Source organism: Sphingobium sufflavum (genome assembly GCF_021403115.1).
GTDB classification, from domain to species: domain Bacteria; phylum Pseudomonadota; class Alphaproteobacteria; order Sphingomonadales; family Sphingomonadaceae; genus Sphingobium; species Sphingobium sufflavum.
Map to the genome: position 1 here is coordinate 226,291 of NZ_JAJSSH010000003.1, position 115,343 is coordinate 341,633.

A 115,343-nucleotide genomic window follows, 5' to 3' on the forward strand; every position below is an offset into this window, starting at 1 on the left:
GCGCGGGGCTGAGAGTGGGAGCAGGGGCAGGGGCAGGGGCAGGGGCAGGGGCAGGGGTTGCCACCGGGCTTGGCGCGGGCGACGGTGCCGGTGCCGGTGCCGGTGCCGGTGCCGGTGCAGCCACAGCCGCAGGGGAGGATTGCAGGGGCGTCCTGGCCGCAATCGGGCGCGGCGGTGTCGCGCGGGCCATGCCGCCGAACACTTTCCACAGCCCCTTTTCCCGGACCCAGGTGTGCGTCACCTCGAACCGCTCGTCGGCGGGGGTGCCGTCCGACCGGCGGGTGCGGTGCGTGTCATAATAGATGACCGCCGTGTCGCCGTTCAGGGCAAAGCCGGTCAGGTGCATGGCCAGCGTCTCCTGATTCTTGCCCTTCAGCTCGCGGCCCGTCTTGTCGAGACCCGCATTGCCCTCCGGCTGCGCGCGCAGCGGCGGCCAGGCCAGATAGTCGGTGGCGGTGTTGGACAGATAGACGCTGATGTCGCCCCGCCCGCGCGCGGCATAGATCGCCCGTTCCTTGGCCCAGATTTCGGCCTGTGCGGCGCCCTTGGACTGCGGAGCGTGCGGGGGCTGGGCGGCGTGCGGGGTGAGCGCGGCGTGCGGGGCGTGTTGGACCTGCGCGTATGTCTCGCCCCTCGCGGCGTCTTTGGACCGCGCGATGGGCTCGCTCCGTGCGCGTGTCTTGCCCCCCGTAGCATCCTTGTCCTGCGCGGCGTGCTGGCCTTGCGCGCTGTTCTTACCCTGCCGGGCGTGCGCGCCTTCCGCGACATCCTTGCCCTGTGAGGATCGCTCGGCCTTTGCGATATCCTTGCCGTGCGGGTCACCCCTGCCCTTTGCAGCGTCCTTGACCGTCAGTGTGTCCTTGGCTTTAGGGTTGCCCGCACCCGCACCCGCACCCGCACCCGCACCCGCACCCGCACCCGCACCCGCACCCGCACCTGTGCCCGCACCGACGCCCGCGTCCATGCTCGTCGTGCCCGTGCCCGCGCCCGTGCCCGGTGCGACATCCTCGCCCTGCGCCGCCGATGCGATGCCCGGCGTCAGGACAAGGGCGCATGACAGCATGATGGGGGGCAGTTTCATGTGATTTCTCCCGTTTTTTGCCGGATTCGGGCCACAAAGGGGCGCAAGACAGGCTCTTGGGGGACGATAGGCGCATTGCGCGCGCGGCCACCTGTCTTGGCGTCCTCTAACCACAGGGTGGAGAAAGTGCGGCTGGCCCCTGTCCCCGCCCGCTTCGAAAACACAGGGTTCGGTTGGTAATGTTGAAAGAACCGACCATGCCAGACGCCTTCATCCTGACCACCGTCGACGTCCGCGATCCCGCCGCCTTCGCGGCCTATCGCACCGCCATTTCCGGCCTGAACGACCGGATCGGCGGCGAGATGCTGGTGCGCGGCCGCACGGTCGAAACGCTGGCCGGGGCGGTGGAAAATGCAGGCGGCGCGGGCGAAATCGTGATCCTGATCCGCTTCCCGAACGCCGACGCCGCCCGCGCCTATATCGCCTCGCCGGACTATCAGGCCGCGCAGCCCCTCCGCGACGCCGCGGGCCGTTTCCACATCAGGCTGGTCGCCTGACCCGCCCTGCACCCTGTCCGTCAGGCGGTTTCAGGCTTGCGCCCCCGTGTGATCCACGGATAGCCGTCCGCCCCGATGGCATAGGCCTCCACATCCACAAAACCGGCCTTTTCCAGCTCCTCGCCCCAGTCGGAAAGGCAGGAGGCAGTGAAGAACGGCTCCTCTCGATGGTCGGTATCCCAGTCGAGGATCACCGCATGGAACATGTCTACGGCGCGGAACGGCGGCGGGTCGCTCAGCACGATGTCGCCGCCCGGTTTCAGGATGCGGAACATCTCGCGGAACAATGCGGCATTCTCTCTGGGCGGCAATTCATGATGCAGAGCATAGGTCATCACTCCGTCGACGCTCGCGTCCGGCTCGCCCGTTTCGGTCGCCTCCCGCTGCTTCAGTGTCACGTCCAGCCCCTGCCGCTGCGCCAGCATATGGCCGTTGCGCAGCAGCAGCGGGGAGAGATCGCAGCCAGTCAGGCGCGCCTTCGGGTAAACGGTCGCCAACGCGCGAAACGTCGATACCCCGCCGCACCCCGGTTCATAGATATGGTCGTAGCTGTCCTTGGGAAACTGGCTGACCGCGTCGATGCGCTGCTGCGTGATGTCGGTGCCCGCGCTGACGGCGGCATAGCCGCCATGGCGGAACACATGCGGTCCGACTGCAAAGGCGAACAGCGGGCCATACAGGTCATAGCCGTCCCAGCCGCCCGGCTCCAGATGCCACTCCGTCCGCGCCTGATAGGCAGGCGGGGTGAGGTCGGGGTCGAGGTGCAGCCGGTCTGCTTCCATCGCAGGGCTGTCGGCGATGAAGGCGGCGAATGTCGCCCGCCGTTCCTCAATGGCCGGAATTCCCCGGTTGAAATTCTCCTCGGCAACATAGCGTTGGAGGAAGCGTTCCAGCCGGAAGACGGGATCGGCGTCGGCCACGACCTGGGCCCGCGTCACCCGCTCCCGGACTGCATCGCGATCCTGTGGGCCGGTTCGATGAGTTTCCGTCAACGCCGCGCCCTGTTCGTCACCTTCGAAACGGGCGCGTGCCGCCGGGCGCATCCGGCTGGAGGCGAATTTCTGGATGGCGCCCAGCATCTGCATGCCCGCCCGGCCATGCTGGGTCAGGCCCAGCGACGAGGCGGTGCCCGTGGGGGGCGCATTGGTGAAAAATGTCATCGAACCGGCTCCCGTTACGCTTCAATGACGGGAAAGCTACGGGACAATGGCATGCTGTTTCAAACTCGATATTGTCTTGGGTCGATGACCTAAACTCATATCTGTTATCGTCTGGCGGATAGGTTTCACGATGGAAATGCAACATCTCCACCACTTCATCGTAACTGCCCGGTTGGGTAGCGTGGGCAAGGCTGCGGAGGAACTGAACCTGACCCAGTCGGGCATCAGCCGTTCGATCCGTACGCTGGAGGACTATCTGGGCCTGCCCCTGTTCAAGCGGGAGGCGCGGGGCGTCGCCCTCACCGAATTCGGCCAGCAATTGCTGCCCCGCGCGCAGGGCATATGGAATGCGCGGGCGCGGACGCTGAACGAGATGATGTCGTACAAGTCGTTGAAGAGCGGCCATGTGGAGATCGGCATCCACAATGTCTTTGCCTATGCGCTGGCGACGGAGACGCTGGCGAATTTCGCGGCCGCCTATCCCAATGTGGATATGACGGTGGTGACGCGCTCGGACCCGGAATTGAGCCGCCGACTGGTCAAGGAGGAGCTGGATTTCGGCTTCACCCTGTTCGTGCCGGGGTTTCGCGATCCCCGGCTGGTCTATGAATCGCTGTTCGTCCTGCCGTGCGGCACCTATGCCAGCCCCAACCACCCGCTGGCGGGGGCGAGCGGGGTGAGCATCGATGTGCTGGCGGAGCAGGAGTGGGCACTGGCGGGCAGTACGGCGCTGCGGTCGACATTCACGACATTCTTCACCGACCGGGGTATATTGCCGCCTGCGCGGTTGGTGCAGTCCAGTTCCATCGCGTTGCTGGCTGAGTTGGTCAGCAAGAACCGGTTGTTGACGGTGCTGCCCCATGTGGTCGCGCAGGCGGCGCTGCTGTCGGGGAGGCTGGTGCCGGTCGATGCGCTGGAGACGCCCGCCAGCGATCCCGAAGGAGGACTGGTTTATCGGCCCGACATCATCCGCACCCCGGCGGTGACGATGTTGATGGGCCTGTTCCGGGAGTTGACCGACCGGATGCGGGATGTCCCGGGGATTTAGCCGCCGTCTCCCGGCTTTCGCGCGATCGTGACCCAAGGATAGCTGTCCGGTCCCAGTGGGCGGGCGGTCACATCGACGAAGCCGATGCGCTCCATCTCCGCGCCCCAATCCGATGCGCCCGCTTCCGAGAAAAACGGTTCGGCGCGATTGTCCGTGTCCCAGTCGAGCAGGACCGCATGAAAGGCATCGACCGCGCGAAAGGGGGGCGGGTCGCTAAGTATGATGTCGCCGCCGGGTTTGAGGATACGGAACATCTCTTTCAGCAGTGCGACATTGGCAGCATGGGGCAGTTCGTGATGCAGGGCGAAGGTGACGACGGCGTCGAAGGTGGCGTCCGCCTCTCCCGTATCGGTGGCCGCGTCCCTCTGGCGGAGGGTGACGGGAATGGAGAGCGTGCCCGTCAGTCGCCGGGCGGCGCGCAGCTGTTCGGCGGACAGGTCGCTGGCCACCAGTTCGGCTCCCGGAAAGCGGCGGTGGATGGCAATCAGTGTAGACCCGTTGCCGCAGCCCGGTTCATAGATGCGGGCATAGTCGCGCCGGGGCAACTGGGCGACCACGTCCAGACGATGCTGGCCGATGTTGGCGCCAACCGGGGCCGCTGCAAAGCCGCCCAGAGCAAAAATCGGTTTGACGACATGCACGCCATGCGGACCATAGAGGTCATAGCCGTCCCAGCCGCCCGGCCGCAGGTGCCAGTCGCAATCATGATAGTCCGGCAGGACAAGGTCGGGATCGAGTTCGATCCGGTCGTCGACAAAAGCATCCGGCTCCGCAGTGAACTGCGCGCGACGCGCTTCTACGGCGGGGATGCCGAATTCATAGATGGATTGCGCGACATACGCCTGCATGAACCGTTCGATCCGGTAGAGTGGCTGGCGTTCGGCGATGGCCCTCGACTGCTGCACCCATGCCATGATCCTGAGCCGGTCGGCCCCTTCCGGTGCGGTGAGTGTGGCCTGAGCTTCCGGTGTCCCCTCATAGGCGCGCCGTGCAGCGTTGCGGACATGACTGGATGCGAATTTCTGCATCGCGCCCAGCATCGCTACGCCTGCACGGCCATGTTGGTCCAGCCCGCTCGTCTGGCTGTTCCTCATGCGGTTCTGTCCATGCTGTCCGGGCGCTTCATGCCCGCCCGCGCCAGTATCTGGTCCACGCTGCGTTCCCGCGCGGCCAGCGGCGCGCCAATGACATTGCCGGCCATCCGGTCGCGCAACGTTTCGAGCTCCGCCTCGAAACCCGCGTCGGGAATATAGTCGTTTGCCTCGCCGGGGAGAAGCATGCCCTTATCCTCCAGCATGCGTTCCAGCACGGCCACCCGATCGCGCGTGATCCACAATTCGGTCAGCAGAGCCGTGACCATTCGACCCAGATCGTCGATATTATCCGGGCCGAGATAGGTATTGGACATGGGTATTCTTCCTGTCTTCTTGCTTTATGTCTTGCGTATCCCGGCCCGGCATCTGCCTCAGAAACGATAGGATGCGGTCACGCCCCATGTGCGACGCTCACCGGGATAAATGCGTGTGTAGGTGATGCCCGACAGCGGGGAGCCGTCTGCCACCGATCCCACCACGGTCGCGCGGGCATTATATTTGGCGTCGAACAGATTTTTGGCCCAGACCGACACGTCCATCCCGTCCAGCAACTGCACGCCCGCGCGCAGGTTGACCAGTTCGATAGCGCCCTGGCTCTGGAAATTCAGGCTGTCCGAATATTTGCTGGCCTGATAGCTATAGTCCGCCTGTACATAGGCATCGACGCCGGGTGCGAGGTCGCGCAATGTGTAGCCACCACTCACCGCCGCCTGAAAATCGGTGGTGCGGGCCAACTGGTTGCCGCCGACCGCATAGGAGCAGCCCTTCACGCTGATTTGCGTACCGGTGATGTCGCCACAGGGCGCGGCCACCTCGCCATCGCGCACGTCATTATTGTAGGTGGGTTTCAATTTGGTGCCGCTGACCCGTACGAACAGGTCGCGGGTGAAATTGTACGTGGCGTCCATCTCCACGCCATAGCTCTTTGCGCCGCCATTGTTCTGCACCACCGACAGGGTGGAGCTGGGGATTTGCACCTGCGTCTGGATGTCCTTCCAGTCGATGTAGAAAATGGTGGCGTTGAGTTGCAGGTTGCGGACCGGATTGGACTTCACGCCCAGCTCATAGGTCCAGTTCGTTTCCGGCCCATAGGTGAACTGTGCCAGGCCAAAGGCGTTGGAGTTGAACCCGCCCGTCTTGTAACCGCGCGCGACGGAGCCATAGATGAGCGCGCCGTCCAGCTTGTAGTTCAGCGTCAGGCGTGGCGTCACATAGCGATATTGCTGGCGGCCGACCGCCGCCACGGCCGATCCGCGCCCGCCGAAATGCTGGACCTCGTCATTGTAGCGCACTTCGAGCTGGGCATTGAAGCGGTCGGTCAGTTCATAGGCTGCGGAGCCATATACGGCCCATCCACTGGTCGCGAGGTTGCCGCCGCGCACGGAGAAGGCGATGGGCTGTGCCGTCGGCTGGTTCACCGGCGACCCGGACAGTTCCAGAACGTCGGATACGCTGCTGTCGAAATAATAGAAGCCGGATGTCCATTGCAGCGGGCCATTGCCGTTCGAGTCCAGCCGGACATCGACGGACGTCTCCGTGGACGAATCGCCGACGCTGTTGGTATATTGCTGGCGCGACCGCGTGCCCGCCGACACCTGCGTCACGGCCAGCGGGTCGGCGGTGGTGTCGATCAGCGAGGAGAAGCTGGCCTTGGTATGGCTGACCAGCGCGGTGATCGTCGCCGGGCCGAAATCATAGGCGGCCTGACCATAAAAGAGGTCGCTATAGCCGCGCAGGCCATAGCCGACGGTCGTGTCCATGTTGACGTTGGTATAGGTGGGCAGCTGGCCGCATAGGAACGTGTTGTAAGTCTGGCCGCCCCGCACCACCTGCGATCCGCAATTGTTGGAGGAGACAGGTGTGCCCACCAGCGGTCCCTGGTCATTCTGCTGGTCGGTGTGGGAGCCGAAGAGTTTCAACGTGAATTCCGGGCTGGGCGTGAACAGCAGCGAGCCGCCATAGGTGTAGCGATGGTCGTAGCCACCGATATTCTGGCCATCGCGCCGGTTGAGGATGGTGCCGTCGAACGAGGCGTAACCGCCAAAGGCGCGTACGGCGAGCATATCCCCGACCACCGGCACGTTCAGGCTGCCCGAAATCTTGCGGCGGCCATAATCGCCGATCTCGCCGATCAGCGCGCCGGACAAGGCCTTGGTCGAGGGTGCGCGCGTTACATAGTTGATCGCGCCCGCGAAGGTATTCCGGCCATAGAGCGCGCTTTGCGGACCCTTCACGACCTCGATCCGGGCGATGTCCATCAGGCCGAATTCGAGCCCAGAGCGGTTGTTGAGATAGACGCCGTCGACGAAGACGCCGACATTGCCCTGCGCGCCGACCTGATCGACCTGCGCGATGCCGCGGATGACGGGCGCCTGGAATGCGCCGTTCGAATCCTGGAAGGCGAGGCCGGGCGTTTGCGTGGCGAGGTCTGCGAGGCTGGCGGTGCCGGTGCGCTGGAGCGTCTCTTCGGAGAAGGCGCTGATAGACAGTGGCACCTGCTGGAGGCTTTCCTCGCGGCGGCGGGCGGTCACGATGATGTCGCCGCCTTCATCATTGGCCGCCGTTGCGCCTGTTAACTCCTGCGCCATGGCAGGGAGCGACAGGCCGGCATAGGCGATCGCCAGAGCGGAAATGGACGCGCGCAATTGAGTGTGCATGGTCTTCATCTGTTTTGCCCCCGATGATGTCCGGCCTTCCCGCCGGGATGTTCTGAAAAGACCTGTCGACTATTCGCATTGGGGAGACGGGGTGAAATGGTGGTGAGCGCGTATCACCGCCTGATGGATAAATGCGGGAGCGTGATGGCTCGGGGTTTCGTCACCGTCCTAATATGATGACATGAGGCAATCCGATCCGATCATCGCTCCCTGCGCGCCTGCGGCCCCACGATCCGCCATGCCGGGCAGCATCACCATGCTGTCCGTCGCGGGTGGCTTTGTCGCAGCGAATGGCCATTTCAGCCAGCCGCTGCTGCCCGTGATGGCGCATAGTTTTGGCGTGACACCGGCGATGATGGGGGCGCTGCCCGCGATCACCCAGTTCGGCCTTGCGGTCGGTCTGCTGACGGTCATTCCGCTCTATGACATGTTCGAGCGGCGGCGGGCGATCGTCGCGGTGTTGCTGTTGCTGGCGGCGGCGGGGATGGCGCACGCGCTGTCGTCGTCGCTAGGGATGTTATGGACATCGGCCTTCTTCGTGGGACTCGGCTGTTGTGCCGCGCAGTTGATGACGCCCTATGCCGCCCTGCTTGCGCTGCCGGGGCGAGAGGGGGAAGCTTCGTCGCGTGTCCTTTCCGGTGTGCTGGCGGGTGTACTGTTGTCCCGTATCGTCGCGGGCGTGGTGGAGCCGCTGGTCGGCTGGCGCAGCCTCTATGCTGCATCCGCCCTGTGCATCCTGATCGTTGCGGTTATTGTGGCGCGCCATGGGGTTGCGAGCCGCAATGAGCATGCGATCGGCTATCGTCCGCTTATGGCCTCCCTCCTCCACATGGCGGCGACCATGCCGCGTCTGCGGCGTCATGCGATCAATGGCGCCCTGACGTTCGGTGCGTTGATGGTGTTCTGGGGCACCTATGCCACTCATGTCCGTGTGGCCTATGGCTTTGGCCCGCTGGAAACCGGCCTGATTGGGGTTGTCGGTGTAGCGGGTGCGGTGGCTGCGACTTTTGCTGGGCGACTGGTCGATGGCGGCCGTTTCCGCCAGACGCAGATTGCCGCCGCACTCCTGATGATGGCGGGCTATGTCTTGATGGCGCTGCCGCATGGGGATGTCCTGCTCTTGTGCGCGGGCGTGCTGCTGATCGATCTGGCCGGCGGGTTGAGCCATGCCGCCAACCAGTCCTCCGCCATGCGCCTCGCGCCGGAAGCGCGGGGGCGGATCAACAGCATCTATATGGTGGCCTATTTCCTGGGCGGGTCGATCAGTGTGTCGGTGGGCAGCCTGCTCTATCTGCTGGCGGGATGGGCCGCCATCTGTCTTTATGGCGGGGCGCTGGCCCTTATTCTGTTCATGCTGGAATATGCCTCGCCGGTCGGGTCCAGCGATGACCGTGGATAAAGGGGGCTCTATCCGGGCGCTCAGCCGGGGAATCGCTGTACTGAAGGCGGTGAACCGCAACGGCACCATGACGATTACCGAGATTTGCGAGAGCTGTGACATCGCTTATGCCACGGCGTCGCGCATCGCGCAGACACTGGCGACTGAAGGGCTGATTGCGCGCGATCCCGGCGGCAAGCGGTTTCGCGCGACCGGCCTCGTCCGCACGCTAGCGCAGGGGTATCAAGGCAGTGGACGGCTGGTGCTGGCTGCGCGGCCCCATATCATTGCACTGACGCGGCGGATTGGCTGGCCAGTGTCGATCACCACGCGCATCGGCCCGGACATGGTGGTGCAGGACAGTTCGCACAGCCACACGACCATGGTCTTTTCCAGCCCCGATCCAGGCTACAGCCTGCCGATGCTCGAATGTGCGGCGGGTATTGCCTATCTGTGCAGCCTGCCGGAAGAGCAGTTTCAGGATATTGTCTCAGGCTTGCGCCTGATCGACATGCGCCATCTACGTCATGCGCTGGACCGGCTGGCGGAGGGGGATTTGCGCGCGCAGGTTCGTGCTCTGGGCTATGCGACGCGCAGCAACGTCCCTTTCACCCGCCATCCCGGGAAAACATCGGGCATCGCTTTGCCCCTGTTCGACCGGGGCCAGCCCGCAGGCGCGATCACGCTGATCTACTTTGCGTCGGCCCTGCGGATGGCGGAGGCCGTGAACCGCTTCTTGCCCGAACTCAAAGCCGCCGCCAGCGCCGTTGAGCATGATCTGGACCAACTGCCGACTCTGTGAGGCATCGGCGAGTAAGGGGCAGAAGCGATGTGGCCTGCCATTTAGCCCTCCTCCACCGCTGCTGCCAGCTTCTCTTCGCTCAGATCATAATAGGCGAGCGCGACGCAACTCAGCGCCAGCAGGATCATCGGGCATATAGACGCCAGAAAATAAATGGCGTCGATTGCGGAGTCCGGTTGCACTACCGACGTGCCGCCGGTCGCTTGCACATAGCCCGAAGCGCCAAGCAATATCCCTGTCAGCGCGGCGCCTAGCGCGTATGCCAGCTTCTCGATGATCGTATAGACCGCCGACAACATGCCTTCACGGCGCATGCCGGTGCGGCGATAGTCCCATTCCATCGTGTCGGGCAGCAGCGACTGGCCGAACAGCAGCACCGCGCCGCCCGTCACGCCCAGCCCGACCGCGCGCATCAGCGTGATGGCAATCGCTTCGCCCGGCTGGAGGAAGAACCAGCTCATATAGGCCAGCGCATAGAAGATGGTGGCGATCAGGTAGACGCGACGCTTACCCCAGTTGCGTCCGACCCGCACCCAGACCTGCTGCGAGAGCATCATGGAGATATAGAAGACCAGGAAATAGAGGCCCAGCGTCGCGTCGCTGAAATGCAGCACCTGCTTGAAGAGGAAGGGCATAGCAGCCTGCGTCACCGCCAGCGCCATGAGTTGCAGTAGCTTGATGATCAGCAGCAGCACGAACGGTTTGTTGTCGGCCAGCAGGCGCAGCTTTTGCACGAAGCCCAATCGTTCGTGGGAGTTGCCATAATGAAAGGGGGCGTCGCGCGTGGCGCGGAAGCAGAAGAGGCATCCGGCGACTGCCAGCGCCGCGACGAAGAGGGACATCAGCGTATGCCCGCTCTGCCCGCCGCCGCCACGCGCGATCAGCGTGGGGCCGACGAAGGTGGCGACAAGGCTGGCCGCGCCGACCGCATAGACGCGGAAGGATATCAGCCGCGATCGCTCATGATAGTCCGCCGTCATTTCAGCGGGCATCGCCATATAGGGGACGGAAAAGACCGCATAGGCGGTGGAATAGAAGAGCAGTCCGAACACGACATAGGCCAGCACCAGTGAAGGGCTGAGGCTGGTGGGCACGTTGAACAGTAACAGCGCCGCGGCGGCCAGCATCAATCCGCCCGCCAGCACGAAGGGGCGCCGCCGTCCGTGCCGCGAACGGCTCCGGTCGCTCGCCGCGCCGACGAAGGGGTCGATCACTGCGTCATAGAGCTTCGACAGCGCGATCAGCGATCCCGCAAGTGCCGCGCCTATACCAACATGATCAACCAAATAGCGTAGTAAAAGGACGTTGACCGAGTTGAACAGGGCGGCGACCGCCAATGTGCCTGCGCCCCAGCCGATGCAGGCCAGCAAGGGTAGTCGCACGCCCTTGCCGTCGACCGGCTGTTCCCCCGTGATGCTCGCCATGATCGTCACCCTTTTCCTTGCCGGCCTTTCCAACATACTGGGGCAAAGTGGGCGCAGCGCCATTTGGGACGATGATTTTATCCGACAGGCGGAGGAATCCGGAGGGGGATGTCCGGTCCTGTCACTGGCGAGGCTTTGAATGGCTCTCGTTGGCGATTATCTATAAATTCAACAGAAATATCGGCCATTTCGTAGCCGGAGTTATCGTCGATGCCGCAGATATTGGCCGAGAGTCTCTCAAACTATACCGTGTGGTCGGCAGGCCGGCGACGGTGCGGGCGAACCGTAGAGGCGCTGAGAGGCATGGTTTTTTTTGATCGAGGCGGGCAAACTCGTTGGCGTCATCGGACCCAATGGTGCGGCCAAGTCGGCGACGATGTCACTGGACTGCAAGGGCGGACCAGCGTGCGGCGTTACACATCGCCGGGAGCTGAGTGCGCCCCTTCCTCATGGCCCTGAGAGGCAAAAAAATTGACGGCCTGCCGCCGACGTCATGACGACGCCGACGACAGAGAATTGAAGCGTCAGTAGCGCGGCATCAATATTTCGCCCTGAATGTCAGGCCATAGCGGGCGGGCTGGTTATAGTTGACGGTCCGGCCAAGATAGGCCGTCACGCCTGCTCCGGAGGGCGCCGCCAAAAGGGCCTGCGAGATGATGTTCTTCTCGTTGGTCGCGTTGTTGGCGTAGAGGGAAATGTCGTACTTGCCATCGTCCAGACGCACGCCAGCCCGCAGGTTGAGGTTATGCTGGCCGGGAACCTGCGTATAGACCGACTGGGTCACGCCCGTGCTGTACGAACTGGTGAAGGAATATTGCGCATAGCTGTAGAATTCGGCGTGCGCCCCGATCCGGGCATCCCAGGACGGCGTGGCGGACAAGGCCCATTTGGGCGAGTAGGGCGTCGTCTGCCCCCGGGCGTCGATATTCGCGATGCCATTATAGCTCAATTCCGCCGGAGCGGGGAGCGAGGGCGCCCAGGTGTAGATCGCATCATTATAGTTGCCGTCGAAGGTCAGCCGCAGCCCATGGCCCAGGGCAGCGCCGATACTCCATTCAATGCCGCGCGCGCGGATATTGCCGACGTTGGTCGCGCCTCTTTGCGGGGTGCCGTTGGGCAGGGTGAAGGAGATCGAGGTCTGGAACCCCTTCAGCCGCTCCTGATAGGCCGCCAGATTGAGCGTCAGGCGACGATCGAACAGGGATGCCTTGATGCCCGCCTCGACATTTTCCGTCGTGGTCGGCGCGACCGGGGGCGCCGACGGATCGAGCGAGCGGTTGTTGAGGTCCAGCCCGCCCGCCTGGAAGCCCGTCGCATAGGTGACATAAGCCGTCAGGTTGGGCGTGATCTTGTAGGACAGGCTGGCCGTGCCGGAGACATTATGGTTCGATGTCGAAATGCCGATCAGATAGCCGCTGGTCGCGGGCGTGGTCGGATAGCCGGGCGTCGTATAGGCCACCCCCGGATTGCGCATGACGGCGTCGATCGCATTGTAGAAGGCGTTCAACTGGGCGTTGGTGATCCCGGTCGGCAGGGAGGTGGGGAGCAGGCTGGTGTCGACCGGGCTGCTGCCCTTCTTGCGATCATAGGTGTAGCGCAGGCCGCCGGTCAGGTCGATGGCATCGTCCACATGCCAGGTCGCCTGACCATAGACGGCCGCGTTCCGGTTCTCCACATGGGTGTCCTCGATGATCTGCGCGCCGGTGAGCTGCGATCTGAAGGACAGGGGAATGGGCGTGAATGTAGCGCCCGCCGCCGTATTATAGGCGTTGTACCAGGGGATGACGTCCGCGCCGAACTGATGGATCACATAATGATCGTCCAGTTCGGAATAATAGAGGAATGCGCCGACCTGCCATTCGATGGGGCCACGGGCTTTTGACGCCAGGCGGAATTCCTGGCTGAATTGGTTGCTGCGGCTGATCGCCATATTCTGATAGATGTCGAGGGGCGAGCTGTCGCTGTCCTGCGGCGGGTTGAACGACCAGCGCCGCCATGCGCTGATGGAGGTCAATGTCGCCCAGTCGAAATCATAGTCAGCCGTAATCGACACGCCCGCGTTGGTCGTACGCATCCGGTTGTAATTGTTGGTAATGTTGGATTTCGGATCGACGGTCGGAACCCAGCTTTGCACGCCGCCGAAATTGGCGAGCTGGCCCAGCGCGTTGAGGGCGTTCGTGACCCGCGTCTGCTGCGCTGCGGTCGTATTGATGCCCCAGTTTCCCGGTCCCCAAAGCTTCTGGATGCCGCCGCCGGAGCTGAAGCCGGACGAGCTGTCATTCTCGACGTTCAGGTCGCCGGCGATATTGATGCTCAGGTCACCGGCGTCGATCAGGAATTGCTGGCGGATACCCCAGCGCCATGTCCCGGCGGTCTTGTCTTCATCCGTGGCGGTGGGGGCGTAGATGCCCTTCTGCGTCGCCGCATCCTTGAAGCGGGAGCGGAACGGCGTGGAGACCCAGCCGTCGCCATGGGTTGCGTACACCGCCGTGCGAAAGGCGATCTTGTCGGTCAGCGGGCCGGTCAGGATCGCCTTGCCCTGAAGGAAATTATAGCGTCCGTAGGATGCTTCCACGGTCTGGCCGGGCGTGAAGCTCGGTTTGTTGAAAGTCACGTTCAGCGCGCCCGCCGCCGCGTTGCGGCCGAACAATGTGCCCTGCGGACCGCGCAGGACTTCAAAGCTCTTTACGTCGACCAGATCCTGCAAGACCTGTCCCGGCCGGGCCTGATAGACGCCGTCGAAATAGACGCCGATCGCATTGTCGAGGCCGTCGGCCGCGGTGGGCGCATAGCCGATGCCGCGGATCGTCACGGAGAAATTGCGCGGATTGCCGCCGGTGGAGTTCAGGCCGGGCGTCTGGTCGATCAGGCTTTGCAGATCGATGGTGCCCTTCTGCTCCAGCGTCGCACCACTGATCGCCTGCACCGAAATGGGAACGTCCTGGATATTTTCAGCGCGACGGCGCGCGGTCACGACAACTTCATAGCCGCTATCGGCGTCGCCTTCTGCCGCACCGTCCGCCGCCCATGCGAGCGAAGGGATCAGAAGAGTGGACGTGGTCGCGAGAAAAAGCGCGCGCACGTAAACGGAACGATTCATTCGGTAGGCCCCCATCGTACATTTGTAGTAATCCTACTAGACACATAGGATTATGGGGTCAATATGACTGGGGCGCTATTCATGGACTTGGAAAAGGGTGGGTTTAGCCATGGTTGGTGGATGGCCGCAAACGGGGAGAGATGTGCCATGGGCAGGAGTCGGTCGGGCAGTGGCGCGCCACACAAAGCTGCCGTTAAACCCGCAAGGTCGCGCGCCGGAGTGAAAGATGGGAAGCCGATGAGGAGGGGCGTTGGCAGGTTTGCCTGCTTCCGCGCATCGGGATGAAATCAGCGAGTGCGTCGTAGCTGAGCTATCGCCGGAGAGGCGTCGCTGGCCCTGTCCGAAGGGAACAGGGGCGTCGCATCCACCAGAGGGTGGGCGTTGATGGGTAACGCGCCGCAATGCGGACGGTATTTATGATCGCGCTGGTGGCGGTCTGTTCATGGCCTATAAGATTTAGGTGGCTGTGGCGCTCTTCACCCCTTTGGCGTGCCAGAGGCTGGCGGCCAGCCGGATTGCAACCGCACCGGAACAAATAGGAGGTGGTTCAGCCCTATCGGGCCGAACCATCCTTATGTTCCCTGTCGCTGGATGCGCCCCGTTTCGACGGGGCGCGAGCGTTTACCAGCGAACGCCTTCCTCTCTGGGCTTCCAGACATAGGGCTTTTCGTAGGAAGGATCGTCCTTGCTCCACAGCCCTTTGAGGAAGCCCTGGACATTCTTGGAGTGAATCCAGGTGCCGTCGGCATCTGCGGTCACTTCTATGGTGCAGCGGCGTGTCAGGATGCGCCACTCGCCGTTGCGCTTCTCCATCTGGTCGAGATAGCGGCCCATGGCGATGGTCGAGGATTTGCCGTCCAGCCAATAGAGGCCGCCGATCACATAGGATTCGCAAGACGCCGTATCGCCATTCAGATCGCAGATATGATTGGTGATGTTGTGGCTGGTCAGGTTGAAGTTCATGGCGTGGCCCTTGTTGGCCTTTGCGGGATAATCCGGGGCAAAGGTCACGCTGGGACCATGTTCGTCCACGCCTTCTTCCCACCAGCATCCGGCAATCTGCTCGACATCCTGCCGATCGCGCGCGCGGCTCTCACGCTGGATGCAATCCAGAATATCCTGCCGGTCCTTCAGATAGGCGACCGTGGCCTTCAGTTCGGCCAGTTCCTGCTCTGCGCTCATTTCGGTCCTCTTCCTTGCGTGGATACTGTCTTGGATGTGGATCAGACCCGCTGGCCCTTGACCTTGGCGGTGCCGAACATGCCCATCTTGCACTTGCCGGTGACGGTGTCGCCGTCGAAGGTCAGGTCATATTTCAGGGTGATGGGCATGGGCTTGGTCACTTTCATGCTCCATTTAACCTGATTGTCCTCGACCGTCCCCTCGAACTCCTGCGCGCCCTCGTTGCTTTCAAGGCGGCCGCGAACGATGCTGCCCTCTGTGGCGAAGGTGGCGGTCATGGGTTGCGGTCCCATGGGAGTGGCGAGCGTCAGGTTCCAAGCACCGTCGATGCCGCGCGCCGCCGTCTCCGCCAGTGCGGCATGGGTTCCGCCCGGTAGCAGGGTGGCCCCTGCGGGCACCTCCTCGACGGGGCCATCGGTTTTTGTGGCCGCCGCTGTATCGGCGTAGGGATTGACCCATTCGGGATGGAAGCGGCTCATCGGTTTCGGGGGAAGCGGAGTCCCGTCGATGACGGCCAGCAGCTTCGAGGGGGTCAGCGGCAGGTCCACCGCCACCTCGCCAAAGGGAGCAAGCGCGTCGGCAATGGCGTTGACCAATGTCGGCGGCCCGATGATGCAGCCGCCTTCCCCCACGCCGCGGAAGCCACCCTCCGCCTTTGACGGCGTATTGGCATGGACATATTCGAAGTCCGGGACGTCGAAGATGGTGGGCAGCATATAGTCCTTGAACGTTGCGGCGATGGGATTGCCGCGGGCGTCATAGCCAGCTTCCTCCAGCAGCACCGAACCGATGCCCTGCGCGAGGCCGCCCGCGATCTGTCCCTCGACCACGGCGGGGTTTATCATCACGCCGCAATCCTCGCTGGAAACCCAGCGCCTGATTTTCACGAAACCGGTTTCGGCATCCACCTCCACGATGGCGGCATGGGCCGCGCTGGTAAAGGTCATGGCGGGCGGGTCATAGCGGATTTGCGCTTCCAGACCTGTTTCCATCCCCGGTGGCAGGCGCGATGGCTCGCCATAGGCGATCTCCGCGATCTCGCGGAGCGACCGTGTCATCTCCGGCGCGCCTGCGACGCGGATCATGCCATCCTCGATGCTGATATTTTCCGGGTTGGCGTTGAGGAGGTGGGCCGCGACCGTCTTGATCTTGTCGGCGAGAAGGCGACCCGCCCGGATGGCCGCGCCGCCCCCGATCACGCCCTGTCGACTGCCGCCCGCACCGGGACCGAAGCCGCCGCGTGAACTGTCGCCGTCGAAGATGGTGACGTCCGCCAATGGTACGCCGAGCTGTTCGGCGATGCACTGCGCCATGGTCGTCTGGGTGCCATGCCCTTGGGAGTGGACGTTCATGATCGCGACCACCTTGCCGGTGGGATCGACGCGCACCTGCGCCAGTTCACCGGTCATGACCCCGATGCTGCCTGCCGCACCCGTCGGTTCGATGTAGGCGGCAAAGCCGATGCCGAGATAGCGCCCTTCTTTCCGCGCCTCGGCCTGTTCCCGGCGGAAGGCGGCGACGTCCACCGTCTCCAGCAGCTTTTCCAGACATTCGGCGGGCGTGATGTCTTCGCGCGGGATGCCGAGAGAGGTGACGGACGGCTGGTGCGCGGCGGTGCAGAGGTTGCGGCGGCGGATCTCGATGGGGTCGATGCCGATCTGCCGGGCGGCTGCGTCCATCAGGGTTTCGCGCACCAGCGTTTCGATCGCCCATGGGCCGCGATAGGCGGCCAGACCGGCGGTGTTGGTGTAGTAGCCCCGCGAGACAAAGCTGTAGGCCGGGATATTATAGGCCGACCACATGAACATATGGACCGCGATATTGGCGTCGGCGCCCATGGGATAGGCGCCGTTGTTCAGGCTGTAATCGGCGTGGCTCGCCAGCAGTTTCCCGTCCGCGTCAAAGGCGGCGCGCAATATGATCTCCTGCTCGCGCGCCTGATTGGAGGCGGTGAGATTCTCGATCCGGTCCTCGATCCACTTGAGCGGGCGCCTGAGCAGCATCGCACCCAGGATGGCGGATACCTCCTCCAGCCATGGATGGTTTTTGAGGCCGAAGGAGCCGCCGACATCCTTGGCGACGACACGGATATTCATCTTGGGATTGCCGAGCGCCACGGTCAGCCAGCGCGCGACCAGATGCGGCCCGGCGCAGGTGATGTGGACCAGCAGTTCCTCGTCCCCCTGCAGCGCCGCGACGACGCCGCGCGTTTCCATGGGGGATTGCGAGATGCGCTGGTGGTGGACGGTCTGGGTGACGAGATGCGCGCCGCTGGCCAGCAATGCCTCGAACTCGGCATCCTCCTCATCCTCGCCCATCATCGCGGCGACATTGTCGTCCGTGTCGGGATGGACGGCGGGGCCGTGCCGCGCGTCCTCGATGCTGACGACGGCATCTTCCTCGGCATAGTCCACCACGACGAGGCTGGCGGCATCCTCCGCCAGATAGCGGTCGTCCGCGACCACCATGACGACCGGATGGCCGACATAGGCCACTCGTCCATCCGCCAGCGGGGTCATGGCGACCTCGACCGGTCCGATGAAAAAGCTGAGCATCGTGACGTTGAAACGGGCGAGGTCGTCCTGCGTCACTATGGCGTGGACGCCGGGCTGGTCGCGGGCGATGCTGGTGTCGATGGACAGGATACGGCCGCGCGCGATGGGGCTGCGCACAAAGGCGACGTGCAGCATCCCGGGCATCACCACATCGTCGACATATGTGCCCTTGCCGGTCAGCAGGCGCGCGTCTTCCTTGCGGGGCACGCGCTGGCCGATGAAGCGGTTGGCGCCGATACCGCCAGAGCGATCCGGGGCGTTCATGCCCCTTGCTCCGCATGGGCTGCGCCCTGAGCGGCGGAGGTGTCCGTACCGGCGATCTGGCGGATGGCGCGGCGGATGCCCTGATAGCCGGTGCAGCGGCAGATATGGCCGGACATAGCGGCGGTCAGCTTTTCCTCACCGGGCTGCGCGCCGTCGGCGGTCAATGCCGCGAGCGTGCACACGATGCCCGGTGTGCAGAAGCCGCATTGCAGGCCATGGCAGTCCTTCAGCGCCTGTTGCACCGGATGGAGCGTCCCGTCCGGGTCCGCCAGCCCCTCAACCGTGGTGACGGTGCAGCCATCGGCCTGCACGGCCAGCATCAGGCAGGAGCGTACCGCGCGCCCGTCCACCATCACGGTGCACGCGCCGCACACGCCATGTTCGCAGCCGATATGGACGCCGGTATAGCCCGCCTGTCCGCGCAGCCAGTCGCCCAGCGTGTGGCGACCCTCCACCGTGCCGCGATGGTGGCGACCGTTGACGGTCAGCTCGATCTTGTGCTCGCTCATGCGGCCTGCCTCATGTTCAGGGCTTCCTGGAGGACGCGCACGAAGATGCGGCGTCCGACCGTGCGCCGATAGTCGGCGGTGGCGTGATGATCGCCAAAGGGCGCGGTGTCCGCGATGGCGAGGTCCGCGGTGGCGGCGGCGTCGAGAGTGTCGATGCTCTGGCCAATCAGCGCGACCTCCGCCGATTTCGCCTTCATGGGTGTTGGCCCCATGCCGAACCAGCAGATACCGGCGCGCGCGATGACGCCCTTCTCCACCGTCAGTGCGCCGACGAGGCCGACCAGCGCGAAGTCGCCGGGTCGCATCGCGACCTCGCGGAACAGGGTGATCGTGTCGTCGGGCCATGCCGGATAATGGATGGCGGTCAGCAGTTCGTCAGGCTCTATCGCGGTGGCATAGGGGCCGAAATAGAGTTCGTCGGCCGGGATGAAACGGGTCTGGCTGGCGGACCGGACTTCCACCTTTGCGCCGAGGGCGACGGCGGTGGCGGGCATTTCGGCCGCGGGTTCGCCCAGCGCGATGGAGCCGCCGATCGTGCCGCGGTTGCGGGTCTGGTGGTGGCCGACATGGGACAGCGCACGGATCAGCGTGGGCAGGTCGCGGTTCAGGATGGGATCGACCAGCGCTTCATTCTGGCGCGTGATCGGGCCGACGCGGGTGCCGCCGTCGACTGACGTGACTCCCTGCAATTCGGGGATATGGTTGATGTCGACAAGGATGAAGGGCTGGCTCATGCGCAGGGCCAGCAGCGGCATCAGCGTCTGGCCACCCGCCAGCACCTGCGCGCCGCCGCCTGCTTCTGCGAGGATGGTGCAGGCTTCCTCTATGCTCGACGGGCGCACATAGTCATAGGGCGCGGCCTTCATGTCCGGCTGCCCTTGCCTGCCGCATAGCCTACGCTGGCCGCAACGACGAGCAACGCCGCGACAGCGACCACCCACCAGTCCGCCGCCGGGCTGCGCCCCATCAGGAAGCCTGCCACGATCGCCAGTATGAGCGATACTGTCCACGCCCATGGGTAGGAGGGCGCGGCGACTGGCCCGGCAATGAGGGGGGCAGGGATGAGGGAGGGGGCGGTTGCACCGACGGCGGGTGCGTCGGTCGATGGGGAGATGGCGGGAGCGATTGCTGCGGGTGCGGCTCCGCTCACCACGGCGTTGAACGTCTTGAAGAATTTACCCGCGAGTTGCTTGGCGGTCGCGTCGATGATTGGTCCACCAAGCTGGGCAAGGCGTCCGCCGACCTCCGCATTAACCTCATAGGACAGGAGCGTCCCCGCGCCGTCATCCGACAGGCGGACCTTTGCACCACCCTTGGCATGACCGACCGTGCCGCCCTGACCCTCGCCGGTGATGGTATAGCCATTGGGTGCGTCGATGTCCGACAGGGTTACAGCCCCGTTGAAGCGGGCGCCGATCGGGCCGATCTTGATCTCGACGGTGGCCCGCAGCTTGTCATCCGCTTCCTTGTCGAGCGACTGGCAGCCTGGGATGCACTGGCGCAGTACATCGGGATCATTGAGCGCGGCCCACACCTTGGCGCGGGGGGCTGCAATTCGTTCCTCTCCGGTCATTCTCATGGGATGTACACTCCCCTCGCTACATCGGCGGTTAATCCCGCCCCGTCAATCTGAATCGCCCAGTTATGTATACGTTATCCATAAAAGGCGATTTGGCTATGGCTTTTCAGTCGATGCCGGTGCCGTTCGAAGAAGTCTGCGATTGGCGGGCGGCAAATGAAAAGGTCGAACAGGTGAGAAGCTGCGCCCAGAACCGGCGCATTGCCACGCTACAGGCACTTTCCCTGAACAGTTGTTTAGGTTCGCCTGCTGTGGCGGTCAAGTTATCCTATCCCAGGATTCGGTGGTCGTCTCGCCCTGCGGTAAGACATAAGTTTCATATCGTCCCATCCCGCCGGATTGGGTGCAGCGCCCTCGCGCAAACCATGGTCAGGAGGGGAAGGGTGTCGTCGCATGACGCCACATGATTCGCCGGCAGAGACTGATGGTTGGGAGATGATTTCGTCTTGGCGCAAGCGGGTTGCCGTGTGGGTAGGATTGGTGCGACCCGGGTCCAACGTCATTCCCCGGCAAGGAAGACGCTCAAAGGGCTATGTTCTGTTACCCTAAGGCCCGTCGTCGATGGAAGCGCAGCCTATAGTGGGGAGGTGCGGGAGATGGCGATGGCGCGTGCTGTTTCCCGGTGCGATGTTGTCACCGGTGATGCATGGCGCATGAGAATTATGTTCGGCCATGATGCAGTACGACAATCATCGTCATGCCAATCGAATCCCTGGCACAAGACAGGGGAGGCTTCCACTCGCTGCAGATGGGAAACTGGATTGCGGGACCGATATATACATTGATACCGCCCCATGCCTCTGGTTCTATCCTTTGCCGAGCGGGTCGATCATGCCCAGCCAGCCGACCAGTGCGAGGATGACAAGGGCCAGGGTCAGTTCGATCGCGATAGCCCGGCGCAGCGCAGGGCGTGCGGTGTGCGGGGATCGCTCGAAGCGGGGCGTCAGACGGAAGCGGTTGTTCGCGGCGAGGCCCAGCATGAGGAGGAAGAGGAAGAGCTTGAGTGCGAGCAGCTTGCCATAGGGACCGGCGAGCGATGCGGCGAGATTGGCGATGCCGACGGTCATGGCGGTGTTGAACAGGCCGGTGACGACGAGCAGGACGACGATGAGGCCGCCGATCCAGGCGAAGGCGGAGAGCATCGGGGCGGTCTGCTGGGCATCGGGGCCGCGCAGACTGGCGAGCAGGCAGGCCATGCCGCCGATCCACAGTGCCGCAGCGAGGATATGGAGCATGTCGCCGCACAGATGGAGCCAGCCGAGAGCACCGTCACCCGCAGCGGCATGACCGCTCCACGCCAGCGTCGCGGCGGCGATGCTTCCCAGCAGGATGGAGGAGCGCAGGCCCGGCGTGTGGCGGAGCAACAGCAGGAGCAGCAGGACGAAAAGGATCATCGCGCGCGCCAGCATCGCCTTGGCGGAGGATGTGGCGGACAGGACGATGCCGACCATGTCCCAGTCCACCGGGAACAGCGGGGTGCCCGCCATGGCGGCGGTCGCGACCAGAAGGCCGATAAGGGCGAGAGCGGCTCCGGCCAAGAGCAGGAAGGCAAAAATCCCCTGCCATGTGGCGAAGGCCATTCGCGCCCGCCTGCCGCCCAGCGACAGGTGCAGGAACAGCGGGACGCCCGCGATCAGCGAGAGGATGGCATAGGAGCCGAACCGGACGGCGATCGCGAGCGGGTCCATCGCCTTACTTTACCGAGAAGGCGTAGCTGCCCTCGATCCGGTGGCTGTCGGCGGTGACGGCATGCCAGTCCAGCTTATAGCTGCCCACGGGCAGTGCGCGGGGCAGGGTGATGGTCATCGTCTTGCCATCGGCGTTCAGCGCGGTCTTGAAGCCCGACACCTTCATCGGGTCGTGATTGGCCATGCCGGGCATGCCGGTCATCACGATCTCCACGCCGGACAGCTTGTCCACCACCGTATCGGAGAAGGTCAGCGACAGGTTCTTAACGTTGGATGCCTTGGCATTGGCTGCGGGGGTCGAGGACAGGAGCTTGGCATGGGCAAAGGCCGTGCCGCTGGTCGAAAGCGCTAGCGTGGCAAGGGCGAAGGCGGCAACAGAAGAGAGAGAGCGCATGGAGTGTCCTTTCCGGCGTGCATCGCGGATACAGGCTATACGCGGCTCCCCCGATTATCCCTGATGGACGATGAGTGTTTTTTGTGCGGGCCGCGTATAAGGGGGCAGGGAGATTATGATGACGGACATCGACGGCCTTTTGGAGGAGATGCGTGGGGTAGCGACGGACCCGCGCCTGATGACGCTGGAGACCGTAGTGCTGGCGGGCGCGGCGGTCCGGCGGGACCGTAGCGCGGCGCGGCGCAATCTGGCGGTGACGGGCCTGCTGGCGCTGGGCGTCGGGTTGGGTGCGAGCATCGTCTCGCCGCAGGGCGCGAGTGCGCGGCAGGCGAATTATCTCAACGCTATCCCCGCCAGCGCGCCGTCCAGCCTGTTGATGGGAAACCGTTGAGGTGAAGGCGCGCGTCCTGCTCATCCTCTTTGCCTTTCTGGCGGCGCTGGCGGGTGTTGGCGTCGGGCGGCTGCTGTTCACCCCGGACGAGCCGATCGAGAATCGCTTTCATGCGCTGATCCATCATGAGCTGGACCTGGATGCCAGCCAGACCGCGCGGATCGAGGCGATGGAGAAGAGCTTTGCCACGCTACAGGCGGGCTATGAGCGGGAGATGCGGGACGACAATCGCCGGCTGGCCGCCGCGATCCAGTCGGAAAAGGGCTATGGCCCCGGCGTCGCCGCCGCTGTCGATCGCTCTCACCATGCGATGGGCATGGTGCAGAAGCAGACGTTGCAGCATCTGTTTGCCATGCGGGCTGTGTTGCGCCCCGATCAGGCGCGTCGCTTCGATCAGGCGATGGTGGATGCGCTGACCGCGCCCGTGCGGTGAGGCAGGAGGACGCGCCGGATGACGGCGTGCTGGCCGCGCGAGCCCTCGCCAGTGGAGAAGACGCAGGACGCGACGATGCCTGTCGGTTGCTGCTGGGGCGGCACCGGGATGCGGTCTATCGCTTTGTCCGCGCGCAGATCGACGATGCCGATGCGGCGCTTGACCTGACACAGGAAAGTTTCATCGCGGCCTTTGCTCATATGGCCCGCTATGATTCCGCGCGGCCGTTCCGTTTCTGGATCATGCGGATCGCGCTCAACAAATGCCGGGACTGGCGGCGGCGGCGCGCGGTGCGCCATTTTTTTACCCGCGCCCGGCCGATGGAGGAGGGGCTGGCCGTCGCTGACAGCGCGCCCGGCCCGGATGCGGAGGTTGCAGGGCGGCAGGCGTTGCGCGCCGCGCGTCGGGCCATCGACGCCTTGCCGGAGGGATTGCGATCCGTCCTGCTGCTCCGAACGATCGAGGGTATGGCGCAGGGGGATGTCGCCACGCTGCTGGGCATCAGCGAGAAGGCGGTCGAGACGCGACTGTACCGGGCGCGGGCGAAATTGAACGAGATGCTGGCCCAAGACCCGGCGTAGGGATGTAGCCTTCCCCGCAGAGACGGGACAAAATGATAATAGAGTGAGGGAGACGCCGCCGGGCCGCGTATGGAGTTCATGCGGCAATGACGCCGCGGAGTGCATCCCCCTCATGGCCTCCCCCCTGCTTTCGGCGACATGCGACAGACGTTCGGTGATACGGGGCGTGGGGAGCCTGGCGGGGCTGTCGGTGCTGGGCGGCCTGTTCCCCGGCTGGGCGATGGCCGGGACGGCGGGTGCAGCGAGCGGGCCGGGGGTGCTGTCGGGCGAGCATATCCGCATCGCCATCGGCCATGGCAGCGTCACGCTGAACGGGCGCAGCAGCCATGCCGTCACCGCCAATGGCACGATGCCGGGACCGCTGATCCGCCTGAAGGAAGGGCAGGATGTGCGGCTGTCCGTGGCCAATGGGCTGAAGGAGGATACGTCGATCCACTGGCATGGCCTGATCGTGCCGTTTCAATATGATGGCGTGCCGGGGATCAGCTTTCCGGGGATCAGGGCGGGCGAGACGTTCGATTATCGCTTTCCGATCCGGCAGGCGGGCACCTATTGGTATCACAGCCACAGCAACATGCAGGAGGCGATGGGCCTGTTCGGCCCGCTGGTTATCGACCCGGCGGGTGTGGAGCCAGCGCCCTATGACCGGGAGCATGTGATCCTGCTGTCCGACTGGAGCAGCCTGCATCCCCATATCCTCCTGCGCAAGCTCAAGCAGATGGGTGGCTATTTCAACCGGCAGAAGCAGGATCTGAAGGGCCTGATGGCGGGCCGCGACCAGAGCCTGTCGGAGCGGATGGAGTGGGGCAAGATGCGGATGGACCCCACCGATATTTCGGACGTGACCGGATCGACCTACAGCTACCTCATCAACGGCCATGATACGGCGGGTAACTGGACCGGGTTGTTCGCGCCGGGCGAGCGGGTGCGGCTGCGCTTCATCAATGCGTCGGCGATGACCAATTTCAACGTGCGCCTGCCGGGGCTGGCCATGACCGTGGTGCAGGCGGACGGGCAGGATGTGGAGCCGGTGGAAACGGATGAGTTCCAGATCGGCATTGCCGAAACCTATGACGTGATCGTGCGACCGGAGCGGGCGGAGGCGGTGGCGATCATCGCGGAAGCCATCGACCGGTCAGGCCTGTGCCGGGCCACGCTGTCGCCGCAGATTGGCATGGTCGCGCCGTTGGTGCCGCTGCGCGAACGCCCGTTGCTGGTGATGAAGGACATGGGTATGGACATGTCCGGGATGGACATGGGGGCGGGCACGCTGGACCTGTCGGCACCGGTCGATGCGCCCGCCAAGGGCGGCGGCCATGCGACGATGAAGATGCGCGACAAGTCGGTCGCGCCGCCCAGCGTCAGGATGGGACCGGGCGTGGCCACCCTGTCCGCCGCGCCCGCCGACCGGATGGGTGACCGGCCCACCGGGCTGGAGACGGTCGATCATCGGGTGCTGACCTATACCGACCTCAGGGCATTGGTCCCCGGTCCTGACCGGCGTGCGCCGGAACGGGAACTGGAGGTCCATCTGACCGCCAATATGGAACGCTATATGTGGTCGTTCGACGGGGTAAAGCTGAGCGAGGGAGCCGAACCGCTGGCGTTTCGCCATAATGAGCGGGTGCGGGTGACTCTGGTCAACGACACGATGATGCCGCACCCCATCCACCTGCACGGTCATTTCTTCGAACTGGTGAACGGCGCGGACGAGAAGCAGCCGCGCAAGCATACGGTCAATGTGCTGCCCGGCGGCAAGGCGAGTTTCGACCTGACCGCTGACGCGCTGGGCGACTGGGCGTTTCATTGCCACATGCTGCTGCATATGCATGCCGGCATGTTCCGGGTCGTCACCGTGCGGCCCGATGTGAGCAAGGCGGAGGGCGCGGCATGAAGAGGATCGCGACGCTGCTGGCCCTGCCGCTGCTGAGTATACCGCTGCTGGCGGTCGCTGTGCCGGTGCAGGCGCAGGATCATGCCGGGCATGCGGGCCATGCGGCGCCGGACGCACCGGCTGCGGCCCCATCGCCATCCACGGAAGCGACCGCTGCGGCGCCCGCCGAAAAGCCCGCACCTGCCGCGCCGGGCGATCATGCGGCCGACGCCTATTATGACCCCGCCGCGATGGCCCGTGCCCGTGCGGCCCTGCGCTATGAGGCTGGCGGCATGCCCAACTCCATGTTGCTGATCGACCGTCTGGAATGGCGGCCCGGCCCCGGCGCGGACGGCCATGCGTGGGAGGCCGAGGGCTGGGTCGGCGGCGACATCGACCGCTTCGCCTTCAAGACCGAGGGCGAGGGCGTGATCGGTGGCAAGGTGGAGCAGGCGGAGGTGCAGGCGCTGTGGAGCCGGGCGCTCGACCCCTGGTTCAACCTGCAAGCCGGTGTGCGGCAGGATCTGGCTCCCGAACCGCGCCGCACCCATGCGGTGGTGGGGATCGAGGGACTGGCCCCCTATTGGTTCGAACTGGAGGGGCAGGTCTTCCTGTCCAACAAGGGCGAGGTGACGGCGCGGGCCGAGGCCAGCTATGACCAGCGCATCACGCAGAGCCTGATCCTGCAACCTGCGGCGGAGCTGAACATCTCCGCGCAGGATGTGCCGGAACTGGAGATGGGGCCGGGCTTTACCTCGGTCGAACTGGGGATGCGGTTGCGCTACGAAATTATGCGCGAGTTTGCGCCCTATGTGGGCGTGCACTGGGAGCGCAAGCTTGGTCGGACGGCGGATTATGCGCGGGCAGAGGGAGAGAATCCCGGCAGCCTGCGGTTTGTGGCGGGCGTGCGCTTCTGGTTCTGAAGCGCACGCAGAGGGTCAGGCGGAGGCAGTTGAGGCGGACAGTTTCAGGTGGAGAGGATTGTCTCCGCCAGCGCCACATGCAGGCGGATACCGGTCGCCATCACATCGTCGTTGAAATCATAGCCGGGGTTATGCAACGCGGCCGATCCGACCCCGCGTCCCTGCCCTAGCCAGAGATAGGCCCCCTTGCAGGCGTGGAGCATGAAGGCAAAATCCTCCGAGGTGAAAGCCGGTTCCGGCGCGAGTAGCGCCGTGCCGACCGTGCCTGCAATCGCCAGTGCCTCGCGCGCGGCGTCCTCGTCATTGATGGTGGCGGGATAATAGCGGTCGTAGCTGACATCCGCAGTCAGGCCGAAGGAAAGGGCTGTGCCCTTCACCATCTCGCGCAGCTTTGCCTCTATCACGTCCTGCACTGCGGGGTCGAAGGTGCGGACCGTGCCGACGATGGTGACGCTGGCGGGGATGACATTGTGGGCATGGCCGCCGTTGATCTGGGTCACGGAGAGCACCGCCGACGACAGGGCGGGGATGCAGCGGGCGATGATGGTGTTGAGCTGGCCGACCAGCGCCGATGCGGCGAGGATGGCGTCCGGCGTGTTGTGCGGGATCGCCGCATGGCCACCCCGGCCCGTCAGCACGATCTCGAACTTGTCCGCCGCGCCCATGATGGGGCCGGGGCGGGTGGCGATGGTGCCTGCGGGCAGGTCCGGCCAGTTGTGGAGCGCGAAGACGCGGTCGCAGGGGAAGCGGTCGAACAACCCTTCCTCCACCATGACGCGCGCGCCGCCCAAGCCTTCCTCGGCGGGCTGGAAGAAGAAATTGACTGTGCCGTCGAAATTGCGGGTGCGCGCCAGATGCTGCGCCGCGCCCAGCAGCATGGCGAGATGGCCGTCATGGCCGCAGCCATGGAAGACGCCGTCCGTCTTGCTGGCATAGGGCAGGTTGGTCTGTTCCTGGATGGAGAGCGCGTCCATGTCCGCGCGCAGGCCGATGGCGCGGGAGGAGGCGCCGTTGCGCAGCACGCCAACCACGCCGGTCTGGCCCACGCCCTCATGCACCTCCAGCCCGATGGCGCGGAGTTGGTCCGCGATCACGGAGGCAGTACGCTTTTCCTGAAAACCCAGTTCGGGGTGGGCGTGGATATCGTGGCGAAAGGCGACGAGCGGCGCCAGCAGGTCGTCGATGGCGGTGGTGGTCATGGGTTCGTCCTGTCGCGCCGTACGGGGGATGGCGCGCTCAATGCTGCTCCCCGAACAGTCGTTGTATCGGATAATGCTGCTTGATGAAGGGCGATTTGATCACGACATAGCTGAAATATTTCTCGATGCCATAGTCGCCCTCCAGCATCCCCTCGATGATCGACTGGTAATGGCCGACGCCACGCGTCACGAATTTCAACAGATAGTCGTAGCCGCCGCTGACGAGATGACATTCGACGATCTCGTCCAGCTTGCGGATCTTCGTCTCGAAGCGGGAGAAGTCGCCGGAACGATGCTCGGTCAATGTGACTTCGGTAAAGACGGTCAGCACCTCGCCCAGCTTGTCGAGGTTGATCTGCGCGCTGTAGCCGGTGATGAAGCCGGCCTTTTCCAGCCGCTTGACGCGGGTGAGGCAGGGGCTGGGCGACAGGCCGACCGCATCGGCCAGTTCGACATTGGTGATGCGCCCGGCCCGCTGGAGCTGGGCCAGAATCTTGAGATCGATGCGATCGAGCTTGAGGCCCAGCGTCATGGTCGCCCTCTCCTTCAGGCCACCGCGCACCGGATATCCGGCTCGTCGAGCAACTGGTCGAGTGTAGTGCGGATGCGGGCGAAGATCATCTCCATTTCTTCATCGGAGCAACAGAGGGCGGGCGCAAGCCCGATGATGTTGTCGGCGAAGGCGCGGAAGATGACGCCATTGGCATAGCCCTTGGCAAAGAGGCGGTCGGGGAGCTTGAGCGACGGGTCGAAACGGTCCTTTGTGCCCTTGTCCACTACCAGTTCGATCGCACCCAGCAGTCCGCGCCCGCGCGTGTCGCCGACCAGCGGATGGTCAGCCAGCCCGGCCAGACCCGCCGCGAAGGCGGTGCCGACGCTCTGCCCGTTGGCGAGGATGCCCCCCTCCTGATAGAGGCGCAGCACTTCGAGGCCGACCGCCGCGCTGACCGGATGGCCGGAGTAGGTCAGGCCATGGCCGATGGCGAGGTCGGGGGACGCGCCGTCCGCTATGCCCTGATAGACGGTATCGGACAGCAGCACGGCACCCATCGGCGTATATCCGGCGGTCAGCCCCTTCGCGAGGGTCATGAGGTCGGGAGAGACGTCCTCCTCCAGACAGGCGAACATGGGACCGGTGCGGCCGAAGCCGGTGATGACCTCGTCCGCGACGAACAGGATGCCGAGGTCGGTGCAGGCGTCGCGCATTGCCTTCAGCCAGCCCTTGGGCGGGACGATGACGCCGCCCGACCCCTGAATGGGTTCGCAGAAGAAGGCGGCGACATTGTCCGCGCCCAGTTCCGTGACCTTGGCGCGCAGATGGCCCACGGACTGGGCGATCAGGGCGGCGTCATCCGCCGCATCGCCGCGATAGGCATAGGGCGACGGGATATGATGCTGCCACTTCAGCGGCACGTCGAAATTGCGGTGGAAGTTGGCGAGCGCGGTCAGGCCCGATCCGGTGGTGCTGGAGCCATGGTAGCCGCGTTCCAGCGCGATGCACTGCTTCTTGGTCGGCTTGCCCAGCGCATTCCAGTAATGGACGATGTAGCGGATGGCGGAGTCGACCGCGTCCGACCCACCCAATGTGAAGAAGACATGCTCCAGCCCCTCCGGGCTGAGGCGGACAAGCTGTTCTGCGAGAAGGATCGCCGGTTCGTTGCCAAAGGAGAAATAGCCGGTGGCATAGGGCAGGCGGCGCATCTGCTCCGCTGCGACGTCCACGATGCTGTCATGGCCATAGCCGACATTGACGCACCAAAGGCCGGCGAAGGCATCGAGGACGGTGTTGCCGTCGATGTCGGTCAGCCACATGCCCTTGCCGCTTTGCAGGATGGTCGCGCCGCGCGCTTCATGGCCGCGGAAGGAGGTGACCGGATGGATCAGATGGTCCCGGTCGATATCCAGCAGGGAGCGATTGGTCTGGGGCATGATGGCGCTGGCTCGCTTCATTGACGATGGGATCAGCCTAGACCGGGCGGGGCACAGAAATCGCTGACTTGCCCCGATGGGAGGGACGGCGTGCCCCTATTTTATACAGGATGCGGCACAAAATGCCGGGTGTGTTTTGGGGTGATGGCTTTGCCGTAAACTCATTCGTCATTGCGAGGGTAGCGCGGCAATCCATGCGGCAATACGCATCTTCTGGATTGCCGCGCTACGCCTGCAACGATGAGAATATTATCGAAGGGCGGCCGCAACCGCCTTGCCACAGGCTTCGGTGTTGGCGCTGCCCTTGAGGTCGGCGGTGCGACGGTCGGGGTCGGACAGCACCTCCTCGACCGCGCGCATGATGGCGGCGGCGGCATCGCCCTCGCCCAGATGGTCCAGCATCATCGCGGCGGACCAGATCTGGCCGATGGGGTTGGCGATGCCTTTGCCCGCTATGTCCGGCGCGGAACCATGGACCGGCTCGAACAGGGACGGGCCGGTGCGGTCCGGGTTGATGTTGGCCGACGGCGCGACGCCGATGGTGCCGGTGCAGGCGGGGCCAAGGTCGGACAATATGTCACCGAACAGGTTGGAGGCGACCACCACGTCGAACCGGTCCGGGTTCATCACGAACTGGGCGGTGAGGATGTCGATATGATATTTGTCGGTGCGGATGTCGGGATAGGCTTTCGCCATCTCCTCCACCCGTTCGTCCCAATAGGGCATGGTGATGGCGATGCCGTTCGACTTGGTGGCGGAGGTGAGGTGCTTCGCATCCCGGCTGCGCGCCAGATCGAAGGCGTAGCTCAGCACCCGGTCGACACCGATGCGGGTCATCACCGTTTCCTGAATCACCAGTTCGCGGTCCGTGCCGGGGAACATGCGACCGCCGAGCGAGCCATATTCGCCCTCGGTATTCTCCCGCACGATCCACATGTCGATGCTGCCGGGTCCGCGCCCGGCGAGGGGGCAGGGGACGCCCGGCATCAGGCGCGCGGGACGCAGGTTGATATATTGGTCATATTCCCGGCGGAACTTGATGAGCGAGTCGCCGAGCGAGATATGGTCGGGCACGGTGTCGGGCCAGCCGACCGCGCCAAAGAAGATCGCATCGACATTGCCGATCCGCGCTTTCCAGTCGTCCGGCATCATCTGGCCATGGCGGGTGTAATAGTCGCAACAGGCGAAATCATGCCATTGCTGCTCGATCGTGAAGCCATAGAGGTCCGCCGCGCGCTCCAGCACGCGGATGCCCTCCGGCATGACTTCGGTGCCGATGCCGTCGCCGGGAATGACGGAGATGGTGTAGGTACGCGCGGCGGTGTCGCTCATGCGGGATGTCCTTGCAGGTTGAGACGTGGCCAATTGCCGTCATCCCCGCGAAGGCCGGGATATGGCGTGGCGAAGTGTTGCCCTGTCGCACGCGATCCCGGCTTGCGCCGGGATGACGATAAGGCATGTGTCAGAGTTTCAGGCCGCCGATGTGGAAAGCCTTGGACTCCAGATATTCCTCCAGACCGGCACGGCCACCCTCCCGGCCCAGTCCCGACATCTTGACGCCGCCGAACGGCGCCATTTCCATCGCGATGGTTCCTGTGTTCAGGGCGACCATGCCAGCCTCCAGCCTTTCTGCGACCCGAAAGGCACGGTGGATATTGTCCGTGTAGAAATAGCTCGCCAGGCCATATTCGGTAGCGTTGGCCAAATCGATCGCCTCCTCCTCATGGGTGAAGCGGAACAGCGGCGCGACGGGGCCGAACGTCTCCTCGCTGGCCAGCAGCATATTGCTGTTCGCGCCGGTCAGGATGACGGGGGCCACGAACCGTTCATAGGCCATGCCGTTCTCGGCGCTGGCATAAAGGGTCGCGCCATGGCTGAGCGCGTCGTCGACATGGGCCTGCACCTTCTGCGCGGCGGCGGCGTTGATGAGGGGGCCGACCGTGCTGCCCGCCACATCGCCGGGGCCGACGCGGAGCGCGGTGACGGCCTTCGCCAGCTTTTCCGCAAAGGCGTCATGGACGCTGTCCTGCACCAAGATGCGGTTGGCGCAGACGCAGGTCTGCCCGGCGTTGCGGAATTTGGAAATCATCGCGCTCTGCACGGCGAGGTCGAGGTCGGCGTCGTCGAACACGATCAGCGGGGCGTTACCGCCCAGTTCCAGGCTGGTGCGTTTCACGGTATCGGCGCACTGTCGCAGCAGCAGGCTGCCGACGCGGGTGGAGCCGGTGAAGGACAGTTTGCGGACGACGGGGCTTGCGGTCAGCGCCGATCCGATGGCTTCGGGCCTGCCGGTCAGGACATTGATCGTGCCCGCAGGCAGTCCGGCGAGTTCCGCGAGGCGGACGAGGGCGAGCGCGGTGTAGGGGGTGAAATCGGATGGTTTGACGATGACCGGGCAGCCCGCCGCGAGAGCTGGCGCGCATTTGCGGGTTATCATCGCGGCCGGGAAATTCCAGGGCGTGATGGCGGCGGCGACGCCGATGGGCTCCTTCATCACGAAGATGCGGCGGTTGGCTTCCGGCGCGAGAACATCATGGCCCGACGCGCGGCGGCCTTCCTCCGCGAACCATTTGATGAAGGTCGCGGCGTAGCGGATTTCGCCTTCCGATTCCGCCAGCGGCTTGCCCTGTTCGGCGGTCATGATGCGGGCGAGGTCGGGGACATTGTCCAGCACCAGCGCGTGCCAGCGTTCGAGGATCGCGGCGCGTTCGCCGGCCGTCTTTGCGCGCCAGGCGGGGAAGGCGGCGTTGGCGGCGGCGATGGCCTGATCCGTCTCCGCGACGCCGCAATCGGGCACGGTGCCGAGCAGCGCACCGGTCGCGGGATCGTCCACCGGGATGGTCGCGCCGGAGGCCGCCGAAACCCAGTCGCCACCAATGAAAGCGGCCTGTCGGAAGAGGTCCGCTTTTTCAAGTTTTACAACCGAAAGGGTGTTTTGGAATGTCATCAGCCGAGCGCCTGATTGATGAGGGACCAGGCGCGGATGGTGTCGCCTGTTGGACGTGCCCCCGTGAGAGCCTGGCCTGTTGGATTGGCGCTTATAGAATTGGCGGGCGGGGGCGTGCCGCGGCACATGCGCGTCACCCGGCCGACGCAGGGCAGGCCCAGCTCGTCCAACCACGCCGACAGGCCGCTGTCCTCCGGCACGTCGAGGCGGCAGAACATGCCGGTGTTGGAACCGAGCCAGTGGCTGATAAGCGCCCGCGCGCCGCCGATGTCGGGGGCCAGCGTCGGCCCGATGCTGTAGCCGCGCCCGAACCGACGGAACAAGGCATAGCCCGCCTGTTCCCCGTCGCGGTTCAGCACCACGCCCTGCGCCGCGTCGAACAGATAGTCGATGACCGCAGAGCGATCGAGACCGGTCGCCGCCCGGTCCAGACGGCTGATGTCGGCCAGTTCCCCCGCCTTCATCGGCGCGACGCGTTCATTGGGGATGAGCTGCGCGATGGGCACGTCGAAGGGCGCGCCCTGATGCTGATAGACGGTGCCGGTCACGTCGAAACCCAGCGAACGATAGAGGTTCAGCCCCTCGTCCGTGGCGTTGAGCAGGATGGACCGGTCGCCGATGGCGGCGATGGCGCCCTCCATCAGCTTGCGCCCCACGCCCATGCCCTGCGCCGCCTTGGCCACGATCACCATGCCAAGGCTGGCATGGCTGTCGCCAAACAACCACCACATCGTGGTGCCCAGCACCGCGCCGTCACGCTCCGCGACCAGCCCATGCCCCAACTGGAGCATGGCGGCCCAATCCTCTTCCCGATGGGGCCATTGCTGTTCACGCGAAAGGCCATGGGCGGCGGCAAGATCTTCTGCCGTCATGGCTCTCAACTGGACTATATCGGTCAGCCCTGTTGCCACTATCTACCTCCGTAACGGGTCCGGTAAACGGTCCGGTGCCCCCCGATGTGGGGGAATATCCTGCGTCGAACAGTAGAATCTGCCTGATGGCATTAGGTGCCGCCTTGCCCGATATTTCAGAAGAAAATCGCGGAACTCAGGGCGTTGAAAGCCCAAATGCTGCGCCTGCGCTCCTATTCCAATCGCTGGATTCTTGAGCGGAGAGCGGCATGAACGGCTTTGATCCCGACCGGGTGGCGGTGGCGCAGGCGAACAACTTCATGGCCGGGCGGCGTCTGGGGGGCGAAGGGGCCGGGCTGGACGTGCTGCGCCCCTCCGACGGGCGCGCCTATGGCAAGCTCGACAGCGCCAGCGCGGCGCAGGTGGATGCGGTCGTCACCGACGCCTATCAGGCGTATCGCAAGAGCGGCTGGGCCGCGACCGACCCGCGCGGCCGGATGACGGTGATGCGCCGCTGGGCCGACCTGATCGACGCGGACGCCGCGCGGCTGGCCCCGCTGGAGGCGGTGGGATCGACGCGGACGATCGGGGAGATACTGGCGTGGGATCTGTCCTACACCGCCGAGACGATCCGCTTTTTCGCGGAGTTCGCGGACAAGGCAGGGGGCGAGGTCATCGCGACCACGCCGGACAAGCTCGGCTTCACCATCACCGAACCTTATGGCGTGATCGCGGCGATTGCGCCGTGGAACCTGCCGCTGGTGATGGCGGCGTGGAAGATCGCGCCCGCCATCGCATCCGGCAACAGCGTCGTCCTGAAACCGTCCGAGATGACGCCGTTCAGCATTGTGCGCGTCGCGGAACTGGCGATAGAGGCGGGGCTGCCGCGCGGCGTGTTCAACGTGGTGCAGGGCGATGGCCGGTCGGTGGGCGATCCGCTGTGCCGGCATCCGCTGGTGTCGAAGGTGAGCTTTACCGGCTCCACCCGCACCGGCATCGCGATCATGAACGCTTGCGCCGAGACGGGGCCGAAGCCGGTCACGCTGGAACTGGGCGGCAAAAGCCCGCAGATCGTCTTTGCCGATGCGAAGGACATGGGGCAGGCGGCGGCCATCGTGGCCAAGGCGATCACGCTGAACAGCGGGCAGGTGTGCGTCGCGGGATCGCGCCTGCTGGTGCAGGAGAGCGTGGCCGACGAGGTGGTGGGGCGGATATTGGCGGCGTTCGAGGCGCACCGCATCGGCCCGACATGGGGCGGTGACACGACGATGGGTCCGATCATCTCCGAAAAGCAGTTGGGCGACATTGACGCCATGGTGGCCCGTGCGGTCGTGGCGGGGGGCGAGGCCGTGACCGGCGGCCGCCGCGCGCCATCGCCGCAGGAGGGCAGCTATTATCTGCCCACGCTGCTGACCGGGCTGCCGCAGGATGCGGAGGCGGTGCAGGGCGAGATTTTCGGCCCCGTGCTGACCGTGCAGACATTCGGCGACGAGGAGGAAGCCTATGCGCTGGCCAATGACAGCCGGTACGGGCTGGCGGCGGGGGTGCACACCGGCGACCTGAATCGTGCGCTGCGCGCGACGCGGGCGCTGGAGGCGGGGACGGTGTGGGTCAACCGCTATGGGCGGAGCAATGATTTCATGCTGCCGACCGGCGGATTCAAGCAGAGCGGGATCGGCAAGGATCTGGGGCGTGAGGCCTATATGGCGACGATGAAGAGCAAGGCGGCGTTGATACAATTGTGAGGGGGGCTTGGCCCTCTCCCGCTTTCGCGGGAGAGGGCTAACGTACGTCCGCAAACCGCCCGATGGCGTAGTGGCTGAGATCAATGTCCGTCCGGCCCGTGGCGATCAGTTCCGCCATCGTCTCGCCCACGCCCGGTCCCACCTGGAACCCCGCGCCGGAGAAGCCGAAGGCGTAGAACAGCCCGCTGACCGAACCGCTCGGTCCCATCACGGGCTGGCTGTCGGGCAGGTAGCTTTCGATGCCGCTCCAGGTGCGGATGATGTTGAGGCGGGCGACGGCGGGGATCAGCCGTTGCATCTGTTGCCACTGGCCCAGCGTGTTGTCCGGCTTCACATAGACGCGATACGCGTCCGGGAAGGTCTGGTTCTGCAGGGAGCCGCCGATGACGAGGTTGCCGCGCGCGACCTGCCGGAAATAGACGGACTCCAGCGTTTCAGGCGTCGCCACGCCGACCGAGGGGCCGATGGCGTAGGGCAGAGGCTCCGTGACGCACATGTTCGGCCCGCGCGAGGTGAGGGGGACGGTCTCGCCAAAGCCCTCCACGAATTGCTTGGCCCATGCCCCGGCGGTGATGAGGAGGGTGGGGGCGCGAAACTCCCGCCCGTCCGCGGCGGTGACGGTGAAATCGTCGCCGCTCTTGCCCGCGTGGATGGCACGGCAATTCTCGTGGATGATCGCGCCCCGGCGCTGCGCCGCGCGGGCGAAGGCGGGACCGGCGAGGCGGGGGTTGGCGTGGCCGTCCTGCGCGGAGAGAGAGGCGGCCAGCACCTCCGGCCCCAGAAAGGGGAAGCGCGCGCGCAGGGCGTTGCCGCTGAGCATTTCGAGGTCGAGGTCGAACCGCGCGGCGTCGGCGGCATAAGCCTCCATGCTGGCGGCGGTGTCCGGCCGGTCGCGATAGCAGACGCGCATATGGCCGCGTTGCAGATATTCCACGTCCGTGCCGAGCAGGGCGGGCGTGTTGCGCCAGATCGCCATCGCGCGGTTGGCGAGGGGGAGCTGGTAGAGGGGCCGCCCCTGCCGCCGGACATTGCCGAAATTGGTGCCGCTGGCCTGCCGCCCGACGAGGTCGCTTTCGAGCAGGGTGACGGACAGGCCGCGCTGGCGCAGGAAGAAGGCGGCGGCGCTGCCCATGATGCCGCCGCCGATGATGAGGACGTCGGACAAGGACGGGGCGGACAGGGACTGGGCGGACAGGGCGGGGGCGGGCGTGGCGGACGCGAGGATGGGGGCGGTCATGCGCCGGCCTTTCCGGCGGACCCGGCGCTGATCGGTTTGACGGGGGCGGCGCTGCGCAGGCGGCCGACGCGCTCGACGGGGATGGCGGCGGCGGCGGCGATGACTTCGGCGGCGGCGAGGCCGCAATAGCGCCCCTGGCACCGGCCCATGCCGACGCGGCTGAACGCCTTGGCGCGGTTGGCCTCCTGCGCGCCCGTGTCCGTCACGGTGGCGCGCAGTTCCCCGGCGGTGATGCTCTCACAGCGGCAGACGATGGCGTCGTCGGGGAGGGCGGCGGCCTGCTCCACCGGCCAGGGAAAAGCCTGCGCCAGTCCGCTGGCGAAACGGACGTAGGTGGCGACGTCGCGGCGCAGGGACGCGAGGTCGACCGACGCCACGGGGAAGCCGAGGTCGGTGAGGGCGGCGAGGGCGGCGAGACGCCCGCTGGCCTCCGCCGAACGCGCGCCGAGGATGCGCGCGCCGTCACCCGCGAGATAGACGCCGGGGACGGAGGCGCGGCCATCGGGATCGCGCACGGGCAGCCACTGGCGCACGGCGGGATCGAAGGCGAAGGCGCAGCGCGCAAGGTCGGCGAGCTGCGTCTCCGGGCGAAGATGATGGCCCATGGCGATGGCGTCGCAGGCGAAGTGGCGCTCGCCGCCGTCGGCGGTGCGGACGGTGACGCCGCTGACGGCGCCCGTGTCGACGGTTCCGGCGCGGCTGGAGGATCGGCCATCGCGGGCGGCCGGGCCGGTGTCGACGCCCGCGCCATCAGGCGCGCCGCTGCCCTCTTCCCCGCCGGTGATGTCGAGCGGGGTGACGCCGTGGAGGATGGGGACGCCCGCCCGCTTTATGGTGCGGGTCAGCAGGACGCCGTTCCACAGCGCGGCGGGCTGCGCCAGCAATTTGGGCAGGGCGGGGATGCGCGCGGCAAAGGGGGCGGTGTCGAGGACGGCGGCGACATGCGCCCCCGCCTTCACATATTGGGCGGCGACGAGATAGAGGAGCGGCCCGGAGCCGAGGAAGACGACCTGACTGCCGATGGCGCACGCCTGCGCCTTCAAGGCGATCTGCGATCCGCCGAGGCTGTAGGTGCCAGCCCGGTGCCAGCCCCGGACGGGCATCAGCCGGTCGGTCGCGCCGGTGCACAGGATCAAAGCGTCATAGGGGATGGACTGGTGCCCGTCCGGCCCCAGCGTCCACACCTGCCCGTCCGATATGTGCCAGACGAGGGTTTCGGGGCGATAGTCCACGCGCCCCTCCAGCCCGTCGAAACAGGTGTGGAGGGCGCGGGCGCGCTCCGCCTCCGTCCCGTACAGCGTGGCGTGGGAGCGGGTGAAGCCGTCGGGCTGGCGGCGGTATATCTGCCCGCCGGACCGCCGCCCCTCGTCGATGACGATGGGGCGGATGCCCGCGTCGGCCAGCGCCTGCGCGGCGCGCACGCCCGCCGGTCCTGCGCCGATGATGACTATTGCTGGTTCGGCCATGTCGTGTCCGGTTCCGTCGTGACGATGCGCTGGCCCGATTCCGCGAGGGTGGAGCAGGCGCGCAATTTGGTGCCCTCTTCCGTCCAGACCCAGCAATCCTGGCAGGCGGCCATCAGGCAGAAGCCCGCGCGGGGGCCGTCGCCAAATTCCGACTGGCGCAGGGTCGCGCCGGAGGTGAGGAGGGCGACCATCAGCGTGTCCCCCGCCAGTGCGGTGACGGGCGCGCCATCGACATGGAGGGTGAGGGCGGGGCGATCCGTTTCCGCCAGCCGGACGAAGCGGGCGGTCATGCCATGGTCCCGGCGCGTCGGGGCGCGATCAGGGCTGCGCCGTCGCGTGTCGGGAGGCGGGTCATGTCCGCGCCTGTGCGCGTTGCGCGACCGGTCATACCAGCGCCTCCGCGCGCTGCGCGACGGCGAGGGGGCCTTCCTCCAGATGGCACAGGATGGCGTTCCCGGCGGCGAGGTCGTGGCGGGGCGGGGCGATGCGGTCGCACAGACCGGCCACGCGGACGTTGCAGCGCGGGAGGAAGCGGCACAGGTCGGCGTCGCCCGCGAGCGGGTCGATGGGCGGCAGGGCGGGCGCGCCCAGCCCCTCCGGCAACCAGCCCGGCCGCATTTCGGGCACGGAGCGGATCAGCAGGTCGGTGTAGGGATGATGCGGCGGCGAGCCAAAGGCGGCGCGCGGTCCCTGATCCACCACGTCGCCGGAATAGAGGACGAGGATGTCGTCGCAGATCGCGCGCACGGTGGAGATGTCATGGCTGATGAAGACCATGGCGATGCCCAGTTCGCGGCGCAGGTCGGCCAGCAGGTCGAGGATCGCCGCGCCGACCACCGTGTCGAGGGCGGAAGTGACTTCGTCGCACAGGATCAGGTCCGGCCCGGCGGCGAGGGCGCGGGCGAGGTTGACGCGCTGCTTCTGCCCGCCCGACAGGTCGGTGCAGGGCCGGTCCGCCAGCGTGCGGGGAAGCTGGATGCGCTCCAGCAGTTCCGCGACCCGCGCATCCGCCGCCGCGCCGGTGAGGCCATGGTAGAAGGCGAGGGGACGCTTCAATATCTGCCCGACGCTATGGGCGGGGTTGAGGGCGACATCGGCGTTCTGAAAGACGATCTGCACGCGGCGGAAATCGTCGCGGCTGCGCCCATCCAGCCCCGGCGCGAGGGGAGCGCCGTCAAGGCTGATCCGGCCGCGCGCGGGGGGCAACAGCCCGGCGATGACGCGGGCGAGGGTGGACTTGCCGGAACCGGACTCCCCGATGACGCCCAATATCTCGCCCCGGTGCAGGGTCAGGCCGATGTCGCGCAGCACGGGCACGGCGGGGCGGCCCTGCGCATCGACACGGCCATAGCCGGCGGTGAGGCCCTCGATCTGGAGGAGGGGGACGGGGGCGGTGCGCGGCTTGTCCTGCGCGGCCTCCACCACGGGATGGGCGGCGGCCATCAGGGTCTTGGTATAATCGTCGCGGGGGGATTGCAGGATCTGGTGGACGCGCCCGGTCTCCCGCACCCGTCCCCGGTTGAGGACGACGATATGGTCCGCCATCTGCGCGACGACGGCGAGGTCGTGGCTGACATAGACGGCGGTGGTGCCCCGGTCGCGCACGACGGCGCGAAACGCCTGCAACACGCCGATCTGCGTCGTCACGTCGAGGGCGGTGGTGGGTTCGTCGAGGATGACCAGTTCGGGATCGGTGATGAGCGCCATGGCGGCCATCAGCCGCTGGAGCTGGCCGCCCGAAAGCTGGTGCGGGTAGCGTTGGCCGATGGTGTCGGGTTTCGGCAGGCCGAGCGCGCGGAACAGCTCCACCGCCTTGGCCTCCGCCGCGGGGCGGGGGAGGAGGTCGTGGATCAGGGCGGGTTCGACCACCTGGTCCATCAGCGTGCGGGAGGGGTTGAAGGCGGACGCCGCGCTCTGCGCCACATAGGCGATGCGGTTGCCGCGCAGGTCGCGCAGCGCGGCGGGGGTGAGGGAGCGGATCGCCGCGTCGCCCACGGTGATGCTGCCGCCGGTGATCGCGGCGCCGGGGCGGACATGGCCGAGGAGAGAGAGGGCGATGGTGGTCTTGCCCGAGCCGGACTCCCCGATCAGGGCCAGCACTTCGCCCTTTGGAATGGCAAAGCTGACGTCATCGACGATGACGATGTCCTGCCCGTCCGGCCCGCGTGCGGCGATCCGCAGGTTGGTGACGGTTACGTGGGGGGGGACATGCGGGGGGACATGGGGAGTGTCTGGGGCGGTGGCCGGGTCGCTCATCAGTTCCTCCCACGGTGCGGCAGCGCGTCGATCAGCAGGTTGACGCTGACGGTCAGCGTGGCGATGGCGAGGGCGGGCATCAGGATGGCGGGCGCGCCCTCCGCAATGCCGGAGATATTCTCCCGCACCAAGGAGCCGAGGTCGGCCTGCGGCGGCTGGACGCCCAGGCCCAGAAAGCTGAGCGCGGAGAGCAGTAGCACGATGAACACGAAGCGCAGGCCGAAATCGGCCAGCAGCGGGTGCAGCATGTTGGGCAGGATTTCGGACAGGGCGATATAGGCGCGGCGTTCCCCGCGCGCGCGGGCGACCGAGACGAAATCCATCTGGTTGAGGTTGACCGCCAGCGCGCGGGCGATGCGGTAATTGCCGGGCACATAGGTGAGACCCGCGATCAGCAACAGCAGCCAGAGCGAGGAGCCGAAGGCGGCGACCATGACCAGCGCCAGTATCTTGGACGGGATGGAGATGACCGTGTCCATGAAGCGGGAGAGGAGTTCGTCCACCCACCCCCGACCCACCGCCGCGACGAGGGCGAGGCCGGTGCCGACGGTGCAGGCGAGCAGCGCCGCCCCCGCGCCCAGCCCGACGGTGTAGCGCGCGGCGTGCAACAGGCGGCTGAGCACGTCGCGGCCCAGATAGTCGCTGCCCAGCAGGAAGGTGCGGGACGCGGGGCTGAACACATTCTCGTCCACGAAGGCGCCGATGGGATAGGGGGCGAGGAGCGGCCCGATCAGCGCGATGACCAGCCAGAAGAGGACGAAGGCCAGCCCGACCTTGCCCGACAGCGGCAGGCGGCGGGTCCAGCGGAGCGCGCGGGCGGGGAAGGCGGCGCGTTTGGTGGCTGGAGCCGGAACCGGAGCGGGCGCGGCAGTGGGGAGGGACGCGCCGCTCATGCGCTGCGCAGCCGGGGGTTGGCGACGATGGCGGTGACGTCCGCCAGCAGCATCAGCAGCAGATAGACCGCGCAGAAGATCATCGCGCACGCCTGTAGCAGCGGCATGTCGCGGCTGGTCACGGCGTTGACCATCAGGCTGGCCAGACCGGGATAGTTGAAGATGGTTTCCACGATGATCGCTCCGCCGAGAAGATAGGAGAGACTGAGCGCCATCGCGTTGACGATGGGGCCGACGGCGTTGGGCAGGACATGGCGTATCACCACGCGGGCGGGCGACAGGCCCTTGAGCAGCGCCATCTCCACATAGGGCCGGTCGAGCTGGTCGATGACCGCCGCGCGCGTCATCCGCGCCATCTGGGCGATGACGACGACGCACAGGGAGAAGACCGGCATGGCGAAGGTTTCGAAGAACTGCCCCCATGTCGCCTGTTCCGGCAGCATGGAGATGGACGGCAGCCAGCGCAGTTTGACCGAGAAGATCAGGACCGCGATGGTCGCGACCAGAAATTCGGGCAGCGCGACCATGGAGAGGGTGGCGACATTGAGCGCCCGGTCGAGCCGCCCGCCCCGGTTCATCGCGCTGGATATGCCGATGGTCAGCGCCAGCGGCACGGCGACCAGGGTGGTGAGCGCGGCGAGGAGCAGCGAGTTGGGCAGCCGTTCCCGGATAATCTCCCCCACCGGCATGTTGGCGACCAGCGACTGGCCCGCGTCGCCGCCCGCAAGGCCGGTGATCCATGACCCGAAGCGGACATAGGCGGGACGGTCGAGACCCATTTCATGGCGCAGCGCGGCGACCTGCGCGGGCGTCGCGCTCTGGCCCAGCGCCTCCTGCGCGGCGTCGCCGGGGAGCAGGTCGCTGATCGTGAAGACGACGAGGGAGACGAGGATCAGCGTCAGGAAAGCGGCGCCGATGCGGCCCGCGATCATGCGCAGCAGGGTGTTGCGGGCCGCATGGGGGCGGCTGGCCGGGGATGCGCTCATGCGGTCAGTCCTCCCACCACAGATGTTCGGCAAAGGCATAGCCCATGAAGCCGCCCAGCGGCACCGGATGCCAGCCCTTGAGCCGCCGGTCATACCCGTCGAGCAGGCTGATGAAGACGGGGATGCCGACGCCGCAGCGGTCGCGCACCAGCCCCTGCATCTCGCCATAGAGCTGCTTGCGCCGGGCGTCGTCCGGCTCGCCGCGCGCCTCGACCAGCAGGCGGTCGAAACGGGGGTTCTGCCAGCCGGACTCGTTCCATGGCGCATCGGATTTGTAGAAGAGGCTGTAGATCAGGTCCGCCGTGGGCCGGGGGTTGGTGTTGCCGAAGCCCAGCGGGTGCTTCATCCAGTGGGTGGACCAGTAGCCGTCGGCGGGCACCCGGCTGACCGAGAGGTTCAGACCCGCGCGCGCGCCATATTCCTGGAGGATGGAGGCCATGTCCACCGACCCTTCCGCCGCCGTGGAGGCGTAGAGGGGCAGGCGGGTCGTGCCGATGCCCGCCTTGCGGAAATGCCAGCGCGCCTTGTCCAGATCGAGCGCGGTCTGGGGCAGGCCCGCGCGATAATAGGGGTGGAAGGGCGGGATCGGATGGTCGTTGGCGATCGTCGCATAGTTGCGGAACAGCGCGCGCTTGATGAGCGGGCGGTCCATCAGATATTTCATGCCCGCGACGAAATGGCCGCTGGACGTGGGCAGCTGGTCCTGCCGCATGATGAGGTTGGTGTAGAGGGCGGACGGCGTCTCCCGCACCAGATGGCGCGGCGAGGCGTTGACCCGGCGGGTGGAGCGCGGATTGACCGCCAGCGCCATATGGATGTCGCCCGAAAGGAGCGCGTTGACGCGGCTGACCTCGTCCGGGATGCCGATCAGTTCGATCTCGTCCAGATAGGGCTTGCCGGGTTTCCAGTAATCGGCGTTGCGGCGGCCCAGCGTGCGGACGCCGGGCGTGAAGGCGGCGAGACGATAGGGGCCGGTGCCGTTGCCGGTCCTGAACGCCTTTTCCCCCGCCGGGATGATGGCGAAATGCGACTGGGCGAGGATGACGGGAAGGTCGGCGTTGGCCCCTCCCAGTTCGATGGTGAGGTCGAGCGGGCCATCGGCGCGGACGGTGCGGAACTGCTCCGCGATGGCGGCGAGCTTGGAGGCGGTCGCCGGTTCCTTGTGCCGCAGCAGCGAATAAACGACATCGGCGGAGGTGAGCGAGCGGCCATCATGGAAGGTCACGCCGCTGCGCAGGCGGACATGCCAGACACGCTGGTCGCTGCTTTCCATGCGGACGGCGAGGCCGGCGCGGGCGCGCAGGGTGCGGTCCAGCTCCGTCAGGCAGTTGTAGAGCATGAAATGGCGGACATAGTCGCTCGACAGCGAACCCTTGGCCGGGTCCAGCGTGTCGGCGGTGGAGAGGGACATGGTCGCCGCCTTGATCCGGCCGCCCTGACGGGGTTGGGGTCTGGCGGCGGCGAGCGATGCCGCCGGGACGAGGATGCCGCCCGCGGTGGCGACCATGCCCGCGCCGAGCGCGGCGCCGAGCAGGTCGCGGCGGGAGAAGGGGGAGGAGCCGTCGCCGATCATTTGAACATGTCCTGCACCTTGTACCACGCGCCGACGGCGGGCAGGAACCAGGGCTTGCCGAGGTGGCCGGGGATGGCGGGCCAGTCGAGGTCGGCCCAGGGGTTTGCGGAGAGGTCGCCGCCCATGTAGCGGGCCATCTGCTGGCCCATATGCACCGACATCTGCACGCCATGGCCGCTGTAGCCCATGGCGTAGAACAGCCCGTCCTGCTCCCCCGCGCGGGGGAGGCGGTCGGCGGTCAGGTCCACCATGCCGCCCCACACATGGTCGATGCGGGCGTGGCGCAAATCGGGGAACATGGCGCGCATCGCATCGGTCAGGATCGCGCCGCTTTTCACATCCGACTTGCCGCCCGAAATGGCGAAGCGCGCGCGCCCGCCGAAGATCAGCCGGTCGTCCGGGGTCAGGCGGAAGAAATTGCCGATGATGCGGCTGGTCACATAGTTGCGGCGGTTGGGGAACAGCCGGTCGATGAGCGCGGGGCCGAGCCGTTCGGTCGCGATGATGAAGCTGCCGACGCCGACCAGCCGCCGCTGGAACCAGCGGAACGGCTTTTGCGGGGGCGCGCCGCCGGTGGCGACAAGCACCTGCCGCGCGCGCAGGCTGCCCCGGCTGGCCGTGACGGTCCAGCCGCCGGGCGCGCGGGTGAGGTCGGTGACGGGGGCATGTTCAAAGATCGTCGCGCCCTGCGCCGCCGCCGCTTCCGCAAGGCCGATGCCGAACTGGCCGACATGGAGTTGCGCGCTGGTCGTCTGGAGCAGGCCGCCGTAGAATTGGTCGCTGCCGATTTCCGTGCCGATGCGGTCGGGGGTGATGAGTTCGACGTTCTGGTCGATCTCCGCCTTCAACAGCGCATAGGCTTTTTCGATCTTGGCATAGTGCATCGGCTTGGCGGCGAGCTTGAGCCGGCCGCAGCGGCGAAAGGCGCAGTCGATGCCCTGTTCGCGCACGAGCCGCTCCACCGTGTCCACCGCGTCGACATGGGCGTGGTAATAGGCAAGGGCGCGGTCGCGGCCCAGCGAGGCGACGAGCGACCCATAATCCTGATGCGTGCCATTGTTGCACTGGCCACCGTTGCGGCCCGAAGCCTCCCCGATGACCGGTCCCGCCTCCAGCACCGCGACGGATGCGCCCGACTGGCGCAGGGCCAGCGCGGCGGAGAGGCCGGTGAAGCCGCCGCCGATGATCGCCACGTCCACCTGCCCACCGGGATCGCCGGTCGCGCCGCCGGTGAAGGCGGGCGCTGTGGCGAGCCAGTAGGAGAGGGGGCTGGGTTCGGTCATCGGCTGCGGCTCTCCCTAATGCTGTGCGATCAGAGGCCGACGACGGCCGGCAGGCAGCCGATGTGGGGAATTTCCACATCGCGGTAGAAGGGGTTGGACGGTTCATGCCCGCGACCCACGAACACCTGGCACCCGAAGCGCAGATCCTTGGCCGTGTTATGGTCGTAGCGGAAGGAGGAGGAGACATGCATCATCTCCTCCGGGCCGCAGCCGAGCTGGTCGAACATATATTCGAACGCCTGCATGCGCGGCTTGTACGCCTGCGCCATTTCGGCGGTGTAGACGGCGTGGAAGGGCGCGCCCAGCTTGTCCACGTTCGACTGGATCTGGCTGTTGCTGGCGTTGGAGAGGATCACCAGCGGGATCTTGTCGCCGATCTTGGACAGGCCGCCCGGCACATCGTCATGCGGACCCCAGGTCGGCACCGCTTCATAGACGGAATCGGGGAAGGCCACGTCATAGGCGATGCCCCATTTCTTGCAGGTGCGGGCCACCGAATTGCGGATGACCTCCTGATAGGGCTGCCATTCGCCCAGCACCTCGTCCAGGCGATAGCGCGCCCAGTCGGTCAGGAAATCGTCGATCCGGTCGGCGGGTACGATATCCTTGTAAAAGGCGCGGGCCATGTCGGCCATGTGAAAGCGCGTGAGCGTGCCATAGCAGTCGAAGCTGATATATTTGGGCCGGAAGGTCGTCATCCGAAACTGTCCCCTATCGTGGAATTCTGAGGATGATTAGCGCACGCCGCGCCCAAAGTTTTGCCCCGATGTGGGGGGTGGCGGCGGCGCATATCATGCCATTTGCGCGATCATTCGGCATAGATTGCCGTGGTGCCACGTCCTGCTCCCTGCCGGTGGTCGGGCGGGCAGTCGGCGGCATTTTGGTCGCCATGTCCAGCAGTTTATGCCGAACGATCAATAGCCCGCGTCGCGGCGCACCAGACCGTCCGGCGCGGCGCCCTGCGCATGGCGGCGGATGTTGGCGATCATGGCGCGCGCTGCCCCCTCCGCATCGGTAACGCTGGCGATATGGGGGGTCAGCAGGATGCGGGGATGGCCCCAGAAGGGGTGGCCGGACGGCAGCGGTTCGGGCGCGGTCACGTCCAGCACCGCTTGCGACAGGCGGCCCTCGTCCAGCGCGGACAGCAAATCCTGCTCCACCAGATGACGGCCCCGCCCGACATTGACGAGGGCGGCACCGGAAGGCAGTTGATCGAACAGATTCCGGCACAAAATGCCGGTCGTGTCGGGGGTCAGCGGCAGCAGGCAGACGAGGATGTCCGTCTGCGCCAGCATCGCGGCCAGCCCGTCCGGGCCGTTGAAATGGGTGACGCCCTCCAGGGTGCGGGGCGAGCGGCTCCACGCCGCCAGCGGAAAGCCGAAGGGGCGCAGCGCGGACAGGACGGCGCGGCCCAGCTCCCCCGCTCCCAAAATGCCGATGCGCCGGTGGGCGGCGGGGCGGACGGGCAATTCCTGCCAGCGTTCCTCCCGCTGCGCGCGGGCATAGGCGAACAGATCGCGATGCAGGGCGAAGACCGAGCCGGTCACATACTCAACCATGCCGTCGATCAGGTGTCGCTCGACCAGCCGGACCAGCCCGACGTGCGGCGGCAGCGCGGCCAGATCGAACTGGTCCACGCCCGCGCCGGTGGAGAAGAGCAGGGCGAGGTTGGGATAGCGGTCCGCCATGTCGGCGGGCGGTGTCCAGGCGGCGATATAGCGGACCGAGGCCGGATCATCGAGGCTGTCGGCGGTTTGGAAGGCGATGTCGGGCGCCTGCGCGGCGAACACGGCGCGCATGGTCGCGGCCCGTTCCGCCCCGCCGATGAAAAGGAATGTCATGCTGCTATCTCTCTCCACAAAAAATGCGCGGGGACGGTGAAGTCCCCGCGCACAGGATGACGCCGAGGGATGGCGTCGGAGCCTTTTGATTGAACGCGTTTTCCGATTCAGCAGATGATACCATCTGCTTTGAAAACGCTCTGGCCGATCAGAACTTGTAGTTGGCGCGGACCGAGAAGCTGCGAGGCGCACCGGGGAAGGTCCAGAGGGCCGAATAGCTGTTGGCGAACCAGCGGACGTTGAACAGATTGTCGACATTGCCGCTGATCCGCAGATTGTCGGTCACGTCCACCGAACCGATCAGGCGGGTGAGCGTGGCGGAGGGCAGGTAATAGGCTGTCCCCGTCTCGCCCAGCCGCTTGTCGATATATTGCACGCCGCCGCCGATGGTGGCCTTGCGCGTGCCACCGATCGAGAAATCCTTGAGCAGCATGACATTGCCACTGTGCTTGGGGATGTTGATCAGCGGATCGCCCGGCAGGATCGGCAGCACGAAGTCCGGGTCGCGGAATTCGGCCTTCCAGAAGGCGTCGGTGTAGGCGTACACCAGCGTCAGGTTGAAGCCATAGGGCAGGCGGGCATTGAGATCGAACTCGATGCCCCGCGACTTGGCGGCACCGACTGCCACGACGAGACCCGAATTCGCCGGATTGGGATCGGCGGTCAGGATGTTCGTCTTGTCCATCGTATAGGCGGCGAGCGAAGCGGTGATCTTCTTGTCCGGCGACTGATATTTCAGGCCGACCTCATAGGATTCCGAATTTTCCGGCCGGAAAGTCTGGCCCTGCGCGTTCGCGCCGCTGTTGGGACGGAAGCCTTGGCCATAGCTGCCATAGAGGGACAGGGTTTCGGTCGGCTGGACGACGATGCCGCCCTGCGGACTGAACTTGGACACATTCTGATAGGCGGGGTTGGGGAGCAGTGCCTGTGCAGGCGTAGGCTGGCGGTTGAGCAGGCGCTGGCGGAATTCGTCATAGCGTCCGCCGACGCGCACCTTGAGCCAACTGGTCAGGTCGATCTGGTTGTAGAAATAGGCGCCCCAGGCGAAATCCCGCTCCAGTCGGTCATAGACGAGCTGTGCGCCTGTGCCGGGGAAATAGGGGTTGGGCGAGGTGTAGGCGCCATAGACCGGGTTGTAGATGTCGATGCCGTTGATCTGGGCGATCGTCTGGCCCGCTGCGGCGGTGGGACGGAAGCGGCTCTGGAACTGGTCCAGCTCGAAATAGTCATAGTCCGCGCCGATGACGAGCGTGTTGGACAGGCCGGCAATGTCGTAATGGCCGGTCAGTTCGGCGCGGCCGATGATATTTTCCGACTTGGAGTCCGCATAGCGGCGCTGGCGGGAGATGATCGATCCACCCGACAGGATCGGCTGGCGGGAGGCCACAAGTTCAGGATATTCGCCGATGCCGCGCAGATGGGTGGTGCGATAGCCAGCACCGACCAGCAGGCTCCAGTCGTCGGTGAAGTCATGTTGCAACTGAAGCTGATGGCCCCAGACGTCGATGCGGATCGGTCCGTCGCCCGGTTCGCCGAGATAGCGCGAGGGGGGCAGGCGGTCGAAATTATTGCCTAGGATAGGAAGGCCACGGTCGAAGGGAATCTTCAGCGTCGCAAATTCCATTTCATAGGAAATGCTGGTCTTGTCGCTGATCTTCCACAGGATGGACGGTGTGAGGAACAGTTTCTTGGTGTGGACGGTGTCGCGAAAGCTCTCGGCATCCTCATAGGCGCCGTTGAGGCGGACGGCGACATTGTCCGACAGGGGCGTGGTGAAGTCCGCCTCCACCCGATAATTGTTCCAGCTACCGATACCGGCCTGCACGGAACCCTTGGTGGTGAATTCAGGCTTTTTGGTCACGATGTTGACCGTGCCGCCCGGCTCGCCCCGGCCAAAGAGCGCGGAGGTCGGTCCCTTGAGCACGTCGATGCGTTCGACGCTGGACGTGTCGCGCGGACCGGAAAACCCACGGCCACCGTTGAAGCCGTTGACGAGGAAACCGCTGGGCACATTGTTGGCGTCGCCAGAGAAGCCGCGAATGGCGAAGGCTTCCCACAGGCCACCGAAATTGTTGAGATGCGCGACGCCGCTCACCAGATCCAGCGCATTTTCCATGCGGGTGACGCCGATGACCTGAAGTTGCGCGGCGGACAGGCTCTGCACATTCTGCGGAATGTCCTGAACGGGCAGGTCGCCGACATAGGCCTGGCGCTGGCCGGTGACGACGATGGTGGCGGTATCGTCAGTCGTCTGTGCGATGGCGGACGACGAGGCCGCGACCCCGATGAATGAAACGCTGGCAACAAGCGCCAGTTTGAAAGCGGAACTGCTCGGCATGACACACCCCTTTTGTGATTAGAGCTATTGTATTCCGTTCCTTTACATTCGACGAGTTTCCCCGTTCGTGGAAGGGAACGCCTTCCACGGTCGAATTCCTGCATTTTTATATATCAGACCGGGGTTTCCCTGCACCCTGTCTGTCATTGGGAGCCTATGCCCCTGTATGAGAATCTTGCATCGAAGTGGGTTCGGTGCGCGGCGTAAAATTGTGAAGGATTTGTCTTTTGCGTGTAATATGCCGGACGCATTGGTTAGCATGCTGCGCGCGGCGATCCCGCAGCTCACAGATATTTCAGCCACCATATGTCCTTGCGGCGCTGTTTCAGCCCCGCGAACCAGCGGGTCGGCAGATAGAGCGGCACCACCAGTATCGCCACCCACACCCAGATGGTCGAGACATTGTCGACGCCGAACACCGTGCCCTTTGTCGGGCCGTACAGGGCGAGGGCGATCAGGTAGAGCGCCTTCAAAACATAGAGGTGCAGCAGGTAGAAGAACATCGGCGCACCGCCCAGCAGCGCGAGGCGCGGCATCGACCAATGGTCCTGAAACCGCTCGAACAGCGCCAGCATCAGCGCGCCAAAGCCGATGGTCGGCATCAGGAACAACAGCGACGGCGGATATTTGGTGAGGGCGAGGAAGCTCATCACCGTGTGCAGCGTCGTCTGGCCATGGAACCATGGCTTGTCGCCATAGACATTGGCGTAGCGCAGCAGGACGAAGCCGGCCAGCAGCCCCGCGCCCAGAAGGGTGAGGCGGCGGATGCGCGGCGCGGGGTCGGACCCCTTCGCGAACCAGGGGCCGACGACATAACCCAGCAGGATCAGGCCGATCCATGGCAGGATGGGATAGGTCGTCTTGGCGATCAGGCCGCCGCCCAGTTCGATGACCGCGCGCTGATGCAGGATCGCCCAGAGCGGGTAGAAGGGCGATTGCGGGGTCAGCACGATCGGGTCGAGCAGATTATGCCCGCACACGATGACCAGCCCGACGACCGCCTGCCACAGGCGCGGCAGGTAGATCAGCCCCGCCAGCGCGATCATGCAGATGCCGATGCACCAGATGACTTGCAGCCAGAATTTGGTCGGCGGCAATTCCGCCGTCCAGGCAAAGCCGACGAAGGTCAGTTCCAGGAAGATCAGGAACAGGCCGCGTTTGATGAGGAAGGCGGAGACGTCCGCCTTGCTGTGCGACTGGCCATAGAGCCATGCGGACAGGCCGGTCAGCGCGATGAACACCGGCGCGCAGAAGGTGGAGATGAGGCGGGTGAAGAAGAGCGCGGGATCGGCGGTGGTGGCGTCCACCGGATCGCTGACCTGCATGTGCAGGAACCATGTCTCGCGCACATGGTCGACCAGCATGAACAGCATGACGAGGCCGCGCAGCGCATCAATGGCGATCAGCCGCGTGCGCGCAGCGGCGGGGTTGGCGGCGGTCGGCGGCGTTGCGGTCCCCGTGGCGGGCCAGCCGGTGCTGGCGATTCTCCCTGATGTCATGATATATTGTTACCTTCATGATTATCCCGACACAAGCAGGTTATGCCGCGCGCCAAACAGCGTCTGCCAAATTCAGCGCCCGCACAGGCATTATATAGCGAAGAGCGGTGCTGTTTCGGTGGGGAGGAGGAAGGTGGGGGATGTGTGGGGCGGGGCCGGGAGCGGGGCGCGGGGCGGCCCGGAGCGGGGAGGGCGCACTTCTCCTATGCGGCTGCGCCGGGGAGGAGTGGTCTGTCGGTCATCCACCCTGTTCAGGGCGTGGATATTGGCGTCAGGCCGGATCAGGTCGGCGCTTATACCGCCTGAACAGGACGAACGGGGCGGGATTACAGGCTTCTGGAGCGCGATGACTTGTCGTTGAATCGTCATTGCGGGCGCAGCGAAGCAATCCAGAGGGTGTCGTGTCGCATGGACTGGTTGGGCTTTGCCCGCCTTCGGCTCGCTGCGCTCGCGATGACGAGGTGGGTGCATTTAACGCCATCACGCTCCAGGCGACTGCCGATCCGATCCGGGGAGCGTCGTGGTGGGGCGGTGAAGGGGCGGAAGACCGTCGCCGGACCAGAACGGGGAAGCGGTGCGGGGGCCGGGCGTGCCGCCGTCCTGCACGCCCGCTCATCGCCCGGCCGGGCGCTCAGACCGCATGGCTGAACCGCCCGCTGCCGACGGGGCGATAGGCGTCGAAGGCGGCGGCGATCAGCCGGGCGTAGGGCCAGCCGTCCGGCGCGATATGCAGCCGGTCGCCGTCGATCCGGGCGAGGTTCCACTCCACAAAGGGGTCGAGCGCGGGCGCGGCGGCTTGCAGCAGGGCGATGCCGGGCCGGGCGACGCCATGGCACAACAGCCCCTCTATCACCCGCGCGCGCTGGCGCATGTCAGGGGTCAGGCGCACGCCGCGCTGCACCGGCCAGACCGCGGCGCTGAGCCGCATCCGGTAGCGGCCCGGTTGCTTCTCATTCTGGAGGATCGCGCCGCGGAACTGGCTGATCGCGCTGGCGCCCAGGCCGATCAGCGTCGCCCCGCCATCGTCGGTGAAGCCCTGAAAATTGCGGTGCAGGCGGTGATTGTCCGCCGCAATGGCCATGGGGTCGCCGGGCCGCGCGAAATGATCGAAGCCCACCGCCCGATAGCCATGGTCGAGGAACAGACGGCGGCCCAGCGCGGCCTGTGCGAAGCGGATACGGGTGTCGGGCAGGTCGGATGCGTCGATGGCGCGTTGCCGGTGCAGCACGGCGGGCAGATGGGCATAGCCGAACAGGGCGGCCCGGTCCGCGCCGAGGTCGACCGCGCGGGTGATGCTGTCCGCAACATGGGCGAGCGACTGGGCGGGCAGGCCGTACATCAGGTCGAGGTTGATCGAGGAGACGCCCGCCCCGCGCAGGCCCGCCACCGCATCGGCGATCATGCGGTCGGGCTGGACGCGGCCGATCGCCTGCTGGATCGCCGGGTCGAAGCTCTGCACGCCCAGGCTGGCGCGGGCGACGCCCAGCGCGCCGATCAGGTCCAGCCAGTCCCGGTCCAGCGTGCGGGGGTCGAGTTCGATCGACAGGATCGGCGCGGTCGCGGCGAAGCGCGTCGCCAGTCGCTCGGTGAGCCGGGCGAAGTCGCGGGGGTCGAGCGCGTTGGGACTGCCGCCCCCAAAGGCGATGCGCGTGACCCGCCCGCGCCCGGCCAGCGCATCCGCGACAAGGTCGATTTCCCGGTCCAGCGCGTCGAGATAGGATTGCAGTCGGTGCGGGCGATTGGCGCGGCCGGTGTTGCACCCGCAATAGGCGCAAATCTCCTGGCAGAAGGGGATGTGGACATAGAGGGACAGCGGTTCGTCGGGCCGTACCGCCGCCAGCGCATCGGTCATGGCGCGCGGGCCGATGCCGTCGGTGAAGTCGGCGGCGGTGGGATAGCTGGTGTAGCGCGGCACCGCGCGGGCCAGCAGGTCGGGATGATAGATGGTCATGGCCCCTTGTGGCGCGCGGCGCCCTGATGCCCCTTGTGGCGCGCGGCGCCCCGATGTTCCCCGACCGAGAATCAGGGGTGGCCCGGCGTCCTGCGCTCCCCCCCCCCCGCTCGACGGTTGGGGACGGAGGAGGCGGAAGGGGGCGGGGAAGCCGGGCCGGTGTGTGAGTGGGTGGGGATCAGCGCGCGTCGCGGTTCCTGAGCGCATCCTCGATGCTGAAGCCCATCAGGCCGACGGCAAAGCTGCCCATGGCCGCGATGGCGAGAAATTCGAAATGATTGCCGATGAATGACAACATGAGAGCCTCCTTGCTGCACCCATTTCTAGGCGCGGGATGGGGGGCGACGTCATTGGGAGATATACTTAGACGAAAGGTCTCAGGCGCGCAGAAGGGCGGCATTGCTTGCGCGGCGCGCGTCTCGTCGCCGTCCCGTCACGGCCTGATCGCCGCCAAATCATGCTTTTCCCAATATTGTCAGTGGCCATTCAGGAAAATGGCAATAGTGTCGGTGCCCATGTCCCTTTCCCGTTTGGCTTCGACCCGGCGCACCGCCGCATCCCTCCTCATCATCGCGCTGCTGACGGCGCAGCCGCTGGGCGCGCAGCCGAAGGGGGCCGCCAGTCCATCCGTCGCGAGTCCCGCCACCGCGCCGGTCGCGGCCCCGCCCGCCGCGCCCCGCCCCTGGTTGTATGAGAATAGCGACGTGCCCATCGACCCGGCGTGGCGGTTCGGGACGCTGTCCAACGGCCTGCGCTATGCCATCCGCAACAATGGCGTGCCGCCGGGGCAGGTGTCGATCCGGGTGCGGGTCGATGTGGGATCGCTGATGGAGCGGCCCGACGAACGCGGCTTTGCCCATTTCATCGAGCATCTGACCTTTCGCGGCAGCCGCGACGTGCCCGATGGCGAGGCCAAGCGCGTGTGGCAGCGGCTGGGCGCGACATTCGGCAGCGACAGCAATGCGCAGACGACGCCGACCGGCACGACCTATGCGCTGGACCTGCCGGAGGCCAATGCGGCTGGGCTGGACGAGAGCATGAAGATATTGTCCGGTATGCTGGCCGCGCCCAACATCGTGCCGCAGGCGGTCGATGCGGAGCGGGCGGTGGTGACGGCGGAGATGCGCGAATCGCTCGGTCCCGCGGTGACGGTGGGCAATGCGGCGCGGGAATTTTATTTCGCCGGGCAGCCGCTGGCCCGGTCCAACCCCATCGGTACGACCGAGGCGCTGACGAAGGCGCGGGCGGAGAGCCTGAAGGCGTTCCACGACCGCTGGTATCGGCCCGACCGCACGGTCATCGCCATCAGCGGCGACATCGACCCAGCGTTGATGGAAACCTATGTCCAACGCTATTTCAACGGCTGGAAAGTCGCGGGCGCGCGGACGCCGGACCCGGATTTCGGCAAGCCGGACCCCGCCGCCCCCGAAACGCGGGTGATCGTGGAGCGCAGCTCGCCGCCCTCCATCGGGCTGGCGTGGTTGCGCCCGTGGCGGCCCAAGGCGGATACCATCGCCTATAATCAGGGCAAGCTGATCGAGACGCTGGCCCTCCAGATCATCAACCGGCGGCTGGAGGAGGCGGCGCGCGGCGGCGCGAGCTATATCACCGCGTCGGTCGACCAGAATGACGTCAGCCGCAGCATCGACGGCACCTTTGTCACGATCACCCCCGTCGGCGGCGACTGGAAGAAGGCGATGGACGATGTGCGCGCGATCATCGCCGACGCGACCCGGACTCCGCCGAGCGAGGAGGATGTCGCGCGCGACTATGCCCAGCTCGAAACCGCCTTTGCCATCGGCGCGGAAAATGCGGATACGGAAGCCAGCGCCCAGCAGGCCGAGACGCTGACCGGCGCGGTGGACATTCGCGAGACGACGGTGACGGCGCAGGCCGCGCTGGACATCTATCGCTCCGCCAAGCCGCTGATGACGCCGGAGCGGATGCTGGCGGCGACGCGGCGCATGTTCACCGGCACGGCGAAGCGGGCGCTGTTGACCCTGCCGGTGGCGGAGCCGGGGGCCAATGTCGCGCTGGCCACCGCGTTCAAGGCGGCGGTGCAGCCGGCGAAGGACGTGCGGCTGGCCGGCGGCACGGTGTCGATGGACGCGCTGCCCAAGCTGCCCCCCGCAGGCACTGTCGTGTCGCGCGAACCGGCGGGTACGCTCAAGATCGAAAAGGTGACCTACTCCAACGGCGTCAAGCTGCTGCTCTTCGCCAATGGCGCGGAGAAGGAGAAGGTGCGGATCAACGTCCGCTGGGGCAATGGCGAGCAGAGTTTCGCGCCGGGGCAGGACACCGCCATCTGGGCTGCGCCCTATGTGCTGGCCACCAATGGCATCGGCGATCTGGGGCAGCGGCAACTCGACCAGTTGACCAACGGCCGCCGCATGGAATTCAAATTCTCCGTCGCGGAAAATGCGTTTGAGCTGGCGGCGGTCAGCCGTCCGGCGGATTATAAGGACCAGTTGCGCCTCTATGCCGCCAAGCTGGCCTATCCACGCTGGGACGCGGGGCCACTGGCGCGCGTCAAGGGCGTGTTCGGCGCAGCGGAGCGGGCGAGCAGCAGTTCGCCGGACGCGCTGCTGGGCCGTGACCTGACATGGTTGTTGCGCAACAAGGACAACCGCTTTGCCCCCGCGACCGCCGACCGCGTGGCGAAGCTGACCCCGGAGGCGTTCCGCGCTATCTGGGAACCGCGGCTCCAGCAGGGACCGATCGAGGTGGAGGTGTTCGGCGACGTCAAGCCGGACGAGGCGATCGCGGCGGTCGCAGAAACCTTTGGCGCCTTGCCCCGGCGGACGGAGGTTCCCCCGCCGGAGGCCAATCGCAAGCTGGTCTTCCCGGCGCATGTCGCCAAGCCGCTGGTGCTGCGCCATGACGGTTCGCCGGAGCAGGCGGCGGCGGTGATCGCTTGGCCGACGGGCGGCGGCTATGTCGCGCTGAAGGACAGCCGCCAGCTGGAAATCCTGTCGCAGATCATCAACGACCGGTTGTTCGAGCGTTTCCGGTCGATGGACGGCGCGGCGTACAGCCCCAACGTCTCCAACGTCTGGCCGCTGACCTATGACAGCGGCGGCTATGTCGCGGTGTCCAGCCAGATCAAGCCGGACCGGATCGGGGCCTTTGGCACCATCGTGCATGACATCGCCCGCGACCTGGCCACCACGCCGGTCAGCGACGACGAGTTGCAGCGGATCATCGCGCCGATGCGCCAGTTGCTGGGCCGGGCGAGCACCGGCAACGCTTTCTGGATGGCGCAGATCGAGGGGGCGACCCGCGACCCGCAGGTGCTGCCCGCGCTGGAGAGTTTCGGCACCGACCTGCTGGACGTGACGGCGGCGGACATCCAGCGGCTGGCGAAGCAATATCTGGTGGAGGACCGTAGCTGGTCGGTGATCGTCCTGTCGAAGGCGACGCCGCTGCCCGCCGCGCTGGCCAATGGCTGGCCCGACGTGAAGCTGCCCGGCGTCGTCAGGACCGAGGCGAGCAGGAACGGGGCGAGCCGGAACGGCGCGGGGCGGAGCGGCGCGGCGTCACGGTAACGGGCGGATAGGAGGGCGGTAGAGAGCGGACGGGCCATGATGGGACAGCGGCACCCTGCGCTGAACGCTTGCGTTACGGCGCACTTGTCACCACATAGCCTGTAAAGTCGGCGGGGTGCGGCATGGTCCGCCCGCCGCCGCGCCAGTGCCAGACGATCAAGGGTCCATCGTTCGATGATGATTGAAACCGAAGCCACGCCCAACCCGGCGACCCTGAAATTCCTGCCCGGTCGGCCGGTGATGGCGTCCGGCACGCGCGATTTCCCCACGCCCGAAGCGGCAGAAGTGTCGCCGCTGGCCGATGCGCTGTTCAGCCTGGGCGACGTGACGGGCGTGCTGTTCGGGCAGGATTTCGTGGCCGTCACCGCCGCGCCGGGCGTGTCCTGGCCGGAGTTGAAGGGCGATGTCGTCACCATCATCCTGGAACATTTCCTGACCGAGCAGCCGTTGTTCCGCGGCGGCGACGCCAGCGGCATCTCCATCCCCGACGATGCGGGCGACGAAGGCTTTGCGGTGAATCCCGAAGATGCGGAGATCGTGGACCAGATCCGCGAACTGATCGACACCCGCGTCCGCCCGGCGGTGGCGAACGACGGCGGCGACATCATCTATCGCGGATTCGACAAGGGCGTGGTGTTCCTGAAAATGCAGGGCGCCTGTTCGGGCTGCCCCTCGTCCACCGCGACGCTGAAGAACGGGATCGAGACGCTTCTGAAACATTATGTGCCGGAAGTCACAGAGGTCCGGGCCGTCTGATCCGGCATGGTGACCCCCGGTTTGCGCGTCCTGGCGATTGATTGCGCGACGCAGGCGCTGTCCCTGGCGCTGATCGACGATGGCCTGTGCACCGATCACCGCCATCGGTTGATGGGGCGCGGCCATGCCGAGGCGCTGGTGCCGATGATCGAGGAGATGCTGGGCGGACGGCGCGCGGATGCGGTCGCGGTCGATGTGGGACCGGGCAGCTTTACCGGGATACGGGTCGGGATCGCCGCCGCGCGCGCGCTGGGCTTTGCCTGGGGGGTGCCGGTGACGGGCTATGGCTGCCTGTCGCTGTGCGCCGCCATGGTGCGGGGTGGAATCGCAGGGGGTGAGGGGGCGTCCGGGGGCGATCCCGCCGCGCCCGCCGCGATCCTCTCCGCCCCGATCACCCCCGATCCCATAACCATCGTCATGACCGGCGGCCATGGTGAGTTGTTCTGGCAGCGTTTCGCCGCCGCCGACCTGTCCCCGCTGGGACCGCTGACCTCCACGCCCATCGCCGAACTTGCCCGCACCCTGCCCGATGCGCGGGTCCACGGGTCGGGCGCGGCGTTGCTGGTCGACACACGCGGATGGGGGGAGGCGGCCGAGTGCCTGCCCGATGCGCGCGCCTGGCCGCTGTTGCCCGCGTCCCACCGCGCCCTGCCGCCGGTCGCCGTCTATGGCCGGGAGGCGGATGCGAAGCCCATGGCCGCCGCGCCCGCCGGGGCATCCGGCGTGGCGCCCGTGGCGGGGACTGCGGCATGACCGGCGGGCTGGTCATCACCGTGCATCAGGTCTCCGCCCCCGCGCTGATGGCCGATTGCATGGGCGTGATGACCGCCGCTTTCGACCCCGTCTATGGTGAGGCGTGGACGATCGACCAGACCGCGTCGATGCTGGACCTGCCCGGCGCGTTTCTGGTCGCGGGGCGGGTGGGCGACGCGATGGTCGGCTTTGGACTGGTGCGGTCCATCGCGGGCGAATCCGAACTGTTGTTGCTGGGCGTAGATCCGGCGGCGCGTCGGCGTGGTTTTGGCCAGATGATCCTGCAACGCTGCATTGCGGTTTCCGTGGATACGGGTGCGGACACCATGTTCCTTGAAGTACGCGAAGGCAATGAAGCCATAGGCTTATACCGTGCCGCCCACTTCGAACAATATAACAGCCGACCTGATTACTATCTTGGTAGAGATGGCCAGCGTCGCGCGGCCTTGAGCTTTAAACGACGGATAACTAGCTGATCCACACTATGGCATGAAATAGTGGAATAATGCTTGTATTGGCCTTGACCCGCCCGTAAAGCCGCAATGTTCGCAAATGAAAAATCAAGCGGTCGCCCATATCATAAGAAAGGATTTTATCGTGTCGGAATCTTCGGCTCAGGATGAGCTTCTCGTCACGCTCACCGCAGACATTGTCGCAGCGCATGTTTCGAACAATAGCGTTGCAGTGTCCGACCTCGCCCTTCTGATCCAGAACGTGCATGGCGCGCTCTCCGGCCTGTCCGGCGAGAAGCCCTTGCCGCAGGTCAAGCAGGAGCCGGCGGTTTCCGTGCGCGCGTCGATCAAGCCCGACTATCTGGTCTGCCTCGAAGACGGCAAGAAGCTCAAGATGCTCAAGCGCCACCTGATGACCCATTATCAGATGACGCCGGACGACTATCGCGCCAAGTGGGGCCTGCCCAACGATTATCCGATGGTCGCCCCCAGCTATGCCGAACAGCGCCGGACGCTGGCCAAGAAGATCGGCCTGGGCACGGCCCGCCGCCGGACCAAATAAGGCCGGACCGGATCGAACGAGGAAAAGCGGCGCCCGCAACGGTGCCGTTTTTTTTGGGCCGTTTTCATGGGACAGGCGCCATGGGCGGGATGCTGCGGGTCTTTCCGGCTTTTTTTATCGCAAGGTCCGGTGATTGCCTTGGCGACGCCGCCCGCATGGAGTAGGTCAGGCGCATGGGACGTGAGATAGATATTGAGGCTCTGTGCGTTGAGCGCGGATTGCGTGTAACCGATCAGCGGCGCGTGATCGCGCGTGTGCTGTCCGAGGCGGATGACCATCCCGACGTGGAGAAGGTGTATGAGCGGGCGGTCGGCATCGACCCGCAAATCTCCATCGCGACCGTCTACCGCACGGTCCGCCTGTTCGAGGAAGCGGGCATATTGGAGCGTCATGACTTTGGCGACGGCCGCGCCCGCTACGAAGCGGCGCCGGAAGCGCATCATGACCATCTGATCGACGTGGAAACCGGCAAGGTGATCGAATTCGTCGATCCCGAACTGGAGCAGTTGCAGAAGCAGATCGCCGAGCGGCTGGGCTTCCGTCTGGTCGATCACCGTATGGAATTGTACGGCGTGGCGATCAACCGCAAGAGTTGAGCGGACCGTCCATGGACCGGTCAGGGCCTGACGGGACCGCGGGCCGGACCGGTGGCGGCGTCGCTGGTCGGATCAGGGGCTGGGCGCGGGTGGCGGCGTTGCTGGCCTTGATGCTCGCCTGCGTGCCGCTGCACCTGCTGGCGCGTTTCCTGTTGCCGGGCGGGTCGCGCTGGCCGCGCCGTTTCCTGCGCTGGGCCGGCTGGCTGTGTGGGGCGCGTGTCAGGGTGGTGGGCGCGCCGCTGGACCGCGATGTTTTCTATGTCGCCAACCATATGAGCTGGCTGGATATATTGGCGCTGGGCGGGGCGACCGGATGCGCCTTCGTCTCGCGCGACGACATCGGCCGGGCGCCAGTTTTGGGTTGGCTGGCGGCGCAAAATGGAACCATATTGGTGAGCCGGACGGAGCGGGGCGCGGTGCGGGGCCAGATTGGCGCGCTGCGCGATGCGATGGCGCGCCACCAGCCCGTCACCCTGTTCCCGGAGGGCACGACCGGCGACGGCCACAGCCTGCTCCCCTTCAAGCCCGCCCTTTTCGCCGTGCTGTTGCCCCCGCCGCGCGCGATCCGGGTGCAGCCGGTGCTGATCGACTATGGCGTGGCGACGGACGATATTGCGTGGATTGACGACGAACCCGGCATCGTCAACGCCGCGCGCGTGCTGGGGCGGCGACGGACGCCGGTGGTGCTGCGCTTTCTGGAACCGTTCGATCCCGGCGAACACCCCGACCGCAAGGCGATGGCCGCTGAGGCGCGCGCGCGGATCGAGACGGCGTGGGTGCGGGATGGATGGGCCGGTTGACGCGGGGACAGCGGGTTGGCCTGGGCACCGCGGTTTGCGCTGGATGAGATTGCCGGAAGTCGCGACGGGGGCGGTGTTGCGGATGGGGAACGGCCGTCGTCGGACGCTGATCTATCGTCCGTTCTTTCGTGGTCCGCGCGGGGATGACGGGGGTGTTTGTCTTTCAGGGGCGGGGGGACGTTCCCGTCTCCCTTGGTCTATATTTAGGGTCGTGTTTCTACCGTCATTGCTTCGCTGCGCTCGCAATGACGGACATGGGTGGTTAGGACTGTCTGGTTACGGACATCTCCATGGCAAAGCGAACGTCAAAACCATGCAAGATTTCGTGCAAATCCAGTGGATGCTGTGCAATGTGGCGGTTTATGGTCACTCGATTTGTCTGAAAAATCTCTGTGCTCGTATGACCAGTTCCGGTTGACGTCGCCTAACGTCAATAATTGACCATGAAAATTCGCTGCTGATTTTCCGCTCTCGCGACCTCGCATGATAAGTGGCGTGAGATCGAGCAGATTGTTTGCTGTTCGATAATCGCTGCCGTCCGCAACCACTATGCAGTAGGGCCGTCCATCCGCCTTTTTCTCCGCCGCTGCTACAACAGCGAATGGCCAAATCACAATTGCGATCACGCCGGTGATCAGCGCCGTTCCGGACGTGACGAGTAGCACCTGATGACGCGGCATCAGCCTTACGATGGCAAAGATCACTGCCGATAGGAGAAGGGCGACCGCAACGCAGAGCGCTGCTCCGACTAACGCAGGAAATTCAGGGGTTAGCAGCCATGCGAAACCCCAAATCAGAATGAATAGGCTGCTTGCTTTGGTGGGCGTCCAATCGATTTCTGCAGGTGAACTTTCAACTTTCCGTAGGCCCAGTAGCAGGCGGAAAAGTGCAGGCACGACCCCGACGCACAGTGCGACTGAAATTATAAAGCGATCAAAATCACCCCAATCGTCACTTATTGGCAAAGGCCTGCTGATGATCCAGCATATCCAAGCATATGTGGCAAATGTTACAGCTATCGCCCACGGATATCCTCGCTTGGGTACAAAAAGGAGAAGCAGAAAGATACAAAGGATGATTGTGAGTACAGTCATTGCTCGGCCATACGCAGGATAGGTGAACGACTGGTTTTATCATTCTTCACTTCTCGCATGAATGCCTCAAACTGATCGTCAGCAGGCAGGCGGTCTAGCGCCTTCTCCATCTGCTGTTCGTCATCCCAGCGAAGGCTCGGATCTCGCGCCTCCTGCCGCGCCCTGTCGAGAGAGTTCCCGGCCTTCGCTGGGGTGACGAAAAATGGAACGGCAACCGATGGTCGCTTGCCGACGCCCGAATTCATCCACATCATCCCCGTTCCCCCGTCTGCCTAACAGGATTTTAAAACATCTCTGCCAAGGCTGGGCAGCAGGCGTTCGCTATCGTGGCGGATCGCGCCGATGTTGTTTTCGGTGTTCGGGGGTGAGCAGTTGATACCGTCAGGCACCAGATTGTTGGCAGGATCGCGGATAATGGCCGAGGTCTGGGCCGCCACGCACCGGCCCGCGCGTCTGCTGGGCCTGATCGTCGTGGCGAGCTGCGTGCTCAACCTGCTGCTGATCGGCGGCTCGCTTTACATGATGCTGGTCTATGACTCGGTGCTGCCCAGCCGGTCCATCTCCACATTGGTCGGCCTGTTGCTGCTGATGCTGGTGACATACGCCTTTCAGGGGTTTTTCGACCAGATGCGGTCCGGTATGCTGGCCGATGTCGGCCATGCGGTGGACCGCGCCCTGTCCAGCCGGGTGCAGGCCGCCATTTCCGACATGGCGATCCGGGGTGAGCGGATGCCGGGCGACGGCCTTGGCCCGATGCGCGATCTGGAGCAGATACGCGGCTTCATCACCATGGGGCTGGCGACGATGATCGACCTGCCGTGGATGATCTTCTTTCTCGCCACCCTGTTCCTGCTGCACGCGTGGCTGGGGCTGACCACATTGATCGGCATGGTGGTGCTGATGGTGCTGGCGCTGTTCACCAATGGCGCGACCAAGGGACCGTCGCGCCGCACGGCGCAGGTGGCGGCGCATCGCAACAATATGGCCAGCGCCAACCTGCGCCATGTTGACCTGTTCACCGCGCTGGGCATGCGCGAGCGGATGGAGGCGCGCTGGGACCGGATCAACGACTATTATGGGGAGGTGCAGGCCCGGCTGAGCGGGGCCGTCACCAGCCTGGGCGGGACCAGCAAGATATTGCGACTCGCGCTCCAGTCGATCATCCTGACGGTCGGCGCGCTGCTGGTGATCGACGGCAAGGCGACGGGCGGCATCATCTTTGCCTCCTCCATCCTGTCCGGCCGGGCGCTGGCCCCGGTCGACCAGATGATCGCCAACTGGAAGGGGTTCGCCGCCGCACGCGACGGCCTGTCCCGCCTGTCCGACCTGATCGACCAGAATCCGGTGCGCCCGGCGGTGATGACGCAGCTCCCCGCGCCGCGCCTCGAACTGCGGCTGGAGGGGGTGTTCGCCGGGCCGCCGGGGACGCAGACGATCGTGGTCAATGGCGTGGATTTCACCCTGCGCGCGGGCGATGCCTGCGGCGTGATCGGTCCGAGCGGGGCGGGCAAGACATCGCTGGGCCGAGTGCTGACCGGGGTGTGGCCGCCGGTGCGCGGCGCCCTGCGCCTCGACGGTGGTACGCTGGACCAGTGGGCGCCCGCCGCGCGCGGGGCGTTCCTGGGCTATCTGCCGCAGACGGTGGAGTTGCTGGACGGCACGGTCGCGGAGAATATCAGCCGGTTCGACGGCGCGAACGATAGCGCGGCGGTGATCGCGGCGGCGCAGGCGGCGGGCGTGCATGAACTCATCATGGGCCTGCCCAACGGCTATGACACGGTGCTGGGCGAGGAGGCGGGCCTGTTGTCCGGCGGCCAGCGCCAGCGGGTCGGGCTGGCCCGCGCCCTCTACCGTGATCCGTTCCTGGTCGTGCTGGACGAGCCGAACAGCAATCTGGACGCGGAGGGGGAGAAATGCCTGCAACAGGCCATCGCCGCCGTGCGCCGTCGTAAGGGGATCGCCATCATCATCTCCCACCAGATCGGCATATTGGCGCAGGTCAGCCATGTGCTGTGCCTGAATGGCGGGCGCATGGAGGCTTTTGGCCCCGCCGCCGAAGTGCTGACGCGCTTCCTGCCCAAGGCGCCGCCGATGATGGCGCACCCCAATCCGCCCCCCTTCGCACCACGGGGAGCGCAGGCATGAACGCCCTCATCAATCATCCCGGCACGCCGCCCGGCCCGCTTGTCGCGCCCGTTCCCGCTCCGGGCGCGGAACGGCGCCAGCGTGCGACGCTGATCGCGCTCGCGCTGCTCATCCTGTGTTTCGGGGTGGGGGGCAGCCTGATCCCCATCGGCGGCGCGGTGATCGGTTCCGGGCAGGTCGGCGTGCAGTCGCGCGTCAAAAAGATCGCCCATCCGACCGGCGGCGTCCTGACCGAAATCCTGGTGGAAAATGGCCAGAAGGTGCGCAAGGGCCAGATATTGCTGCGCTTCGACGATACCGTCTCCCGCGCGGACGCGACGTATTCCAGCCTGAGCGTCGACCAGTTGCTGGCGCGGCGCGCCCGGCTGGAGGCGGAGCAGAGCGGCGCATCGGCCATCGCCTTCCCGGTGGAATTGCGCCGTAACGACGCCGCGACGCAGCGCGCGATGGCGGACGAGGAAAAGCTGTTCCGCATCAAGCGCGGCGAACAGGCGGGCCTTTCCGCCCAGCTGTCCGCCCGTATCCAGCAGACGATGCAGCAGATCCGCGGCTATCAGGCCGAAATTGGGTCGGTGGAGAAGCAGCGCCGCCTGATCGAGCCGGAACGGCGCGGCGTGCAGGATTTGTGGCGGCAGGATCTTGTCACCATCGGGCGGGTCAATGAACTGGAACGGTCGGCGGCCAGCCTGCAGGGTAATGTCGGCTCGCTACAGGCGGCCATCGCGCAGGCGCAGGCCCGCATCACGGAGGCGCGCGAGCAGATCATCCAGCTTGGCCAGTCGAGCCGCGCGGAGGCGGGCACCGAATTGTCGCGGGTCAACGACACGCTGAACCAGCAGCAGGTGCGCAGCGTCTCCGCCGTCGATGCGCGCGAACGCAGCGTGGTGCGCGCGCCCTATGACGGGGTGGTGGACAAGCTGGCGGTCAGCACCATCGGCGGCGTGGTGCGCCCGGCGGAGGTGATAATGGAAATCGTGCCGGACAGCGACCAGATGCTGGTCGAGGGCGCGATCCAGCCGTCCGACATCGACCAGGTGCAGGTGGGCCAGCGTGCGCGCATCCGCTTCACCGCGTTCAACAGCCCCGCGACGCCGGAAATCACGGGCCGCGTCACCTTTGTCGCGCCGGACCGGTCCAGCGACCCGGAAAGCCGCGTCAGCTATTATCCGGTGCGGGTCGCCATCGACGCCGCCGACATCCGCAAATATCCCGAACTGGTGCTGAAACCCGGTATGCCCGCCGATGTCTTTATCGAGACGGGGCAGCGGTCGATGCTCTCCTACCTCACCAAGCCGCTGCGCGACCAGTTCGCGCGCGCGTTCCGGGACAATTGAGGGTGCGGGCGATGACGCCTATCCGGCGGGCGATGCTGGCGGCGACCGTGACAGCGGGGGCGCTGGCGGTTGCATCCGTCCCGGCCCATGCGAAGGTGGCGATGCACAAGGGGCCGCATTCCGCGCCGACCTATGCCCCGTCGGTCCCAGCGGAAGCGGACATCATCGTCGCGGGCCGGGCTGGTGGCGCGCCCGTCACCACGCTGGAGCAGGCGATCGGGCTGGCCTATTGGACCAACCCCGCCCTGCTGGCGCAGCGGTCCACCCTGCGCGCGACGGATACGCTTTATCCCGGCGCGCGCTCCGCCTATGGCCCGCAGCTCAGCCTCCAGATGCGGCACGAGTTCGCCCGTGATCGGCTGGAGACGCAGCCCGACGTCTGGCGGCGGTCGCAGGGGTTCAGCAGCACCGCGGAACTGATCTTCTCGCAGAATATCTTCAGCTTCGGCCGCCGCTCCGCCGCCGAGGGCGCGGCGCTGGCGGAGATTGAGCTGGGCCGCGACCAGCTCCGCCTGATGGAGGCGCAGACGATGCTGGACGTCATCTCCGTCTATGCCGCTGTGATCCGCGACCGGGAGATACTGGCCATCGCCAACGAGAATCTGGCGCTGCTGACCCGGCAATATGACAGCAGCGGCAAGCGGTTCGGCGTGCATGAGATCACCGCCACCGACCTGCAACAGGTGCAGACGCGGGTGGAGTTCGGCCGGGCGCAGGTGTTGAGCGCCAAGGGGCAACTGGGGGCGAGCGAGTCCCGCTTCCTGATGCTGGTCGGCGCGCTGCCCGGCGCGCTGGCCGATCCGTCGCTGAAACTGACCGATGTCGCCTCGCTGGAGGACGCCTATGTGCAGGTCGATATCAACAGCCCGCTGGTCCATGCGGCGCAGGCGCGCGAGAAAATCTCCCGCGCGCAGATCGCCAGCGCCCGCGCGCAGAGCGGTCCCGAAGTCTCCGTGCAGGGGTCGGGCGCCTATGGCACGGTGACGCCCTATCAGAACAGCCTGCGCGCGGCGGAACTGCGTTCGGCGGTGGTGCTGACCATGCCGCTGATCGATTCCGGCGCGCGGCGGGCGCAGATCGAACGGGCGCGCCAGACCAATGACGCGGACTGGCGGCTGGCCGACATGGCGTTGCGCGAGGCGCGGCAGGCGGCGGCCAGCGCCTGGGACGGCTATCAGGCGGCGCGCCAGTCGCTGGACCATTATCGCGCGGCGGCGGATGCGGCGGAGAAAGCCTATAATGGCGCAGTGGTGCAGGAAAAGGCGGGCGCGCGCACCACGCTGGACGTGCTGGACCTGGCCCGCGACCTGCTGACCGTGCGGACCAGCCATGTCTCCGCAAAGGCCAATGAATATGTGGCGCGCGCCAGCCTGGTGTCCGCGATGGGCGGGTTGGAGGGGCCATTGCTGGTCCCCGCGATCCGCGCCTATGACCCGGACGGCAATTTCCAGAAACAGGATGGCCGGGGCGATGTGCCGGTGCTGACCTATCTGTTGTCGGGTATCGACGACATGATGGTGGGAGACCTGTTAAAAGACCGGGCGATTCGCGATCCGGCGGGGTCTTCACGCGCGACCGCGCAGTTGCCATGAAGGTCTGACGGCAACATCCCAAAAGTAAATCATTGTAAATCAGCCCTGTGGAAACATTGCGAAATTTTTCTGTAATTTCCACAGTATAAAAACTGTCCCATAGCGGGAATTGCTGGTTAATGGGTGTGCCGCGACTTGGTGCTTTCCTGTATGGCCGCACGAAACGCCGTCCTGTCATTATTTCATGATAAGGGGGCGACCGATGGCTGAGCGGGACCAAATCATGAATATCGACGGCAATTTGAATGACTGGACGGCGGCTGACCGGATCGATCATGGTCTGGGCGCAGGTTATGAAATCTATGCCAAGTCGGATGGCGCCGATTTCAGCTTTGCCCTGAAGTCGCCGCTGGCCATTGGCGCGAACACGACCTTCTGGCTCAACACCGACCGCAACGGCTCCACCGGCTACCAGATTTTCGGCTTTGCGGGCGGCGCCGAATATAATGTCAACATCGCCGCTGATGGCACCGTCAACCTGTACAGCGGCGGGGCCGGGGAAACATTGGTCAAGAGCGGGCTGACCGCCGTCTGGTCCGCCGACAAGACCGTGCTGGAATTCCGTGTGGCGAAGGCCGCGATCGGCAACCCCGTCGCCATCGACGTTCTGGCCGACGTCAATGACGCCGCCTATCTGCCGGGCAGCTATTCGGATGGCGGCTTCACCGTCTTTAACGACACGGGCATCGTCGCCGCGGCCGACCATCGCATCGCCATCGTCTATTCGGAGACGACGGCCGCCAATTATTTCAGCGCGACGGCCTATTCCCAACTGTTCATGAGCGCCCAGTCGCAGGCGATGCAGGCGGGCGTGCCCTTCGACATATTGACCGAGGCGGACCTGACCAACCTGGCGACGCTCGCCAAATATGACACCATCGTCTTTCCGCAGTTCCGCAATGTGCAGGCGAGCCAGGTGACGGCCATCACCCAGACGCTGGAGCAGGCGACCAAGCAGTTCGGCATCGGGCTGGTCACGGGCGGCGAGTTCATGACCAACGACCAGAACAACGCCGCGCTGGCGGGGGACAGCTATGCGCGCATGAAGCTGTTGTTCGACGCGACCCGCGTGACCGGCGGCACCGGCGACGTCACGCTGAAGGCGACCGACGCGGCGGGCCTCGTCCTCGACGGGTACAGCAATGGCGAGACGATCCACCAATATACCAACGTCGGCTGGAACAGCTTCACCAGCGTCAGTACGAAGGGCGTGACCATCGCGACGGAGACGGTCGGCGGGCAGGATTATGCCGCCGCGCTGGCCACGCAGACGGGTGGCCGCAATGTCCTCTTCTCCAGCGAGGCCGTGATGGCCGACGCCAACCTGCTGCAAAAGGCCATCGACTATTCGGTCAATGGCGCGACGGGCATTTCCGTCGGTTTGCAGGTCACGCGCAACGCCGGCATCACCGCCGCACGCGTGGACATGGACCAGGCGCAGGAACTGGACGAGGTCAATCCGGCGAACAACGCCGCCGGCATCTATGACAAGCTGATCCCGATCCTGTCGCAGTGGAAGGCGCAGTATAATTTCGTCGGCAGCTATTATGTCGACATCGGCAACAGCCCGGCGACGGGACAGAGCACCGATTGGGCCGTGTCGCTGCCCTATTACAAGGCGCTGCTCGACATGGGCAACGAACTTGGCTCGCACAGCTATACCCACCCCGAAAACACCAATGTGCTGACGCCGGACCAGATCGCGTTCGAATTCGGCCAGTCGAAGGCGGTGCTGGAGCAGCAGTTGAGCGCCTTCCTGGGCCGGACGGTGAAGCTGGACGGTGCGGCGGTGCCTGGCGCGCCGGAACAGATTGCGACCTCGGCCGAGATATTGAAATATTACGATTATCTGACCGGTGGCTATTCCGGCATCGGCGCGGGCTATCCCAATGCGTTCGGCTATATGACGGCGGCGGATGCGGCGGCGGACAAGGTTTATATCGCGCCCAACACCTTCTTCGACTTCACGCTGATGGAGTTCCAGAAGAAGACCGTGGCGGAAGCGCAGGCGGAATGGACGCGCGAGTTCAACGAAATCGCCTCCCACGCCGAAACACCCGTCATCGTGTGGCCCTGGCATGACTATGGCCCGGCGATGTGGAGCTCGGACGGCACCAGCCCCTATACGACGCAGATGTTCACCGACTTCATCGCCATGGCGGCGAAGGCGGGGATGGAGTTCGTTACGCTCAGCGATCTTGCCGACCGGATCAGCGCCTTTGAAAAGGCGACCGTCACCTCCTCTGTGGCTGGTAATGTCGTAACGGCGACCGTCACCGCACCGCAGAGCGTTGGCACCTTCGCGCTCGACCTCGACAATCTGGCGAGCGGGCAGGTCATCAAGGGCGTGGCGGGCTGGTACGCCTATGACAATGACAGCGTGTTCCTGCCCACGGGCGGCGGCACCTACACCATCACCGTGGGCACGGCGGCGGACGATGTGACGCACATCACCTCGCTGCCGATGCGGGCCAGCCTGCTGTCGCTGAGCGGCGACGGTCGCAACCTCAGCTTCTCCGTGCAGGGCGAGGGCAAGGTGGTGGTCGATGTGGCCGCGCCGGGCAACAACTGGGTGGTCGTCACCGGCGGCACCATCGTCAGCCAGGTCGGCGAACTGGTGACGATCGACGTCGGCGCGATTGGCGCGCATGCGGTCACGGTCGGCTATACCGCGAACCTCGCCCCGGTCATCACCTCGTCCGGAGGCGGCGTCACCGCGACATACAGCATCGCGGAAAATGTGGCGGCGGTTGCGACCCTCACCGCGACCGACGCCAATACGGTGCAGGGCGACAAGGTCGCATGGTCCATCGCCGCGGGCGGTGACGGCGCGCTGTTCGCCATCGACGCGGCGACCGGCAAGCTCAGCTTCAAGGCCGCGCCCGATTTCGAGGCCCCGGCCGACGCGAACAAGGACAATGTCTATGCCGTCACCGTCGTCGCGACGGACGCGCGCGGCCTGACCGACGCGCAGGCGCTGTCCGTCAAGGTCACCGACGTGGTGGGCATCACCAAGAGCGGATCGATCCTGCTGGCCAACACGCTGACCGGCACCAGCGAACAGGACACGCTCACCGGCGGGTGGAACAATGACACCCTCTATGGCCTGGGCGGCAACGACAGGCTGGTCGGCGGTCTGGGCAACGACATATTGGATGGCGGCGACGGCAACGACACATTGATCGGCGGGTCGGGTAGGGACACGCTGACCGGTGGTGCGGGCGCGGATATATTCCGGTTCGAATCCACCGGGGATTCGGGCACCACGACCAGCTCGCGCGACATCATCACCGATTTCACGCGCGGTCAGGACCGGATCGACCTGTCGGCCGTCGACGCCAAGACGTCGCTGTTCAACTTTGGCGATCAGGCCTTCACCTTCCTGCCCACGGCGGGTGCCGCGATCACGGCGGAAGGGCAGTTGCGCTATCGCTACGAGATGGTCAGCGGTGTGGAATATACGGTCGTCGAGGGCGCGAACAGCGGCAAGACCGTCGATTTCGCCGTCGCCGTGAAGGGTCATCATGCGCTGACCGCCGCCGACTTCATCCTCTGATCGGCGCAGATGGCGGGCATAGGCTTCCAACTGGCCAAGATGGCCGGAAAGGGCGGTTTCGGCGGGATCGTCGGGGCCGCAGCCTATGGCGCCATGGTGAGTGCGGGGCCATGGCTGGTGACGGTGGTCGCCACGCTGGCGCTGGCGCGATGGATGCCCGGCCGGGTTGCGGCGGCGGATATTGGCGCGGTGCAGACCGTGCTGATCTATGGCTTCAGCCTGTCCGCCCTGTCCGCCGCGCCGGGTAGCCTGCTGACGGTCAGGCTGGTGTCCGACCGGCTCTATGCGGGGCAGGAGGAACGGGTGCCCGGCCTGGTCATCGCCGCCCTGTTGGCGGGTGGCGTGCTGGCCTTTGCGCTGGGCGCGGTCATGTTCGGTTTTCTGGCCGGGCTGTCGTTTCGCGATGCGCTGCTCGCGACGCTGCTGCTGACATGGCTGACGCAGATCTGGATCGTCTCGCCCCTGCTGACCGCGATCCACCATTATCGGCTGGTGACGCTGTCCTATGTCGCGGGTGCAGGAACGGCCGCGCTGCTGATCGGTCATGCGCTGACCAGCATCCTGATCGCGCTGGCCGCCGGGGCGGTGACGACGCTGATCCTGCTGCTGTTCGCGCTGCGCCATCATTTCCGGGCCGCGCCGCATCTGGACGCCGCCGACCGACCGGAGCCGAAGCAGGCGCTGCTGCTGGTGCTGGCGGGATGCGCGGCGGCGGGCGCGATGTGGGTGGACAAAATCATGCTGTGGCAGGGACCGGGCAGCGTCGCCACGTTAGGCGCGCTGCGGCTCAACCCAGTGAACGATTATGGCAGTTTTTTGGGCATATTGACGATCATCCCCGGCCTGACCCTGATCCTGATCGCGACGGAGACCCGGTTCGACCGGGCGTTCGGCGACTTGCTGGCGCGGTGCACGGGCACGTCCACCATGGAGCGGATCGAGCAGGCGCGGCGGGAGATACTGGCCGTCATTCTGCGCGATTTCCGCCTGCTGCTGGTCGTGCAGTCGCTGTTTGCGGCGTTGTCATGGGTGTTCGCGGTGCCGCTGTTCGATGCGCTGGGTGGCGATACCGCTGGCATATTCGCCTTTCGCCACACGGCGGCGGGCGTGTTGTTCCACCTGATCGCGATCCAGATGACCGTGATCCTGTCCTATTATGACCTGTTCGGGCGCATCCTGCTGGTGTGGGGCAGTTTCGTCATCGCCAGCATCGCGGCGGTGTGGCTGCAATGGGATCTGGGCGTGGCGGCCTTTGGCCGGGGCTATATGACCGGCGCGCTGGCGGCGGCGGCGGTGGGGTTCGCCACGGTCCTCCACTCCACGTCGCAGCTCACCTATCTGCTCTTCATCGGCAATAATCCGGCGATCATCGGCGCCCGTGGGCGATGGTTTTGAGCGTGGCGGCCGACCTTCTGCGCTGGAGCCGCCGCGCGCTGTTGCTGTCGGGGCTGACCACGGCGACGCTGGGGATGGGCGCGCGCATGGCGCGTGCGGTCCCCGAACGGGCGGGCGCGGACCGCAAGGCGCCGCGCTGGGCGGTCGATTATGGCGCGCGGAGCGACCCGGCACTGGCCCGCCAATATGACATCCTCGTCCTCGAACCCGACCATGCCCGACCGATCGAGCCGTTGCGCGGGCCGGGCAGCATCCTGCTCGGCTATGTCAGCCTGGGTGAGGTGGAGAAGAGCCGCCCCTATTTCGCGGACCTGCTGAAGAAGGGGGCGCTGACCGAGCCGAACCCGAACTGGCCGGACGCCCGCATGGCCGACCTGCGCCATCCGGCGTGGCGGGAGACGTTGCTGGGCACCGTCATTCCCGACATATTGGCGCTCGGCTATAATGGAATTTTCATTGATACCACCGATAATGCGGAGGCTATGGAGCATGCCGATCCTGTCCGCAAAAAAGGCATGGTCGATGCGGCCGCCGCGCTGATCCTGGCGATCCGCGACCGCTTTCCCGCGATCAGGATCATGCTCAACCGGGGCTATGCCGCGCTGCCCCGTGTCGTGCCCGCCATCGACTATTTGCTGGGCGAGGCGATGGCGTCGCGCTGGAACTTTGCGAAGAGCCGCTATGAACTGTTGAGCGATGACGACTGGAACTGGCAGGCCACGCGGCTGCGCGATGCCCGTGCGGCCAATCCCGCGCTGCTGGTCATGACGCTGGATTATTGGGAGCCGCAGGACGTGCGGCAGGTCGGGGCGCTCTATACCCGTGAGCGCGCGGCGGGATTCCTGCCCTATGTCTCCATACTGGCGCTCGACCGTCTGGTCGCCGAGCCGGTCGTCGGGATGGGCGGATGAATGTCCAGTCCCATGTGATGAAATATCCCTGGGCTGCTCCGCTGATTGGCGGGGTGGCCATTTTGGCGTTGAGCTTTGCCCTGATTCCCAGAGGGCGCGAACTGCGCAGCGCGCTGCATCATGGCAAGCAGCCCGCCATTGTGGCCGCGCCCATCGTGGAGCAGGCCGCGCCGCCTCGGCCCAGCCCGCCGCAGTTGCAGGATATCTTGCGCGGATCGGACGCCGCCGCCATTTCGGGCGCGGTCGACCGGCTGCGGGCGGAGGGCGTGGCCGTCACCACCGCACAGGTGGCGCATGACCTCAACCGGCTGGGCCGTCCGCAGCTCGCGCTGGCCTTCCTCGCGCTGCGCCCGGATGGGCAGGGGGCGGATCTGTGGCGGTTGCGGTTCGAACTGGCGCGCAAGGCGGGGCTGGCAGGGACCGGCCCGGTGAAGGGTGCGCGGCAGATGCTGGCCGGGGCGGTGGGTCGCGGTAGCGGTGTCGCGCCGCATGACATTGTCGAGGCCGCCTATGCGCTGGACGAGCCGGAGATGATCCTGCTGGCGGTGGAGAATAGCGTGGTGCCGACGCCCGATGCGGTGCTGGCGCTGGACCTGGCCCGCCGGTTCGAGCGGGGCGGAAAGCCGGACTATATCGCGCGCCTCGACGCCGTGACTCAGGCTCCGTGGCGACGGGCCGACCCCTGGCTGGCGATCCGGCTGGCGCGGGCGGCGGGGCGGCAGGGCGAGGCGCTGCGCTATGCGATGCTGTTGCCCATGAAGGATCGCGAGGCGGCGCGCGAGACGATCGTGCGGGAAGGGGGAGACCGGGCGGAGCTGCGGACCCTGTTGCTGGCGCGCGGCGCGCAGCCGGGCACGGACGTGGGCGGCATCGCCGAACAATTGCTGGCGGCGGGTTTTCGCGAGGATGCGATGCTGGTGCTGGAGCAGGCGGCGGGGCGATTACCGCCACGCCATGCGCTGTCGCAACGGCTCCTCTACCTGATGGGGCCGCGCCCCGCGCCGCGCGAACTGCGCTGGTTGCAAGCGCGCGCGATGCAAGGTTCCGCCGCCGAGCAGCGCGACTGGATCGGCCAGTATGTGCAGCGTGACCGGCCGCAGGATGCGCTGGCCTTTGTCGCGCGCCATCCGCTGGCGAACCAGCCCGACGTGATGATGACCCGCCTGTCGCTGGCACGGGATGCGGGCGATGATGGGGAGGGTGCGGCGCTGCTGACGGCGCTGCTCGACCAGCCGGGGCTGACGGCGGAGCAGTTGCGCGCCCTGTCCGCCGCCGCGCCGCGGCATCTGCCCCCGGCGCTGGCTCGCACGCTGGCGGAGCGGCGGATCGAAACAGGCGTCGGTGGCGCGCGGGAGGTGATGGACCTGGCGTGGGAAGCGTGGAACCGGGGCGATGCGGAGGGGACGGCGCAAAGGCTGGCCCCCTATCTGCGCGACAGGCCGGATGATGGGGCCGCCCTGCGCCTGATGGCGGAGGCGCAGCGCAAGACGCGCGGCGAGGCGGCGGCGCGTCCGTGGCGGGAGCGCGCGCTGGCCCAGACGGTGGCGGGCACGCGGGATCAGGCGGAAATGCTCGAGAGCCTGCGCCGTTATCCAGAGGCGATCGCGGTGGTGGACGATTTGCTGGCGGCGCGGCCCGCCGACCGGTCGCTCAGCGCGTTCAAGGCGCGGCTGCTGCTGGCCAATGGTCAGCCGGGGCGTGCGCGCAAGGTTCTCCAGCCATGATCGGCGCTTTGCTCCTGCTGGCGGCGGCGCCACCAACGCTGGGTTTCGACACGGCGGATTTCGGCGAGGATGCCGTCCTCTATGCCGCGCCGGTGGAGAAAGCCGGGTCCGAGGCGACGGCGGCGATCGCATGGCCGCGCGGGGCAGCGCTGCGCGTGGATATGCGCGAGGATGAGGCGCTGGTGCATTTCGACCGCCCGGTGGACGAGGCATCGGTGGCCCGTTTCGAGGCGGAGGTCGGTGCGTTTGTGCAGACTTTGCGCTGGAACGACGACAGCCTGCTGCTGCGCGCCAATCCGGGGGTGCGCCTGTCCGCGCGCGTCGAGGGCAACCGGTTGCTGGTGACGTTCGCGGGCGGGGAGGGCGAAGAGGCTCGCCCCGCGTCCGGTTCGGTGCCGGAGGATGGGGCGGGAACGGACGCGCGGGATGCGCGCGATATGGCGATGGTCGCCATCCGGGCCGATCTGGCGTCCGGCTTCACGGGCAGCGCGCGGCGGCAGGCCGAACGGCTGGCGGCGCGCCATCCGCAGGATCGCGATGTCGCCCGCCTGATGGCCGACACGCAGGCGGCGGACGGTGACCATGGCGTCGCCGCCCGTGCCTATCGCCGGGCCGACGCCACCGATCCGGCTGCGCGGCGGGCCATGGCGCTGGCCCCCGGTTCGGTGAGCCTGGGCGGGACGATCCGCGACGGTTCCGGCTTTACCCAGACCGAGGCTGCGCTGCGCGCGACGGTGGCGACGGGTGACGGTTCTGCCGTCACGGGTGCGGTCCGCCATGTCGGCACCCGCGCCGACAGTGCAATGGCGGCGGATGGCCTGCACAGCGGCATCGACACGGACGCGACGCTGGCGGACCTGATTTTCACCACCCGGATCGCTCCGGCGCTGCGGGTCGACCTCAGCGGCGGCGTCTGGCTGGATACGGGTGTGGCCGGTGGTGGAGTGCGGATGGTGTATGGATCGAGCGATACGCAGCTTCGCGTCGGCTATGTCCATCATATGCCCGACCTGTCGCTGGCGGAGCAGGCGCTCGGCGGTGGGTTCCTCTCCCAATTCTCGCTGGGCGGTTCGGCGCAGCTGCTGCCGGAACTGCGCAGCCGGTTCGATTTTGGCTGGAGGCGCTATGGCCTGTCGGGGCTGGCGGATGCGGGCGAGACGCTGACGCTGGCCGGGCAGGTCGATTATATCCTGCTGCGGCGGCCCGTCGCGGTGTCGCTGGGCTATCGGCTCGACGCGGAATATGTGCGGCATCTGGCCTATGGTCCGGGCGGCCTTGCGCGCCTGCCGCTGTCGGACCGGGAGAACCACACGCTCCAGGCCTTTGCGAGCAGCGCCATCGGTCCCGTGCTGGTCACGGGCGGCGCGGGCTGGACGGTGGATCGCTTTGGCGGGTCCGGTCCCAACGCCAGCCTGTCCGCAGGCGCGCCGGTGGGCACGCGCTGGCAGGTCGATGCTGGCCTTGGCCTTACCTCCATCTCGCGGCCCGGTTTTCCGGGTCGGCAGATGTTCGGCCGGCTGGAGGTGCGACGCGCTCTGGGTGATGGACGATGAGCGGGGGAGAGCCGGTGGCACGGCCACGCGCCACGCTGCGGCGGGCGGTGCGGATCGGCGTCGAGCTGTTGGTGATGATCGTGCTGTTGCTGGTCATCGACCGGCTGTGGGGCGGGCAGGACGGTTTTGTCGGCTTCCAGCCCAACCCCTATTGGCTGCCGGTGCTGGTCATGGCCGTGACCTATGGCAGCTGGGCTGGCCTTGCGGCGGCGGGCGCTGCGACGCTGGCGTGGCTGGCGACCAATGGCGTCGATGCGAACCGGGGCGATTATTTCGACTATATGTTCGCCATCTCCCTGCCGCCGTTGCTGTGGTACACGGCTGCGGTGATCCTGGGTGAGGCGACGGACAGCCGCAAGCGCAGCATCCGCCGCCTGACCATGGGCAAGCAGGTGGCCAAGCGCAACATGGACAGGCTGATCGACGCCTTTCACAAGCTGGCGCAGAATAACCGCGTCCTGCAACTGCGCATCGCGACGGAGGACCGGACGGTGAGCGAGGCGCTGGCGCTGGCCGCGCGCCTGCCCCATGCGACCGGGCTGGAGCGGCAGGGCATCCTGCGGGCGATGGTCACGATGGCGTGCCATAGCGACAATTTCACCTGCTATCGCCTCCAGTCCGGGCGGGCGTGGCCGGTCCTGTTCGGTGACGGCTGCCATCAGCAGCAAAGGCCCCTGCCCGATGCGCTGTCGGCGGCGCTGCGGGAACGGCGGACGATCATCCATGCCGCCATTCCGGCGGATCGCCCGTTGTTGAGCGACGTGGGCCTGCTGGCGATTCCGCTGGTCGCGCGGGGCGAGGAGCCGCGGCTGGAGGGGGTGCTGATCCTGCATCACCTGCCCTTCGCCACCCTTGGCCCGCACCTGAACGCGGACATGGCGGCGCTCGCGGGCTGGCTGGTCAGTCATGTGTCGGACAACAGCCTGCTGGGCGATCTGGCACCGTTGCGGGAACAGAGCGTGTGACCCTGCTGCTGGTCCTGCTGGCGATGGTGGACGGCGGCATCCTGATCGCCGCCGCGCTGGCCTGGCTGCATCCCGGCGGTGCGCTGCTGCTGCATCTGGCGCTGTCGCTCGCCGCGCTGGCGCTGTGGTGGCGGGGCGGCACGGCGCGGCGCTTTGCCCCCGTGCTGGCGATGGCGCTGGGACCGGTCGCAATCGCCTGCGCGATGGCCGCGCCCGCCATCGGCGCGCTGGCGCGGCGTTTGCGGTTGCTGGGCCTGCCCACCCGCGACGGGGATGAGCCGATCGTGGTGAGGGGCAGTGGCGGCGCGATGGTGGCGCGCTTGCTGGACGGGCGGGTGCGACACCCCGACCCGGACAATCTCGGTTCGCTGATCGGCGTGCTGCGCCATGGCACGGTGGACGAGCGGCGCGGCGCGCTGGAAGCGGCGGTGCGCAGTTTCGACCCGCGCCTCTCGACCGTTGTGGCCAAGGCGCTGACCGACGATGACCAGACCATCCGGGCGCTGGCTGCCGCCGCGTCCAACCTCCTGTCGCAGCGACTGGTGGAGGAGCGGGCGGCGCTGGCCGAGGCACGGGCGAAGGGTGAGAAACCGAGGGTGACGCGGCTATCGGCTTTGCTGATGGACCATAGCCGGTTCGACATATTGTTGTCCGACACCCAGCGGCAACAGGTGGCGAAGGAGGCGATCCTGGCGCGGACCGCCCAGCCGGAACGGGATGGCGTGCAGGGCCGCATCGGGGACGAGGCGTTGCTGATCCACGCGCTGGAGGATAGCTGGAAAGCCCATGACTTCGAGACCCTCGACCTGTTGTGCGCAAAGGCGGCGCAAAGCCGAGGGTTGACGCAAGACCCCGTGTGGACCGCCGCCGGATGGTGGGCCGCGCAACCATGTGGCTGAAACGGGTTGGCAGGGCGCTGTCGGCGATCCGGGTCAGCGCCGACGCGATGAAGCAGTTGAACGCGCCCGACGCCGACATCTGCCTGATCGTGGAGGGCGCCTACCCCTATGTGGTGGGGGGGGTGTCCGGCTGGTTGCAGGATTTGATGATAAGCCTGCCCGACATCCGGTTCCATATCGTGGCGATCAAACCGACCGACGCGCCCATGGCGTGGAAGATCAAGCCGCCCGCCAATGTGATGGGCGTCACCGAGGTCGCCTTGTCGACGCAGCGGCGGGTGCCGCGCGCGCTGCCCGCCGTGATGGTCGAACAGGCGATGCAGGCGGCATCCGACTTCCTGCATCAGGGGGGCAGTGACTCGCTGGAGGCGTTGCTGGAGGCGCTGCGCCAGATCAGGCCCGCGCCGCAGGTGCATGACCTGCTGTCCCATCCCGCCGCCTTCGCCCTGTTGCGACGGGAGTATGACCAGGATTTCGACCGGTCATCCTTCCATCATTTCTTCTGGGCGTCGCATGTGCTGCTGGGCGGGCTGTTGGCGATGTGTTTGGCGCCGCTGCCCAAGGCCCGCGCCTATCACAGCATCTCGACCGGGTTCGCCGGCCTGCTGGCGGCGCGCGCGTCGGTTGAGACGGGGCGGCCGCTGTGCCTGACCGAACATGGCATCTATCAGCTGGAGCGCCAGATCGAGGTGCTGATGGCCGACTGGATCGGCGATCAGGTCGATGACGGGCTGGTGCTGGAACGGGATGGCAAGGATCTGCGCGACCTGTGGCGGCGGGCGTTCGGCCATTATTCGGCGGCCTGCTATGATCGCAGCGACCTGATCGTGGCGCTCTATTCCGCGAACAGCGAGGTGCAGCAGCGGCTGGGCGCCCCGGTCGAGAAACTGCGGGTCATTCCCAACGGCATCGACCTCAATCGGTTTGACGGGGTGCCGGACGAGCGGCAGCCGGGTGCGCCGCTGGTCGCGCTGATCGGGCGGGTGGTGCCGATCAAGGACGTCAAGACCTTCATCCGGGCGGCGGCGTTGGTGCATGAGACGATGCCAGCGGTGCGGTTCGTGCTGATGGGTCCAACGGATGAAGATGCGGACTATGCCGCCGAATGTTTTGCGATGGTGGATGAGCTTGGCCTGTCGGAGTGTTTCGAATTTGCGGGCCGGGTCCGGATCGAGGAGTGGATGCCGCGTATCGACCTGCTGGTCCTGACCAGCCTGTCGGAGGCGCAGCCGCTGGTGATATTGGAGGGAGGTGCGTGCCATATCCCGGTCGTCGCCCCCGATGTGGGAAGCTGCCGGGAGATGATCGAGGGCAGCGCCCCGGGGGACGAGCATGGCGGGATCGTGACGCCACTGGTCAACCCGGCGGCGACCGCCGACGCCATCCGCCGCATCCTGTCCTCCGCCACATTGCGCGACAAGATGGGACTGGCGCTGCGTAAGCGGGTGGAGCGAGATTATAGCCATGAGAAGATCATAGGCACCTATCGCGCCCTGTATCGGGATTGTGCCGCGCGGGAGACGAAGCCGGTGCAGGGTGACGGGTCGGCGAACAGGGGCGGGGCCTCCGCCTGACGGGGAGGCTGTGGTGCTATATTAGTTGATGGAAGAGGTGCGAGGCGTTGATCGGTCCGCCCGCGTGCTTTGCCAGCGGATCTGCCTTTCCTGTCTTGGCGCCATGTCCAGCGGATAGAGCCGTCCCAATCAGCGCGCCCATGAGCGGTGAGAGCTGCGTGATGTTGCGCCAAATCCATGGTTATCCTGCGTGTCTGATCCCGAAACGGCGTTGATCTATCTTTAACAAACAAATGTTTGTTTTATTCGACCGTGGTGCTGCTATCGTAAAGCCTCCGGCGCGCGGCCATGGCTTGTGCGGAGGACGTAATAATTGTGGCGTACCGGCAGGGCCGGGCGCTCGTAAGGCTTTGGGAGGATGTCCTATACGTATCTGCCGATTTACGCTGAAGGCGGACAGCGCCGCCGTGCCGAGGGTGGGCCTGTATGACGAGGGCGGTATCCGTGACGTGACCGCTGTGGTCGAGGCGTTGCCCGCGCTGCGCTGGCCGTTTCCACTGGGCGACCAGTTCATCGCCCATTTCGACCGGCTGCGGCCCCGGATCGAGGAACTGGGCGCGCAGGCTGCCGTGATCCCGACCGATCAGGTGCGGCTGTTGTCCCCGGTCGCCAATCCCGGCAAGCTGATCTGCGCCATGGGCAACTGGCAGCATCATGGCGCACCGGCGGGGCTGATGGGCTTTGGCTTCAAGGCCACCAGCGCGCTGGCCGACCCGTCCGACCCGGTCCTGATCCGCTGGCCTGACCGAGCGACGCTGCATGAGCCGGAACTGGCCGTCATCATCGGCCGGGAATGTACCGCGATCCCGGAGGCGGAGGCGCTGGATTATGTAGCGGGCTACACCTGTGCGTTCGACACGACGATGAAGGAGCAGAAGGAGACATTTTCCTTCTGCAAATCGGTCGATAGGTTCGCCACCTACGGTCCCTGTTTCGTGACGCGCGATGCGGTGCCCGATCCGGCGCAACTGGGCTATCGCTTCTGGGTGAACGGCGAGGTGCGCGGTGAGCGGCGCTTTGCGGACCTGACCGGCAGTCCGGCCTTTCTGGTCGCCTTCGCTTCGACGGTGATGACGCTGCACCCCGGCGACATTCTGATGACGGGGGCCGCGGATGTGGGGCCGGTGGTGCCCGGCGACGTGATGTCGATCGAGATTGGCGGGATCGGCCGGATGGATGTGGATGTGGCGTTGTCGCCGCATGCGCGCTGAACCGGAGGCCATTCTGACATGAAAAGATCGGGCATGTCGCGCACAGGGGCCGCAGTCGCCGTTGCCTCCTTCCCTGCTGCATCGTCTGTCTTTGCATCCCGGCGGCAGCGGGGCGAGGGGGACCGCCGTGCGCAGATCGCCATGGCCGCCGCCGAGCTTTTCGCCGAATATGGCTATGAGACGACCACGGTCCGACAGATTGCGGACCGGGTGGGGATGCTGGCGGGCAGCCTCTACAATCATTTCGCGACCAAGGAGGATATGCTCCATGCCGTGATGCGCGCGCGTATCGAGCAGCTGGAGCGGGACAATCTGGTGATTGCGCGGTTGCCCGTGGATGCGGAGCATCGCCTGCTGGCCAACGCCATCCTGCGCATGCGCGATTATGGGCGATACTGGCCGTTCCACGCGATCCTGCTGCGCGAGTCCCGCTATTTCGAGCGGACACCGGATTTCGCCTATGTGGTCGAGGCCAAGGCGCACATCAGCGCGGTGCAGCAGGCGATAGTGGAGGAGGGGGTGAAGGCGCGGCTGTTCCGCCCCGGCATGGACGCCTATCTCATCATCGGTGCCATCTCACGCATGTTGAGCGGTATCACGCTCTGGCAGCGGTCCACGGACAGGTTCCGGCCCGATCCGCCGTCATCGCATGGGCCGGACATGCTCGTCGATTTTCATTTCGAATGCATACTGCGACTGGTGCGGCCCCCCGATCGGCTGGGGGAGCCGGTGCCGCGGGCAGAGTGCGAACGGCTGCTGGACGACGCGTTCGGGGAAGACTGGCTGGAGTCCGGTGGCGAGGCGGACATCGGCTGAAGGAACGCAGCTGGTACAGTCTCTTGTGAGGCAGGCGGCGACGAGAGACCCGTCGCCGCCTGCTCGGCTATCAGCCGAGTGTGACCACTGCGCTGGCGCTTTCCAGCCCCTCGCTGCGGGCGGTGATGCGGACGGTGCCTGCCGTACCCTGCGACCGTAGGATCGCCACCGCCCGGCCGTGGAAGCTCTCCGCGTCTTTCGATTGGAAGGAGCCGACCGCCTGCGGGTTGGCGCTGCCGAAAGCGACCAGATCGGCGGGGCCGTCGATGGTCAGGGTGATGCGGCGCTTGTCGTCGGGGATCAGGCGGCCTTGTGCATCCACGATGGCGATGGGGATGTAGGTCAGGGCGTCGCGATCCTTGCGCCCGCTGGTCGATTCCGGGCGGAGGCGCAGTTTCGCGGGCGCGGCGACGGTTTCCAGCACGCGCAGGCCGATCTGCTTGCCGCCCTTCCAGGCGACGGCCTCCAGACGGCCCGGCGCATAGGGGAGGGTGAACTCCGCCGTCATCTTGTCCTTCGCGGTCAGGGTCTTGCTGCCGATCACCGCGTCGTTGAGGCGCAGTTCGACCTTGTCGCCGCTGCTGTAGAGCCGCACGGCAATGGCCTGTCCCTCGCTGCCCGGCCACGTCCAGCTTTGCAGTTCGTCGGACCAGCCCCACAGCGCGATATTCTCAAACATGCCGTCGGGCACGGGGCGCTGCACGCCGATCTCCAGACCGCTGAGGCCCCAGGCCACGTCGCGGGCATAGCTTTGCGCCTTTTGCTCGCCGATCAGGTCGATGTCGCCGCACCAGGCGTTCACCCAAGGATAGCCCGCCATATAGAAGGCAGGGCGGCCCTTCTTCAGATTGACGGCCGCGCCGATGCCCGCTTCGCCCAGATAGTCCATGGCGGTCCAGACGAACTCGCCCGCGAAATAGGGCGCGCGGTCCATCAGCGCCTTATAGTCGAAGACGTCGCGCGGGAAGGTTTCCGACGCATAGACGATACGTTCGGGATGGGGGCCATGCTCCACCTCTATATCGTCGATCCGGTAATTATAGCCGGGCACGTCGAGAAAGAGAGTGGAGGCATTGTCCGCCTTGCCCGCATGGCCGGGGCGGGCGGTGTCCGTGCCTGCCTTTTGCACCGGGCCGAGGACGCCGTTCAGGCCCGCGGTGACGGGGCGGCTCTGGTCGAGGCGCTTGACCGCATTGGCGAGTTTCCACGACCATTCGACACCCTCCGCCGTGGAGCGGGACGGGATCTCATTGCCGATGCTCCACAGGATGACGCTGGGGTTGTTGCGGGCGGAGAGGACCATGGCGCGAACCACCCGTTCCCAGTCGGTCGGGAACTGGTGGGAATAATCTTCCTTCTCCTTGGGCACGTGCCACATGTCGAACGCCTCGTCGATCAGCAGCATGCCGATCCGGTCGCAGGCGTCGCGCAGGCTGCGCGAGGTGGGGTTGTGCGAACTGCGGATCGCGTTGAAGCCGCGCGCCTTCAGCAGGCGGATGCGGCGATCGTCGGCGTCGGGATAGGCGCAGGCGCCCAGCAGGCCGTTGTCATGATGGATGCAACCGCCGCGCAGCTTCGTGCTCGCGCCATTGATGGCGACGCCCCGATGGGGATCGAAGGTGACGATGCGGATGCCATAGCTTTGCGTGAGGCGGTCGAGGATGGTCGCGCCGCGGCGCACTTCCGTCTCCAGGCTGTAGAGCGCGGGGCTTTCGGGCGACCAGAGGCGGGGCGCGCGGACGGAGAGGGTCTGCTCGACGGTCGCGCTGGCGGGGGCGCTGGCTTCCGCCACGACCTTGCCGCTGGCGTCGCGCAGACAGGTGACGAGAGTGAGGGCGGCGTCCGCATTGTCGAGCTGCGTGCTCACCGCGATTTCGGCGCGGCCCTTGGCGAGCCGGCGCGTCCAGGCGCCGACGCCCCAGCGGGTGATGCGCGTAGCGGGAGGCAGCACGTCCAGCGTGACCTGCCGGTACAGGCCGGAGCCGCTGTACCAGCGGCTGTTGCGACCGATGTTGCGGACGCGGACGGCCAGCACATTGTCGCCGGTGCGGTCCAGATGCGGTGTCAGGTCCACGGCGACGGGGATATAGCCATGGACGTTGGCGCCCAGCGAATGGCCGTTCAGCCAGATTTCGCTGTCGCAATAGATGCCGTCGAACAGGATTTCGACGCGCGCGTCCGGGGCGATGCCCGCGAGCCGGAAGCGTTTACGATACCAGCCCTCCCCGCCGGTGGTGAAGCCGGTCGCGGTCTTGCCGATGGCGGTGCGGTCGAACGGTCCGACGCCGCCGGGCACATCCTCGATGCTCCAGTCATGGGGAAGGTCGACGGCGCGCCAGCCGCTGTCGTCGAGCGTGGTGGCTTCGAGGCCAGCCCCTTCGCCCTTGCGGAAGCGCCAGCCTGTGTCGAAGGGCTGGTCGCGCCCCGACGTGGGCAGCGGCGCGGTGACGGTCGCGGCGGCGGCGCGTCCGGCAGGAAGCGCGAGCGTCAGCGCGGTGGCGGCGGTGAAGGTTCCGGTGAGGGCGAGCGCGTCGCGGCGGCTTGTCTCGATGGTCATTTCACCTCTCCCAGCGCGGCCAGCTTCACATCGACCTTGTCCAGTTCGGCCGACTTCACGATACCGAAGGTGGTGAGGGAGCGGAGCGAGAAATTGCCGAGGTGCGGCTTTATCATGTCATTGCCGATGCGCGCGTCCATCGCGGGGATTTCGGACAGGACGATCGCCCAGACCTGCGGGTGGGATTTGAGTTCCGCGATGGAGGTGTCCGCAGTGGTCATTCGGCGGGCGACAATCTCCGGCGCCACAAAACGCGCGGCGGGCGGATAGACGGGTGCGTCCATGCGAAATCCTTCCTGGTCATTCGTCTTTTGAATCACGAGCTTTGCGTCTCGTTATACTCAGACAAATGATTAGGCAAGCTGATGGCAGGATTTTGAAGCGAGGGGGATGAGGGCGAGACGAGGTGGAGATCGGCGACCCATTACTAAGCAGGTGATAGGTAGGGGCGAGGGTGTGTGACCCTCCCTCGCCCCTTTTGTTTACATACGCGCGCCACCCACCGGCTGGGTCGGTTTGCGGGCTCCCAGCGATTCACGCGCGGCGGCGCGAATGGCGGACCAGATCTGGTGGACCTGGGCGCGGGAGAAGGGATATTTGGGCATGCCGCGTTGCTGGAGCGCGCCCTCGTGCAACACTTCGTAGAGAGCGTCTTCCGACAGGGCGAGCTGGGATTCGCGCAGGTCCGGGCCGGGTGCGCCGCCCGAATGGAAGTTGACGCCATGGCAGGAGGCGCAGGCCGCGCCGACCGCATAGCCCGCCGTCACATCCTTCTCGTCCAGCACGATGGCGGGGTCGTCCACGGCATGGACCACCATGTCGCGTGGTGGCGAAGCGGGGAGTTTCTGCTTGCCGCCCAGCGCGAAGGTCAGGAGGCGGCGCGGCTGTTGCCCATATTTCCAGCCGACGTTGAGCGCGGAGGCCGCCGCCGCGACGGTGCCGCCCCAGCCGACGAGGACGGAGACATATTGCTTGCCCCCCGCCGAATAGCTCATCGGTGCGCCGATGATGCCGAGGCCCGCGTTGAACTGCCACAACTGCTTGCCGGTCAGCGCATCATGGGCGCGGAACCAGCCATCGGCCGTGCCCTGGAACACCAGATTGCCCTCTGTCGCCAGCGTGCCGCCATTCCAGGCGAAGGGGCGCGGCATCTTCCACCGCTGTTTCTGCGTCACCGGATCCCAGGCGACGAGCGCCCCCGTATTGTCGTCGGGGTCATTCTTCACGAAGCTGATGTCGGTGCCGACGATGGCGAAACCGCCGCCGCCGGGGCCGAGCTTTGCATAGCGGCCAGCGACCTTCATGTAGGGGATATAGACCAGACCGGTCTTAGGGCTGTAGCTCATCGCCTGCCAGTTATGGCTGCCGATGGTGCTGGGGTAGAGGACGACCGGCCCGTCCTGATAATGGATGCCGGGCATTTCGACCGGGCGGCCGGTCTTGAGGTCGATATGGCTGGCCCAGTTCACCTTGCCCACCTTCTCGGCGGAGATCAGCTTGCCCGTCTCCCGGTCCAGCACATAGAAGAAGCCGTTCGTCGGGAGCTGCATCAGCACCTTGCGCGGCTTTCCGTCGATGGGGATGGTGGTGGAGATCATGTTCTGGACGGACTTATAGTCCCAGCCCTCATTGGGGTTCTGCTGATAGTGCCAGACATATTTGCCGGTGTCGGCGTCGAGCGCGACGATGGAGGCGAGGAAGAGATTGTCGCCGCCCGCCGGGTTGCGCTTGGCCACGTCATAAGGGCCGCCATTGCCGGTGCCGATATAGATGCGGTTCATTTCGGGATCGAAGGTCATGCCATTCCAGGCGGTGCCGCCAGTGCCGACCTTCCACCATTCGCCCGACCATGTCTTCGCGGCCATTTCCATGACCGGGTCGCCCTTATTCTGCTCCGGCGTGCCCGGCGCGGTGTAGAAGCGCCACGCCTGCTGGCCGGTCGCCTGATCGTAAGCGGTGACATAGCCGCGTTGGCCGATGTCCGCACCGCCATTGCCGATGATGACCTTGCCCTTGAAGGTACGCGGCGCGCCGGTCAGGCTGTAGAAGCTCATGCCGCCGGGCAGTGTGTTGACGCTCCATTCCACCGCGCCGGTCTTTGCATTGAGGGCGATCAGGCGACCGTCGAGCGCACCGATGAAGACCCGGCCATTGTCATAGGCGACGCCGCGATTGACGCCCATGCCAAAGCCCATGCGGCCGGTCTTCCAGATTTCCGGGTCGTAACGCCACAACTGCTTGCCGGTCACGCCGTCCACCGCATAGACCGCGCCATAGCTGCCGCTGAAATAGAGGACGCCGTCGACGGCGAGGGGGGTGGCCTCCAGCGAGACTTCGCCTTCCAGCTCCAGCGCCCATTGCAGGCCGAGCTTGCCGATGGTGGCGGTGCTGATCTGGCCGAGTTGGCTGAAGCCGCTCTCGTCCGCGCTGCCGCCGACATTGCGCCAGTCGGCGCCGGTCCCGCCGGTGGGCGCGGGGCGCGCCGCAGGGCCGGGCTGCTGCGCCACGATCGCCGCGCCGGAAGAGGCCAGCGCGAGCGCGCAGCCCAGTCTGATCCATCGCGCCTGTCTCACCGTGATTCTCCCCTTGCCGGACGTTGCCGTTCGCTACATACTGAACATATGTTTAGGATGAATGTCGCTAAGGCGTCAAGCCATGTCGGCCGCAAGCAGGGGTGGTGGTCGCCCCTATTGTGAGATAGAAATCTCAACCCGTGGGGCGGTTTTCCGCCCTCCGGTCCCCGCGGCATCGCGCTGTGCAGATGGAGGCCCGTCGATGACTGAAATCCTGATCCCGCTCTCGCCGGTTTCGGTCGAGATTGCGGATGATGCGGAGGAGCAGCGCGCGCCGCGCAAGGGCCGTTCCTCCGCGCGGGGTGCGATCCTGGCGGCGACGGAGGCGCTGATGGTTGAGGAGGGCTATGCCGCCGTCACCACCCGGCGCGTGGCCAAGATCGTGGGCGTCACCCCCGCGCTGATCCATTATCATTTCGCGACGACCGACGATCTGTTGCTGGCGCTGTTCCGCTCGACAAAGGACGGTTTTCGCGAGCAGTTGGCGGCGTCGCTGGCGGGGGACGATCCGCTGACCCTGTTGTGGCGGCTGAACAGCGAGCCGGAGCGTGCGCGGCTGGTCATCGAGTTCATGGCGCTGTCCAACCATCGCAAGGCGATCGCGGCGGAAATGGCGGAGTATATCGTGGAGGTGCGGCAGATTCAGGCTGCGGCGCTGGCGCGGGTATTGCCGGCCGGGCCGAACGTGGCGCCGATGGCCGCGGCAGTGCTGGTCGCGGGGATGGCGCGGTCGCTGGTGATGGAGGATTTGCTGGGCGTATCGCTCGGCCATGACGAGGTGCAGGAACTGGTAGAGCGAATGATCCGCTTCGCACGGGGAGAGGGCTGAATATGCCGGTGTCAGCGCCGATAACGGGTTCGTTGCTGTCGTCTGCTGGATGCGAAGGTGCGAGTTCTGGTCGGAAGCCGGAGTGGCAAAGCCATGCCCCGATCCGTCGCTATGTATACTCCATTCGACCCATATATCTCGCAATAATCAGACATAATAGTTGCGCTTCACCGGGTGGCCGCTATTTTTGGAATCGAAGCAGGCCGTTTCGGCCGCGTGGCGCCCCGTGCGCGCTTCACAATCGGTATATGCAGAATAACCGTGTCTCTTGAAAGGAACAGGATGCTTCGTACTCCTCTGATCGCCGGCTTCGTCGCGCTGGCCGCCACCCTGTCCGCTCCGGCCGCCTTTGCTCAGGCTGCCGCCGCAGCGCCTGCCGCTGCCGCCGCCTATAGCGTGGGCGCGACCGACATCGGCACGTTGCTGGACAATCCGGCGACCAAGGCGGTGATCGACAAATATCTGCCCGGCTTCTCCGGCAACCCGCAGATCGACATGGCCCGTTCCATGACGCTGGAGCAGGTTCAGGGCTTCGCGCCCGACCAGATTTCGGCCGACTCGCTCGCCAAGATCAACGCGGACCTGGCCAAGGTGCCCGCGAAGAAATAATCTCTGGCGGCCCGGTGCGCGTGATCGCGAGCCGGGCCGTTCTGACGGACGGCGTTCGGCAGTGTGAGCGGTTACGGAAGATACGGCGATAAGGCCGGAAGCCAAGTCTCCGCTTTTCCCTGACGCTGGCATTTCTTCCCCGGCGGGCACACTGCTTGTCCCGACAGTGTGGTGGCGCAGCATCCGGTCATAGGGTCTGCAAGCCCCGGACAGCTTCGGTTCAGCTGGTTGCGACCATGTTGCCTCGATAGTCCGATCCGGTGGAGGAGAGTCGAAGATGACTGCGGTGCGAAGGACGATGTGCGCACGGATATAGAACGCACGCGACACCTTCTCCTGCTCAAAGATTTCAATAGGCCAACAGATGCTGCGCGATGATGGAGCCGGGTGCCCGACCGGCCTCCGGACCGTGTGGCCGGGTTTGGTGGGTGGTTGCCATCGTCCGGCAGGATGCAGCCGCCGATGACAAGTTTCTTGACCCGCGCGATCTTTCGTCGCCGGTCCCGATGGAGAGATTTTGCATGCGTGTTTCCCGTTTCGCGGCCGTTCTGGCGGTCGCCACTTTCGCCACGACGGCTCAGGCTCAGGCGCAGAAAAGCCCTGGCGAGCAATTGTTCGGCCAGCGGTGCAAGATCTGCCATAGTGTCGAGGCAAGCGGCCCCGCCCTGCTCGGTCCCAACCTGCGTGGCGTCGTGGGCCGCAAGGCGGGCAGCACGACTTTCCGATACTCCCCCGCGCTCAAGGCGTCGAACATCGGCTGGACCAAGGAAACGCTCGATAAATTCCTGTCCGGCCCGACGAAGATGGTGCCCGGCACGCGGATGGTCGTCTCCCTTCCTGACGCCAAGCAGCGCGCGGACCTCCTCGCTTATCTCGCCACTCTGCGCTGATCGTGCGCACGGCGGCCTTGTGCCGCCGATGTGGCCTTGGCTTGATTGGTGGCAGTCCGCGTGTGCGGGCTGCCCTAAAGCACTGGATGGCAATTAATTGCCTCGTCATTGCGAGCGCAGCGAAGCCATCCAGAAGGCGTCATGCCGCCTAGACTGGTTAGGTTTTGCCCGCCTTCGGCTCGCTGCGCTCGCAATGACGATAAGGGTAAGTTGTATCGTAAGATGCCTGAGAGATTTGCGCACGTGCTGACGCATTCGAACTGCCCCCTCGTTACAATAAGGTGAGCAGTTCGAAGTGAAAATTCTGGCCGGACCCAGCGCTAGGTGAAGGCCGACGGCGGCCCCGTTGTCCGGTGCGGCTGTCGTTATTCTTCGCCGGGCGCCAGTTGCGCCGCGAAGCGTTCGCGGGTGGTGCGGGCGGTGCGCCGGGCCTGCTCCACGGCGACTTCTTCTGTCGCGAAGAGGAGATGATCGAGCACCGCGGCCAGATGCGCGCGCATGGCGGCACGGGCCGCCTGCGGGTCGCGTGAGCGCAGGGCCTGCGCGATGGCGCGATGTTCGGCAACCACCGGTTTCACCTTGGCCGCGCGCGCTTTTTCCAGAAGGAGGGCGGTGTCGGGTGAACTGGCGCGCATCCGCCACAATTGCTCGATGGTGCTGGAGATTGCGCTGTTGCGGGTGGCGTCGGCGATGGCGAGGTGAAAGGCGCGGTCGGCGTCCGGCTCGCTGGTCGTGCGCGTGTCGGGCCGACGGTTTTCCTGCTCGATCCGTTGCACCAGAGCATCCAGCGCGTCCAGTTCCTCGGAGCTGATATGGACGGCGGCCAGCGCGGCGGCCTCCCCCTCTATCGCCAGCCGGGCCTCGGTCAGTTCGAAGGCGGTGACATGGAAGCCGGGCTGGTCGGCGCTGCCCGGAATACGGGTGACATAGGCGCCGGACCCGACGCGCACCTCCACGAAACCCTGAACCTCCAGCGCGATGATCGCCTCGCGCAAGGTCGGACGGCTGACATTATATTCCAGCGCCAGATCGCGTTCCGGGGGCAGGCGATCCCCCACGGCATATTGGCCGGAGGTCAGCTGGTCGATCAGCTTCTGCGCGAGCTGGCGGTAAAGCCGGCTTCCCGTCTCTCCGCCCGTGGTCGCCTCTGGCGCATCCTGATTTGACTTGGGGGACATGCTCTAATTCTCTGATGGAGGGCGACGGATCGACCTTTACGCCATGAAGGCGAATTGTACAGATGGCGCAGATAGAAGGTGGGTAAGGGGCGGGCAGAAGTTTCGGCCCCACGCTCCATATGCCGGGGGGATCAGCCCAGCAAATCGTCCTGCGCCATGTCGTTCAGCGCGAGGCGAAGCAGTTCTTCCATGGTGGCGCGCGCCAGCAGGGGGTCGGACGCCTCGATCGCGTCGAACACGGCGAGATGTTCCGCAATGGGATCGCGCGCCAGCTTGCCGCTCTGTTCCTTGAAGCGGGTGGTCCATGTGACGGCCGCGCCCACCGAACTGGCGAGCGAGGCGAGAGGCTCGTTGCCTGCCGCTTCCAATATGGTGCTGTGGAATTGCTGGTCCGCATCACGTCCTTGTACGGTGCCCAGCCCCTGCTGGCGCATGACGCCCAGCGCGGAGCGCATGCGCTCCACCTGCGCATCGGTTCGCCGTGTCGCCGCCAGCATCGCCGCCGCCGGTTCGATGACGCCGCGCAGTTCGAACAGGTCGGCCACGAAACGCTTGTCCGGCTTGCTGGAGAACATCCACGCCAATATGTCCGGGTCCAGCATGTTCCAGCGCGCACGGGGGGTCACATGGGTGCCCGCCTTGGGCCGGCTGTCCAGCAGGCCCTTGGCGATCAGGATGCGGATCGCCTCCCGATAGGCGGTGCGTGAAACCTTATAGGCTTCCGCCTGCTCGATCTCGCCACCAAAGCCATCACCGGGTTGATACTGGCCCGTGACAATGGCGATCCCCAATTGTCGCGCCAGCGCCTGATGGATGCGCAGACCCTTCGCCTCGTCCGGGAGTTTATTCTCCGCTTCTTCTTCTGGCTGCTTGCTGGTCAATGCTTGGCTTTCCGATCAATCTTCAAACAGCTCTGTAGTATGATTATGCCCGGAAAGGAACGCATCGGCGACCAATCTTATTGGCGAGAGGTCCACGTCGCTCTCGCCCGCCTGCACCAGCGAGACGAAATGGGCGTAGAGGGCGGGATATTCGGATTCCGCCTCCGGGGCCTGCGTCACGCCGTCGATCGTCAGGCTGTTGCCCCCATGGCCGAGGCACAGAAGCTCCGCACCCGCCTCCACGACGATGTCCCAGCTTTGCGGGCCGGTCTGGCGCCAGTCGAATTCGGCGGTGATCGGGATGCCATGGGCTGTCGCCATGGCGAGGCGGGCGGCGATGGGCGCCTGACGGTTGGCGGGCGTCTCCAGCTCTGCCGAGAGGAGGCGAATGGGGTCGACGACGATGCCGGTCAGGATGGACAGGGCATTGATGCCGGGGTCGAACACGCCGAAGCCACCGGGTTCCCAGATCCACGCCTGACCGGGATGCCAATGACGCACATCCTCTTTCCACACAATGTCGATGCGGGTCAGGTCGCGTTCGGCGATCCAGCGGCGCGCGCGCGCCACGCAGGACGCATAGCGGCTGTGCCAGCTGGCGAAGAGGGTGACGTTGGCGGCCCGCGCCAGCGACACCAGCGCCTCCACTTCCGACACGGTCGCGCCGGGTGGCTTCTCCATGAAGACATGCTTGCCCGCGAGAATGGCAGCGCGCGCCGCCGCGTAACGGGCCTGCGGCGGCTGACAGAGGATCACCGCATCGAGAGCCGGTTCGGCGGCCAGCATGGCGTCGATGTCGCTATAGTTGCGCACGCCTTCCGCCCGCGAATTGCGGCTGGCGACGGCGACCAGTTGCACGTCGGCATTGGCGGCGATGGCCGGAACATGCTGGTCATGCGCGATCTTGCCATAGCCGACCAAGCCGACTGTCAGGGGCGTGCTCACAGGACGGTCACTTTCGCCAGACCCTTGTCCTCTGCACGGACGAGGGGATTGCGGACGGGGAGGGTGAAGGGCGCGGCCGCTACCTCGAATATATCGCCGACCTGCGTTTCCACCTTGTCGGCAAAGGACAGGGTGGCGGTGCCGAAGAAATGCACATGCACGTCGCCGGGCCGCTGGAACTGGGTATATTTAAAATGATGATGTTCGAGGTTGGCGATGGTGTGCGACATGTTCGCCTCGCCCGACAGGAAGGGCCTTTCCCAGAGCGTCGCGCCATCGCGCAGGATGCGGCTGGTGCCGCGGATGTCGGCGGGCAGTTCGCCGAGCAGCAACTCAGGGCCAATCGCGGCCTGACGCAGCTTGCTGTGCGCGAGCCACAGATAGTTGACCCGTTCCGTCACATGGTCGGAAAATTCATTGCCGAGCGCGAAGCCGAGGCGGATCGGCGTGCCGTCCGCACCGATCAGATAGATGCCGGCGATCTCCGGTTCCTCGCCACCGTCGCCCGCAAAGGCGGGGGCCTCTAGTGGCGCGCCGGGCGCGACGAGGATGCCGCCATCGCCCTTGTAGAACCATTCGGGCTGCACGCCCTCCGTGCCCGGGACGGGCTTGCCGCCGTCCAGTCCCATCAGGAACATGCGCATACTGTCGGTGACATGTTCCTGTGCCTGCGCGGCCTTGTGCATCTTGTCCCGGCCTTCAGCCGAGCCGAGGTGCGTGAGGCCGGTGCCGCTGACGAGCAGATGCGCCGGATCGCCATGATCGATGGGGGGCAGCAGGGTGACGGCGGCGAGGTCCAGCACCGCGCCCGCACGGGCTTCCGCGAGCTGGGCCAGCTTGGTGCCGGCCCCGATCGCATCGACCGCGAGCGACAGGATGGAGGGCGTATCGGCGAGGCGATGGGCAGCGCCGTCCGCGTCGAGGGCGGCGACGCTGCGCGTGCCGTCGGCGCTATATTGGACGAGGGAGCGGATCATGCCGTCACCGCCTTTCCCTCGACCCGGCGCGGGAGGCCCCAGGGATTGTCGTCGCGCACGGCCAGTGGGAGCAGTGCCGCCGGAATGTCCTGATAGCAGACGGGGCGCAGGAAACGGCTCATCGCTGCCGTGCCGACGGAGGTCGAACGGCCATCGGTGGTGGCGGGGTAGGGGCCGCCATGGACCATCGCCCAGGTGACTTCCACGCCCGTCGGCCAGCCGTTCGCGAGCACGCGGCCCGCGCGGTCGGCAAGCAGGGGCAGGATACGGGCGGCGTCCGCCTCGTCACTGGGGTCGAGGTGGATGGTGGCGGTGAGCTGCCCCTCCAGCCCGGCGACGGCCTGCGCAAGGGCATCCATGTCCTTGCAGCGGATGACGACGGAGGCGGCTCCGAACACTTCGTCCGCCAGCGCGGGATCGCGGGCGAAGCTGTCTGCGTCCGTCTCGAACAGGGCGGCGACGCCCCGGCCTTCTTCACCCGCCGTGCCGCGTGCGATCAGCCGGGCGGCGCGGTTGCCTTCGAGCGCGGCGACGCCCTTGTCATAGGCGGCGCGGATGCCGGGGGTCAGCATGACCTGCGGCGCGGCCTTGCCCACCGCTTCTGCGGCGGCGGCGATGAAGCGGTCGAGATCGGGACCGTCGAGCGCGATCACCACCCCCGGATTGGTGCAGAACTGGCCCGCGCCCAGCGTCAGCGACGCGACGAAGGCTGGACCCAGCGCCTCGGCCCGCGCGGCGAGCGCGTGCGGCATCAGGACGACGGGGTTGATCGCGCTCATCTCCGCATAGACGGGAATGGGTTCGGCGCGCTTGGCGGCGATGGCGGCAAGGGCGAGGCCGCCGCCGCGCGATCCGGTGAAGCCCACCGCCTTGATATGCGGATCGGCGACCAGCGCGCCGCCCAGTTCATGCGCGGTGCCGGGGAGATAGGAGAAGGTGCCGGCGGGCAGGCCCGACGCCGCGACCGCATCGGCAATGGCGCGTGCGACCAGTTCGCCGGTGCCGGGATGGGCGGGATGACCCTTCACCACCACCGGGCAACCCGCCGCAAAGGCGGAAGCGGTGTCACCGCCCGCGACGGAGAAGGCGAGAGGGAAGTTGGATGCGCCGAACACGGCCACGGGACCAAGCGGTACGTTCACCCGGCGCAGGTCTGCGCGCGGCGGGGTGCGATCGGGCAGGGCGGGGTCAATGGTGACGTCCAGCCAGTAACCGGCGCGCACTTCCGACGCGAACAGGCGCAACTGGCCGGTGGTGCGGCCCCGCTCCCCCTCCAGACGGGGCCGGGGCAGGCCCGTCTCCGCAAGGGCGGTGGCGATCAACTCCTCGCCGATCTCCTCGATATGGGTGGCGATGGATTCGAGGAAGGCGGCGCGGTCGTTGGGCGACAGCGCGGCGAGGGCGGGCGCGGCGTCAGCGGCCAGCGCGCAGGCATCGGCCACGTCCTGCACGTCCGCATTGCTGTAGCTGTTCGGCAGGGCGGCGCCGGTGGCGGCGTTATGGCCGGTGAACTTGGCGGGGCGCTGGCGTTGTTCCGCGCCGATCAGGATGCTTCCGTCGATCATGATGTACCTCGTAAATGCTTTTCGTAACCCCGGCGGTATGGCGCCGGGCGTCAGGCGACCCCGGCCGGTGCCGGGACCACCCATGATGTCAGTGATTGTCGCGCGGCAGGCCCTGCGTCTGGGCGATTTTCTGGAAGCTTTCCGCCCCTTCGAGGATCGCGCCGGTCTGAAGCTGGCCGACGAGGTCGCGCTGAATCTGCTGCCAGGGCGTCTGCGATGCGGGATAGGCATAGCCGCCCGCTGCGAGCAGTGCAGTACGCCGCTCCGCCAGTTCCGCGTCGGGGATCAGCACGTCCACCGTACCCCGGTTCAGGTCGATCCGCACCCGGTCGCCGCTGCGCAGGAGGGCAAGGCCGCCGTTGGCTGCCGCCTCCGGCGAGGCGTTGAGGATGGAGGGGGAGCCGGACGTGCCCGACTGGCGACCGTCCCCGATGCATGGGAGGGCATGGACACCCTCGCGCAGCAGATAGGCGGGCGCGCGCATGTTCACCACCTCCGCCGCGCCGGGATAGCCGATCGGTCCCGCGCCGCGCATGAACAACAATGTCTGCGTCGTGATGCCGGTCGCCGGATCGTCGATGCGGGCGTGATAATCCTCCGGCCCGTCGAACACGACGACCGGCCCCTCGAACGCTTCCGGATCGTCGGGATTGCTGAGGTAGCGGGCGCGGAACTCCTCGGAGATCACGCTGGTCTTCATGATCGCGCTGTCGAACAGATTGCCGGACAGGACGATGAAGCCTGCCTCCGGCTTCAGCGGGTTGGCGAAGGGACGGATGACCTTCTCGTCCTCGATGGTCGCGCCCCGGCAGTTGTCGCCGATGCTGCGGCCATTGGCGGTCATCACACCCTCATGGATAAGGCCCTGTTCCATCAACTGGTTGACGACTGCGGGCACGCCGCCTGCGCGATAATAATCCTCGCCCAGATATTCGCCTGCCGGCTGGAGGTTGACCAGCAAGGGAACCTTGTGCCCGTGGGTCTGCCAGTCGCGGATGTCGAGGTCGACGCCCATGTGACGCGCGATGGCGGCGAGGTGGATCGGCGCGTTGGTCGATCCGCCGATGGCCGAATTGACCGCGATGGCGTTGAGGAAGGCCTCGCGCGTCATGATGTCGGAGGGTTTCAGATCCTCGTTCACCATGTCCACGATACGCAGGCCGGTGTGATAGGCGCTTTCCTGACGATCGCGATACGGCGCGGGGATGGCGGCGTTGCCGGGCAGGGACATGCCCAACGCTTCCGCCAGGCTGTTCATCGTGGTCGCCGTGCCCATCGTGTTGCAATAGCCGGTGGACGGCGCGGAGGAAGCGACGAGGCGGATGAAGCCCTCATCGTCGATCTCTCCTGCGGCCAGAAGCTCGCGCGCCTTCCAGACGATGGTGCCCGACCCGGTCCGTTCGCCCTTGTGCCAGCCGTTCAGCATCGGGCCGACGGACAGGGCGATGGCGGGCAGGTTGACCGTCGCCGCCGCCATCAGGCAGGCGGGCGTCGTCTTGTCGCAGCCGATGGTCAGCACCACTCCGTCGAGCGGATAGCCATACAGCACCTCCACCAGACCCAGATAGGACAGGTTGCGGTCGAGGCCCGCCGTGGGGCGCTTGCCGGTTTCCTGAATGGGATGGACGGGAAATTCGATGGCGATGCCGCCTGCCTGCCGGATACCCTCACGCACCCGTTCCGCCAGAACCAGATGATGGCGGTTGCAGGGGGACAGGTCGCTGCCGGTCTGCGCGATGCCGATAATCGGCTTGCCGCTGCGCAACTCCTCGAACGTCAGGCCGAAATTTAGATAGCGCTCCAGATAGAGCGCCGTCATGTCGGTGTTGGCGGGATTGTCGAACCATGCGGCAGAGCGCAGCGTGCGGGGCGAGTCGGATGAGGGAGGGCTTGTGGTCATGCGACCCTTCTATGTTGGTTCGGACGATGATCGGGTTGACGATCTTGTCCCTCCAATATACTCATACAATTAATATGGCAATGCTTGGGAGAGATGCGGCGTGGCCGGACCGATCAATATCAGTGAAGTGAGCGCGGCCCCGGCCGCCGATGGGGGCACGGGTACAGGCAGAAGCTATGGCAAGGCGCTGACCCTGCTCGCCAGCCTGTTCTTCATGTGGGGCTTCATCACGGTCATCAACAACACGCTGCTGCCGCATCTGCGCAGCGTGTTTGACCTCAGCTACACCCAGACGACGCTGATCGAGTCGGTGTGGTTCATCGCCTATGGTGTCGCCTCCATCCCATCGGCCAAGCTGATCGAGCGGATCGGATACCAGAAGTCGCTGGTGACGGGCCTGCTCATCATGGCGGCGGGTGCGTTGGGCATGATGCTGGCCGCCAGCATCCCCTCTTATGGCGTGACCCTGTTCATGTTGTTCGTGATCGCCAGCGGCATCACGCTGCTGCAGGTTGCGGCCAACCCCTATGTCGCGGTGATCGGATCGCCGGAGACGGCCTCCAGCCGCCTCAACCTCGTGCAGGCGTTCAATTCACTGGGCACGATGCTGGCCCCGGCGTTCGGCGCTTATCTCATCCTCGGCCGGTCGGTCGGTGGCACGGCGAAGGGTGACCGGGTGCTGACCGCCGCCGAACGGCTGGCCGACGCCCAGTCGGTGGTGCTGCCCTATGGCATTGTCGCTGCGGTGCTGGTCGTGCTGGCGCTGGTCATCGCGCGCTTTCCCCTGCCCGCGATGGGTCAGGCGACCAGCCGCGTCGCAAAGGAAAACCGCAAGAATCATTCGCTGTGGCGGCACCGCAACCTGGTGTGGGGCATCCCGGCCATGATCTTCTACCTGCTGGCGGAGATCGGCGTCGCCAACCTGTTCGTCAATTTCGTCAGCCAGCCGGACATCGCGAACCTGACGCATGAGGAGGCGGGCAATTACCTGACCTTCCTATGGGGCGGGATGATGGTTGGCCGCTTCGTGGGCGCGGGCATCATGCAGCGCGTCGCCGCCGAGAAGGTGCTGGCCACCTTTGCCGCCGGCGCCTTCGTGGTGATGGTGGTGACGATATTCGCCCATGGCTCGGTCGCCATGTGGTCGCTGATCCTCGTCGGCCTGTTCCATTCCATCATGTTCCCGACCATCTTCACGCTCGCCATCAAGGGGCTGGGTCCGTTGACCGAGGAAGGGTCGGGCCTGATGATCATGGCCATCGCGGGCGGTGCGCTGGTAGTGGTGCAGGGTACGCTGGCCGACATGTTCGGTCTCCAGAACAGCTTTGCCCTGACGGCCATCTGCGAATTGTTCGTTCTGGGATATGCCCTGTGGGGTACCCGTGTTCCGGTGGACGCCGCCGAGGGAGAAAAAGCATGATCTGTCGTTCGTTGATCGGCACCGCGGCGGCGGCCCTGCTGGCCTTGGCCGCCCCCGCGCAGGCCGCGCCGGTGCTGGACTGCCCATTGCGCGACATGCCCTTTTCCATGCAGTCGCCGATGATCGACATATTGCTCAGCCCGGCGGCGAAGGCCGTGGTCGATCGCAAGCTGGGCGGCCTGCTGGACAAACTGCCCAAGCAGATGTTCGGCACGACCGCGCCCAGTTTTGCGTCTATCCTGACGATCAAGGAAGCGGCGGGCTTCGCCACGCGCGGTGGTGGGGCGATGCCCGACCTGACCGGCCTGGACGAGGAACTGGCGAAGATCCCTGTGACCGCCGCCGATCGAACCGCCCGCTGCGTGCGCTATGATGACGACCGGCCGACGTTCAAACTGCCCGCGGGCAAGCCGCGCATCCTGCTGTTCGAAAAGATGACCGGTTTTCGCGATGGCCCCTCCGTCGACGCTGCCCATGCCGCCTTTACCGCGCTGGCCGAGCGCAAGGGATGGGCGCTGGTCTCCACGTTGAAGGGTGGAGCGATCCATCCGTCGGTGCTGAAGAATTTCGATGCCGTCATCTGGAACAACGTCAGCGGCGACGTGCTGACCCTGAGCCAGCGCAAGGCGTTGCAGGCCTTTGTGAAGGGCGGCGGCGGTTTCGTGGCGGTCCATGGATCGGCGGGCGATTTCGCCACTTTTTGGGACTGGTATGTGGACGATCTGATCGGCGCGCGGTTCGCGGGTCATCCCATGTCTCCGCAATTCCAGGATGCGCGGGTCGTGGTCGAGGCCAAGGACAGCCCGTTGGCCAAGGGTCTGCCCGCCGAATGGGTGATGAAGGACGAATGGTACAGCTTCAGGAACAATCCGCGCGCCAGCGGATCGACGATCATCGCCACGCTGGACGAGAAAAGCTATAAGCCCGATGGTCTGGCTGGTCAGAATTTGCGAATGGGCGACGATCATCCGGTCGCCTGGACCCGCTGTATCGGCAAGGGGCGGATGTTCTATTCCGCCATCGGCCACCGGCCTGAAACCTATAGCGAACCCCATTATGTGACGATGCTGGAAAATGCTCTGGGCTGGGCGACCGGCACGGCATGCGCTGCGCCCGCATCCGCACAGAAACCGGCATCGGCCAAGTGACGCAAGGACCGGCAGGCATGACGACGACAGCAGCACCGACCCCCCGTTTCGTCTGGCCGACCGAGGCGTTGCTCGGTGAGGGGCCATATTGGTCCGAAGGGGAAGGTGCGCTCTGGTATGTCGACATCAAGGGTGGGGCGATTCATCGCTATCATCCCGCATCCAACGCCCATGCGACATGGGCGGTGGGCGGGCAGCCCAGCTTTGTCGTGCCTGCGGGTGAGGGGCGACTGGTGGCGGGATCGAACCATAGCCTGATCCTGTTCGACACGGCGGCGGCCGATGGCGCGTTGCCGCAGACGATGCTCGCCCCCATCGCCATGCCGGCGCATAACCGCACCAATGACGCCACGGTGGACTGCCATGGTCGCCTGTGGTTCGGCACGATGGACGATGGCGAGACGGAGGGTACCGGCGCCATCTACTGCCTGGTCGATGGCGCGGTACGACAGATGGGCGGCGAGGCGGTCGTCACCAATGGCCCGGCGGCCACGCGCGACGGGCGCACCCTCTACCATGTCGATTCCGGCAGCCGCATTATCTGGCGTAGCCGGATCGGCGATGGGCCGGAATTGCTGGAGAAGGAGGTGTTCCTGCAACTGGGCGAGGCGGACGGCTATCCCGATGGCATCGTGCTGGACAGCGAGGGTTGCCTGTGGGTCGCGCTTTGGGACGGATGGGGGGTGCAACGCCATGCGCCTGACGGCAGCCTGTTGCTGCGTATCGACCTGCCCTGTGCCCGCGTGACCAAGATCGCTTTCGGGGGTGACGATCTGCGCACCGCCTATGTCACTACGGCGCGCACGGGTCTGAGCGAGGCGCAACTGGCGGAACAGCCGCTGGCGGGCGGACTGTTCGCGTTCGACGCGCCGGTCGCGGGCCTGCCGCTGCCCAACGTGGTGTTCTGAAAACATGGCATCGAGAGGGATGGGCTGGCATGTCGTCGGCGACTGGGGCACGACGAGGCTGCGTCTGTTCCGGGTGGAGCAGGGCGTGGTCGTCGACCGGCTGGACGGACCGGGTATCGGCCAGTTGGAAGGCGGGTTGCCGAGCGCGCACCTGCTGCGCCTCCTCACGCGCTGGACCGGTCATGGCCGCCCGGACCATGTGACGCTGTGCGGCATGGCGGGCGCGCGCACTGGCCTGCGTGAAGCGCCCTATGTGCCCTGTCCGACGGATCGTGCGGGATGGGCTACGGGAATGCTGCGTTTCGATCTGGTCGACTTGCCCGTGCGGATCGCCGCCGGGGTGCGGCATGGCGACGTGGATGTGATGCGCGGCGAGGAGACGCAGATCTTCGGCGCTCTCGCCCGTGAGCCGTCGCTGGCGCAGGGATCGCAACTGTTCATCCTGCCCGGCACGCACAGCAAATGGGCGCGGATCGAAAATGGGGTCGTCACCGGGTTTCGCACCTTTTTCACGGGCGAATTGTTTGGCCTGCTGCGCGCGCACAGCACGCTCGCCAGGGTGAGCGCGGGATCGGGGACCACAGCGGATGCGGGCGACGCGGCCGAACGGGCCGAGGGCTGGGACGAGGGCCTCGCGCGCGCGCGCGAAGGTACGGGCCTGCTGGGCGGCATGTTCGAAAGCCGGGCGGCGCAACTGTTGCGCGGACGCAGCGCGGTCTGGGGCGAGGGCTTTCTGTCCGGCCTGTTGATCGGTGCGGAGGTGGCGGAGGGCCAGCGCCACACGCCGCTGCCCGAAACGGTGGTGGTGATCGGCGCGCCCGAACTGGCGGAGCATTATCGGCGCGCGCTGGACGGTCATGGCGTCGCGGTGCGCCGGGAAGATGGCGAAACATGTGTATTGGCGGGACTGGAATTGCTCAATGATCTCGGTTGATTCTGTGCTGGCGACCGGTGCGCCGCCCGTTGTGGCCATCCTGCGCGGGTTGCGGCCGGAGGAGGCCGTGGAGGCCTGCGCCGCGCTGGTCGAGGAAGGTATTCGCCTGATCGAGGTGCCGCTGAACTCGCCCGATCCCTTTGCCAGCATCGCCGCGATGCAGGCCGCGTTCGGCGGGGTCGCGATGATCGGGGCGGGTACGGTCCTCGACATCGCCAGCGTCGATGCGCTGGTGGCGACGGGCGCGAAGCTGATGGTGACGCCCAACACCAACGCAGCGGTGATTGCGCATGGCGTGGCCGCCGGGCTGGAGGTGATGCCGGGTATGCTGACGCCGAGCGAGGCCTTTACCGCCATCGCGGCGGGCGCGCGGCGGCTGAAGCTGTTCCCCGCGATGGTGCAGGGCACGACCTATCTGAAGGCGTTGCGCGACGTGTTGCCCGCCAATGTGGAAGTGTGGGCAGTTGGCGGTACGGGCACGAACAATATTGGCGAATGGCTGGGCGCGGGCGCGGGTGGGCTGGGCGTCGGCGGGGCGCTTTACCGGCCGGGCGACAGCGCGCAGGTGATCGCGGGCAAAGCGCGGGCGTTGGTGAAGGCGTGGCGCGCGGCGGTTTAGGTTTAGCCGAACTTCCTTGACCTTGCGCTTATGCAGGAAGTTTGGCGGGATGGCTTTGGGGCCAATGCCGGGTTGGACATGCAGGATAAGATTGCCTGAGTTCTCAGGCGTCACGGGAAGAAAAGGGCCTGCGGAAATCTGGTCTGTGAAAGGGTAAGGAGCGGATGATTGCTTGTTGTCCGCCAGCTTGGGCTGCGGTCTCTCAGGAGAGGGGGAGCCGAAAGCGTTGGGGTGACGGCTAACAAACGTCCACCCTTGATCGACACCGATTCCTCCCCGTCACGTCATTTCGGCACGGGATCACCCTAGTCTCGAATGGTCTCGGACGATCCCGTGCCTCTTGTCGAATGGGGGAAAACCATAACGCTCCCATAGCCGCCGGAAGTTCTTCCCATCCGAAGCGGCTCGCAAGTCCCGATGCCTTTACCCCAGTTCGATCAGCGCCACGCCCTCCGGCGGCAGGTCCAGCGACAGGGCGCCATGGGCGTCCAGTTTCATCGTTACCGGCGCGGCAATGTCCGCGGCCTTGCGCAGGGCCGCGATCTGCGTGAGCGACGGATATTGGGGGGAGCCCATCTTGCGCCAGGCCGGCATGGGCGAGCCGCGCTCCTGGTCGACGAAGCGCACCAGGGCGCGCGCTCCCGCCTTTGCCCCGTCGAACCGCACGTCGAGGCGCTTGGGCGATCCCGTCACCTTGCGCGTCGCGGTTGCGCCGGGGATGCCGGCGGCCTGCTGCGCCTCGGCGAGGTTCCAGACCAGTGCGGCGGCCGATCCGTCGCTACGGCGCGAAGCGAGGGCCGGTCCCTGCGCGGCGAGACGCTGTGCGCCGAGACGGTGGAGCAGCTTGTAGGTGTTGAAACTGGGCCGGGCGATACCGCGGAAGATGGTGGGCCAGCCATTGTCACCCTCCTTGAACACATAGTCCGCGACGCCCAGTTCCTCATAGGTGCCCGACAGTGTCCAGTGCGACATGGCCTGCAAATGGGGCAGGCACTGGGTGATGACATGCGCCATCATCGCCGGGCTGTCCGACGACCATTCGCTGAGCCACAGCGGCTTGCCCGCATAGCGCGACCCCTCGATGATGCCGCGCACCTTGCGGACGGTGTCGGGAATGACGTCGTTGACCGAGAAGGCGACGCCCTTGCCATAGAGGGCATCCTGATTGCCGCCCGAATAGGCATGAGTGCCGAAGAAATCGACGGGCGCGTTGTTCTGCGCCGCATAGTCCACGAATTCCTGCATCCAGTGGCCGCCCGAGGTTGAAGGGCCGCCAACCTGAATCTGCGCATCCACAGATTTGATCGCGACTGCCGTCGCCTTGTACAGATCGAAATATTGCGCCTGCGTGCCGGACCAGAAGAAGGGCAGGTCAGGTTCGTTCCAGATCTCGAACGGCCATGTCCGCACGGCCGCTAGCCCATAGCGGGAGACGAGGGCCTTGACGAAGGTGGCGATGAAATCGCTCCATCCTTCCAGCGTCTTGGGCGGGCTGACATTGGCGTTGTAGAAACCGAAGGTCCGATCGCCCGATGCCAGCGCCTTGGGCATAAATCCGACTTCGACATAGGGTGAGACGCTGCGCGTGACGAGGCCGTCATAAACCTCGAACACATTCTGGAAATTGGGCGTGACCTTGCCCCGGTTCATGATCGAGGGGGCATAGACGCCCAGTTCATCCGCGAAGATGCCATGGAAACGCACCCGCTTGAGGCCGACTTCCTTGATCCAGCGGTCAAGGTCGTGGCGCCAGCTTTCGCGCAGGGTGATGGCGGCGCGATCCGATCCGGCGGACTCTTCCCAGACATGGTGCAGCGGCCCCGTCACCTTTCGGGTGTCGATGGTGACGGCAACCTGTTCCGCTGCACCATCCGCCGCCATCAGCGGCCGGGCGAGGGAGGTGGCGGCGACTGCGGCGCCTGCCCGGATGAAATCGCGCCTGTCCATTTTCTATACCCTCTATTGTCCTGTCGGGATGCTATTATGCGGGTGCGACCACCTGTCGATGCACCGGCGCCAGCCTGCCTGTCTGCCGACTGGTCATGCCAATCTATCGGCTGATTTCCAGGGCCGCAACAACGGCTTTGCCGCCCGTCGCCGAGACGTCAAGTTTCAACACGCCGTCCTTCACCATAACCGGAAAGCTGCGGGTGAGGCCCTTGAGCGGTGCCCCGGCGACCTTTCGCACGTTGAAGGCGGGAAGGGCGACCTTGCCGTTCGCGGTGACGGTCATCATCGTGCCGTCCACCGTGCTGTCCGTGCGTGGTTCGAAGCTGTGGAGCGTGACCGTCCAGCGGCCGTTGGGCAGCGGAATGGCGTAGGAGAAAGCCGGACCTTCCCGCCAATAGGCGTACAGGTCTGGTTGGGCCGCGTCGATGATCCGTTCCGGCATCATCCGCCGTCCGCCCATGCCGACGAGGTTGAGGATCATGGGCGTGCCGCCGGTGACGAAGCTGTCGGAGCCGTAGAGCTTGCCGCCGATGCGGCTGCTGCCCAGATTGCCGACGTCGATGCGTAGGCCCGCCTGCGAATCGGGGCCGGTCCAGGTCGCGCTGTCGCTGAGTTGCTGGCCACCTACGCTGGCGTTCACGACCGCTATGTTCGCGCCGGGACGCAGGGTGACGGCGGGCCAGAGACAGATATGATCGGGGCAGGCAACCTCGCCCAGTGGGGCGCCGTTCAGCGTCAGGCTGGCCTTGTCGGCCGTGCTATAGGCTTTCACCGCGATCACCGGATAGGCGCGATCGACATGGCGCTTGGCGGTCAGGTGGAGCATCGGCTGGCCGGACCATTGAGCCTTGTAATAATAGAAGGCGTCCTTGCGCGTCTTGCGGTCGGCGGTGACGAGGCCCTTGTCGTTCAGGTCCACGGCGTCGCCCTCGTCCCGGAAATCGCTGGCGAAATCGAACATGGCCCAGACCCAGCTGGCGAAGATGAACGGACGGGCGCGGATCACCGGCCATGTCTGCTCATGCAGCCAGCTTTCATAGTCCTCCGGATGGGGACGGCCGATGAAGTTGAGGAAGCCGGTCTTCACATCGTCGCTATGCTGGCTGATCGCGCCGCCCGCACCATATTCGGAAATGGAGATGGGCAGGGTGGGGTGCTTGGCGTGGAACTTGTCCATCTCCTTGCCCAGTTGCTCTGCCATCTTCAGCGGTTGCGGATAATACCAGCCATAATAGCGGTTGTAGCCTATGAGGTCGGCGGTTCCGGCCAGTTTCTCGCCCGCCGTTGCCATCATGCCCAGATCTTCGCAGCAATCGGCGAAGGTGGTGGGGCGGAAGGGGTCTTCCTCCTTCACCACGGCGTTGATCTTTTGCAGCAGGGCAAGGGGTTTCGGCATGGCTTTGCCGCCGACGCCAAAGCCCTTGGCGCTGTCCACCTCGTTGCCCACCGACCACATCAGGATGGAGGGATGATTGTAGTTCTGGCGGACCAGTTCGCGGGCCTGCTGTTCCGCATTGGCCCACAGGACGGGTGAACCGACGCCGCCCTCCAGCGTGGGGGAGGTGATGTAGGGCACTTCGGCCCAGACGACCATGCCCGCCTTGTCCGCCTCGGTGGTCCAGGCGTCGGCATGCTGGTAATGCGCTTGCCGCACGGTGTTGGCGCCCATCTCGGCGATCAAGGCCATATCCTCGGCATGGTTGGCGTCGCTGAGTGCCCATCCCTGGCCCAGACGGTCCTGATGCCGCGAGACGCCATGGAGGGGGAGGTGCTTGCCGTTGAGGAAGAAGCCGTCATTGGCGTCGAAGCGGAAATTGCGCAGGCCCAGCGGCTGGGTCACCCGGTCGATGATGCGCGTGCCGCCCTTTCCGTCGCTGTCGCGCACCTCCGCCGTCACGGTATAGAGATAGGGGTCGGCGCGACCGTTCCACAAATGGGGCGTGGTGATGGCGAGGCTGGCCTTCGCCTCCGCCGCGCCGGGCTTCAGCACGAGGGGCTGGCTGCCCTGCGCCACGATCTTGCCGCTGGCGTCAGTGATGCGGGTGGCGACGGTCAGACGCCGGGCGGCTGCGCCGCTGTTGCGCAGGCGGGTGAGGATGGCGACGTCCGCCTTGTCGGCGGTGATGGTGGTGGCGCGGGCGTAGACGCCGGGACCGCCGAGGTCGAGCAGGTCGATCCCCGCACCGTCCGTCGTCACCAGCGAAACGGGGCGATAGATGCCGCCATGGACAAAGAAATCACCGGACAACGGGATGACCTCGGCGGAGGTGTTGCCCACGGCGGGCTTTGTATTGTCGGCGCGGACAGCGACGAGATTGGCCGCGCTGGGTTTCCACACCTTGGTCACGTCGAGGCGGAAGCGGGAGAAGGCGCCCCGATGCTGGCCGATATGGACGCCGTTGACCCAGACGTCCGCAATCTTCGAAACAGCCTCGAAATCGAGATACTGGCGCTGGCCGGGCGCAGCGGCGGGCGCGGTAACGGTGGTACGATACCAGCCGATGCCCTGCTTGTTGTTGGTCTTGGCCGACCGGGTCAGGCTATATTCGCCGATGACGTTCCAGCTATGCGGGACGGAGACTGTCTCCCAGCCGCTGTCGTCGAAGCCGGGGGTGGCGGCGGCGTCGCCCGCGTCGCCAAAACGGAAACGCCAGCCATGGGTGAGGTCGGTGACATGGCGGCCTTCACTGGCGGCGGCGGGTGCCGCTGCGACCGGGGCTGGGGCTGCCAGTGCGGGGCCTGCGGACAGGGTGCCCGTCAGGGCAAGGCACAGCGATACGCGCAAGCCATTTTTCACCGCAGACTCTCCCGTCGAACTTGGCCATTAAAATTGGTCAGGCCGAATTGCCGCGTCTGCACGCGGGAGTCAACGGTCGATGGCGCGTCTTTACGTTTGCTTTACATTGTCTGGCTGACCAATTTTCAGATGGGCGATGCGCCAGCGGGAGATAGAGCCAAGAGAGCGCTGTTTTTTGGCGGGATCGCGGTTTTAAGTAACGCGCCTTCAGGCGATGATTACTCGTACGCCGGCACTCTCCGCCGCCTGCACCATGGCATCGGTCGCGCCGTCATCGGTGATGAGTATGTCGATCTCCTCCAGTCCGCACACGATGGCGCCGGACGAGGAGACGAACTTGCTGCTGTCGACCAGCAATATGACCTGATCCGCCCGGTCGATCAGGCGGCGTTCGGCGGCGACCAGCACCACGTCCTGCTGCATCACGCCCTTCGGCCCGACAGCCGCCGCGCCCATGAACAGTTTCGGCGCGTGGAAACGGGGCATGCTGTCCTCCCCGGCGGGGGCGAGGATGATATTCTGTTCGCGGAACAATGCGCCCGACGGCAGGAGGATGCGCGTCCCCGTCTGTGGCAGCAGGGCGTTGACGATGTGGAGGGAGTTGGTGAGGACCTGAAGCTCCAGCCCCTCGAGATGCGGACACATCTGGAGCGTGGTGGTGCCGCCGTCCACCATGATGCCCTCGCCCGGCTCGCACAGCGCCGCCGCCGCACGACCGATGGCCTGCTTGGCGGCGAGATTCTGGGTGATCGCCTGATCGAAGGGGGTGCCGATCAGGTGGACGGGGCGATCCGCCGCTGCCTTGTCCGCGATGGCGCGGTCGCTCTCCACCAGCTTGGCGCCGCCATGCACCCGCACGATCTGCTGCGCCTCCTCCAGCCGGCTGAGGTCGCGACGGATGGTGGCGGGGGATGCGGACAGCCGTGCCTCCAGATCACGATAGCTGATGAAGCCGGTGAGGCGCATCGCCTCCAGGATCATCGTTTCGCGTTCGGCGGCGTGCATGGTCTGTCCTGTTTCCCTCGCTGTCGGTTCAGGCCGCCCGCTCCGCTTCCAGCTGGTCGAGTGACTTGCCTTCGTTGCGGGGCGCCCAGAGGATGCCGACCACGCCGCTTATGGCGAGGAAGCCCACCAAAATCCACGCCAATGTCGTAAATCCGGTGGCGGTGAGGATGGGGACGAAGAAGCTGAAGATGCCCAGCCCGATCCGCACGATGGCAAAGGCCAGTCCCTGCGCCGTGGAGCGGAGCATGGTGGGGAAGAGTTCCGCGCTCCACAATTGGAAGAAGCTCTGCGCGCCGAAACCGCCGCCGAACTGCAACAGGAAGACATGGAGGATCGCCAGCGGCATGGTGAGCGGGAAGAGGGCGAGCAGCGCCATGCCGACGATCTGGATGATCGCGGAGATGGCGAAGAGCAGCCGCTGGTTCACCTTGTCCGACAGGCGCATGAACACCAGCCAGATGGACGCCATGCCGACCGCAAAGCTGAGCGCCTGCACCGCGACGCTCTCGAACTGGCTGGCCGCGCCGACCGTGCGCAGGATATAGGGGAAAAAGAAGCCGTTGGTGCCCGACCACAGGTTCCAGAAACCATACATGCCGATCAGCATGGCGAGCGAACCGAGGTGCTTGCGCTTGAACAATTCACCGATGCCGGGGCGGGGGATACCGGACTCGCGGGCTTCGTCGCGCGCTTCCTCCCACCGCTCGGACTCGCGCATCTTCGACCGCAACAGGGTGAGGCCGAGCGCGATGACGAGCAGGTGCGCAAAAACGATGCGCGCGCCCAATATGCCGAGGTTGGTGAGCGCCAGCGACAGGAGCAGCACGACGACCGGACCAAGATACCAGAGCATTTGCGCCACGCCGCTATGCTTGCCGCGGGCCTTGTCCGGGGCCTGTTCCGCGATCAGGGACCAACTGGCGGGAATATCCGCACCGACCGCCAGGCCGACGATGATAAAGCCGACCACGATCATCCAGGGCGCCACCGCAAAGACGAGGAGCGACATGCCGATGGCATAGACCAGCATGTCCCACTGGTAAATCTTCTTGCGGCCCACCTTGTCGCACAGCCAGCCGCCGATCAACGCGCCGACGCCCGCCGAAATGGCGTTGGCGCTGAACGCCCCGATCAGGCCGATGAAGCTGTCGGACAGATGATAAATATCCTTCCACAGCGCCAGCGCGACCGATCCGGCGACGATGGAGCCAGCGTCGATATAGTTGGCGAGGCCCGCGAGGATGGTGTTGCGCCACTGTTCGGGGGTGCCGTCTGCGTCATCCTGTGCCGCTCTGTTGTCTACCACTGGGGCCATCTTATCCCGTCCCTGCCAATATGGTTTCGTTGATGTCGGATATGCGGCGCGTGCCGGTCAGCGTCATCGCGACCCGCATCTCCGCCTCTATGATGGAGAGCATTTTCGTGACGCCCGCCTCGCCCTGCGCCGCCAGCGCATAGGCCCAGGCGCGGCCGAGCAGCACGCCCTTCGCCCCCAGCGCCAGCAGGCGCAGCACGTCGAGACCGGAGCGCACGCCGCCGTCCGCCAGCACGGTTAGCCGGTCACCGACCGCCGCCGCAATGGGGGGCAGGGCGCGTGCGGTGGAGAGGACGCCGTCAAGCTGCCGCCCGCCATGGTTGGACACGACGATGCCGTCCGCGCCGATGTCGGCGGCGGCTTTCGCATCCTCCGGGTCGAGCAGCCCCTTGATGATGAGCGGGCCGTTCCATTCGGCGCGGATGAAGTCGAGGTCGGCCCAACTGATCGACGGATCGAAATTATTGCGCATCCAGGCGAAGAAATCCTCGATTCCCGTGCGTCCTTGCAGCACTGGCGCGACATTGCCCAGCGCGTGCGGGCGGCCGTGCAGGCCGACATCCCATGCCCAGCCGGGCTTCGTTGCCGCCTGCGCCGCGCGCCACGCCGCACCCTTCAGTCCGCCCGATCCGGCGAGGCCGGTGTGATAGTCGCGGTAGCGCGATCCGGGCACCGGCATGTCCACGGTGAAGACGAGGGTGGAGCAGCCCGCCGCCACGGCCTGCGCCAGCAGGTCGCGCATGAAGGCGCGGTCGCGGATCATGTAGAGTTGGAACCAGAAGGGGCGCTGCGCCGCCGTCGCCACCTCGTCGATGGTGCAGGCGGAAACGGTGGAGAGGGTGAAGGGGATGCCCGCCTTGTCCGCCGCGCGCACCGCCTGGCACTCGCCGCGCCGCGCGTTCAGACCCGCCAGCCCGATGGGGGCGAGGGCGACGGGGAGGGCCAGTTTCTGTCCGAATAGCTCGGTCGACAGGTCGAGGTTGCCCATGTCGCCGCACAGCACCCGCTGGCGCAGGGCGATGTTGGAGAGATCCTCCACATTGCGGCGCAGCGTCACCTCCGCATAGGAGCCGCCGTCCATATATTCGAACAGGAAGCGGGGCAGGCGGCGGCGGGCGGCCTCTCGGAAATCGGGGATGGAGGCGATAATCGTCATGCGGGCACCTTCATGGCGGCGACCCAGCGGTCGCGACAGGCCGCCATATCGCCGTCCAGCGGGGTAACGCGCAAGAGATCGCCCTGCGGCTTCAAAGTCGGGTCGAGCAGGCGCAACGCGCCCAGCGACACGTCATTATGCGCGCTGCCGGTGTAGATCGCCATGTCGGGGCGCAGTGCGGCGAGGGCGCGGACGAACACCTGCGCCTCGGCAAAGCGGCCTTCCACCAGCAAATGGCCCTTCGCGCCGATCAGGTCGAGCGCGGCGTCCGCCACCAGCGCGGCGTAGAGGCAGGCGGCGGCGCGGCGGGCGTACCAGTCGTCCGGGCCGTCCACTGACGGGCCGATCCAGCGCGATTGACCATCGGGGAAGGGGCCGCAGCCGGGGGCGAGCGTGGGGAGCAGCAGTGTGCCCTTCGCCAGCAGGCCGGGCACTGCCGCCAGCAGCGCGGGCTGATCCGGCGCGATGTCGACCATGCGCGTGTCGAGTTCGATCAGCGTCTCGATCTCCCGCCCGCCCATGAAACGAGCGGAGGGGACGGGGACGCCGAAGGCATCGACATTGACCAGGCAGTCGCGCGCGTCGGAGAGGGTGGCGGTGGCCACCGGTTCCTGCGGCAAACGCATGGCGATGAACCATGTGCCGGTCGAGAGGATGGTGGCGTCCTGCCCGGCCAACGCGTCGAAGCCCCTCGCGGCCATCAGAGCGGCATTGCTGTCGTGCAGGCCCGCGAGGATTTTGACGGTGTCGCGCAGGCCCGTCGCGCGGGCGATGTCCGGGCGCAGGGTGCCCATGGTCGCGCCCGCCGGGACGATGGGCGCAAAGCGGTCCGCCCAGCCCATGCGCTTCGCAAGTGGCGAGAACGTCGCGGTGTCGGGCGCCCACAGGTCGCTGTGACAGCCGAGGCTGGTGACTTCGCTGGCCGCCTGCCCACTGAGGAACCAGCCCCAATATTGCGCCCAGGGCACCAGCGTCGCCTCGGCCATCGCATCGGGATAGAGCCGGTCGAGCCAATAGAGCTGGCTGCCGATGTTCAGGCCAGCGGGAAGGGCGGGGGAACCTGTGACGGCGAAGGCGTCACGCTCCGCGCGATAGGCGGCCATGACGGCCTCGTCGATGGGCTGTTCATAGTCGAGTGGGGGAAAGGCCGGGGTCGCGTCGTCGCCCCGGCCCGTTATCGCCACCACGCCCGCGCCATGGCCGACGGGAATGATTGCCTCGATCGGATGAGCGGCATGGCGGGCCAGCGCCTCGACCAGCCAAGTGCCGATGCCATCCGCGTCGAGTCGGCGCAGGCCATCCACCTCCACCACCGTATTGGGACGCACCTGCCGGTCCAGCAACTGCCCGTCGCGCGACCAGAGGGTCACCTTGCTGAGGGTTTTGCCGATATCGACAACGATGGCGTGGCCGCTGTTCAGAAGACTCTCCATGGACGTTGATTGAGCATTTATGACAAGCAATGATCGTTTTGTATCGACAAAGATTGATTCAGGGAAGCGGGAATGTTAGGAGAAGCCTCATGACGCTGCAAACGACCCTTAGCTCCGCCGCGATTCCCTTCGCCGTCCCCACCAGCCGCTGGGACGATGTCCAGGCGGCCCAGAAATCCCCGGAAGAGCTGCTGCTCTACCGTTCGAACCTGCTCGGATCGGACCTGACCGTCACCAATTTCGGTGGTGGCAACACCTCCGCGAAAATCGTGGAAACGGACCCGCTGACCGGCGATTCGGTCGAGGTTCTTTGGGTCAAGGGATCGGGTGGCGACATCGGCTCGATGAAGCTGGACGGTTTTGCCACACTCTATCAGGACAAGCTGCTGGGCCTTGAAAGGCATTATGCCGGGCCGGACGACGATGATAAAATGGTTGGTTATCTTCCGCATTGCACGTTCAACCTGAACGGGCGCGCGGCGTCCATCGACACCCCGCTTCACTCGCTGCTGCCTTTCGCTCATGTCGATCATGTCCACCCGGATGCGATCATCGCGCTGGCCGCCTCGTCCGGTGGCGAGGAGGCGACCAAGGCGATCTGGGGTGGACGGATCGGCTGGCTGGGATGGAAGCGTCCCGGTTACACGCTGGGCGTGCAGTTGCGCGACTATGTCGCCGCTCACCCCGGTGTCGAGGGCGTGATGCTGGCGGGCCACGGCATCATTTGCTGGGCGGATACGGCGAAGGATTGTTACGAGCATACGGTCGAACTGATCGCGGATGCCGCCGCCTATCTGAATGCGAAGCTGGCGGAGCGCCCGGCCTTTGGCGGGCAGGTGGTTGCGCCTAATCCTGATCGTGCGGCGATCGCGGCCGACCTGATGCCCCGCCTGCGTGGCCTGATGACCGGCGCGCGCCGCAAGCTGGGCCATTATAGCGACGATGTGGAGGCGCTGGAGTTCACTGGCTCGAAGGAGTTCGAGCGTCTGGCCGGGATCGGCACCTCCTGCCCCGACCATTTTCTGCGCACGAAGATCGCGCCGCTGACGCTGGACCCGGCAAAGTTGACCGACGATGCCTATCTGGCGGAAAAGCTGATCGCCTACCGCGCGCTGTATGCGGCCTATTATGAGCGGTGCAAGCGCGGCAATTCGCCCGCGATGCGCGACAGCAACCCGGTTGTCGTGCTGGTGCCGGGCGTCGGTCGAATCACCTTCGCCACCGACAAGACGACCGCCCGCCTCGCAGGTGAATTCTATGGTAACGCCATCAATGTGATGCGCGGCGCGGAGGCGATCGGCGACTATATCGGCTTGGACGAACAGGAAGCGTTCGACATTGAATATTGGCTGTTGGAGGAAGCGAAGCTCCAGCGCATGCCCGCGCCCAAGCCGCTGGTCGGGCGCATCGCCCTCGTCACCGGCGGTGCAGGTGGCATCGGTGCAGCGACCGCCGCGCGGTTGCTGCGCGACGGAGCCTGCGTGTTGCTGGCCGATCGAGATGGTGGTGCGGTGGAAGAAGTTCGCGCCGGTTTCGCCCAGCAGTTCGGCAAGGACGTGGTCCGTACCGCGACCTGTGACGTAACCGACGAGGTGCAGGTTCAGGCCGCGTTCGACACCTGCGCGCGCGAGTTCGGCGGTCTGGACATTCTGGTCGCCAATGCCGGCATAGCCTCCTCCGCGCCGATCGAGGAAACGACCGTCGCCCTGTGGCGCAAGAATTACGATGTTCTGGCCGAGGGCTATTTCCTCACCGCCCGTTCCGCCTTCCCGCTGATGAAGCGGATGAAGGAGCAGGGCGGGGCAGCGATCGTGTTCATCGGGTCGAAGAATGCCGTGGCGGCGGCGACCAACGCCAGCGCCTATGCCAGCGCTAAGGCAGCGGCGAACCATCTGGGCCGCTGCCTCGCGCTGGAAGGTGCGCCGTCGGGTATTCGGGTCAATATCGTCAACCCGGACGCGGTCATCAAGGGATCGCGCATCTGGGACGGCGACTGGCGCAAGGAGCGGGCAGGTGCCTATGGGATCGACAGCGGCACGGAACTGGAAGAGCATTATCGCGCCCGTTCGATGCTGAAGCGCGACGTCTTGCCAGAGGATATCGCGGAGGCTGCTTATTTCCTCGCCAGCGACATGTCGGCCAAGTCGACCGGCAACATGATCAACGTCGATGCAGGCAATGCGCAGGCCTTTACTCGCTGATTTACCTGTTCTCCCACTGTGCCGGGCATGAGGGTATCCTCCCCAAATTGTGACGCCCTTGTCCCGGCGCTTTCTTATAAGAATGATTTTCGGAGATGATCTGATGGCTGCCCTTCCCCTTTCCGCCGACCTGATTGCCGAAGCCAATGCGCGCGATAGCGTTGCGCTGGAGGAGGATTATGCGGCGCTGGGTCGCCAGTTGGAGCGGCGGGGCATCGCGATCGACGCGATCAAGGACCGGGTGGCGAGCTTTTCCGTCGCGGTTCCCAGTTGGGGTGCGGGTCGCGGTGGCACGCGCTTCGCGAAATTCCCGATCGCGGGCGAACCGACCAACATCCATGAGAAACTGGAGGATTGCGCGGTCATCAACCAGCTGTCGCGTGTAACGCCGCGTGTCTCGCCACATTTTCCGTGGGACAAGGTGAGCGACTATGGCGCCCTGCGTGAAGAAGCGGCGGACCTCGGCCTCGGCTTCGACGCGGTGAACAGCAATACTTTCCAGGATCAGGCCGGACAGGCCCACAGCTATTCCACCGGATCGCTGTCCTCCACCGATGAGGCGACGCGCGCGCAGGCGGTGGAGCATAATATCGAATGCATCGAGATCGGCCAGAAGCTGGGCAGCCGCGACCTGACCGTGTGGGTCGGCGATGGCACGAATTTCCCCGGTCAGCAGGATCTGGGCCGTTCGCTGGATCGCTATCTGGATGCCGCCGCCGACGTCTATGCCGCATTGCCCGACGGCTGGCGGATACTGCTGGAGCATAAGATGTTCGAGCCGGCTTTTTATTCTTCCGTCATCTCCGACTGGGGCAGTTCCATCCTTGCAGCGCAGGAACTGGGTCCGAAGGCGAAGTGCCTCGTCGATCTGGGTCATCATGCGCCCAACACCAATATCGAGCAGATCGTGGCCCGCCTCCACCGCTTCGGCAAGTTGGGCGGTTTCCACTTCAACGACAGCAAATATGGCGATGACGATCTCGATAGTGGCTCGATCAACCCGCACCAGTTGTTCCTGATCTTCAACGAACTGGTCGAGGCGGAACTGCACCCGCGAGACGGTTTCGATCCCAGCTATATGATCGACCAGTCGCACAATGTGACCGATCCTATCGAATCCATGCTGTCGTCGGCGGAAGCGATCACATCCTGCTACGCTAAGGCGCTGCTGGTGGATCGCGCCGCATTGCATGGGGCGCAGACCGACAATGATACGATGATGGCGTTTCAGGCGCTACGCCGGGCGTATAACGTCGATGTTGCGCCGATCCTGGCCAAGGCGCGCGCGGAGGCGGGTGGCGCCATCGATGTGCTGGCGAGCTATCGCGAGAGCCAGTATCGTGCCCGAAAGGCGCAGGAGCGCAAAGCCGTGGGACTGGGTGCGGGGATCGTCTGACGAAAATGAAGCCCGCCGGGGAGGGGAGCCTCCGGCGGGTTTTTACGCGAATATTGAATTCATAATTTGAACCACAAATAAATGGGAGGTTGCGATGTTTGGAACCCGGTTGCGTCTGGCGCTCGTCACAGCCACCGCGCTCAGCGCCCTGCCTGCCTTGGCTGACACGCCTGCGGCACCCGTTCCGGCGGCCACGTCCGCGCTGGAGGGCCAGTTCCGCGATCCCCCGGCCAGTGCCCGTCCGCGGGTGTGGTGGCACTGGATGAACGGCAATATCTCGAAGGACGGCATCGCCAAGGATATGGCGTGGATGAAGCGCGTTGGCATCGGCGGTCTCCAGAATTTCGATGCAAACCTGAAGACGCCGCAGGTGGTGGACAAGCGCCTCGTCTATATGACGCCGGAGTGGAAGGACGCCTTCCGCTTTGCCGCGACAGAGGCGGATCGGCAGGGGCTGGAACTCGCCATCGCGGCCTCCCCCGGCTGGTCGGAGACAGGTGGGCCGTGGGTGCCCACCGAGGACGGCCTGAAAAAGCTGGTGTGGAGCGAGACGGATGTCGTGGGCGGCAAGGCGTTCGCGGGTAAGCTGGCCGCGCCGCCCTCCGTCACGGGACCGTTCCAGACCGTTGCCAAGACCGGACCGGGCAATGCGCTGGGCGGGGGTGATCCCGCCCGCCCGATCCCCACCTATTATGCCGATGTGGCGGTGTTGGCCTGGCCGGTCGATGCAAGCCCCGCCGTGTTCCAGCCCAAGGCAGTGGCACAGGACGGGCAGGTGCTGGACATCGCGCCACTGACCGATACCGACCTGATGAGCGCGGTGTCGATCAAGAAGGGGAGCGGCGCGAATCCGGCATCGGTGACGCTGGATTATGGCAAGGCGCAGACGATGCGGTCGGCCAGCCTGTTCCTGCCCGGTGCGGCCATGCTGTTCATGGGCGCGGACACAAAGCCGCGATTGGAGGCGAGCGACGACGGGGCGGCGTGGCGCACGGTGGCGGAGATGCCCGCCGGAATGGTGCCGACCACGATCAGCTTCTCGCCGGTTACGGCTCGCTATTTCCGCGTGCTGTTCCTTCCTGCGGGTGCCAGTCCCATGTCATCCTTCTTTGCCCCGGCCCCCGGTGTCGACCTGTCTGCTCTGTCCTTCATGGCGGCGGGCGCGTCAGGTGGCGCGACGGGTATGAAGATCGGCGACCTGCGCCTATCGCCCGACGCTCGCATCGACCGTTATGAGGCGAAGGCAGGCAACCAGATTGAGCAGGATTATTACGCACTGAGTGCGGGCCTTCCAGAGGTGGCAGGCGTCGCGCCGGG

At 65.9% G+C, this 115,343-nt stretch carries 92 protein-coding genes (2 of these 92 only partly in view); 41 read left to right on the forward strand and 51 right to left on the reverse strand.

What is annotated here, in order from left to right; all coding sequences use genetic code 11:
* Positions 1-1,081, reverse strand: the 5' portion of a protein-coding gene (locus LWE61_RS06715; protein ID WP_234149269.1) for a nuclear transport factor 2 family protein. 5 nt of this gene lie to the left of the window's left edge; the window shows 1,081 of its 1,086 coding nt (coding positions 1-1,081); it begins with the start codon at positions 1,079-1,081; the stop codon falls past the left edge of the window.
* A 197-nt stretch (positions 1,082-1,278) separates the two neighbouring features.
* Here LWE61_RS06715 and LWE61_RS06720 point away from each other — a divergent pair, with 197 nt between their 5' ends.
* Entirely contained in the window at positions 1,279-1,578 is a 300-nt protein-coding gene (locus LWE61_RS06720; RefSeq protein WP_234149270.1) for a DUF1330 domain-containing protein, read from the forward strand.
* Positions 1,579-1,598: 20 nt separating this feature from the next.
* Here the strand turns inward: LWE61_RS06720 and LWE61_RS06725 are convergent, their stop codons facing one another.
* Positions 1,599-2,738, reverse strand: a complete 1,140-nt coding sequence (locus tag LWE61_RS06725; RefSeq protein WP_234149271.1) for a class I SAM-dependent methyltransferase — start codon at positions 2,736-2,738, stop codon at positions 1,599-1,601.
* 130 nt (positions 2,739-2,868) lie between these two features.
* Between LWE61_RS06725 and LWE61_RS06730 the strand changes: the two genes are divergently transcribed.
* Positions 2,869-3,786 (forward strand): LysR family transcriptional regulator, encoded by a 918-nt coding sequence (locus LWE61_RS06730; RefSeq protein ID WP_234149272.1) that lies wholly within the window; start codon positions 2,869-2,871, stop codon positions 3,784-3,786.
* Here the strand turns inward: LWE61_RS06730 and LWE61_RS06735 are convergent.
* The 3 genes from LWE61_RS06735 to LWE61_RS06745 are packed head-to-tail and all read right to left on the reverse strand — an operon-like array spanning position 3,783 to position 7,546.
* Complete coding sequence (locus LWE61_RS06735) at positions 3,783-4,880, reverse strand: class I SAM-dependent methyltransferase (protein ID WP_234149273.1); 1,098 nt, start codon at positions 4,878-4,880, stop codon at positions 3,783-3,785. The two genes, LWE61_RS06730 and LWE61_RS06735, sit on opposite strands and share 4 nt — an antisense overlap.
* Complete coding sequence (locus LWE61_RS06740) at positions 4,877-5,194, reverse strand: hypothetical protein (protein ID WP_234149274.1); 318 nt, start codon at positions 5,192-5,194, stop codon at positions 4,877-4,879. Before LWE61_RS06740 ends, LWE61_RS06735 begins: the two co-directional genes overlap by 4 nt.
* A 57-nt stretch (positions 5,195-5,251) precedes the next feature.
* Positions 5,252-7,546 (reverse strand): TonB-dependent receptor, encoded by a 2,295-nt coding sequence (locus tag LWE61_RS06745; protein ID WP_234149275.1) that lies wholly within the window; start codon positions 7,544-7,546, stop codon positions 5,252-5,254.
* A gap of 172 nt (positions 7,547-7,718) precedes the next feature.
* On the opposite strand from LWE61_RS06745, the gene LWE61_RS06750 reads away from it, so the two are divergent.
* Together LWE61_RS06750 and LWE61_RS06755 are read left to right on the forward strand one after the other, a co-directional pair.
* Entirely contained in the window at positions 7,719-8,936 is a 1,218-nt protein-coding gene (locus LWE61_RS06750; RefSeq protein ID WP_234149276.1) for an MFS transporter, read from the forward strand.
* Positions 8,929-9,717 carry a helix-turn-helix domain-containing protein gene (locus LWE61_RS06755; RefSeq protein WP_234149277.1) on the forward strand — a complete coding sequence of 263 codons (789 nt, stop codon included), beginning with the start codon at positions 8,929-8,931 and terminating at the stop codon, positions 9,715-9,717. Before LWE61_RS06750 ends, LWE61_RS06755 begins: the two co-directional genes overlap by 8 nt.
* 41 nt (positions 9,718-9,758) lie before the next feature.
* On the opposite strand, the gene LWE61_RS06760 is transcribed toward LWE61_RS06755, so the two are convergent.
* The 10 genes from LWE61_RS06760 to copC form a co-directional block, all read right to left on the reverse strand.
* Complete coding sequence (locus LWE61_RS06760) at positions 9,759-11,141, reverse strand: MFS transporter (RefSeq protein WP_234149278.1); 1,383 nt, start codon at positions 11,139-11,141, stop codon at positions 9,759-9,761.
* Between the two features lie 538 nt (positions 11,142-11,679).
* Positions 11,680-14,223 carry a TonB-dependent receptor gene (locus LWE61_RS06765; RefSeq protein ID WP_234149279.1) on the reverse strand — a complete coding sequence of 848 codons (2,544 nt, stop codon included), beginning with the start codon at positions 14,221-14,223 and terminating at the stop codon, positions 11,680-11,682.
* Positions 14,224-14,862: 639 nt separating this feature from the next.
* Positions 14,863-15,423: a nuclear transport factor 2 family protein gene (locus LWE61_RS06770; RefSeq protein WP_234149280.1), complete on the reverse strand. Its 561-nt coding sequence runs from the start codon at positions 15,421-15,423 to the stop codon at positions 14,863-14,865.
* A 41-nt stretch (positions 15,424-15,464) separates the two neighbouring features.
* Positions 15,465-18,242 carry a xanthine dehydrogenase family protein molybdopterin-binding subunit gene (locus LWE61_RS06775; protein ID WP_234149281.1) on the reverse strand — a complete coding sequence of 926 codons (2,778 nt, stop codon included), beginning with the start codon at positions 18,240-18,242 and terminating at the stop codon, positions 15,465-15,467.
* Positions 18,239-18,751 (reverse strand): (2Fe-2S)-binding protein, encoded by a 513-nt coding sequence (locus tag LWE61_RS06780; protein WP_234149282.1) that lies wholly within the window; start codon positions 18,749-18,751, stop codon positions 18,239-18,241. The genes LWE61_RS06775 and LWE61_RS06780 overlap by 4 nt, the downstream gene beginning before the upstream one ends.
* Entirely contained in the window at positions 18,748-19,617 is an 870-nt protein-coding gene (locus tag LWE61_RS06785) for an FAD binding domain-containing protein (protein ID WP_234149283.1), read from the reverse strand. Before LWE61_RS06785 ends, LWE61_RS06780 begins: the two co-directional genes overlap by 4 nt.
* Entirely contained in the window at positions 19,614-20,330 is a 717-nt protein-coding gene (locus LWE61_RS06790) for a CoxG family protein (protein ID WP_234149284.1), read from the reverse strand. Before LWE61_RS06790 ends, LWE61_RS06785 begins: the two co-directional genes overlap by 4 nt.
* A gap of 106 nt (positions 20,331-20,436) precedes the next feature.
* Positions 20,437-20,592 (reverse strand): hypothetical protein, encoded by a 156-nt coding sequence (locus LWE61_RS06795; protein WP_234149285.1) that lies wholly within the window; start codon positions 20,590-20,592, stop codon positions 20,437-20,439.
* Positions 20,593-21,136: 544 nt separating this feature from the next.
* A complete protein-coding gene (gene copD / locus LWE61_RS06800) occupies positions 21,137-22,018 on the reverse strand; it encodes a copper homeostasis membrane protein CopD (RefSeq protein WP_234149286.1) in 882 nt (293 codons plus the stop codon).
* A 4-nt stretch (positions 22,019-22,022) separates the two neighbouring features.
* The gene (copC, locus tag LWE61_RS06805) at positions 22,023-22,412 is read right to left on the reverse strand and encodes a copper homeostasis periplasmic binding protein CopC (protein ID WP_234149287.1); all 390 of its coding nucleotides are present in this window, start codon (positions 22,410-22,412) and stop codon (positions 22,023-22,025) included.
* Positions 22,413-22,530: 118 nt separating this feature from the next.
* On the opposite strand from copC, the gene LWE61_RS06810 reads away from it, so the two are divergent.
* From LWE61_RS06810 to LWE61_RS06830, 5 genes are all read left to right on the forward strand, one after another.
* A complete protein-coding gene (locus LWE61_RS06810; RefSeq protein ID WP_234149288.1) occupies positions 22,531-22,803 on the forward strand; it encodes a hypothetical protein in 273 nt (90 codons plus the stop codon).
* Position 22,804: 1 nt separating this feature from the next.
* Positions 22,805-23,236 (forward strand): periplasmic heavy metal sensor, encoded by a 432-nt coding sequence (locus tag LWE61_RS06815; RefSeq protein WP_234149289.1) that lies wholly within the window; start codon positions 22,805-22,807, stop codon positions 23,234-23,236.
* Positions 23,237-23,262: 26 nt separating this feature from the next.
* Positions 23,263-23,817, forward strand: coding sequence for an RNA polymerase sigma factor (locus LWE61_RS06820; RefSeq protein WP_407696198.1), 555 nt, complete (start codon positions 23,263-23,265; stop codon positions 23,815-23,817).
* Between the two features lie 112 nt (positions 23,818-23,929).
* A complete protein-coding gene (locus LWE61_RS06825) occupies positions 23,930-25,711 on the forward strand; it encodes a copper resistance system multicopper oxidase (protein ID WP_234149290.1) in 1,782 nt (593 codons plus the stop codon).
* Positions 25,708-26,613: a copper resistance protein B gene (locus tag LWE61_RS06830; RefSeq protein WP_234149291.1), complete on the forward strand. Its 906-nt coding sequence runs from the start codon at positions 25,708-25,710 to the stop codon at positions 26,611-26,613. The genes LWE61_RS06825 and LWE61_RS06830 overlap by 4 nt, the downstream gene beginning before the upstream one ends.
* 44 nt (positions 26,614-26,657) lie before the next feature.
* On the opposite strand, the gene LWE61_RS06835 is transcribed toward LWE61_RS06830, so the two are convergent.
* The 6 genes from LWE61_RS06835 to LWE61_RS06860 all read right to left on the reverse strand — a co-directional run bounded on the left by LWE61_RS06835 (position 26,658) and on the right by LWE61_RS06860 (position 33,560).
* Entirely contained in the window at positions 26,658-27,812 is a 1,155-nt protein-coding gene (locus LWE61_RS06835) for a M20 aminoacylase family protein (protein WP_234149292.1), read from the reverse strand.
* 37 nt (positions 27,813-27,849) lie between these two features.
* Positions 27,850-28,344 (reverse strand): Lrp/AsnC family transcriptional regulator, encoded by a 495-nt coding sequence (locus tag LWE61_RS06840; protein ID WP_234149293.1) that lies wholly within the window; start codon positions 28,342-28,344, stop codon positions 27,850-27,852.
* Between the two features lie 14 nt (positions 28,345-28,358).
* Positions 28,359-29,762: an aminotransferase class III-fold pyridoxal phosphate-dependent enzyme gene (locus LWE61_RS06845; protein WP_234149294.1), complete on the reverse strand. Its 1,404-nt coding sequence runs from the start codon at positions 29,760-29,762 to the stop codon at positions 28,359-28,361.
* A 228-nt stretch (positions 29,763-29,990) separates the two neighbouring features.
* Positions 29,991-31,073: a tartrate dehydrogenase gene (locus LWE61_RS06850; RefSeq protein ID WP_234149295.1), complete on the reverse strand. Its 1,083-nt coding sequence runs from the start codon at positions 31,071-31,073 to the stop codon at positions 29,991-29,993.
* Between the two features lie 130 nt (positions 31,074-31,203).
* The gene (locus LWE61_RS06855) at positions 31,204-32,688 is read right to left on the reverse strand and encodes an NAD-dependent succinate-semialdehyde dehydrogenase (RefSeq protein WP_234149296.1); all 1,485 of its coding nucleotides are present in this window, start codon (positions 32,686-32,688) and stop codon (positions 31,204-31,206) included.
* Positions 32,688-33,560 carry a GNAT family N-acetyltransferase gene (locus LWE61_RS06860; protein WP_234149297.1) on the reverse strand — a complete coding sequence of 291 codons (873 nt, stop codon included), beginning with the start codon at positions 33,558-33,560 and terminating at the stop codon, positions 32,688-32,690. The genes LWE61_RS06855 and LWE61_RS06860 overlap by 1 nt, the downstream gene beginning before the upstream one ends.
* A gap of 248 nt (positions 33,561-33,808) precedes the next feature.
* On the opposite strand from LWE61_RS06860, the gene LWE61_RS06865 reads away from it, so the two are divergent.
* Positions 33,809-35,284, forward strand: coding sequence for an aldehyde dehydrogenase family protein (locus LWE61_RS06865; RefSeq protein ID WP_234149298.1), 1,476 nt, complete (start codon positions 33,809-33,811; stop codon positions 35,282-35,284).
* Between the two features lie 37 nt (positions 35,285-35,321).
* On the opposite strand, the gene LWE61_RS06870 is transcribed toward LWE61_RS06865, so the two are convergent.
* From LWE61_RS06870 to hemN, 13 genes are all read right to left on the reverse strand, one after another.
* Entirely contained in the window at positions 35,322-36,521 is a 1,200-nt protein-coding gene (locus tag LWE61_RS06870; RefSeq protein WP_234149299.1) for an NAD(P)/FAD-dependent oxidoreductase, read from the reverse strand.
* On the reverse strand, positions 36,518-37,987 hold the full coding sequence (locus tag LWE61_RS06875; protein ID WP_234149300.1) for an FAD/NAD(P)-dependent oxidoreductase: 1,470 nt from the start codon (positions 37,985-37,987) through the stop codon (positions 36,518-36,520). The genes LWE61_RS06870 and LWE61_RS06875 overlap by 4 nt, the downstream gene beginning before the upstream one ends.
* Positions 37,969-38,277, reverse strand: a complete 309-nt coding sequence (locus LWE61_RS06880) for a (2Fe-2S)-binding protein (RefSeq protein WP_234149301.1) — start codon at positions 38,275-38,277, stop codon at positions 37,969-37,971. The genes LWE61_RS06875 and LWE61_RS06880 overlap by 19 nt, the downstream gene beginning before the upstream one ends.
* 94 nt (positions 38,278-38,371) lie before the next feature.
* Positions 38,372-40,243, reverse strand: coding sequence for an ABC transporter ATP-binding protein (locus LWE61_RS06885; protein WP_234149302.1), 1,872 nt, complete (start codon positions 40,241-40,243; stop codon positions 38,372-38,374).
* Entirely contained in the window at positions 40,243-41,136 is an 894-nt protein-coding gene (locus LWE61_RS06890) for an ABC transporter permease (RefSeq protein ID WP_234149303.1), read from the reverse strand. The genes LWE61_RS06885 and LWE61_RS06890 overlap by 1 nt, the downstream gene beginning before the upstream one ends.
* The gene (locus LWE61_RS06895) at positions 41,133-42,122 is read right to left on the reverse strand and encodes an ABC transporter permease (RefSeq protein WP_234149304.1); all 990 of its coding nucleotides are present in this window, start codon (positions 42,120-42,122) and stop codon (positions 41,133-41,135) included. Before LWE61_RS06895 ends, LWE61_RS06890 begins: the two co-directional genes overlap by 4 nt.
* 4 nt (positions 42,123-42,126) lie before the next feature.
* A complete protein-coding gene (locus LWE61_RS06900; RefSeq protein ID WP_234149305.1) occupies positions 42,127-43,695 on the reverse strand; it encodes an ABC transporter substrate-binding protein in 1,569 nt (522 codons plus the stop codon).
* The gene (locus LWE61_RS06905; protein ID WP_234149306.1) at positions 43,692-44,978 is read right to left on the reverse strand and encodes an NAD(P)/FAD-dependent oxidoreductase; all 1,287 of its coding nucleotides are present in this window, start codon (positions 44,976-44,978) and stop codon (positions 43,692-43,694) included. Before LWE61_RS06905 ends, LWE61_RS06900 begins: the two co-directional genes overlap by 4 nt.
* Positions 44,979-45,007: 29 nt before the next feature.
* Entirely contained in the window at positions 45,008-45,676 is a 669-nt protein-coding gene (locus tag LWE61_RS06910; RefSeq protein WP_234149307.1) for a haloacid dehalogenase type II, read from the reverse strand.
* A gap of 216 nt (positions 45,677-45,892) precedes the next feature.
* A complete protein-coding gene (locus LWE61_RS06915; protein ID WP_234149308.1) occupies positions 45,893-46,819 on the reverse strand; it encodes a 2-hydroxyacid dehydrogenase in 927 nt (308 codons plus the stop codon).
* A gap of 148 nt (positions 46,820-46,967) precedes the next feature.
* Entirely contained in the window at positions 46,968-49,157 is a 2,190-nt protein-coding gene (locus LWE61_RS06920) for a TonB-dependent siderophore receptor (RefSeq protein ID WP_234149309.1), read from the reverse strand.
* A gap of 284 nt (positions 49,158-49,441) precedes the next feature.
* A complete protein-coding gene (locus tag LWE61_RS06925; protein WP_234149310.1) occupies positions 49,442-50,656 on the reverse strand; it encodes a DUF1624 domain-containing protein in 1,215 nt (404 codons plus the stop codon).
* A gap of 631 nt (positions 50,657-51,287) precedes the next feature.
* Positions 51,288-52,607 carry an oxygen-independent coproporphyrinogen III oxidase gene (gene hemN / locus LWE61_RS06930; RefSeq protein ID WP_234149311.1) on the reverse strand — a complete coding sequence of 440 codons (1,320 nt, stop codon included), beginning with the start codon at positions 52,605-52,607 and terminating at the stop codon, positions 51,288-51,290.
* A 515-nt stretch (positions 52,608-53,122) separates the two neighbouring features.
* On the opposite strand from hemN, the gene LWE61_RS06935 reads away from it, so the two are divergent.
* From LWE61_RS06935 to LWE61_RS06965, 7 genes are all read left to right on the forward strand, one after another.
* Complete coding sequence (locus LWE61_RS06935; protein WP_234149312.1) at positions 53,123-56,152, forward strand: M16 family metallopeptidase; 3,030 nt, start codon at positions 53,123-53,125, stop codon at positions 56,150-56,152.
* A 174-nt stretch (positions 56,153-56,326) separates the two neighbouring features.
* Positions 56,327-56,908 carry a NifU family protein gene (locus LWE61_RS06940; RefSeq protein WP_234149313.1) on the forward strand — a complete coding sequence of 194 codons (582 nt, stop codon included), beginning with the start codon at positions 56,327-56,329 and terminating at the stop codon, positions 56,906-56,908.
* Between the two features lie 6 nt (positions 56,909-56,914).
* A complete protein-coding gene (gene tsaB, locus LWE61_RS06945; RefSeq protein ID WP_234149314.1) occupies positions 56,915-57,661 on the forward strand; it encodes a tRNA (adenosine(37)-N6)-threonylcarbamoyltransferase complex dimerization subunit type 1 TsaB in 747 nt (248 codons plus the stop codon).
* Positions 57,658-58,137, forward strand: coding sequence for a GNAT family N-acetyltransferase (locus LWE61_RS06950; protein WP_234149315.1), 480 nt, complete (start codon positions 57,658-57,660; stop codon positions 58,135-58,137). Before tsaB ends, LWE61_RS06950 begins: the two co-directional genes overlap by 4 nt.
* A gap of 121 nt (positions 58,138-58,258) precedes the next feature.
* Positions 58,259-58,675 carry a MucR family transcriptional regulator gene (locus tag LWE61_RS06955; RefSeq protein WP_234149316.1) on the forward strand — a complete coding sequence of 139 codons (417 nt, stop codon included), beginning with the start codon at positions 58,259-58,261 and terminating at the stop codon, positions 58,673-58,675.
* A gap of 173 nt (positions 58,676-58,848) precedes the next feature.
* Entirely contained in the window at positions 58,849-59,271 is a 423-nt protein-coding gene (locus LWE61_RS06960) for a Fur family transcriptional regulator (RefSeq protein ID WP_234149317.1), read from the forward strand.
* Positions 59,272-59,282: 11 nt separating this feature from the next.
* A complete protein-coding gene (locus LWE61_RS06965; protein ID WP_326490614.1) occupies positions 59,283-60,071 on the forward strand; it encodes a lysophospholipid acyltransferase family protein in 789 nt (262 codons plus the stop codon).
* Positions 60,072-60,376: 305 nt separating this feature from the next.
* Here the strand turns inward: LWE61_RS06965 and LWE61_RS06970 are convergent, their stop codons facing one another.
* Together LWE61_RS06970 and LWE61_RS06975 are read right to left on the reverse strand one after the other, a co-directional pair.
* On the reverse strand, positions 60,377-61,165 hold the full coding sequence (locus LWE61_RS06970) for a hypothetical protein (RefSeq protein ID WP_234149318.1): 789 nt from the start codon (positions 61,163-61,165) through the stop codon (positions 60,377-60,379).
* Positions 61,162-61,410 (reverse strand): hypothetical protein, encoded by a 249-nt coding sequence (locus tag LWE61_RS06975; RefSeq protein WP_234149319.1) that lies wholly within the window; start codon positions 61,408-61,410, stop codon positions 61,162-61,164. Before LWE61_RS06975 ends, LWE61_RS06970 begins: the two co-directional genes overlap by 4 nt.
* A gap of 169 nt (positions 61,411-61,579) precedes the next feature.
* Between LWE61_RS06975 and LWE61_RS06980 the strand changes: the two genes are divergently transcribed.
* The 13 genes from LWE61_RS06980 to LWE61_RS07040 all read left to right on the forward strand — a co-directional run bounded on the left by LWE61_RS06980 (position 61,580) and on the right by LWE61_RS07040 (position 80,840).
* Complete coding sequence (locus LWE61_RS06980; RefSeq protein WP_234149320.1) at positions 61,580-63,310, forward strand: type I secretion system permease/ATPase; 1,731 nt, start codon at positions 61,580-61,582, stop codon at positions 63,308-63,310.
* Entirely contained in the window at positions 63,307-64,644 is a 1,338-nt protein-coding gene (locus LWE61_RS06985) for an HlyD family type I secretion periplasmic adaptor subunit (protein WP_234149321.1), read from the forward strand. Before LWE61_RS06980 ends, LWE61_RS06985 begins: the two co-directional genes overlap by 4 nt.
* Positions 64,645-64,655: 11 nt before the next feature.
* Positions 64,656-66,236, forward strand: coding sequence for a TolC family protein (locus LWE61_RS06990; RefSeq protein ID WP_234149322.1), 1,581 nt, complete (start codon positions 64,656-64,658; stop codon positions 66,234-66,236).
* Positions 66,237-66,438: 202 nt separating this feature from the next.
* The gene (locus LWE61_RS06995; protein ID WP_234149323.1) at positions 66,439-69,792 is read left to right on the forward strand and encodes a M10 family metallopeptidase C-terminal domain-containing protein; all 3,354 of its coding nucleotides are present in this window, start codon (positions 66,439-66,441) and stop codon (positions 69,790-69,792) included.
* 9 nt (positions 69,793-69,801) lie between these two features.
* Positions 69,802-71,187, forward strand: coding sequence for an exopolysaccharide Pel transporter PelG (gene pelG / locus LWE61_RS07000; protein WP_234149324.1), 1,386 nt, complete (start codon positions 69,802-69,804; stop codon positions 71,185-71,187).
* Between the two features lie 2 nt (positions 71,188-71,189).
* Positions 71,190-72,098, forward strand: a complete 909-nt coding sequence (locus LWE61_RS07005; RefSeq protein ID WP_234149325.1) for an endo alpha-1,4 polygalactosaminidase — start codon at positions 71,190-71,192, stop codon at positions 72,096-72,098.
* Positions 72,095-73,822, forward strand: coding sequence for a hypothetical protein (locus tag LWE61_RS07010; protein ID WP_234149326.1), 1,728 nt, complete (start codon positions 72,095-72,097; stop codon positions 73,820-73,822). The genes LWE61_RS07005 and LWE61_RS07010 overlap by 4 nt, the downstream gene beginning before the upstream one ends.
* Complete coding sequence (locus tag LWE61_RS07015) at positions 73,819-75,375, forward strand: hypothetical protein (RefSeq protein ID WP_234149327.1); 1,557 nt, start codon at positions 73,819-73,821, stop codon at positions 75,373-75,375. The genes LWE61_RS07010 and LWE61_RS07015 overlap by 4 nt, the downstream gene beginning before the upstream one ends.
* A gap of 14 nt (positions 75,376-75,389) precedes the next feature.
* A complete protein-coding gene (locus LWE61_RS07020; RefSeq protein WP_234149328.1) occupies positions 75,390-76,340 on the forward strand; it encodes a hypothetical protein in 951 nt (316 codons plus the stop codon).
* Positions 76,337-77,239: a hypothetical protein gene (locus tag LWE61_RS07025; RefSeq protein ID WP_234149329.1), complete on the forward strand. Its 903-nt coding sequence runs from the start codon at positions 76,337-76,339 to the stop codon at positions 77,237-77,239. Before LWE61_RS07020 ends, LWE61_RS07025 begins: the two co-directional genes overlap by 4 nt.
* Entirely contained in the window at positions 77,212-78,813 is a 1,602-nt protein-coding gene (pelF, locus tag LWE61_RS07030; RefSeq protein ID WP_234149330.1) for a GT4 family glycosyltransferase PelF, read from the forward strand. The genes LWE61_RS07025 and pelF overlap by 28 nt, the downstream gene beginning before the upstream one ends.
* Before the next feature lie 407 nt (positions 78,814-79,220).
* Positions 79,221-80,024 carry a fumarylacetoacetate hydrolase family protein gene (locus LWE61_RS07035; RefSeq protein ID WP_234149331.1) on the forward strand — a complete coding sequence of 268 codons (804 nt, stop codon included), beginning with the start codon at positions 79,221-79,223 and terminating at the stop codon, positions 80,022-80,024.
* Between the two features lie 33 nt (positions 80,025-80,057).
* Complete coding sequence (locus tag LWE61_RS07040) at positions 80,058-80,840, forward strand: TetR/AcrR family transcriptional regulator (protein WP_234149332.1); 783 nt, start codon at positions 80,058-80,060, stop codon at positions 80,838-80,840.
* A 70-nt stretch (positions 80,841-80,910) separates the two neighbouring features.
* Here LWE61_RS07040 and LWE61_RS07045 read toward each other — a convergent pair whose 3' ends face one another.
* The 3 genes from LWE61_RS07045 to LWE61_RS07055 all read right to left on the reverse strand — a co-directional run bounded on the left by LWE61_RS07045 (position 80,911) and on the right by LWE61_RS07055 (position 85,970).
* Positions 80,911-83,397: a glycoside hydrolase family 2 TIM barrel-domain containing protein gene (locus tag LWE61_RS07045; protein WP_234149333.1), complete on the reverse strand. Its 2,487-nt coding sequence runs from the start codon at positions 83,395-83,397 to the stop codon at positions 80,911-80,913.
* Positions 83,394-83,681 (reverse strand): hypothetical protein, encoded by a 288-nt coding sequence (locus tag LWE61_RS07050; protein ID WP_234149334.1) that lies wholly within the window; start codon positions 83,679-83,681, stop codon positions 83,394-83,396. Before LWE61_RS07050 ends, LWE61_RS07045 begins: the two co-directional genes overlap by 4 nt.
* A 198-nt stretch (positions 83,682-83,879) precedes the next feature.
* On the reverse strand, positions 83,880-85,970 hold the full coding sequence (locus LWE61_RS07055) for a PQQ-dependent dehydrogenase, methanol/ethanol family (RefSeq protein ID WP_234149335.1): 2,091 nt from the start codon (positions 85,968-85,970) through the stop codon (positions 83,880-83,882).
* Between the two features lie 202 nt (positions 85,971-86,172).
* Here LWE61_RS07055 and LWE61_RS20595 point away from each other — a divergent pair, with 202 nt between their 5' ends.
* The 3 genes from LWE61_RS20595 to LWE61_RS07075 all read left to right on the forward strand — a co-directional run bounded on the left by LWE61_RS20595 (position 86,173) and on the right by LWE61_RS07075 (position 88,298).
* A complete protein-coding gene (locus tag LWE61_RS20595) occupies positions 86,173-86,799 on the forward strand; it encodes a TetR/AcrR family transcriptional regulator (protein ID WP_267961616.1) in 627 nt (208 codons plus the stop codon).
* A 282-nt stretch (positions 86,800-87,081) separates the two neighbouring features.
* Entirely contained in the window at positions 87,082-87,408 is a 327-nt protein-coding gene (locus tag LWE61_RS07070; protein ID WP_234149336.1) for a hypothetical protein, read from the forward strand.
* Positions 87,409-87,929: 521 nt separating this feature from the next.
* On the forward strand, positions 87,930-88,298 hold the full coding sequence (locus tag LWE61_RS07075) for a c-type cytochrome (protein ID WP_234149337.1): 369 nt from the start codon (positions 87,930-87,932) through the stop codon (positions 88,296-88,298).
* Positions 88,299-88,663: 365 nt separating this feature from the next.
* Here the strand turns inward: LWE61_RS07075 and LWE61_RS07080 are convergent, their stop codons facing one another.
* From LWE61_RS07080 to LWE61_RS07105, 6 genes are all read right to left on the reverse strand, one after another.
* Entirely contained in the window at positions 88,664-89,476 is an 813-nt protein-coding gene (locus LWE61_RS07080; protein WP_234149338.1) for a FadR/GntR family transcriptional regulator, read from the reverse strand.
* A gap of 131 nt (positions 89,477-89,607) precedes the next feature.
* Positions 89,608-90,357, reverse strand: coding sequence for a FadR/GntR family transcriptional regulator (locus LWE61_RS07085; RefSeq protein ID WP_234149339.1), 750 nt, complete (start codon positions 90,355-90,357; stop codon positions 89,608-89,610).
* A gap of 15 nt (positions 90,358-90,372) precedes the next feature.
* On the reverse strand, positions 90,373-91,302 hold the full coding sequence (locus tag LWE61_RS07090; RefSeq protein ID WP_234149340.1) for a Gfo/Idh/MocA family protein: 930 nt from the start codon (positions 91,300-91,302) through the stop codon (positions 90,373-90,375).
* The gene (araD1, locus tag LWE61_RS07095; RefSeq protein ID WP_234149341.1) at positions 91,299-92,279 is read right to left on the reverse strand and encodes an AraD1 family protein; all 981 of its coding nucleotides are present in this window, start codon (positions 92,277-92,279) and stop codon (positions 91,299-91,301) included. The genes LWE61_RS07090 and araD1 overlap by 4 nt, the downstream gene beginning before the upstream one ends.
* The gene (locus LWE61_RS07100; RefSeq protein ID WP_234149342.1) at positions 92,276-93,844 is read right to left on the reverse strand and encodes an aldehyde dehydrogenase (NADP(+)); all 1,569 of its coding nucleotides are present in this window, start codon (positions 93,842-93,844) and stop codon (positions 92,276-92,278) included. The genes araD1 and LWE61_RS07100 overlap by 4 nt, the downstream gene beginning before the upstream one ends.
* Positions 93,845-93,932: 88 nt before the next feature.
* A complete protein-coding gene (locus LWE61_RS07105) occupies positions 93,933-95,744 on the reverse strand; it encodes an IlvD/Edd family dehydratase (protein WP_234149343.1) in 1,812 nt (603 codons plus the stop codon).
* 100 nt (positions 95,745-95,844) lie between these two features.
* On the opposite strand from LWE61_RS07105, the gene LWE61_RS07110 reads away from it, so the two are divergent.
* The 5 genes from LWE61_RS07110 to LWE61_RS07130 are packed head-to-tail and all read left to right on the forward strand — an operon-like array spanning position 95,845 to position 100,773.
* Positions 95,845-97,164: a sugar MFS transporter gene (locus LWE61_RS07110; protein WP_407696199.1), complete on the forward strand. Its 1,320-nt coding sequence runs from the start codon at positions 95,845-95,847 to the stop codon at positions 97,162-97,164.
* Positions 97,161-98,312 (forward strand): ThuA domain-containing protein, encoded by a 1,152-nt coding sequence (locus tag LWE61_RS07115; protein ID WP_234149344.1) that lies wholly within the window; start codon positions 97,161-97,163, stop codon positions 98,310-98,312. Before LWE61_RS07110 ends, LWE61_RS07115 begins: the two co-directional genes overlap by 4 nt.
* A 17-nt stretch (positions 98,313-98,329) precedes the next feature.
* Entirely contained in the window at positions 98,330-99,220 is an 891-nt protein-coding gene (locus LWE61_RS07120) for an SMP-30/gluconolactonase/LRE family protein (protein ID WP_234149345.1), read from the forward strand.
* Between the two features lie 4 nt (positions 99,221-99,224).
* Positions 99,225-100,154 (forward strand): 2-dehydro-3-deoxygalactonokinase, encoded by a 930-nt coding sequence (locus LWE61_RS07125; RefSeq protein WP_234149346.1) that lies wholly within the window; start codon positions 99,225-99,227, stop codon positions 100,152-100,154.
* A complete protein-coding gene (locus LWE61_RS07130; protein WP_234149470.1) occupies positions 100,144-100,773 on the forward strand; it encodes a 2-dehydro-3-deoxy-6-phosphogalactonate aldolase in 630 nt (209 codons plus the stop codon). Before LWE61_RS07125 ends, LWE61_RS07130 begins: the two co-directional genes overlap by 11 nt.
* A 423-nt stretch (positions 100,774-101,196) precedes the next feature.
* On the opposite strand, the gene LWE61_RS07135 is transcribed toward LWE61_RS07130, so the two are convergent.
* The 6 genes from LWE61_RS07135 to LWE61_RS07160 form a co-directional block, all read right to left on the reverse strand.
* Positions 101,197-102,720, reverse strand: coding sequence for a GH39 family glycosyl hydrolase (locus tag LWE61_RS07135; RefSeq protein WP_234149347.1), 1,524 nt, complete (start codon positions 102,718-102,720; stop codon positions 101,197-101,199).
* A gap of 103 nt (positions 102,721-102,823) precedes the next feature.
* Positions 102,824-105,520: a glycoside hydrolase family 2 TIM barrel-domain containing protein gene (locus LWE61_RS07140; RefSeq protein ID WP_234149348.1), complete on the reverse strand. Its 2,697-nt coding sequence runs from the start codon at positions 105,518-105,520 to the stop codon at positions 102,824-102,826.
* 207 nt (positions 105,521-105,727) lie between these two features.
* Positions 105,728-106,525, reverse strand: a complete 798-nt coding sequence (locus LWE61_RS07145) for a DeoR/GlpR family DNA-binding transcription regulator (RefSeq protein WP_234149349.1) — start codon at positions 106,523-106,525, stop codon at positions 105,728-105,730.
* A 28-nt stretch (positions 106,526-106,553) separates the two neighbouring features.
* Positions 106,554-107,831, reverse strand: a complete 1,278-nt coding sequence (locus LWE61_RS07150) for an MFS transporter (RefSeq protein WP_234149350.1) — start codon at positions 107,829-107,831, stop codon at positions 106,554-106,556.
* Between the two features lie 10 nt (positions 107,832-107,841).
* Complete coding sequence (lldD, locus tag LWE61_RS07155) at positions 107,842-108,996, reverse strand: FMN-dependent L-lactate dehydrogenase LldD (RefSeq protein WP_234149351.1); 1,155 nt, start codon at positions 108,994-108,996, stop codon at positions 107,842-107,844.
* A complete protein-coding gene (locus LWE61_RS07160) occupies positions 108,993-110,429 on the reverse strand; it encodes an FGGY-family carbohydrate kinase (protein ID WP_234149352.1) in 1,437 nt (478 codons plus the stop codon). The genes lldD and LWE61_RS07160 overlap by 4 nt, the downstream gene beginning before the upstream one ends.
* 89 nt (positions 110,430-110,518) lie before the next feature.
* Between LWE61_RS07160 and LWE61_RS07165 the strand changes: the two genes are divergently transcribed.
* The 3 genes from LWE61_RS07165 to LWE61_RS07175 form a co-directional block, all read left to right on the forward strand.
* On the forward strand, positions 110,519-112,630 hold the full coding sequence (locus LWE61_RS07165) for a bifunctional rhamnulose-1-phosphate aldolase/short-chain dehydrogenase (RefSeq protein WP_234149353.1): 2,112 nt from the start codon (positions 110,519-110,521) through the stop codon (positions 112,628-112,630).
* A gap of 103 nt (positions 112,631-112,733) precedes the next feature.
* Positions 112,734-114,026: an L-rhamnose catabolism isomerase gene (rhaI, locus tag LWE61_RS07170; protein WP_234149354.1), complete on the forward strand. Its 1,293-nt coding sequence runs from the start codon at positions 112,734-112,736 to the stop codon at positions 114,024-114,026.
* A gap of 94 nt (positions 114,027-114,120) precedes the next feature.
* A protein-coding gene (locus LWE61_RS07175) for a glycosyl hydrolase (protein ID WP_234149355.1) crosses the window boundary here: on the forward strand, positions 114,121-115,343 show its start. The gene runs 2,176 nt beyond the window's last position; 1,223 of the gene's 3,399 nt are visible here — the first part of the coding sequence; its start codon is at positions 114,121-114,123; the stop codon falls past the right edge of the window.

What these genes read in the sequence shown, in the direction of transcription:
- LWE61_RS06720 (WP_234149270.1), top strand. Translation starts at nt 1,279, where the DNA reads ATGCCAGACGCCTTCATCCTGACCACCGTCGACGTCCGCGATCCCGCC.
- LWE61_RS06725 (WP_234149271.1), bottom strand. Translation starts at nt 2,738, where the DNA reads ATGACATTTTTCACCAATGCGCCCCCCACGGGCACCGCCTCGTCGCTG.
- LWE61_RS06730 (WP_234149272.1), top strand. Translation starts at nt 2,869, where the DNA reads ATGGAAATGCAACATCTCCACCACTTCATCGTAACTGCCCGGTTGGGT.
- LWE61_RS06735 (WP_234149273.1), bottom strand. Translation starts at nt 4,880, where the DNA reads ATGAGGAACAGCCAGACGAGCGGGCTGGACCAACATGGCCGTGCAGGC.
- LWE61_RS06740 (WP_234149274.1), bottom strand. Translation starts at nt 5,194, where the DNA reads ATGTCCAATACCTATCTCGGCCCGGATAATATCGACGATCTGGGTCGA.
- LWE61_RS06745 (WP_234149275.1), bottom strand. Translation starts at nt 7,546, where the DNA reads ATGAAGACCATGCACACTCAATTGCGCGCGTCCATTTCCGCTCTGGCG.
- LWE61_RS06750 (WP_234149276.1), top strand. Translation starts at nt 7,719, where the DNA reads ATGAGGCAATCCGATCCGATCATCGCTCCCTGCGCGCCTGCGGCCCCA.
- LWE61_RS06760 (WP_234149278.1), bottom strand. Translation starts at nt 11,141, where the DNA reads ATGGCGAGCATCACGGGGGAACAGCCGGTCGACGGCAAGGGCGTGCGA.
- LWE61_RS06770 (WP_234149280.1), bottom strand. Translation starts at nt 15,423, where the DNA reads ATGAGCGCAGAGCAGGAACTGGCCGAACTGAAGGCCACGGTCGCCTAT.
- LWE61_RS06775 (WP_234149281.1), bottom strand. Translation starts at nt 18,242, where the DNA reads ATGAACGCCCCGGATCGCTCTGGCGGTATCGGCGCCAACCGCTTCATC.
- LWE61_RS06780 (WP_234149282.1), bottom strand. Translation starts at nt 18,751, where the DNA reads ATGAGCGAGCACAAGATCGAGCTGACCGTCAACGGTCGCCACCATCGC.
- LWE61_RS06785 (WP_234149283.1), bottom strand. Translation starts at nt 19,617, where the DNA reads ATGAAGGCCGCGCCCTATGACTATGTGCGCCCGTCGAGCATAGAGGAA.
- LWE61_RS06790 (WP_234149284.1), bottom strand. Translation starts at nt 20,330, where the DNA reads ATGAGAATGACCGGAGAGGAACGAATTGCAGCCCCCCGCGCCAAGGTG.
- copD (WP_234149286.1), bottom strand. Translation starts at nt 22,018, where the DNA reads ATGGACCCGCTCGCGATCGCCGTCCGGTTCGGCTCCTATGCCATCCTC.
- copC (WP_234149287.1), bottom strand. Translation starts at nt 22,412, where the DNA reads ATGCGCTCTCTCTCTTCTGTTGCCGCCTTCGCCCTTGCCACGCTAGCG.
- LWE61_RS06810 (WP_234149288.1), top strand. Translation starts at nt 22,531, where the DNA reads ATGACGGACATCGACGGCCTTTTGGAGGAGATGCGTGGGGTAGCGACG.
- LWE61_RS06825 (WP_234149290.1), top strand. Translation starts at nt 23,930, where the DNA reads ATGGCCTCCCCCCTGCTTTCGGCGACATGCGACAGACGTTCGGTGATA.
- LWE61_RS06830 (WP_234149291.1), top strand. Translation starts at nt 25,708, where the DNA reads ATGAAGAGGATCGCGACGCTGCTGGCCCTGCCGCTGCTGAGTATACCG.
- LWE61_RS06835 (WP_234149292.1), bottom strand. Translation starts at nt 27,812, where the DNA reads ATGACCACCACCGCCATCGACGACCTGCTGGCGCCGCTCGTCGCCTTT.
- LWE61_RS06840 (WP_234149293.1), bottom strand. Translation starts at nt 28,344, where the DNA reads ATGACGCTGGGCCTCAAGCTCGATCGCATCGATCTCAAGATTCTGGCC.
- LWE61_RS06845 (WP_234149294.1), bottom strand. Translation starts at nt 29,762, where the DNA reads ATGAAGCGAGCCAGCGCCATCATGCCCCAGACCAATCGCTCCCTGCTG.
- LWE61_RS06850 (WP_234149295.1), bottom strand. Translation starts at nt 31,073, where the DNA reads ATGAGCGACACCGCCGCGCGTACCTACACCATCTCCGTCATTCCCGGC.
- LWE61_RS06855 (WP_234149296.1), bottom strand. Translation starts at nt 32,688, where the DNA reads ATGACATTCCAAAACACCCTTTCGGTTGTAAAACTTGAAAAAGCGGAC.
- LWE61_RS06860 (WP_234149297.1), bottom strand. Translation starts at nt 33,560, where the DNA reads ATGACGGCAGAAGATCTTGCCGCCGCCCATGGCCTTTCGCGTGAACAG.
- LWE61_RS06865 (WP_234149298.1), top strand. Translation starts at nt 33,809, where the DNA reads ATGAACGGCTTTGATCCCGACCGGGTGGCGGTGGCGCAGGCGAACAAC.
- LWE61_RS06870 (WP_234149299.1), bottom strand. Translation starts at nt 36,521, where the DNA reads ATGACCGCCCCCATCCTCGCGTCCGCCACGCCCGCCCCCGCCCTGTCC.
- LWE61_RS06875 (WP_234149300.1), bottom strand. Translation starts at nt 37,987, where the DNA reads ATGGCCGAACCAGCAATAGTCATCATCGGCGCAGGACCGGCGGGCGTG.
- LWE61_RS06880 (WP_234149301.1), bottom strand. Translation starts at nt 38,277, where the DNA reads ATGACCGCCCGCTTCGTCCGGCTGGCGGAAACGGATCGCCCCGCCCTC.
- LWE61_RS06885 (WP_234149302.1), bottom strand. Translation starts at nt 40,243, where the DNA reads ATGAGCGACCCGGCCACCGCCCCAGACACTCCCCATGTCCCCCCGCAT.
- LWE61_RS06890 (WP_234149303.1), bottom strand. Translation starts at nt 41,136, where the DNA reads ATGAGCGGCGCGTCCCTCCCCACTGCCGCGCCCGCTCCGGTTCCGGCT.
- LWE61_RS06895 (WP_234149304.1), bottom strand. Translation starts at nt 42,122, where the DNA reads ATGAGCGCATCCCCGGCCAGCCGCCCCCATGCGGCCCGCAACACCCTG.
- LWE61_RS06900 (WP_234149305.1), bottom strand. Translation starts at nt 43,695, where the DNA reads ATGATCGGCGACGGCTCCTCCCCCTTCTCCCGCCGCGACCTGCTCGGC.
- LWE61_RS06905 (WP_234149306.1), bottom strand. Translation starts at nt 44,978, where the DNA reads ATGACCGAACCCAGCCCCCTCTCCTACTGGCTCGCCACAGCGCCCGCC.
- LWE61_RS06910 (WP_234149307.1), bottom strand. Translation starts at nt 45,676, where the DNA reads ATGACGACCTTCCGGCCCAAATATATCAGCTTCGACTGCTATGGCACG.
- LWE61_RS06915 (WP_234149308.1), bottom strand. Translation starts at nt 46,819, where the DNA reads ATGACATTCCTTTTCATCGGCGGGGCGGAACGGGCCGCGACCATGCGC.
- LWE61_RS06920 (WP_234149309.1), bottom strand. Translation starts at nt 49,157, where the DNA reads ATGCCGAGCAGTTCCGCTTTCAAACTGGCGCTTGTTGCCAGCGTTTCA.
- LWE61_RS06925 (WP_234149310.1), bottom strand. Translation starts at nt 50,656, where the DNA reads ATGACATCAGGGAGAATCGCCAGCACCGGCTGGCCCGCCACGGGGACC.
- hemN (WP_234149311.1), bottom strand. Translation starts at nt 52,607, where the DNA reads ATGACCATCTATCATCCCGACCTGCTGGCCCGCGCGGTGCCGCGCTAC.
- LWE61_RS06935 (WP_234149312.1), top strand. Translation starts at nt 53,123, where the DNA reads ATGTCCCTTTCCCGTTTGGCTTCGACCCGGCGCACCGCCGCATCCCTC.
- LWE61_RS06940 (WP_234149313.1), top strand. Translation starts at nt 56,327, where the DNA reads ATGATGATTGAAACCGAAGCCACGCCCAACCCGGCGACCCTGAAATTC.
- tsaB (WP_234149314.1), top strand. Translation starts at nt 56,915, where the DNA reads ATGGTGACCCCCGGTTTGCGCGTCCTGGCGATTGATTGCGCGACGCAG.
- LWE61_RS06950 (WP_234149315.1), top strand. Translation starts at nt 57,658, where the DNA reads ATGACCGGCGGGCTGGTCATCACCGTGCATCAGGTCTCCGCCCCCGCG.
- LWE61_RS06960 (WP_234149317.1), top strand. Translation starts at nt 58,849, where the DNA reads ATGGGACGTGAGATAGATATTGAGGCTCTGTGCGTTGAGCGCGGATTG.
- LWE61_RS06965 (WP_326490614.1), top strand. Translation starts at nt 59,283, where the DNA reads ATGGACCGGTCAGGGCCTGACGGGACCGCGGGCCGGACCGGTGGCGGC.
- LWE61_RS06970 (WP_234149318.1), bottom strand. Translation starts at nt 61,165, where the DNA reads ATGACTGTACTCACAATCATCCTTTGTATCTTTCTGCTTCTCCTTTTT.
- LWE61_RS06975 (WP_234149319.1), bottom strand. Translation starts at nt 61,410, where the DNA reads ATGAATTCGGGCGTCGGCAAGCGACCATCGGTTGCCGTTCCATTTTTC.
- LWE61_RS06980 (WP_234149320.1), top strand. Translation starts at nt 61,580, where the DNA reads ATGGCCGAGGTCTGGGCCGCCACGCACCGGCCCGCGCGTCTGCTGGGC.
- LWE61_RS06985 (WP_234149321.1), top strand. Translation starts at nt 63,307, where the DNA reads ATGAACGCCCTCATCAATCATCCCGGCACGCCGCCCGGCCCGCTTGTC.
- LWE61_RS06990 (WP_234149322.1), top strand. Translation starts at nt 64,656, where the DNA reads ATGACGCCTATCCGGCGGGCGATGCTGGCGGCGACCGTGACAGCGGGG.
- LWE61_RS06995 (WP_234149323.1), top strand. Translation starts at nt 66,439, where the DNA reads ATGGCTGAGCGGGACCAAATCATGAATATCGACGGCAATTTGAATGAC.
- pelG (WP_234149324.1), top strand. Translation starts at nt 69,802, where the DNA reads ATGGCGGGCATAGGCTTCCAACTGGCCAAGATGGCCGGAAAGGGCGGT.
- LWE61_RS07010 (WP_234149326.1), top strand. Translation starts at nt 72,095, where the DNA reads ATGAATGTCCAGTCCCATGTGATGAAATATCCCTGGGCTGCTCCGCTG.
- LWE61_RS07015 (WP_234149327.1), top strand. Translation starts at nt 73,819, where the DNA reads ATGATCGGCGCTTTGCTCCTGCTGGCGGCGGCGCCACCAACGCTGGGT.
- pelF (WP_234149330.1), top strand. Translation starts at nt 77,212, where the DNA reads ATGGTGGGCCGCGCAACCATGTGGCTGAAACGGGTTGGCAGGGCGCTG.
- LWE61_RS07040 (WP_234149332.1), top strand. Translation starts at nt 80,058, where the DNA reads ATGTCGCGCACAGGGGCCGCAGTCGCCGTTGCCTCCTTCCCTGCTGCA.
- LWE61_RS07045 (WP_234149333.1), bottom strand. Translation starts at nt 83,397, where the DNA reads ATGACCATCGAGACAAGCCGCCGCGACGCGCTCGCCCTCACCGGAACC.
- LWE61_RS07050 (WP_234149334.1), bottom strand. Translation starts at nt 83,681, where the DNA reads ATGGACGCACCCGTCTATCCGCCCGCCGCGCGTTTTGTGGCGCCGGAG.
- LWE61_RS20595 (WP_267961616.1), top strand. Translation starts at nt 86,173, where the DNA reads ATGACTGAAATCCTGATCCCGCTCTCGCCGGTTTCGGTCGAGATTGCG.
- LWE61_RS07070 (WP_234149336.1), top strand. Translation starts at nt 87,082, where the DNA reads ATGCTTCGTACTCCTCTGATCGCCGGCTTCGTCGCGCTGGCCGCCACC.
- LWE61_RS07075 (WP_234149337.1), top strand. Translation starts at nt 87,930, where the DNA reads ATGCGTGTTTCCCGTTTCGCGGCCGTTCTGGCGGTCGCCACTTTCGCC.
- LWE61_RS07080 (WP_234149338.1), bottom strand. Translation starts at nt 89,476, where the DNA reads ATGTCCCCCAAGTCAAATCAGGATGCGCCAGAGGCGACCACGGGCGGA.
- araD1 (WP_234149341.1), bottom strand. Translation starts at nt 92,279, where the DNA reads ATGATCCGCTCCCTCGTCCAATATAGCGCCGACGGCACGCGCAGCGTC.
- LWE61_RS07100 (WP_234149342.1), bottom strand. Translation starts at nt 93,844, where the DNA reads ATGATCGACGGAAGCATCCTGATCGGCGCGGAACAACGCCAGCGCCCC.
- LWE61_RS07105 (WP_234149343.1), bottom strand. Translation starts at nt 95,744, where the DNA reads ATGACCACAAGCCCTCCCTCATCCGACTCGCCCCGCACGCTGCGCTCT.
- LWE61_RS07115 (WP_234149344.1), top strand. Translation starts at nt 97,161, where the DNA reads ATGATCTGTCGTTCGTTGATCGGCACCGCGGCGGCGGCCCTGCTGGCC.
- LWE61_RS07120 (WP_234149345.1), top strand. Translation starts at nt 98,330, where the DNA reads ATGACGACGACAGCAGCACCGACCCCCCGTTTCGTCTGGCCGACCGAG.
- LWE61_RS07125 (WP_234149346.1), top strand. Translation starts at nt 99,225, where the DNA reads ATGGCATCGAGAGGGATGGGCTGGCATGTCGTCGGCGACTGGGGCACG.
- LWE61_RS07135 (WP_234149347.1), bottom strand. Translation starts at nt 102,720, where the DNA reads ATGGACAGGCGCGATTTCATCCGGGCAGGCGCCGCAGTCGCCGCCACC.
- LWE61_RS07145 (WP_234149349.1), bottom strand. Translation starts at nt 106,525, where the DNA reads ATGCACGCCGCCGAACGCGAAACGATGATCCTGGAGGCGATGCGCCTC.
- lldD (WP_234149351.1), bottom strand. Translation starts at nt 108,996, where the DNA reads ATGACGATTATCGCCTCCATCCCCGATTTCCGAGAGGCCGCCCGCCGC.
- LWE61_RS07160 (WP_234149352.1), bottom strand. Translation starts at nt 110,429, where the DNA reads ATGGAGAGTCTTCTGAACAGCGGCCACGCCATCGTTGTCGATATCGGC.
- LWE61_RS07165 (WP_234149353.1), top strand. Translation starts at nt 110,519, where the DNA reads ATGACGCTGCAAACGACCCTTAGCTCCGCCGCGATTCCCTTCGCCGTC.
- rhaI (WP_234149354.1), top strand. Translation starts at nt 112,734, where the DNA reads ATGGCTGCCCTTCCCCTTTCCGCCGACCTGATTGCCGAAGCCAATGCG.